103 protein-coding genes and 2 tRNA genes (1 of these 105 running past the window's edge) are annotated in these 115,343 nt (G+C 32.8%); 61 read left to right on the top strand and 44 right to left on the bottom strand.

The genetic code is table 11. The features are described 5' to 3' along the window. Positions 1–250 carry the 5' end (the start) of a KpsF/GutQ family sugar-phosphate isomerase gene (locus tag ACSVH2_RS09585; protein ID WP_438092948.1) on the bottom strand. The gene continues 716 nt to the left of window position 1, outside the view, so 250 of the gene's 966 nt are visible here — the first part of the coding sequence; its start codon is at positions 248–250; its stop codon lies beyond the left edge, outside the window. A gap of 85 nt (positions 251–335) precedes the next feature. Here ACSVH2_RS09585 and recQ point away from each other — a divergent pair, with 85 nt between their 5' ends. Then, positions 336–2,531, top strand: a complete 2,196-nt coding sequence (gene recQ / locus ACSVH2_RS09580) for a DNA helicase RecQ (RefSeq protein WP_438092947.1) — start codon at positions 336–338, stop codon at positions 2,529–2,531. An 83-nt stretch (positions 2,532–2,614) separates the two neighbouring features. On the opposite strand, the gene ACSVH2_RS09575 is transcribed toward recQ, so the two are convergent. Together ACSVH2_RS09575 and ACSVH2_RS09570 are read right to left on the bottom strand one after the other, a co-directional pair. Continuing rightward, positions 2,615–7,039, bottom strand: coding sequence for a T9SS type A sorting domain-containing protein (locus ACSVH2_RS09575; protein WP_438092946.1), 4,425 nt, complete (start codon positions 7,037–7,039; stop codon positions 2,615–2,617). Positions 7,040–7,158: 119 nt separating this feature from the next. After that, a complete protein-coding gene (locus ACSVH2_RS09570) occupies positions 7,159–7,404 on the bottom strand; it encodes a hypothetical protein (RefSeq protein WP_438092945.1) in 246 nt (81 codons plus the stop codon). A gap of 109 nt (positions 7,405–7,513) precedes the next feature. On the opposite strand from ACSVH2_RS09570, the gene ACSVH2_RS09565 reads away from it, so the two are divergent. Next, positions 7,514–9,073 (top strand): NAD(P)/FAD-dependent oxidoreductase, encoded by a 1,560-nt coding sequence (locus ACSVH2_RS09565; protein WP_438092944.1) that lies wholly within the window; start codon positions 7,514–7,516, stop codon positions 9,071–9,073. A gap of 52 nt (positions 9,074–9,125) precedes the next feature. Then, positions 9,126–10,013 (top strand): EamA family transporter, encoded by an 888-nt coding sequence (locus ACSVH2_RS09560; protein WP_438092943.1) that lies wholly within the window; start codon positions 9,126–9,128, stop codon positions 10,011–10,013. Positions 10,014–10,018: 5 nt separating this feature from the next. Here the strand turns inward: ACSVH2_RS09560 and ACSVH2_RS09555 are convergent, their stop codons facing one another. Further along, positions 10,019–11,272, bottom strand: a complete 1,254-nt coding sequence (locus ACSVH2_RS09555; RefSeq protein WP_438092942.1) for a hypothetical protein — start codon at positions 11,270–11,272, stop codon at positions 10,019–10,021. Between the two features lie 79 nt (positions 11,273–11,351). Here ACSVH2_RS09555 and ACSVH2_RS09550 point away from each other — a divergent pair, with 79 nt between their 5' ends. The 5 genes from ACSVH2_RS09550 (at position 11,352) to ACSVH2_RS09530 (ending at position 16,350) form a co-directional block, all read left to right on the top strand. Further along, positions 11,352–11,897, top strand: coding sequence for a hypothetical protein (locus ACSVH2_RS09550; RefSeq protein ID WP_438092941.1), 546 nt, complete (start codon positions 11,352–11,354; stop codon positions 11,895–11,897). An 11-nt stretch (positions 11,898–11,908) separates the two neighbouring features. After that, complete coding sequence (locus tag ACSVH2_RS09545; protein WP_438092940.1) at positions 11,909–12,850, top strand: hypothetical protein; 942 nt, start codon at positions 11,909–11,911, stop codon at positions 12,848–12,850. Between the two features lie 92 nt (positions 12,851–12,942). Beyond that, positions 12,943–13,938, top strand: coding sequence for an FISUMP domain-containing protein (locus ACSVH2_RS09540; protein WP_438092939.1), 996 nt, complete (start codon positions 12,943–12,945; stop codon positions 13,936–13,938). A 31-nt stretch (positions 13,939–13,969) separates the two neighbouring features. Further along, positions 13,970–14,443 carry a hypothetical protein gene (locus ACSVH2_RS09535; protein ID WP_438092938.1) on the top strand — a complete coding sequence of 158 codons (474 nt, stop codon included), beginning with the start codon at positions 13,970–13,972 and terminating at the stop codon, positions 14,441–14,443. Between the two features lie 326 nt (positions 14,444–14,769). Further along, positions 14,770–16,350 (top strand): NADP-dependent glyceraldehyde-3-phosphate dehydrogenase, encoded by a 1,581-nt coding sequence (locus ACSVH2_RS09530; protein ID WP_438092937.1) that lies wholly within the window; start codon positions 14,770–14,772, stop codon positions 16,348–16,350. A gap of 85 nt (positions 16,351–16,435) precedes the next feature. On the opposite strand, the gene ACSVH2_RS09525 is transcribed toward ACSVH2_RS09530, so the two are convergent. Then, positions 16,436–17,497: a bifunctional methionine sulfoxide reductase B/A protein gene (locus ACSVH2_RS09525; protein ID WP_438093026.1), complete on the bottom strand. Its 1,062-nt coding sequence runs from the start codon at positions 17,495–17,497 to the stop codon at positions 16,436–16,438. Between the two features lie 202 nt (positions 17,498–17,699). On the opposite strand from ACSVH2_RS09525, the gene idi reads away from it, so the two are divergent. The 14 genes from idi to ACSVH2_RS09455 all read left to right on the top strand — a co-directional run bounded on the left by idi (position 17,700) and on the right by ACSVH2_RS09455 (position 28,081). After that, the gene (gene idi / locus ACSVH2_RS09520) at positions 17,700–18,224 is read left to right on the top strand and encodes an isopentenyl-diphosphate Delta-isomerase (protein ID WP_438092936.1); all 525 of its coding nucleotides are present in this window, start codon (positions 17,700–17,702) and stop codon (positions 18,222–18,224) included. A gap of 78 nt (positions 18,225–18,302) precedes the next feature. Further along, positions 18,303–18,710 carry a 6-pyruvoyl trahydropterin synthase family protein gene (locus ACSVH2_RS09515; RefSeq protein ID WP_438092935.1) on the top strand — a complete coding sequence of 136 codons (408 nt, stop codon included), beginning with the start codon at positions 18,303–18,305 and terminating at the stop codon, positions 18,708–18,710. Positions 18,711–18,712: 2 nt separating this feature from the next. Beyond that, positions 18,713–19,162 (top strand): peroxiredoxin, encoded by a 450-nt coding sequence (locus ACSVH2_RS09510; RefSeq protein WP_438092934.1) that lies wholly within the window; start codon positions 18,713–18,715, stop codon positions 19,160–19,162. A 19-nt stretch (positions 19,163–19,181) separates the two neighbouring features. Beyond that, positions 19,182–20,144, top strand: a complete 963-nt coding sequence (locus ACSVH2_RS09505; protein ID WP_438092933.1) for a type I phosphomannose isomerase catalytic subunit — start codon at positions 19,182–19,184, stop codon at positions 20,142–20,144. 55 nt (positions 20,145–20,199) lie between these two features. Continuing rightward, positions 20,200–20,466: a hypothetical protein gene (locus ACSVH2_RS09500; protein WP_438092932.1), complete on the top strand. Its 267-nt coding sequence runs from the start codon at positions 20,200–20,202 to the stop codon at positions 20,464–20,466. Between the two features lie 78 nt (positions 20,467–20,544). Next, positions 20,545–20,618: transfer RNA gene (locus ACSVH2_RS09495), tRNA-Thr, on the top strand. A gap of 109 nt (positions 20,619–20,727) precedes the next feature. Then, positions 20,728–21,645, top strand: coding sequence for an EamA family transporter (locus ACSVH2_RS09490; protein WP_438092931.1), 918 nt, complete (start codon positions 20,728–20,730; stop codon positions 21,643–21,645). A 110-nt stretch (positions 21,646–21,755) separates the two neighbouring features. Further along, positions 21,756–22,463 (top strand): aquaporin Z, encoded by a 708-nt coding sequence (aqpZ, locus tag ACSVH2_RS09485; protein ID WP_438092930.1) that lies wholly within the window; start codon positions 21,756–21,758, stop codon positions 22,461–22,463. A 67-nt stretch (positions 22,464–22,530) separates the two neighbouring features. Then, positions 22,531–23,133 carry an alpha-ketoglutarate-dependent dioxygenase AlkB family protein gene (locus ACSVH2_RS09480; RefSeq protein WP_438092929.1) on the top strand — a complete coding sequence of 201 codons (603 nt, stop codon included), beginning with the start codon at positions 22,531–22,533 and terminating at the stop codon, positions 23,131–23,133. Positions 23,134–23,167: 34 nt separating this feature from the next. Continuing rightward, complete coding sequence (locus ACSVH2_RS09475) at positions 23,168–23,992, top strand: sterol desaturase family protein (protein ID WP_438092928.1); 825 nt, start codon at positions 23,168–23,170, stop codon at positions 23,990–23,992. 104 nt (positions 23,993–24,096) lie between these two features. Beyond that, positions 24,097–24,372 (top strand): TIGR03643 family protein, encoded by a 276-nt coding sequence (locus ACSVH2_RS09470; RefSeq protein ID WP_438092927.1) that lies wholly within the window; start codon positions 24,097–24,099, stop codon positions 24,370–24,372. Positions 24,373–24,551: 179 nt separating this feature from the next. After that, the gene (locus tag ACSVH2_RS09465; RefSeq protein WP_438092926.1) at positions 24,552–26,411 is read left to right on the top strand and encodes a peptidase M61; all 1,860 of its coding nucleotides are present in this window, start codon (positions 24,552–24,554) and stop codon (positions 26,409–26,411) included. A gap of 118 nt (positions 26,412–26,529) precedes the next feature. Next, the gene (locus ACSVH2_RS09460) at positions 26,530–27,243 is read left to right on the top strand and encodes a DUF4369 domain-containing protein (protein ID WP_438092925.1); all 714 of its coding nucleotides are present in this window, start codon (positions 26,530–26,532) and stop codon (positions 27,241–27,243) included. Between the two features lie 463 nt (positions 27,244–27,706). Next, positions 27,707–28,081 (top strand): hypothetical protein, encoded by a 375-nt coding sequence (locus ACSVH2_RS09455; protein ID WP_438092924.1) that lies wholly within the window; start codon positions 27,707–27,709, stop codon positions 28,079–28,081. Between the two features lie 95 nt (positions 28,082–28,176). On the opposite strand, the gene ACSVH2_RS09450 is transcribed toward ACSVH2_RS09455, so the two are convergent. Continuing rightward, on the bottom strand, positions 28,177–28,515 hold the full coding sequence (locus ACSVH2_RS09450; protein WP_438092923.1) for a helix-turn-helix domain-containing protein: 339 nt from the start codon (positions 28,513–28,515) through the stop codon (positions 28,177–28,179). A 435-nt stretch (positions 28,516–28,950) separates the two neighbouring features. Here ACSVH2_RS09450 and ACSVH2_RS09445 point away from each other — a divergent pair, with 435 nt between their 5' ends. The 11 genes from ACSVH2_RS09445 (at position 28,951) to ACSVH2_RS09395 (ending at position 39,548) form a co-directional block, all read left to right on the top strand. After that, positions 28,951–29,538 (top strand): hypothetical protein, encoded by a 588-nt coding sequence (locus ACSVH2_RS09445; RefSeq protein ID WP_438092922.1) that lies wholly within the window; start codon positions 28,951–28,953, stop codon positions 29,536–29,538. A gap of 272 nt (positions 29,539–29,810) precedes the next feature. Further along, positions 29,811–30,209 (top strand): hypothetical protein, encoded by a 399-nt coding sequence (locus ACSVH2_RS09440; protein ID WP_438092921.1) that lies wholly within the window; start codon positions 29,811–29,813, stop codon positions 30,207–30,209. 78 nt (positions 30,210–30,287) lie between these two features. After that, complete coding sequence (locus tag ACSVH2_RS09435) at positions 30,288–32,489, top strand: B12-binding domain-containing radical SAM protein (RefSeq protein WP_438092920.1); 2,202 nt, start codon at positions 30,288–30,290, stop codon at positions 32,487–32,489. A 104-nt stretch (positions 32,490–32,593) separates the two neighbouring features. After that, positions 32,594–33,079, top strand: a complete 486-nt coding sequence (locus ACSVH2_RS09430; RefSeq protein WP_438092919.1) for a biotin/lipoyl-containing protein — start codon at positions 32,594–32,596, stop codon at positions 33,077–33,079. A gap of 80 nt (positions 33,080–33,159) precedes the next feature. Next, positions 33,160–34,602, top strand: a complete 1,443-nt coding sequence (locus ACSVH2_RS09425; protein WP_438093025.1) for an acetyl-CoA carboxylase biotin carboxylase subunit — start codon at positions 33,160–33,162, stop codon at positions 34,600–34,602. 6 nt (positions 34,603–34,608) lie between these two features. After that, positions 34,609–36,150 carry an acyl-CoA carboxylase subunit beta gene (locus tag ACSVH2_RS09420; RefSeq protein WP_438092918.1) on the top strand — a complete coding sequence of 514 codons (1,542 nt, stop codon included), beginning with the start codon at positions 34,609–34,611 and terminating at the stop codon, positions 36,148–36,150. A 356-nt stretch (positions 36,151–36,506) separates the two neighbouring features. Next, positions 36,507–36,905, top strand: coding sequence for an OB-fold protein (locus ACSVH2_RS09415; RefSeq protein ID WP_438092917.1), 399 nt, complete (start codon positions 36,507–36,509; stop codon positions 36,903–36,905). Between the two features lie 2 nt (positions 36,906–36,907). After that, positions 36,908–37,777 (top strand): DUF5777 family beta-barrel protein, encoded by an 870-nt coding sequence (locus ACSVH2_RS09410; RefSeq protein ID WP_438092916.1) that lies wholly within the window; start codon positions 36,908–36,910, stop codon positions 37,775–37,777. Positions 37,778–37,907: 130 nt separating this feature from the next. Further along, complete coding sequence (locus ACSVH2_RS09405; RefSeq protein WP_438092915.1) at positions 37,908–38,120, top strand: hypothetical protein; 213 nt, start codon at positions 37,908–37,910, stop codon at positions 38,118–38,120. Between the two features lie 10 nt (positions 38,121–38,130). Continuing rightward, positions 38,131–38,664 (top strand): YceI family protein, encoded by a 534-nt coding sequence (locus tag ACSVH2_RS09400; protein ID WP_438092914.1) that lies wholly within the window; start codon positions 38,131–38,133, stop codon positions 38,662–38,664. Positions 38,665–38,690: 26 nt separating this feature from the next. After that, positions 38,691–39,548, top strand: a complete 858-nt coding sequence (locus ACSVH2_RS09395; RefSeq protein ID WP_438092913.1) for a T9SS type A sorting domain-containing protein — start codon at positions 38,691–38,693, stop codon at positions 39,546–39,548. A gap of 46 nt (positions 39,549–39,594) precedes the next feature. On the opposite strand, the gene ACSVH2_RS09390 is transcribed toward ACSVH2_RS09395, so the two are convergent. Further along, positions 39,595–40,599: an FAD:protein FMN transferase gene (locus ACSVH2_RS09390; protein WP_438092912.1), complete on the bottom strand. Its 1,005-nt coding sequence runs from the start codon at positions 40,597–40,599 to the stop codon at positions 39,595–39,597. Between the two features lie 174 nt (positions 40,600–40,773). Between ACSVH2_RS09390 and ACSVH2_RS09385 the strand changes: the two genes are divergently transcribed. Both ACSVH2_RS09385 and ACSVH2_RS09380 read left to right on the top strand, forming a co-directional pair. Then, entirely contained in the window at positions 40,774–42,885 is a 2,112-nt protein-coding gene (locus ACSVH2_RS09385; RefSeq protein WP_438092911.1) for an ATP-binding protein, read from the top strand. Further along, entirely contained in the window at positions 42,872–43,741 is an 870-nt protein-coding gene (locus tag ACSVH2_RS09380) for a hypothetical protein (RefSeq protein ID WP_438092910.1), read from the top strand. The genes ACSVH2_RS09385 and ACSVH2_RS09380 overlap by 14 nt, the downstream gene beginning before the upstream one ends. Here the strand turns inward: ACSVH2_RS09380 and rimO are convergent. The 3 genes from rimO to ACSVH2_RS09365 form a co-directional block, all read right to left on the bottom strand. Next, positions 43,738–45,039: a 30S ribosomal protein S12 methylthiotransferase RimO gene (gene rimO, locus ACSVH2_RS09375; RefSeq protein WP_438092909.1), complete on the bottom strand. Its 1,302-nt coding sequence runs from the start codon at positions 45,037–45,039 to the stop codon at positions 43,738–43,740. The two genes, ACSVH2_RS09380 and rimO, sit on opposite strands and share 4 nt — an antisense overlap. A gap of 130 nt (positions 45,040–45,169) precedes the next feature. Beyond that, the gene (locus tag ACSVH2_RS09370; protein WP_438092908.1) at positions 45,170–46,714 is read right to left on the bottom strand and encodes an OmpP1/FadL family transporter; all 1,545 of its coding nucleotides are present in this window, start codon (positions 46,712–46,714) and stop codon (positions 45,170–45,172) included. A 68-nt stretch (positions 46,715–46,782) separates the two neighbouring features. After that, entirely contained in the window at positions 46,783–47,661 is an 879-nt protein-coding gene (locus ACSVH2_RS09365; protein ID WP_438092907.1) for a hypothetical protein, read from the bottom strand. 100 nt (positions 47,662–47,761) lie between these two features. Between ACSVH2_RS09365 and proS the strand changes: the two genes are divergently transcribed. The 3 genes from proS (at position 47,762) to rpsT (ending at position 49,666) form a co-directional block, all read left to right on the top strand. After that, positions 47,762–49,240: a proline--tRNA ligase gene (gene proS / locus ACSVH2_RS09360; protein WP_438092906.1), complete on the top strand. Its 1,479-nt coding sequence runs from the start codon at positions 47,762–47,764 to the stop codon at positions 49,238–49,240. A gap of 78 nt (positions 49,241–49,318) precedes the next feature. Continuing rightward, positions 49,319–49,390, top strand: a tRNA-Glu gene (locus ACSVH2_RS09355). Positions 49,391–49,414: 24 nt separating this feature from the next. Continuing rightward, positions 49,415–49,666 (top strand): 30S ribosomal protein S20, encoded by a 252-nt coding sequence (rpsT, locus tag ACSVH2_RS09350; RefSeq protein WP_396174309.1) that lies wholly within the window; start codon positions 49,415–49,417, stop codon positions 49,664–49,666. 70 nt (positions 49,667–49,736) lie between these two features. Here the strand turns inward: rpsT and ACSVH2_RS09345 are convergent, their stop codons facing one another. Beyond that, positions 49,737–50,150, bottom strand: coding sequence for a response regulator (locus tag ACSVH2_RS09345; RefSeq protein ID WP_438092905.1), 414 nt, complete (start codon positions 50,148–50,150; stop codon positions 49,737–49,739). Between the two features lie 12 nt (positions 50,151–50,162). Next, the gene (locus ACSVH2_RS09340) at positions 50,163–51,881 is read right to left on the bottom strand and encodes a PAS domain-containing sensor histidine kinase (protein WP_438092904.1); all 1,719 of its coding nucleotides are present in this window, start codon (positions 51,879–51,881) and stop codon (positions 50,163–50,165) included. A gap of 152 nt (positions 51,882–52,033) precedes the next feature. On the opposite strand from ACSVH2_RS09340, the gene typA reads away from it, so the two are divergent. Further along, complete coding sequence (typA, locus tag ACSVH2_RS09335) at positions 52,034–53,830, top strand: translational GTPase TypA (protein ID WP_438092903.1); 1,797 nt, start codon at positions 52,034–52,036, stop codon at positions 53,828–53,830. 48 nt (positions 53,831–53,878) lie between these two features. On the opposite strand, the gene ACSVH2_RS09330 is transcribed toward typA, so the two are convergent. The 8 genes from ACSVH2_RS09330 to ACSVH2_RS09295 all read right to left on the bottom strand — a co-directional run bounded on the left by ACSVH2_RS09330 (position 53,879) and on the right by ACSVH2_RS09295 (position 65,779). Beyond that, on the bottom strand, positions 53,879–54,796 hold the full coding sequence (locus tag ACSVH2_RS09330) for an alpha/beta hydrolase (RefSeq protein ID WP_438092902.1): 918 nt from the start codon (positions 54,794–54,796) through the stop codon (positions 53,879–53,881). A gap of 3 nt (positions 54,797–54,799) precedes the next feature. Continuing rightward, complete coding sequence (locus ACSVH2_RS09325) at positions 54,800–59,896, bottom strand: T9SS type B sorting domain-containing protein (protein WP_438092901.1); 5,097 nt, start codon at positions 59,894–59,896, stop codon at positions 54,800–54,802. Positions 59,897–59,978: 82 nt separating this feature from the next. Further along, positions 59,979–60,815: an ABC transporter permease gene (locus ACSVH2_RS09320; RefSeq protein ID WP_438092900.1), complete on the bottom strand. Its 837-nt coding sequence runs from the start codon at positions 60,813–60,815 to the stop codon at positions 59,979–59,981. An 11-nt stretch (positions 60,816–60,826) separates the two neighbouring features. Next, on the bottom strand, positions 60,827–61,723 hold the full coding sequence (locus ACSVH2_RS09315; RefSeq protein ID WP_438092899.1) for an ABC transporter ATP-binding protein: 897 nt from the start codon (positions 61,721–61,723) through the stop codon (positions 60,827–60,829). Between the two features lie 48 nt (positions 61,724–61,771). Then, positions 61,772–62,038 (bottom strand): hypothetical protein, encoded by a 267-nt coding sequence (locus ACSVH2_RS09310; protein WP_438092898.1) that lies wholly within the window; start codon positions 62,036–62,038, stop codon positions 61,772–61,774. Between the two features lie 135 nt (positions 62,039–62,173). After that, complete coding sequence (locus ACSVH2_RS09305) at positions 62,174–64,027, bottom strand: hypothetical protein (RefSeq protein ID WP_438092897.1); 1,854 nt, start codon at positions 64,025–64,027, stop codon at positions 62,174–62,176. A gap of 123 nt (positions 64,028–64,150) precedes the next feature. After that, positions 64,151–65,209: a nucleoid-associated protein gene (locus ACSVH2_RS09300; protein WP_438092896.1), complete on the bottom strand. Its 1,059-nt coding sequence runs from the start codon at positions 65,207–65,209 to the stop codon at positions 64,151–64,153. Positions 65,210–65,233: 24 nt separating this feature from the next. Further along, a complete protein-coding gene (locus ACSVH2_RS09295) occupies positions 65,234–65,779 on the bottom strand; it encodes an IS1096 element passenger TnpR family protein (RefSeq protein WP_438092895.1) in 546 nt (181 codons plus the stop codon). A 176-nt stretch (positions 65,780–65,955) separates the two neighbouring features. Here ACSVH2_RS09295 and ACSVH2_RS09290 point away from each other — a divergent pair, with 176 nt between their 5' ends. Beyond that, positions 65,956–68,097 carry a TonB-dependent receptor gene (locus ACSVH2_RS09290; protein ID WP_438092894.1) on the top strand — a complete coding sequence of 714 codons (2,142 nt, stop codon included), beginning with the start codon at positions 65,956–65,958 and terminating at the stop codon, positions 68,095–68,097. Between the two features lie 2 nt (positions 68,098–68,099). Here the strand turns inward: ACSVH2_RS09290 and ACSVH2_RS09285 are convergent, their stop codons facing one another. Both ACSVH2_RS09285 and ACSVH2_RS09280 read right to left on the bottom strand, forming a co-directional pair. Continuing rightward, positions 68,100–68,399, bottom strand: coding sequence for a type II toxin-antitoxin system RelE/ParE family toxin (locus tag ACSVH2_RS09285; protein ID WP_438092893.1), 300 nt, complete (start codon positions 68,397–68,399; stop codon positions 68,100–68,102). Continuing rightward, on the bottom strand, positions 68,392–68,634 hold the full coding sequence (locus ACSVH2_RS09280) for a hypothetical protein (protein ID WP_438092892.1): 243 nt from the start codon (positions 68,632–68,634) through the stop codon (positions 68,392–68,394). Before ACSVH2_RS09280 ends, ACSVH2_RS09285 begins: the two co-directional genes overlap by 8 nt. 180 nt (positions 68,635–68,814) lie before the next feature. On the opposite strand from ACSVH2_RS09280, the gene ACSVH2_RS09275 reads away from it, so the two are divergent. From ACSVH2_RS09275 to ACSVH2_RS09255, 5 genes are all read left to right on the top strand, one after another. Beyond that, positions 68,815–69,435: a hypothetical protein gene (locus tag ACSVH2_RS09275; protein ID WP_438092891.1), complete on the top strand. Its 621-nt coding sequence runs from the start codon at positions 68,815–68,817 to the stop codon at positions 69,433–69,435. An 80-nt stretch (positions 69,436–69,515) separates the two neighbouring features. Continuing rightward, positions 69,516–70,853: a 2TM domain-containing protein gene (locus ACSVH2_RS09270; protein WP_438092890.1), complete on the top strand. Its 1,338-nt coding sequence runs from the start codon at positions 69,516–69,518 to the stop codon at positions 70,851–70,853. Beyond that, positions 70,844–71,158, top strand: coding sequence for a 2TM domain-containing protein (locus tag ACSVH2_RS09265; protein ID WP_438092889.1), 315 nt, complete (start codon positions 70,844–70,846; stop codon positions 71,156–71,158). Before ACSVH2_RS09270 ends, ACSVH2_RS09265 begins: the two co-directional genes overlap by 10 nt. Before the next feature lie 2 nt (positions 71,159–71,160). Beyond that, positions 71,161–71,469: a 2TM domain-containing protein gene (locus ACSVH2_RS09260; RefSeq protein WP_438092888.1), complete on the top strand. Its 309-nt coding sequence runs from the start codon at positions 71,161–71,163 to the stop codon at positions 71,467–71,469. 63 nt (positions 71,470–71,532) lie between these two features. Further along, positions 71,533–72,288: a LytR/AlgR family response regulator transcription factor gene (locus ACSVH2_RS09255; protein WP_438092887.1), complete on the top strand. Its 756-nt coding sequence runs from the start codon at positions 71,533–71,535 to the stop codon at positions 72,286–72,288. Here ACSVH2_RS09255 and ACSVH2_RS09250 read toward each other — a convergent pair. The 5 genes from ACSVH2_RS09250 to ACSVH2_RS09230 form a co-directional block, all read right to left on the bottom strand. Then, positions 72,280–73,050: a CDP-alcohol phosphatidyltransferase family protein gene (locus tag ACSVH2_RS09250; protein WP_438092886.1), complete on the bottom strand. Its 771-nt coding sequence runs from the start codon at positions 73,048–73,050 to the stop codon at positions 72,280–72,282. The genes ACSVH2_RS09255 and ACSVH2_RS09250 overlap by 9 nt on opposite strands. A gap of 48 nt (positions 73,051–73,098) precedes the next feature. After that, positions 73,099–74,121 (bottom strand): COX15/CtaA family protein, encoded by a 1,023-nt coding sequence (locus ACSVH2_RS09245; protein ID WP_438093024.1) that lies wholly within the window; start codon positions 74,119–74,121, stop codon positions 73,099–73,101. A gap of 112 nt (positions 74,122–74,233) precedes the next feature. Beyond that, positions 74,234–75,652, bottom strand: a complete 1,419-nt coding sequence (locus ACSVH2_RS09240) for a CCA tRNA nucleotidyltransferase (protein ID WP_438092885.1) — start codon at positions 75,650–75,652, stop codon at positions 74,234–74,236. A 96-nt stretch (positions 75,653–75,748) separates the two neighbouring features. Further along, the gene (locus tag ACSVH2_RS09235; protein ID WP_438092884.1) at positions 75,749–76,318 is read right to left on the bottom strand and encodes an L-threonylcarbamoyladenylate synthase; all 570 of its coding nucleotides are present in this window, start codon (positions 76,316–76,318) and stop codon (positions 75,749–75,751) included. Continuing rightward, positions 76,319–77,233, bottom strand: coding sequence for a polysaccharide pyruvyl transferase family protein (locus tag ACSVH2_RS09230; protein WP_438092883.1), 915 nt, complete (start codon positions 77,231–77,233; stop codon positions 76,319–76,321). A 148-nt stretch (positions 77,234–77,381) separates the two neighbouring features. On the opposite strand from ACSVH2_RS09230, the gene ACSVH2_RS09225 reads away from it, so the two are divergent. The 3 genes from ACSVH2_RS09225 (at position 77,382) to ACSVH2_RS09215 (ending at position 80,288) form a co-directional block, all read left to right on the top strand. Next, positions 77,382–78,197, top strand: a complete 816-nt coding sequence (locus ACSVH2_RS09225; protein ID WP_438092882.1) for a glycosyltransferase family 2 protein — start codon at positions 77,382–77,384, stop codon at positions 78,195–78,197. 148 nt (positions 78,198–78,345) lie between these two features. Then, positions 78,346–79,161: a glycosyltransferase family 2 protein gene (locus ACSVH2_RS09220; protein ID WP_438092881.1), complete on the top strand. Its 816-nt coding sequence runs from the start codon at positions 78,346–78,348 to the stop codon at positions 79,159–79,161. A gap of 11 nt (positions 79,162–79,172) precedes the next feature. Further along, entirely contained in the window at positions 79,173–80,288 is a 1,116-nt protein-coding gene (locus ACSVH2_RS09215; RefSeq protein WP_438092880.1) for a glycosyltransferase, read from the top strand. Here ACSVH2_RS09215 and ACSVH2_RS09210 read toward each other — a convergent pair. Beyond that, entirely contained in the window at positions 80,285–81,343 is a 1,059-nt protein-coding gene (locus ACSVH2_RS09210) for a glycosyltransferase family 9 protein (protein WP_438092879.1), read from the bottom strand. The two genes, ACSVH2_RS09215 and ACSVH2_RS09210, sit on opposite strands and share 4 nt — an antisense overlap. A 67-nt stretch (positions 81,344–81,410) precedes the next feature. After that, on the bottom strand, positions 81,411–82,226 hold the full coding sequence (locus ACSVH2_RS09205; protein ID WP_438092878.1) for a 2,3,4,5-tetrahydropyridine-2,6-dicarboxylate N-succinyltransferase: 816 nt from the start codon (positions 82,224–82,226) through the stop codon (positions 81,411–81,413). An 88-nt stretch (positions 82,227–82,314) separates the two neighbouring features. On the opposite strand from ACSVH2_RS09205, the gene ruvX reads away from it, so the two are divergent. Continuing rightward, positions 82,315–82,731: a Holliday junction resolvase RuvX gene (ruvX, locus tag ACSVH2_RS09200; protein ID WP_438092877.1), complete on the top strand. Its 417-nt coding sequence runs from the start codon at positions 82,315–82,317 to the stop codon at positions 82,729–82,731. A gap of 4 nt (positions 82,732–82,735) precedes the next feature. On the opposite strand, the gene ACSVH2_RS09195 is transcribed toward ruvX, so the two are convergent. After that, a complete protein-coding gene (locus ACSVH2_RS09195; RefSeq protein WP_438092876.1) occupies positions 82,736–83,140 on the bottom strand; it encodes a hypothetical protein in 405 nt (134 codons plus the stop codon). Between the two features lie 203 nt (positions 83,141–83,343). Between ACSVH2_RS09195 and def the strand changes: the two genes are divergently transcribed. From def to ACSVH2_RS09175, 4 genes are all read left to right on the top strand, one after another. Beyond that, complete coding sequence (gene def / locus ACSVH2_RS09190) at positions 83,344–83,931, top strand: peptide deformylase (RefSeq protein WP_438092875.1); 588 nt, start codon at positions 83,344–83,346, stop codon at positions 83,929–83,931. 56 nt (positions 83,932–83,987) lie between these two features. After that, entirely contained in the window at positions 83,988–84,458 is a 471-nt protein-coding gene (locus ACSVH2_RS09185) for a DUF5606 family protein (protein WP_438092874.1), read from the top strand. 147 nt (positions 84,459–84,605) lie between these two features. Next, positions 84,606–85,403, top strand: coding sequence for a nucleoside triphosphate pyrophosphohydrolase (gene mazG, locus ACSVH2_RS09180; RefSeq protein WP_438092873.1), 798 nt, complete (start codon positions 84,606–84,608; stop codon positions 85,401–85,403). Between the two features lie 92 nt (positions 85,404–85,495). Next, a complete protein-coding gene (locus tag ACSVH2_RS09175; protein WP_438092872.1) occupies positions 85,496–86,941 on the top strand; it encodes an APC family permease in 1,446 nt (481 codons plus the stop codon). Positions 86,942–87,195: 254 nt separating this feature from the next. On the opposite strand, the gene ACSVH2_RS09170 is transcribed toward ACSVH2_RS09175, so the two are convergent. The 6 genes from ACSVH2_RS09170 to rluF are packed head-to-tail and all read right to left on the bottom strand — an operon-like array spanning position 87,196 to position 92,434. Then, on the bottom strand, positions 87,196–88,461 hold the full coding sequence (locus tag ACSVH2_RS09170) for a peptidylprolyl isomerase (protein WP_438092871.1): 1,266 nt from the start codon (positions 88,459–88,461) through the stop codon (positions 87,196–87,198). 21 nt (positions 88,462–88,482) lie between these two features. Continuing rightward, a complete protein-coding gene (locus ACSVH2_RS09165) occupies positions 88,483–89,592 on the bottom strand; it encodes a peptidylprolyl isomerase (RefSeq protein ID WP_438092870.1) in 1,110 nt (369 codons plus the stop codon). An 11-nt stretch (positions 89,593–89,603) separates the two neighbouring features. Then, entirely contained in the window at positions 89,604–90,170 is a 567-nt protein-coding gene (gene gldI / locus ACSVH2_RS09160; RefSeq protein ID WP_438092869.1) for a gliding motility-associated peptidyl-prolyl isomerase GldI, read from the bottom strand. 2 nt (positions 90,171–90,172) lie between these two features. Then, on the bottom strand, positions 90,173–91,177 hold the full coding sequence (locus ACSVH2_RS09155; RefSeq protein ID WP_438092868.1) for a DHH family phosphoesterase: 1,005 nt from the start codon (positions 91,175–91,177) through the stop codon (positions 90,173–90,175). Positions 91,178–91,213: 36 nt separating this feature from the next. After that, a complete protein-coding gene (gene crcB / locus ACSVH2_RS09150; protein ID WP_438092867.1) occupies positions 91,214–91,585 on the bottom strand; it encodes a fluoride efflux transporter CrcB in 372 nt (123 codons plus the stop codon). Between the two features lie 21 nt (positions 91,586–91,606). Then, positions 91,607–92,434, bottom strand: coding sequence for a 23S rRNA pseudouridine(2604) synthase RluF (gene rluF / locus ACSVH2_RS09145; protein WP_438092866.1), 828 nt, complete (start codon positions 92,432–92,434; stop codon positions 91,607–91,609). Positions 92,435–92,548: 114 nt separating this feature from the next. Between rluF and ACSVH2_RS09140 the strand changes: the two genes are divergently transcribed. The 8 genes from ACSVH2_RS09140 to ACSVH2_RS09105 all read left to right on the top strand — a co-directional run bounded on the left by ACSVH2_RS09140 (position 92,549) and on the right by ACSVH2_RS09105 (position 102,443). Further along, positions 92,549–93,421 (top strand): cyanophycinase, encoded by an 873-nt coding sequence (locus tag ACSVH2_RS09140; RefSeq protein WP_438092865.1) that lies wholly within the window; start codon positions 92,549–92,551, stop codon positions 93,419–93,421. Positions 93,422–93,522: 101 nt separating this feature from the next. Then, on the top strand, positions 93,523–94,368 hold the full coding sequence (locus ACSVH2_RS09135; RefSeq protein ID WP_438092864.1) for an isoaspartyl peptidase/L-asparaginase: 846 nt from the start codon (positions 93,523–93,525) through the stop codon (positions 94,366–94,368). A 163-nt stretch (positions 94,369–94,531) separates the two neighbouring features. After that, positions 94,532–95,302 (top strand): DUF2490 domain-containing protein, encoded by a 771-nt coding sequence (locus ACSVH2_RS09130; protein ID WP_438092863.1) that lies wholly within the window; start codon positions 94,532–94,534, stop codon positions 95,300–95,302. Positions 95,303–95,435: 133 nt separating this feature from the next. Beyond that, positions 95,436–97,052, top strand: a complete 1,617-nt coding sequence (locus ACSVH2_RS09125; protein WP_438092862.1) for an NAD-dependent malic enzyme — start codon at positions 95,436–95,438, stop codon at positions 97,050–97,052. Between the two features lie 218 nt (positions 97,053–97,270). Then, positions 97,271–98,698 carry an aspartate ammonia-lyase gene (locus ACSVH2_RS09120; RefSeq protein WP_438093023.1) on the top strand — a complete coding sequence of 476 codons (1,428 nt, stop codon included), beginning with the start codon at positions 97,271–97,273 and terminating at the stop codon, positions 98,696–98,698. 25 nt (positions 98,699–98,723) lie between these two features. Further along, on the top strand, positions 98,724–99,797 hold the full coding sequence (locus ACSVH2_RS09115) for a type II asparaginase (protein ID WP_438092861.1): 1,074 nt from the start codon (positions 98,724–98,726) through the stop codon (positions 99,795–99,797). 82 nt (positions 99,798–99,879) lie between these two features. Beyond that, the gene (locus tag ACSVH2_RS09110; protein WP_438092860.1) at positions 99,880–101,220 is read left to right on the top strand and encodes an anaerobic C4-dicarboxylate transporter family protein; all 1,341 of its coding nucleotides are present in this window, start codon (positions 99,880–99,882) and stop codon (positions 101,218–101,220) included. 17 nt (positions 101,221–101,237) lie between these two features. Beyond that, on the top strand, positions 101,238–102,443 hold the full coding sequence (locus ACSVH2_RS09105; RefSeq protein WP_438092859.1) for a porin: 1,206 nt from the start codon (positions 101,238–101,240) through the stop codon (positions 102,441–102,443). A gap of 68 nt (positions 102,444–102,511) precedes the next feature. Here ACSVH2_RS09105 and ACSVH2_RS09100 read toward each other — a convergent pair whose 3' ends face one another. The 8 genes from ACSVH2_RS09100 to thrS all read right to left on the bottom strand — a co-directional run bounded on the left by ACSVH2_RS09100 (position 102,512) and on the right by thrS (position 115,212). Continuing rightward, complete coding sequence (locus ACSVH2_RS09100) at positions 102,512–105,118, bottom strand: zinc-dependent metalloprotease (RefSeq protein WP_438092858.1); 2,607 nt, start codon at positions 105,116–105,118, stop codon at positions 102,512–102,514. 162 nt (positions 105,119–105,280) lie between these two features. Beyond that, entirely contained in the window at positions 105,281–108,196 is a 2,916-nt protein-coding gene (locus ACSVH2_RS09095; protein ID WP_438092857.1) for an insulinase family protein, read from the bottom strand. 185 nt (positions 108,197–108,381) lie between these two features. Beyond that, positions 108,382–110,100 (bottom strand): arylsulfatase, encoded by a 1,719-nt coding sequence (locus ACSVH2_RS09090; RefSeq protein ID WP_438092856.1) that lies wholly within the window; start codon positions 110,098–110,100, stop codon positions 108,382–108,384. A gap of 173 nt (positions 110,101–110,273) precedes the next feature. Beyond that, positions 110,274–111,704 (bottom strand): T9SS type A sorting domain-containing protein, encoded by a 1,431-nt coding sequence (locus ACSVH2_RS09085; protein ID WP_438092855.1) that lies wholly within the window; start codon positions 111,702–111,704, stop codon positions 110,274–110,276. Between the two features lie 245 nt (positions 111,705–111,949). After that, positions 111,950–112,294, bottom strand: coding sequence for a 50S ribosomal protein L20 (gene rplT / locus ACSVH2_RS09080; RefSeq protein WP_438092854.1), 345 nt, complete (start codon positions 112,292–112,294; stop codon positions 111,950–111,952). 171 nt (positions 112,295–112,465) lie between these two features. Next, on the bottom strand, positions 112,466–112,663 hold the full coding sequence (gene rpmI, locus ACSVH2_RS09075; protein ID WP_136151968.1) for a 50S ribosomal protein L35: 198 nt from the start codon (positions 112,661–112,663) through the stop codon (positions 112,466–112,468). A 25-nt stretch (positions 112,664–112,688) separates the two neighbouring features. Beyond that, a complete protein-coding gene (gene infC / locus ACSVH2_RS09070) occupies positions 112,689–113,189 on the bottom strand; it encodes a translation initiation factor IF-3 (RefSeq protein ID WP_438093022.1) in 501 nt (166 codons plus the stop codon). Between the two features lie 76 nt (positions 113,190–113,265). After that, positions 113,266–115,212, bottom strand: coding sequence for a threonine--tRNA ligase (thrS, locus tag ACSVH2_RS09065; RefSeq protein WP_438093021.1), 1,947 nt, complete (start codon positions 115,210–115,212; stop codon positions 113,266–113,268). Positions 115,213–115,343: the final 131 nt, after the last annotated feature.

Here is a 115,343-nt window from a genome sequence, read left to right as displayed (position 1 = left end):
CATGAATGGCTTCTGACGCGTGTAAAAATAGGGAAGGTGTTCCGGTAGAATTTAAAGTAGCTACAATTTTTTGGGCAATAATGGCACTTTTTCCAATTCCAGTTATCACTAATCTTCCTTTGGAGTTGTAGATGATTTCTACCGTTTTTACAAAATTATCATCCAAAAAATCCACCAATTTGGCAATCGCCTTACTTTCGGATAAAATGGTGTTTTTTGCCGCTTCTAGAATTTTTTCTCTACTTATCAAAATTGAAATAATATAAATTTGTGTGTGTAAAAGAAAGTCGTATCTTTATGTTTGCAAATTTATGTAAAAATACCATTAACACAGAATGAATTTAAACGAAATTGACATCCACAAGGAATTAAAAAAGTATTTTGGTTTTAGCCAATTTAAAGGATTGCAGGAACAAGTCATTAAAAGTATTATTAATCAAAATAATACTTTCGTTATTATGCCAACAGGTGGTGGAAAGTCTTTGTGCTATCAATTACCTGCTTTAATACAAGATGGAACTGCCATTGTCGTATCTCCATTGATTGCTTTGATGAAAAACCAAGTTGATGCTATCAGAAGTTTGTCTTCTGAAAATGGCATTGCCCATGTATTAAATTCGTCGCTTACCAAAACTGAAATTAATCAGGTTAAAAAAGATATCACTTCTGGAATTACAAAATTATTATATGTTGCCCCTGAGTCATTAACTAAAGAAGAGTATGTTGAATTTCTTCAAAGTGTGCCCATTTCATTTGTGGCTATTGACGAAGCACATTGTATCTCGGAATGGGGACATGATTTTAGACCTGAATATAGAAACCTTAGAAGCATTATAAAGCAACTTGGTGATGTGCCTGTCATAGGATTAACAGCAACCGCTACGCCAAAAGTGCAAGAAGATATCTTAAAGAATTTGGATATGGTCGATGCCACCACTTTTAAAGCATCGTTTAATCGACCAAATTTGTTTTATGAAGTACGCACCAAGACTAAAAACATAGAGTCTGATATTATTCGTTTTATCAAACAACATAAAGGAAAATCGGGAATTATCTATTGTTTGAGTCGTAAAAAAGTAGAAGAAATTGCCGAAGTATTGCAAGTCAATGGCATAAGTGCTGTTCCTTATCACGCTGGTTTGGATGCGAAAACACGAGCTAAACATCAAGATATGTTTTTGATGGAAGATGTTGATGTAGTAGTAGCTACAATTGCTTTTGGAATGGGAATTGATAAACCCGATGTTCGGTTTGTGATACATCATGATATTCCAAAATCATTGGAAAGTTATTATCAAGAAACAGGACGTGCAGGAAGAGATGGAGGCGAAGGACATTGCATGGCTTATTACTCGTATAAAGATGTTGAAAAATTAGAAAAATTTATGTCGGGGAAACCCGTTGCAGAACAAGAAATTGGTTTCGCTTTATTGCAAGAAGTAGTCGCTTATGCCGAAACTTCAATGTCTCGTCGTAAATTTTTATTACACTATTTTGGTGAAGAGTTTGATGGTGAAAACGGCGAAGGTGCTGATATGGATGACAATGTTCGCAATCCAAAAGTTAAAGTTGAAGCCAAAGACAATGTTAAAAAATTATTAGAAGTTGTTCGTGATACCAAGTATTTATATAAATCTAAGGAAATTGTATTCACTTTAATTGGAAGAGTAAACGCCACCATTAAAGCACATAAAACAGATACTCAAAAATTCTTTGGAACAGGTAGTGACCAAGAAGAACGCTATTGGATGGCACTTATTCGTCAGGTTTTAGTTGATGGAATGCTTACTAAAGATATAGAAACCTACGGTATTTTGAAAGTTTCTGATAAAGGACATGCGTTTATCAAAAATCCTACTTCGTTCATGATGTCAGAAGACCATGAATATAATGAAGCTGAAGACGATGCTATTGTGACTGCGGCCAAATCTAGTGGTACTGCCGATGAAGTTTTGATGGGCATGTTGCGTGATTTGCGTAAAAAAGAAGCCAAAAAAATAGGTGTCCCGCCTTTTGTAGTTTTTCAAGATCCTTCTTTAGAAGATATGGCTTTGAAATATCCTATCAGCATTGATGAACTGAGTAATGTTCATGGAGTAGGAGAAGGAAAGGCAAAAAAATATGGTGCGCCATTTGTTGCTTTGATTGAACGCTATGTTGAAGAAAATGACATCATTCGTCCTGATGACTTGGTGGTGAAATCAACAGGAGCTAATTCAGCCAATAAATTGTATATCATTCAAAATATAGATAGAAAATTATCATTAGAAGATATAGCAAAAGCCAAAGGAATGAATATGGATACTTTGCTAAAGGAAATGGAGCAAATTGTCTATTCGGGTACTAAATTAAATATCAAGTACTGGATTAATGAAATTCTAGATGAAGAGCAACAAGAAGAAATTCACGATTATTTCATGGACTCCGAAACAGATAATATAGAAAATGCTCTTAAGGAATTTGATGGTGATTATGATATAGAAGAACTACGATTGATGCGTATCAAATTTATTAGCGAAGTAGCTAATTAACTTGAATTTTTAGAAATTATTTATAAAACAAAATCGGCTACTCATAAAAGTAGCCGATTTTGTTTTGAGTAACTATTTAGTTTTTATCTCTTAATAACATGCAGTGTTTTGGATTGTCCTTCTTGTTTTACTAAAACATTGTAAACTCCCGTTGGATACCCATTTCCAATTTCTACAGTAGATAATTGATTAAATTCAACGTTTCTATTTTCAATAAGTCTACCTATCATATCATACACTTTGATCTCAACATTAGCAGCGTTATCGGTTTGGATATCTAATTTAAAAGTATCGTTATATGGATTTGGATAAGCTACTACTCTTGATAAAGAATCAGAAATAGAAGGATTTCCTAATCCACATTCTGCTTCTGTTTGAACAGTGGCTACTACAGGAACTCTTGCAGAGGAACAAACTTCGGTTATATCCCAACCGAAGAAGTAATAGTAACTAAAATTATCAACAAACCCAAAATCAATTCCGCCAATTATTGATACGGCACCATTTGTTACTGGAAATGGTGATGGGAATGGACTTACATATGCTAAAGCATTGTCAAACGAAATACCGTCTGTAATTTCAAGCGAATAATTATTTCCAGCGGCCAATTGATAATTTAGGGTAACCGTTTGAGGTGTATTGGTTGGAGAATAGCCCGAAGCCGTGTTTGGGGTGAAAATTACCGCAGTAGTGCCTGGAACTTGAACCCCATTTTGAAACACTTTAATTGTCATTGGTGCTGCTCCACTTCCGTCTGGACTTTGTTGTGGATACACTTTAACAGTATTTAAAATTATTGAATTAGATAAATTAAATGCCAATCCTCTATTACTGCCACCAGAACCATACCCATCTTGAGTATATGTTAGACCAGCTGTTCCACTTGTAGTTGTTTCTGTACCTGCATAAAAAGTGGTTGTGCTAGTAATTACTGGAGTAGTGAATGAATTTCCTGTACCTAAAACACTGCCACCTGTTTGTGCTTCATACCATTTAACATCACCAGATGACGAAGTAGCTGATAAAGTAGCCACATTTGTTGGTTGACAAATAGTTGCTGGTGTAGTGGATGTAATCGTATTGTTTAAAGTAATTTGTATTGGTGTTGAAGCCACTGTTGTTGCGCTAAAAGTACAAGTTATATTACAACGATAATAAGTGTTTTCTATTGGAGAAACTAGAGTAGTTGTTGCGTTTGCTCCTACAATGTCTGTAAAAGTTGTACCATTACTAGAACTTTGCCATTGGTAAATTATACCTTCCCCAATAACAATGTTTTGCAAACTCAAGGTAACCGATTTACCTCCACAAATGTTAGTTTCAGAAGCTATTGTATTTCCGGGTGCTACGGCTATACATTGCGATTGTCTTGCTGTTGAAAAATACCCTTTAAAATTTGAAAAAGGCAAAGGATTGCTAGTAGACGTTAATGTATTTGGTGTTCCTGTTTCAAATATTGAAGTAATACCAAAATCACTATCATAAACACCTGCTGCTGATGGTGCTTGTACAATTATACTAGTCGCACCTGCTTCTGGGTCTGCTACTTTAATGTTAAAATCACTAAATGTTCCCGCAGTTTTTGATACTTCCCATCTGTTTTGGCTTAAAAATGCAATATTGGAAGAGTTAGTTCCGGTATTTGTTTCAAATGCTTCTACTTTTAAATTCGTTCCTGGATTGTTAGTGAAAGGTCCTCCAGGAGGCGTTGTAACTGCAACCCAAATAGGTTTATAGGAAGTTTTTCCAACAGGGAAAAAGAATCTATTCACCACAAAACTAAATTCACTAGTAAGATTGGTAGCAATTTCTCCACTACCAATATCCTTAGAAAATGGACCATCTATGTAACATGTCTCACCAAAATTACCATTAACACTAGCAGTAAATCTCATATCGGGTGTTCCCACTTTTAAAACACTCGATGCCGAGGTGTGGATTATTCCCGCAGTCATAGTTAAGCTTGACGTAATAGAAAAAGGAACTAAAAAAGTTACACCTTGAGGGCTTGTATTATTTACTCTCAATTGCGTCACTGACCCAGTATTAGATGGATTGTTAAGAATAACATCTGTTTGCGCATTAAAAGAACCTGTTCCAGAAATAGTTTGTGCTTTTGATGTTGCTACACTATCTCCATCAATAAAATTACTAAAATGGGTGGTGTTGTTTAGGTTTAACTCTCCATTATTTACAATGTTTCCACCAAAGTAGGTATCTACTCCAGCTCCTTTTACTTTTCCTTGAAGAATCGTAAAATCATTTTGCACATTCATTATCACATTATTGAAATTAATGTTGTTGCTGTCAAGATTAATAAATCTATTTGTTGCGTCGGGAGCGTTTATAATCAAGTTATTTAAAGATAAAGTACCATTGGCTGCTCTGAAATTACAGTTGAACCCATTGGTAGTCACAGTACTTTTTTGAGTGGATATTCCATCTCCAATTTGTAACGTATGGTTTTCTCCAGCAGCATAATTATTGCTAGATTCATATACAAATGCCGATGTAGCATTGGTTACATTATAGAATGTCAAATTTAAAGGCAAAGTTAATCCTGTTGTAGGCAAACTTGGACTGGTATTAATGGAACCATCTAAATTTACATTTGCTACTGTTGTCCCAGCAGGAACTCCAGTACCTATTACTACCTGACCCACTGAAACTCCATCCGCTGAGTCTAAAATAATGTTCGTTGGGTAAAAACAGAAAAAGCCAGTACATGGAACAATGGAGGTAACGGTATGCGTTGTCGCCAAGCTAGTGTTTGAAACTGGTGGATCAATTAGGGTAATTTTTCCAGCGGTTAGGTTTAATGATGTATTTCCAATTTTGAATAGTGTTTGATCACTACTCGTTGCTAGAGTTCCATTATTATTTCCATCCACGATGATATCACCCGCAGTTTGATTGAATGTACTACCATTAGTATGAACAACATTACCGTTAACAGTCAGTAAACCGCCATTCATGCTATAAGTACCACTATTAAAAAATGTTGCGTTATTATTAGTACAACCTATGGTTAAACTTGATGATTCACTTACTAAAGTAGCTCCTGCAGAAATATTTACACCAGCAGCTGAACTAACCGAATTAACAGTTACCGTATGTCCAGGTTGGATTGTCATTGTGTCTGCACAGGTTGGGATGCTATTATTGCTCCATGTTGAGGCCGTGTTCCAATTTCCTGATTGCACTGAAGTTATAGGAGTATCCAATGCTGCATTATATCCTACTTGGAAAACATTATTTAAGTTAGCATCATTAAGCCCTATTCTTGTCGCAAAAGGTGTAATAGTTCCTGTTTGGTGATTTCCTATTGTTGTTCCATCTGCCTTAATAATTCTCGAATTACCATTTTTAATTAAATAGGCATCTTGAAGATTAAAAGCGATGGAATGATTTCCATCAGGAAAAGAATAAGTAGCATCTTTAGCAATAATCCAAGCGGCATCAAAAACGTCAGTTACTGTATAAGAACCATCAGCTATAGAAAACCCTGAGGATACTGTCGTCTCATCAAAATAAGAAACTGAAAGCTCACCTGATACTGCACTGTTTGTAGTATCGTTAGGTCTCGAAATAAACGCAGATCTACTTTTGCCAGCGGCAGTGATAAATGGAAATAGGTTATTGGTATTGTAATAATCAGCGCCAGGTGTTATGGAAGAAAAATTATCAAAGGCACTATACCATCTACCGATAATTCCACTTACAAATCCACTGCCAGTTGAACAAATTGTTGTAGCAGATCCATAATTTCCAATAGTCATTTTATTGGTGCCCAAATTAATTCTAGCACTAGTAAGTGTTATAGCACTTCTAATTTTGATATTATTAAATCCCCAAACGATGTTCGGAGTTGTTGTGCTAGTATTATTGACAATCAACTGATTGATTACTGCGCCAGTGTTTGAGTTGTCTGTTAAAAATAAAGTACCACCAAAGGTTCCTAATCCACTCACTGTTTGTACTGTTGTACCGTTTAAGGTTAAGGCACCTTCTGGTGCAAAACTTGAACCTTCTGATAAATCTATACGACCATTGTTAGTTATATTTCCTGCAACAGAAAGTTGAATGGCTGTGTTATAGCCAAAACTGCCAAAATCTAAATAGTAAACACCGTTTAAAAAACCACCTGTATTAACCGTTAAATTTCCAGTAATACTAAAATTTCCGGTAGAAGAATTACTTTCAATAATACCACTTAAAGTGACATTGTTTACGGTTATCAACTCATTAAGTAGTACTGTAGTTCCAGAGGCAATAATAACGTTGTCTGTAGTAGTTGGAGTTGTTACTGTTCCCCAAGTGGCTGGATCAGTATAATTTCCTGATTGTACCGAAGTAAAAGTTGTTTGCGCCTCTAAAATGTTAGTTACAAACACTAACATAATAAATAATGAAATTCTTTTTAGATTAAATAGTTTGTCATTTTTTGCAATGGCAGCACTAAAATCTGAGAATAACGCGTGATTTTTGAGAGTGTAATTTTTTGACATAATTTAGTAATTTTCAATTAAAAATTAAAGATACTGAATTATTGTTTTTTTAATTACAAATTCGCTTCCGAAATTATGGAATTTTGAAAGCTATTTTAGGCAACTCGATACTTTACATTTCAATTTGCTTGTTCGTATATTTCTCCACGATGCGGTTTTAAAGAATCTCTGACCGCAACCATATTTTCATCTGTTACAACCATATAAGCAATGGCGTGCAATTCGCTTTTGATTTCAAACCCCGTTATGTTTATGGGTAATTTTTCAATTGCTATATATTCTTTCAAATGTATCTCATGATGTTCCGCTATCTTGGCAGAAGCTTCTCCTCGAAAATCCCAAATTAGTTTTATTTGTCTTGACATTTTTTCTTTTGAATTTGTAAAGATGCAAAATTACAATAACAAATTTCAAATTGCTATTTTTGTCACCCGAGACCTTTAGGTCGAACAGTACAAAGTAAAAAATCAACTCATGCCACAAGAACTAAAACTTCAAGTTTCACCCGAAATAGCAGCCAATGAAAATTTGCTCAATGAATATGTGGCAAAAACAGTTCGAGTTTCAACTAAATTAGTTCAAAAAGTAGTCGTACAAAAACGCTCTATCGATGCCCGTCAAAAGGCAATTAAGATCAACCTTAAAGTTTTAGTTTATTTAATTGATGAAGAATTTGTAGCACAAAAAATCGAACTTCCCGATTATCAAAATGTTTCTAATGCACAAGAAGTAATTATTATTGGTGCTGGACCAGCTGGACTTTTTGCTGCATTGCAATTAATAGAATTAGGATTAAAACCTATTGTTATCGAGCGTGGCAAAGACGTTCGTGGTCGTCGTCGGGATTTAAAAGCCATCAATGTCGACCATATTGTGAATGAAGATTCCAATTATTGTTTTGGTGAAGGTGGCGCTGGAACCTATTCTGATGGAAAATTATACACGCGTTCTAAAAAACGTGGCGATGTGGATAGAATTCTAAAGTTATTAGTTGGTTTTGGTGCCACACCCGATATTTTAGTGGAAGCTCATCCGCATATCGGAACTAATAAATTACCCCAAATTATTCAAGATATTCGGGAGAAGATTATAGAATGTGGTGGACAAGTGTTGTTTGAAATGCGTGTTACTGATTTTATAATCAAGAACAATGAAATCCAAGGAATCGTAACTCAAAATGGAGATACCATTTCAGCTAACAAAGTTATTTTGGCCACAGGACATTCGGCTCGCGATATTTTTGAATTACTCGACAGAAAAAAGATTTTCATTGAAGCCAAACCTTTTGCGCTTGGCGTTCGTGCAGAGCATCCACAGGAGTTGATAGATAAAATTCAATACAGTTGCGATTATCGTGGCGAACATTTGCCTCCAGCGCCATATTCTATAGTGAAGCAAGTAAATGGTCGCGGTATGTACTCTTTTTGCATGTGTCCTGGTGGTGTAATTGCACCATGCGCTACAAGTCCGGGTGAAGTTGTGACTAATGGTTGGTCGCCATCAAAACGTGATCAAGCTACTGCCAATTCAGGAATTGTGGTAGAATTAAAATTAGAAGATTTCAAACCTTTTGCCAAGTTTGGTGCTTTGGCTGGTATGGAATTTCAGAAAAGTATCGAACAAAAAGCTTGGCATTTAGCAGGGCAAACTCAAAAAGTACCTGCACAACGCATGATAGATTTCACGCAAAATAAAGTATCCTCTTCTATACCCAAAACTTCTTATGTTCCTGGAACTACTTCGGTGGAAATGGGACAAGTTTTTCCTGGCTTTTTAACGCAAATTATGCGCGAAGGTTTTATTGAATTTGGCAAAGCCATGCGTGGTTATATGACCAATGACGCTATTCTTCATGCACCCGAAAGTAGGACTTCCTCACCCGTGAGAATTCCTCGTGATACCGAAACACTCGAACACGTTCAAATAAAAGGATTGTATCCTTGTGGCGAAGGTGCTGGTTTTGCTGGCGGTATTATCTCCGCAGCGATTGATGGTGAGAAATGTGCGTTGAAGATTGCGGAAAGTTTGAAGTGAGTAATGGTAATTTAAAATTCAATATTAAAAAACAGTTATTACTCCTAAAAAAATGTTAGACTTCAAACTTTCCTTATTTATCAAAATAATTTCTTCTCTCTTTTTTCTTCTTTCAGGAATTGTATGGAAAAAGGTTTTGGTTAATCAGAGTATAAATTATCATTATATTTTCTACAGGGTTATTGCTACTTTATTTTTTTTATTACTCATTAAATTTTATTTTCAATATAATGCGATAGAAGATTTTAATAAAATCATTTCATCTCCTTCTCTTTACGATTGGATTATTTGTATTACAATATGTCTTTTCAGTTTTTGGGGACTTTATTTTTATACAAAAGCTTTGCAAAATGGACGATTAAGTTTTATTGCTCCTTTGAATGGAATTGCTCCTGTTTTTTCATTTATAACTTCTGTAATTATATACAATGAAGCTTTAAATGGCGCAAAATATGTGTCACTTCTATTGTTTAGTATAGGTTTATTTCTCCATCAAAAAGAGAAACTGGTAGATTTTAAAATTACTAAAGAAGTACTTTTCACCTTGTTGTTTAGCGTTATTTGGGGAATATCTTTTGTGTTTTTTTTAATTCCTATCAAAAAATTTGGCGTTCTAAATTTTAGTATAATACTTGAAATCTGTGTATTTTTTTCCTGCGTTGGATTGCTTATTTTTAAAGAAAAAAGAATAATACCACCCAGACTCAAAAATAAAGATCTATTGCTTTGTTTACTTATGGGTTTTCTTGTGGCCGGAGGAAGTTTGTTGGGTAATTTTACATTAACACAATTACCGGTAAGTGTAAATATACTAATTGGATTGTTATTTGAACTTACCGTTATAGCGGTTGGACTTTACCTTTTTAGAGAAAAACTAAATAATAAAGATTGGGTGTTAATAGTATTTGCATCGATTGGTAGTTTTTTATTATTGTATTAGAATAATTAATAATACAATAAATTAATTATCCATTTCATTTTATTATCAGTACAAAATTGTATTAAATTTTCTTCAATATGGTTTTTGTTTCTCCCTTTTGAATAAAGACTAGCAGTGGCTGATTCAATGGCAATTCTTTCGATTGAATTTCCTTGTAAATAATCAATTGATAAATGAAATGGTTGGTATGCTATCGTATCTTCTTTATTGCTGTACAACCAAAACAATTGAATAATATATAAAGCAGCCGATTTTTTGTTTTGGCTTTTTTTCATCATGGTAGTATTCACAATTTCATTGAATAGGACATGATTTAAAAGTGCTGTTTTAAATCCAAAATGTAATAACACTCTAATGTTGCGAGCCAATAACCATTCATTTTTATCAGTCAAAATTGCATAATTTGAAATACTGTCCAAGTAATAAGTTACCTTACTTTGCAATGTATTTTCTATGCCATCAATTAGAATATTGCATTCAAAAAAGCGTGAAAGCAAATGATAATGGAGTTTTTTAATATCAATTGTATTTACTAATTTTTGATATTTTTTTATATTAGATTTTTCAATAGTGCCTGAATATCCCTTTTGTGCCAACAAATAGCTGTACACAAAAAAAACGTCTTGTTTAGCTGTTACTTTAGGCAAATAATAATTGAACAATGCATTTGTAAAAGAAACATTCTCTTCATCTACAAAACATTCATAAAACAAACTTCTGCCTGCTTTTGAATTCGCTAAAACTAGGAGCAATGCTTCATCATAATTATTTTTCTTAACATATTTACCGATTAAATTGGCTGTGGAAAAATGAACAGGATTGTTTTCAAAATAGGTGTATTTTTCTAGTAACATTTGAACCGTATCATAACGTCTTAAATGCAAAGCTATTTCTAGAACGCTTTGAGAGAAACCTTTAGCTTCTTCTGTTAAAAAGTGATTAGAGCTAAAGTGATGTTTAGATTGATCTTCTACATAATTTTCCCAATTGTCATATTCTAAGAATTTGGCAAGATTATCTAGAGTAGAAAGATAGGGTTTTGATGAAGATACTGTTAGCCCATAAAGCCTTGCAAAGGTTGAAGCAGAAACTAGTAATTTCTTTTCTTTAAAAATATCCGACAACCATATTGCATCTGGAAAACCCTTAATAGTTCTATTAACAGCGGTTTCAATTTGCTTGCAAATTTTTTGAATAAATTTATCTGTTCCTTTCATCGGAAGTAAAAATACTAAATAACTATCGACATTTAAAAGCATCTGCTACTTGGAGTAACTTGAAGTAATTGTGAATAGTTGTAAAGTATAAATTTGGTGAAATCTAAAAGCACACAAATTTATGACAGAACCACACTCAAAGGTTAAATCTCATAACCAAGAAATCAAAAGAAATTTAGCTATAGCTATTGCTGATAGATTTAGAAACGACTGCCTTGTTCATGAACTTTTCAAAAATGCTGATATAAAAATGGCTCCTTGGATAAGTGAGCGATCGAATAACTACAAGTTGGTAAAATATAAAGGACAACCCTATTGGACAAAAGCCGCAATAGAGCATTATAGAAGTAATGGCATTAAAGGATTGAGACATGAACATGCAGTACCAAGAAAACTAATTGTAAAACTATTAGAAGAAAGTGATAAAAGTCAAGAAGTAATTTTTTCTATCCTTGATAATTTAGTTCATGCCGTGATTGTTACAAAAGAAGAAGCGTCCTTATTAGATAAATATTGGAAATCTCAAATGCCAATTGATATTAAAATTACAAATGATGTGAATGTAATTTTTGCCAGATATAAAAAAGTAAATATTGGTGTTTACTTTTTACAAAACGGAAATCCAAAAGATATAAAAGAACTAAAATCATTAAAACCAATAATTTAAATTATCAAGAGATGAAAAAAAATGTATCAACAATTTTGCTTTTAATTGTATTTGTGAGTAATAACTATTCTCAAACGACAAAATTATTTAATGGAAAATTAGATTTGGGAATTACAGGAATCTGGCAAGATGCAGATGTAAGTTATAATTATTATGAAGACTCGTCATACAACTATGTTAAACATGGGCTTTTTAAATTAAGTTTTATAGGTAGTGGAAATTACAAAGGAATTAATGAAAATATTCAAGGTAATTTTAAAAATGGATTAAAAAATGGAACTTGGACTTATGACTATAATAACAATGACATATATCAAAATGACTATTATGTTACTTCGAATATTAAATTAACAGCAAATTATGTAGATGGTTTGCCAGATGGAACTTGGACTTGTATTGTTCAAGGCAAAAATAGAAATAAAAAATATAACCGTAACACAAAAAAAATGGAGTTTGGACCATGGATGAATTCTTTGTATAAAAGCACCAGCGCTAAATTTAAAAAAGGGATATTGATTGGAAATCTTACTATAATAGAAAAAAATAATGAAAAAATTATTGAGACTAATAACATTAATTTTAATGATAAAGGATTTTACAATGGGAAATATTATACTAAAGACACTGAAAATGAAGTAGTAAATGAATATGAAAATGGGTTTTTAATCAAAAGCATAGTCAGAGACCTTAAAACAGGTCAAGCGAGTGTAACCGATAACAGTAATAAGTTAATAACATTTAGGGATTTGTATAATAATGAAAATAATAAAGATTTTATAAACAATTCAGAATACCGACTACACTCATATGATAATAATTATTTTAGAAATTTAATACTAAATACTTTTTTTGGAGAACAATTTAATTACAAGTCTATTGGAGGAGACTTAAATTATAAAGAACCAAATTATAATTTTGAAGGTATAAGCTATCGTGAACTAAAAGAAAAGTAAAAAGGCGAATGAGAAAGGCACGTATTTATAAAATCAATAATAATTTGATGTTTACTAAAAAAATAACTTTTCAATGAATAAATCTATATATCATGAAAAAATTTAAATGTTTAATTCTGTTTTGTATCAGTATTAATAGTTATTGCCAAACAGCAGGAAATGGAGTAACTGATATTGATGGAAATTTCTATAACAGTGTAATAATTGGAACTCAAGAATGGACAAAAGAAAACTTAAATGTTTCTAAGTACTCTGATGGCACTGTAATACCACAAGTAACGGATTTTTCAACATGGTCAAATCTTACAACAGGAGCTTGGTGTTATTATGAAAATAACACTTCATACGGAACAGTTTATGGTAAATTATATAACTGGTATGCTGTCGCAGGAATTTATAATACTGCATCTGCAAATGATCCTAATTTAAGAAAGAAATTAGCCCCACAAGGATGGCACATTCCAACCAAAATAGAATGGTCAACTTTAATTAATTTTTTAGACCCTAATTCAAATGGGGGTTACTTAAATAATGTGGCTGGAAGCAAGCTGAAAGAAGTAGGGACAGCCCATTGGATTGCACCAAACACTGGCGCAACAAATATTAGCGGATTTACAGGATTGCCTGGAGGCTATATAAATTCCAATATTTGTACTAACATGCGCTATAATGGGTGGTGGTGGACTTCAAATCAAACAGGTAGCTCACCAACTCTTTATGCTGCAGCTCGCCTAATGAGTTATAACGGAACAAGCATCACACCAGATGATAATCAACTTAAGATGACTGGTTACTCAGTACGATGTATTAATAATATTTCATTAAGAAATCATGCTTTTAATGATTCTTTATTTAATATTTATCCTAATCCATCATACGACAAATTCACCATAGACTTTGGAAATGAAATAATCTCAAACTATACTATTAAAATAAATAATATGTTAGGTCAAGAAGTTTATAGCAATGTTATAGACAAACCACAATTTGAGGTTAGTAAAACATGGCAAGGCGAAGGTCTTTACTTCGTAAAAATCTATGATGACAATAATAACTTACTATCGACTAAAAAAATAATATTACAATAAAACCAATTAATAACCCTTAAATTTCAGTAGTATGAGTAGTCAAAATCAAATCAGTATTGAGATACCACAAGAGGTAATCGATAAAGTAATGCAGTATTTACAAGATTGTAAAACAGAACTAGCGCCTTATGTACAAGGGCTTACAGTTGAAGAGCGTCAAACTCTTTTCAAACTGGGAAACAAAACGGTTGCCACTGTTCAAAAAACCAAATCCTATGTGGATACTAATCCTGAATTTATCCCCTCTTATATGGATAAGATAGAGTTTTTGAAAGATGAAAAAGTAGTAACCCAGTTGAGCCCAGTTGTAAACCTAGCCAATCAAATAGCTTCTGATGCTGATGATACCTTGATGTTAGCTGGTAGCGAAGCACTCGAGTCGGCATTGTTGTATTATGGTCAGGTGAGAGAAGCTAATAGCAAAGGTGTTCCTACTGCAAAACCTATTTATGAAGATTTGAGCGAACGTTTTAAAAGAGGAACGTATACCAAAAAACCTGCTTAACCCAAATTTCAGGTTCAAAACCTGAAATTTCACCCTAAAAGGCTGAAAATTGAGTGTAATAACTTGAATTTTCAGCCTTTTTACTTGAAAATTGAGCCTCAGAACCTCAAATTTCACTCTAAAAGCCTCAAATTTCACCTTCGGAACCTCAAATTTGAGGCTTTGAACCTGAAAATTCACCCTTTTAGGCTGAAATTTCAAATAATGGGATATTCCAATCATTATTTAAATCGTAAATTTTAATTATAACGTTTTAGTTAATTTCTTTTTAATAAAGTCTGTCGGTGGTTTTTATAGAAATAGTATTTTTATAAAAAATCATTTTTATGAATACGATACCCGCTGAATTTCAAATTACCAACTTATTACATCAAGATACTTATTTAGTCGATGGTGAATTAAAAAAATGGACTGGCGAAACGTCTGAAGTGTATTCCACTATTTCTTCTACCGAAAAGTATGCACCAACTTTGCTAGGAACTATTCCTACTATGGGCGAAACAGCTGCTGATGAGGTGGTAAAATCTGCTGTGGCTGCTTATGATAAAGGACAAGGCATTTGGCCTACGATGAAAGTCATTGACCGTATCAAATGCATGGAGGATTTTGTTTCCCAAATGAAAGCCACTCGTAGCGAAGTGGTGAAATATTTGATGTGGGAAATTGGCAAATCATTACCCGATTCGGAGAAGGAATTTGACCGAACCGTGGAATATATTTATGACACTATTGAAGATTATAAACAGTTAGACAGAAACAATGCCCGTTTTACCAAAAGTCAAGGGGTAAATGCTATGGTGCGTCGTGGTCCGCTTGGCGTGGTCTTGTGTCTTGGACCTTATAATTATCCGTTGAATGAAACTTTTTCGTTGCTTATTCCTGCGATTATCATGGGAAATACAGTGATTTTTAAACCAGCAAAACATGGTGTGTTGTTGATTTCTCCCTTGCTCGAAGCGTTTAGAAGTAGTTTCCCAAAAGGTGTTATTAATATCGTGTATGGTAGAGGTAGAGATGTAGCTTCGCCAATTATGAAATCAGGAAAAATTGATATCTTGGCGTTGATTGGTAATAGTAAGTCGGCTATTGCTTTGCAAGACCAACATCCTAATAAAAACCGTTTGCGTTTGATTTTAGGGTTGGAAGCCAAAAATCCAGCGATTATCCTTCCTGATGCCGATTTGGATTTGGCCATTCAAGAATGTATCACAGGAACGTTGTCTTTTAATGGACAGCGATGTACCGCATTGAAAATACTCTACGTTCACGAGTCTATTGCTTCTGAATTCAACAAACGATTTGCTGAAAAAGTTGATGCCTTACCTTTTGGCAATCCATGGGAAAAAGGCGTTTCGTTAACGCCATTACCCGAAGTAGAAAAACCCAATTACATTCAGGAATTGATTGACGATGCTTTGGATAATGGAGCAAAAGTCATTAACCAAAAAGGCGGTGAGAGAACTGAAAATTATATTTTTCCAGCGGTTTTATTTCCTGTAAGCAAACAAATGCGTGTGTATCACGAAGAACAATTCGGGCCTGTAATTCCTATTTTGACTTTTAAAGATATTCAAGAACCGTTGAACGATATGGCGGAGTCTAATTATGGACAGCAAGTGAGTTTGTTTGGTAGAGATATTAAAACCATTGCGCCACTTATTGATACTTTGGTTAATCTAGTTTGCAGAGTGAATTTAAATAGTTCTTGTCAACGTGGACCAGATGTATATCCGTTTACCGGAAGAAAAGACTCGGCTGTAGGAACGTTGAGTATTCATGATGCGTTGCGTTCGTTTTCTATCCGGACATTTGTAGCTTCCAAGGACAATGCTTATAACAATGAAATTCTGCAAGCCTTGTTGAATAGTAAGGAATCGAATTTTATCAATACCGATTATATTTTATAAAAAAGTTAAACACAGATTTCACAAATTAGCACAGATAAATTTGTGATAATTTGTGAAATCTGTGTTTAATATAATTTTATAATTACTATTTCTTTTTCAGTCTGTCTTTAAAAACCTTTTCAAATTTTTCAATTTTGGGTTGAATTACCATTTGGCAATAGGGTTGATTTTTATTGTTCTGATAATACCCTTGGTGATACGATTCCGCTTTGTAAAATTTTTGTAAAGGTTCTAATGTAGTCACGATTTCACCAGAAAACACTTTTTCATTTAACTCTTTGATTAAACTTTCGGCAGCTTTTTTTTCATTTTCATTTTTATAAAAAATGGCAGAACGGTATTGTGTTCCCACATCGGCACCTTGACGGTTTAGTGTTGTTGGGTCGTGAACCGTGAAGAAAACTTGGAATATTTCATCTAAATTGGTTTTGGTTTTGTCATACGTAATTTCAATTACTTCAGCAGCACCAGTTCTACCTGTACAAACTTCCTCATAACTAGGGTTTTCAACTGTTCCGCCTGCATAACCTGAATAGACACTTTTTACGCCCTCTAGATTTTCGTAAACGGCTTCTACACACCAAAAACATCCGCCACCAAGAACAATGGTATCTAAATTTCCAGAATTGGAGGTTACACCATCTGGCACAAAATCAAGAGAAATAGCATTCATACAATACCTTTTACCTGTAGGTTCTGGACCATCATCAAAAAGATGCCCTAAATGACTGTTGCATCTACCACAAAGCGCCTCGGTACGACGCATTCCATAGGAGTTATCTTCTTTGAAAACCACACTGTTTTTGTTTTCTTGTTCAAAAAAACTTGGCCACCCGCAACTGCTTACAAATTTTTGCTCCGATTTGAAAAGTTTCAATCCACACGCCGCACAATAATAGGTGCCTTTGGTTTCTGATTTCCACATGGTTCCTGTGAATGCTCTTTCGGTATCGGCTTCTCTGGCAACCGCATACAAATCGGGCGATAATACTTTTTTCCAATCCGCATCAGAAACCTCTAATTTTTTGGTATCGGTATTGGAGTAATAGGGATTTTCGGGTTTTGAAATTACATTTTCCATAGCATTGGTTTTTGTTGTTGAATTTTGATTTTTATTGTTTTGCCCACAAGCGGTAAACATGAACATGGGGAACAAAAGGAGTACGTTAATCATCGACTTTTTCATATCACTTATTTTAAAGTAGGATACAAATTTACATTTCATTTTTGTCAATTGGTGTCTGATAGATTGCAAATTGAGTTGATTTAAGTAAAGTTTAACGCTTGTTTCAGTAGCTTAGTTAGTAAGCCTTACTTTTTTTTGTATTTTTGAAGACTTAAAGGAAAGTATGGAAGAAAAAGTAATATTGGTTAATGAACGCGATGAGCCAATTGGCTTGATGAACAAGATGGAAGCTCATGAAAAGGCAGTCCTTCACAGGGCTTTTTCGGTTTTTGTATTGAACAACAAAAACGAAATCATGTTGCAACAACGTGCGCATCAAAAGTACCATTCACCATTACTTTGGACCAATACCTGTTGCAGCCATCAACGCGATGGAGAAACTAATATTGAAGCTGGAACTCGCCGATTATATGAAGAAATGGGTTTCAAAACCGAGTTGAAAGAACTATTTCATTTTATCTACAAAGCGCCATTTGATAATGGGTTAACGGAGCATGAATTAGACCATGTCATGATTGGATATTTTAATGAAGAACCCAATATTAATCCCGAAGAAGTAGAAAGCTGGAAGTGGATGTGTATTGAAGAAGTTAGAAACGATATGATTGCTCATCCCGAACTTTATACTATTTGGTTCAAAATTATTTTTGCTGAATTTTACCATTACCTAGAAGAGCATAAAATCTAGTATTTGGGAATTAGGAATTAGGATTTACTGCCTTATTCTTAAAATCCTAAATCATAAAATCCTTAATCCTAAATCACTATGAAAGTAACCGTATCTAGAAAAGCCCATTTTAATTCAGCACACCGTTTGTATCGTAAAGATTGGACGATGGAAAAGAACGATGCTGTTTTTGGCAAGTGTAACAATCCCAATTATCACGGTCACAATTACGAATTAATTGTTTCAGTTACTGGAGAAATTGATTCTGAAACTGGTTTTGTGATGGATGTAAAAATTTTAGCCGATTTAATCAAAGAACACGTGGAAAATGCCTTTGACCATAAGAATTTGAATTTGGATGTTCCAGATTTCAAAGATTTGAACCCAACGGCCGAAAATATAGTGGTTGTTATTTGGCAAAAATTACGCAAGCATATTGATGTTAATAAAGATTTAGAAGTTGTTTTATATGAAACACCTCGAAATTTTGTAACTTTTAAAGGATAACCATGGCACTCAAAGTAGGCGACAAAATGCCATTATTTTCAGCTATTGATAGTAACGGTAAAGCATTTGAAGTGAATAATTACGCGGGTAAACCACTAGTGATTTATTTTTATCCCAAAGATGATACGCCAGGATGCACTATTCAAGCGTGTACTTTTCGGGACCAATATGAAGATTTTAAAGGATTAGGAGCTGAAGTAATAGGCGTGAGTAGTGATTCTGAAACGTCACACCAAAAGTTTGCTTCGCGCTATAAATTGCCTTTTATTTTGCTTTCAGATGGTAATAAAAAACTCCGAAGACTTTTTGGTGTTCCTAATGATTTGTTAGGATTATTGCCGGGAAGAGTTACCTACGTGATTGACAAAGAAGGCATAATTCGATTGGTTTTTAATAGTATGTCAAGTAAAATTCATATCGCCAAAGCACTTCAGATATTGAAAACATTGTAAGTTTGCTAAAATGGAGCACATGAAACTATATCCCTTACAGTTTGAACCCATTTTAAAAGACAGAATTTGGGGCGGAACCAAATTGAAAACCTATCTTTCTAAACCTATTACTTCCGAAACAACAGGAGAAAGTTGGGAAATTTCCACTGTAGAAAATGATGTGAGCATTGTTAAAAATGGTTCATTTAAAGGGAAATCATTAAACGACTTAATTAATGACTTTCCAAATGAACTATTAGGAACAGCTGTTTTTAAAAATTTTGGCAAGCAATTTCCATTACTCTTCAAATATCTTGATGCCCGAGAAGATTTGTCCATACAACTACATCCTAATGATGCATTAGCCAAAAAGAGACACAATTCTTTTGGTAAAACCGAAATGTGGTATGTCATGCAAGCCGATGAAGATGCCCGATTGATTGTTGGTTTCAAAGATAAATCGTCTCCCGAAGAATATTTACACCATCTTACAAACAAGACATTACTCTCCATTTTAGATACTAAAAAAGTGCAACAAGGTGATGTTTTCTTTCTTGAAACGGGAACTATTCATGCTATTGGTGCTGGAATTGTTATAGCTGAAATTCAGCAGACTTCTGATATTACCTACCGTGTTTATGATTTTGACAGAGTAGATGCAAACGGAAAAACTCGCGAATTGCATAATGACTTAGCTTTGGAAGCTATTAATTATGAAACTGTTGGAGCACAAAAAAAATATTCAAAAGTTGAAAACATTTCCAATGAAATGGTTCATTGCGAGTATTTCACCACTAATTTTATACCATTGAATGGCGTAATTTCAGTAACTAAAAATCAAAAATCATTTACAGTATATATGTGTGTTGATGGTGATTTTGAACTTTCATATAATAATGAAGCTTTCAACTATTCAAAAGGAGATACGATATTAATTCCGGCTTTTTTAGCTGATTTTCAACTGTCTGGTAAGGCATCTATATTAGAAATTTATATTTCATAGTTTGTATTCTAAAGAAATACTGTAGTTTTGCACCAAATTTTAAAAATAAAAGAAAATGCCAAGTGTTAAGAATTTAAAAAAAGACATCAATTTTGTGTTAGGTGATATTATTGAAGCGGTTTACATTTATGAAATGACAACTTCAGGAAAACCTTCTGATAAAACAAACGCAATTATAGACGAAGCAATTGCTTCTTTTGATGGTTTGATTACAAAAGTGAATGCTAAGAAAGTGGAAAACAAAAAAGCTCACTTCAAACAAATCAACGTAGAATTAGAACAAACTGCAAATCAATTGGTTGAAAAAATCAATTCATTATAATTAGAAAAAACAACAAAAAAGTGTAAAAATATTTTGGTGAATTAAATTTGACTTTTATATTTGCACACACATTGAGACGCCAGCGTAGCTCAGTTGGCTAGAGCAGCTGATTTGTAATCAGCAGGTCGTGGGTTCGAGTCCCTCCGCCGGCTCAATACGAAAACCATTCCAATATCGGGATGGTTTTTTGTTTTTAGTAAATTCCTATTTTAATACTGTAGTAATACTATATCTTTGTCCGCTTTTTAAAAATTGAAATATATGTTTGGAAATAAAGTGTTGAAAGGTGTTTTTTTGGTAGGATTGGGTGCAACAAGTTATGGCATGTTAGCCACTTTTGTAAAATTGGCTTATTCTGACATAAGCTCTCAAGGTTTACATTACACTCCTGCAGAAGTCATCACAGCTCAATTTTTAATTGGAATTCTTTTTGTTTTAGCCATAAATGGGTTTCAAAAATACAGAAAAGGTGCGGTTGTGTTGAAAGCAACTTCAACTGATATAAAAAAATTAATGCTTGTAGGTACTTCAACCGGATTGACCAGTATCTTTTATTATTTAGCCGTGAAATATATTCCCGTTTCTATCGGTATTGTTTTGTTGATGCAAACGGTTTGGATGGGAGTTTTTTTGGAAATGCTTTTAGAGAAAAAACTTCCTTCAAGAATTAAAATAATAGCTGTATTCATTGTGTTAATTGGAACGGCATTGGCCACTAATCTTTTTTATACTAAAATAGCATTAGATTGGAAAGGAATTGTTCTTGGACTACTGGCTGCTGCGTCTTTTACCACAACTATGTTTGCAGCCAATAAAATTGCTACTTCTATTTCCTCAGCACAGCGAAGTTTGTATATGCTTTTGGGTGGAGCAGTAATAGTATTCTTTTTTGCTTTGATAACGCAACATACTCCGTTCAATTATGATATTTTCTATAAATGGGGAGTTTTGATTGCTCTTTTTGGTACCGTAATTCCTCCTATCCTTTTAAACGCAGGATTCCCTTTAACAGGAATAGGGTTAGGAAGTATTGTTGCTGCCCTTGAATTACCCGTTTCAGTTTTAATGGCATTCTTTTTTCTCCAAGAGGTTGTAGTTTTTTCACAATGGATAGGAATATTGTTGATAATTTTAGCCGTAGTCATAATGAATATCAGGGTTAAAAATAATTTCTTGTAGTTATTTGACTGTTAATAAGTTTATTGCACAGTAAATTTCTTCTCTACCTTTTTTCTTAATTTTAATTATCTAACCTTATCACACTACCTTGTGATTTAAAATTAAAACTTATGAGAAAATTATTCGCAGAATTTTTTGGTACCTACTGGCTAGTATTTGGCGGTTGTGGTAGTGCCTTATTTGCAGCAGGAATTCCAAATCTTGGAATTGGATTTGCTGGAGTTTCCTTAGCATTTGGATTAACAGTATTGACTATGGCATATGCTGTAGGTCATATTTCGGGTGGTCATTTTAATCCAGCAGTTTCTTTCGGATTATGGGCAAGTGGACGTTTTTCCGCAAAAGAATTAGTGCCTTATATTGTTGCTCAATGTGTAGGTGCTACTGCAGCAGCAGCAACATTATATTCTATCTGTTCTGGCAAGGCAGGTTTTGCTATTGATAATACTAAAGCTGGTGCCTTTGCCTCTAACGGATTTGGTGCATTTTCTCCAGATGGATACTCGATGCAATCTGCATTTATGGCTGAATTTGTTTTAACATTTTTCTTTTTAATCGTAATTCTTGGAGCAACGGATAAATTTGCTAATGGAAAATTTGCTGGAGTTGCTATTGGTTTAGCGCTAACATTAATACATTTAGTAAGTATTCCAATAACGAATACTTCTGTAAATCCAGCTCGTTCACTATCACAAGCTTTATTTGTTCAAGGTGAAGCTTTGTCACAAGTATGGTTGTTTTGGGCAGCACCAATTTTAGGCGCTGTTGTTGCTGGATTAGTTTATAAAAACCTATTACAAGACCATTCGGAGGCCTAATTTCTATTCTTAAAATAAGTAAAGAGAAAACGTTATTAATTTAATGTTTTCTCTTTATTTTTGTGTCATGAATTCACTTTTCCCCAAAGAAAAATTACAGTTTGATTTTCCGAATGCTTCTATTGTTTATTATTCAAATTTCTTTGATGCTAGCCGAGCTAATGAATTATTTGAAAAATTAAAACAAGAAATTCCTTGGCAACAAGATGCTATTACTGTTTTTGGTAAAACCTATCCTCAACCCAGATTGACAGCACTTTTTGGCAACGAAGGGAAACCTTATAGCTATTCTAATATTGTAATGCAACCCAATCCTTGGAATCCGTTATTGCAATTTATCAAAAGTGAAGTTGAAGAAATTATTGAGGAAAATTTCACTACGGTTTTGCTCAATTATTATCGGGATGGAAAAGATAGCAATGGTTGGCATGCGGATAATGAAAAAGAATTGGGTAGAAATCCTATCATTGCATCAGTGAGTTTTGGTGCGGAACGTAATTTTCATTTACAACATAATACTATCAAAGACCAGAAACTCAAAATCAATCTCGAACACGGAAGTTTGTTAGTCATGAAAGGAGAAACCCAACATTTTTGGAAACATCAAATACCAAAGACGGCCAAACCAATTGGTCCAAGAATAAATCTCACTTTCCGAATTATCAAATAAATAGAAATTTCTATATTTGAATAAAATCTATGATATGAATGAGATAATTAATTATTTTTCAACTATTCCATCTTCACACCGAGCTATAATTTTGGCTGGTGGAATTGCTTTTTTTTGGTTAATTGAAAGCGCAGTTCCTTTTGTCAAATTTAAGTACAACAAATGGCAACACGCCGGAATTAATATCTTTTTTACGATTACAACTATAATTATTAATTTTTGTTTGGCGTTAATTTTACTGGCCACCGCTAATTGGACAAACGAAAATAATTTTGGAATTCTAAATTCGTTGCCACCAATGAATCCATGGCTTTTTGCCATTGTTGGGTTGTTACTTTTGGATTTAATCGGGGCTTATTTAGCTCATTTTGTAGAACATAAAGTAACCTTTCTATGGCGATTTCATCTCATTCATCACACCGATACATATATTGATACTACGTCTGGAAATAGACATCATCCGGGAGAAAGTGTCATCCGTTTTATATTTACCACATTCGGAGTTCTATTAATTGGAAGTCCCATGTGGATGGTTTTTTTATACCAAACTTTATCAGTTGTTTCCACTCAATTTACTCATGCCAATATAGCTTTGCCCAAAAAATTTGATAATTTCTTGAGTTATTTTATCGTTTCACCCGACATGCACAAAGTGCACCATCACTATGTTTTGCCCTATACGGATAGTAATTATGGTAATATTTTTTCGATTTGGGACAGACTTTTTGGAACCTTCAAAACTTTAGATAGAGACAAGCTCGTTTATGGAGTTGATACTCATATGAAACCTGAAGAAAATAACAAATTGTCCAATCTATTATCCATTCCATTTCAAAAATATCGTTCACCCAAAACTTAATTTTTGAAAAAAAACAGGATGTTTTGAAAACTAATTATTTTTTTTATTAATATTGAGAATAATTTTATTTGTTAACTATTGATTTTTAAAATGCTTTTACAGAAATGAAAAAAAGTAAGCTTGCAGATTTTGACAGCGAAAAAATAGAAAGAGTTGTCAGCATGGCTCAAGAGGAACGTAAACCTTTTGAAGTAATTAAAGAAGAATTTGGACTTTCAGAAAATGAGGTGACAGAATTAATGCGGAAGCGATTATCCAAAGATAAATTTGAACTTTGGAAAAAGAAAGCTGTTGGAAGCAAACCAAAACCAAAACCCATTATCGATGATTTTGATGACGATTTAGATAGCAAATACTATATCAAAAATAAACTAGATTAGATTTCAACTCTTGCCCTGCAAGAGTTTTTTTATGCCTATAATTAAAATCATCAATAACCTTAAACAAATAATCTGAAAGTTACTGGCACAATTTTAGTTAATCATTTCAAAATAAAATCAACTATTTGTAACTAATAGCTACTTTTGATGACTTACTTAAAAATTTTAAACCTTTAGAAATGAAAAGACTTATTCTGAGTGCCATTCTTACCCTATCTTTTTTTAGTTATACTGCTGTTGCACAAAAAAAAGCAACAAACGAGGAAGTAAAAGTGACCATTGACTTAAATCAAGTTAAAAATGATAAAGTGATGGTGACCGTTACACCACCAAAATTCACTTCAAACGAAGTTGTTTTTCATATTCCAAAAACAGTTCCTGGAACCTATTCAACTGATAATTATGGAAAACTTGTTGATGATTTCAAAGCATTTGACGGCAATGGAAAAGAAATTAAAACCACCAAGACAGATGACAATTCTTGGAAAATTACCAACTCAAAATCATTGTCTAAAATCACCTATTGGGTAAATGATACTTACGATTCTGAAAAAGGAAGAGGATTTGGCAAAGAAGATATTTTTTCTCCTGCGGGAAGTAATATTCTTGAAGGTGAAAATTTCATGCTGAATACCCATTGTTTTGTGGGTTATTTTGATGCTAAAACCGAAATCAACTATAACTTAACGGTGCTTCATCCAGCTACTTTATATGGAGCAACTTCACTTGTTGATACCAACAAAAGTGATACTGTAGATAATTTTGTTGCTACTCGTTATTTTGAAATTACAGACAATCCAATTATGTATTCCAAACCAGATTATGAAACTTTTATGGTAGATGGAATGGAGATTTTGTTAAGTGTTTATTCGCCTAGCGGCATGCATTCTGCCAAATCAATTATGCCCGATTTGGAGAAAACAATGCGCGCACAGAAAGCATTTTTAGGTCCTATAAATAACAATAAACGTTATACCGTTTTATTGTATCTCTCAGATATGCAAAAGTCAGATGCCAAAGGATTTGGCGCATTGGAACATCACACTTCCACAACAGTTGTTTTTCCAGAAATGATGCCTGCAGCAGCTTTGGCAGAACAAATGAAAGATGTAGTATCACACGAATTTTTTCATATCGTAACACCATTAAGTATTCACTCTAAAGAAATTCAGTTTTTTGATTACAACAATCCAAAAATGTCAAAACACTTGTGGATGTATGAAGGTGTAACCGAATATTTTGCCAATTTATTTCAAGTAAATCAAGGATTAATTGATGCTGAAGAATTTTATCAAAGAATGACCGGCAAAATTGAAAATGCAGCTACTCTAAACGACACTATGCCATTTACCGAAATGAGTGCCAATGTTTTAGTTGAACCTTATAAAGACCAGTACTTGAATGTGTATGAAAAAGGAGCATTAATAGGAATGTGTATTGATATTATTATTCGTGAAAAAAGTAATGGCGAAAGAGGCATTTTAGACTTAATGAAAAAATTATCTAAAGAATATGGTACTGAAAGACCATTTGATGACGAAGAACTTTTCGCCAAAATAACATCGCTTACCTATCCAGAAGTAGGGGAGTTTTTAAATACTTATGTTGCTGGAAAAACACCTATTAATTACGATGTGTTTTTTGCCAAAATGGGAGTAAACAAGTCAAAAGTTCAAACACCTATAAATCCATTTTTGAAAGATCAATCAACGCCTTACATTACCGTTAATCCAACTACTAAAGAGATTTTGGTAATTCCAAGTACCGATTTAAATGATTTCATGACAAATCTAGGGTTGAAAGGTGGCGATGTAATTCTATCTATTAATGATAAAAAGTATAATCTAGATAATATTTATGATATGATTATGGAGAGTCAAAATTGGAAAGTAGACGATGCCATTACGGTAACAATTTCTAGAGACGGAAAAGAACAAGTTATTAAAGGTAAAGTTAAATTATCGATGGAAGATTCCGAAGGATATAATTTTACAGATACATCAAAAGAGCGTTTAAACACGGCTTGGTTGAAAGGATAATAAAAAACAAAAATTTACTTTAAATCCTCAATTTGGTTCGCCAATTGAGGATTTTTTTTAGTATCATTGCCACTCGAAATCAATAGGTCAAATTGAACGAAGTTAAAAAAGTTATATCATGTACAAATCATTACTGGCGCTTTTCTCACTACTAATTTTAGTGTCTTGCTCCGAAAAAAAATCAACTAAAAATTTTGTTTTAAACGGAAATATCAAAGGATTAAAAAATGGTACGCTTTATATTCAAAGAATAAAAGACACACTATTTGTTCCCATCGATACCATCGTGATTAGTGGAGACTCACACTTTACTAGCGAATTTGATATAGATTCACCCGAAATGCTCTATTTGTTTTTGGATCGTGGCGTGACTAATTCGTTAGACAATAACGTTCCCTTTTTTGCTGAAAAAGGCACTATGAATTTAGAAACTTCCTTAGATTTTTTTACTGCCGATGTCAAGATTACGGGTTCCAAAAATCAAGCACTATATGATGAATACCGAAAAGTAATGTCTAGATTTATTGATCAAGACTTAGCCCTTATCGAAAAGAAGTTCAAAGCATACAAAGCTAAAAACATGAATGAGGTTACTAGAATAGAGGAAGAGCAAAAAAATATTTTGAAAAGAAAATATTTATACACTACCAATTTTGCAGTAAATAATGGCAATCATGAAGTTTCTCCCTATGTTACTTTGGCCGAGATTTACGACATCAACCTAAAATATTTAGACACCATTCAAAAATCAATGACACCCAAGATTGCTCAATCTAAATATGGTAAAAAATTGAATGAATATATAGCCGAAAGAAGAAAGGAAGGGAAATAAAACTTCAATATTTTATTCTAAATACCTAGTCTTCATATATAAATACTCCATCTTTATATATAAAAAGTACAATTTTATATAAATATACCCCGTCATCATGCATGATTAGACTAAAGTTATATATGAATACTATATATTCATGTATGAAAAGTACAAGTTCATATATAAATACGTCATCGATATATGATAATATTACAAAATGATGTATGAATATTACAAGTTTATGTTTAAATATTACATATTTATATATGAATGTTACATTTTTAACTATAAATTGTAAATATGATTTGTTTATTATTGATAAATTAATATTATTATTTTAATATTTATATTTATAACTCTATAAATTAACAATAAAATACAACTATTCGTTAACATATAGTTAAATTTTTAAAATAAATTAATTGATATTCTTACTTTAGTCTTACATAAAATTAGTTATTAACCTCTAAAAATGTAAATTATGGCAGGAAGAACCTCGGGACGTGTCATTATCCCAAAAAATCCAGGCGAGTTATTAAAATTAGCAAACAAAATTTATGACAAACACGTAGCTGACGGTGCTGCATCACCACTGAATGCTATGCAAGATTTCAATTGGGCAGTTGATGGACCCAAAGTAGCACCTTGTATACAGAATAACGATGGAGCAGAAGCAGCTGCAAAACTAGCGGAACAACTATATCGTCAGCGCGATATTGATTTGCCAGCTATCAAAGCTATTGTGCAAAACAGTGCCTCTGTACTGAAAGGAATTTATGCCAAAAACCCAAAAGTCTTAGGCGATTATGGTTTTGTAGTTGATGATACTAAGAAAGTACCCAAACAAAAACCATGATTTTTGATTACTTAAAAAAAATCCCGTATCATATTGTTTATATGTTGCGGGATTTTTTTATATTTTAAATGTGTCTATATAATAGATTAATGCTTTTACTTCTGATTTTGTTCAAATTTTGAAATTAATAAATCTATTTTTTTATTCAGATTTTCAAACAAATGATTGGGTGCTTTAATGGATATTTCAAAATTAGGTATTATAGAAGTTGTTTCAGCACTTGTTTGAGAGCTAACGTTGGGTTGTGTTATTAGCAAATAATCTATAGGAGTGTCTAATTTCTCAGCCAATTTTGAGATATACTCATGCTTTATACTTTTACCACCTTCCCAGTTGCCAATGGTAGTTTGAGTTACTCCTATAGCATGAGCTAATTCTTCTTGAGATAATCTCTTTTTTTCTCTGAGCATCTTTATTTTAGTTCCTGTGGTCATGCATTTTTTAGTATTAAGATTAGTAGTATTACAATGTTAAACAGCATATTGTGTTTTTTCAATATTTATTGTTTAATTCAATGGCAATGAAACTAAATTCTAAGCTGTTTTTTATAACTGGATAAATTTATGCAGTTCGTTTTTATAAATTTTACGCTTTTATCGTATATTTTGTTAAAATTTAAAAAAAAATTAATTCGTTTTTTTTTGTTTTAACAAATGTAAAAAGGTTTTTTGGTATGCTTGGTAAGCAAAAAGTGTACATTTTCATTTTTTTTAAGCAAGAAACTTTTGAAAATTAAAAGAAAGTTACTTAAAATTACCAACATTCTTTTAGGAAAACTATCTTACACTTAGCAACTTTACCAAATCAAAATATCTCGAGAAAAAATTTTGAAAAACAAAAAAAATGTATAATTTTAAAAACAATTAAAAATGAAAAAATTAATTTTTGGCTTGATAGCCACGGTGGTATTTGGTAATTTGTCTTTTGGGCAAGATAAAAATTTTGTTAATGATAAAGATTTTATTGAGTATGTTAATAAAGAATTTAAATTTTATGGTAATGTAAAGGATAAAGAGTTATTGAAAAAGCTTTCAGAATCTAATATCAAAGACTGGAATGAAGAAAGCACAACTCTTTTAGCAAAAGCTTTTGGCTTAAGTGATGATGAACTGCAAAAACATATATTAAGTCAAAATAAAATGCTCCAAACACTCAACAGCAGGTATTATATAGATCGTTTAACAAGTGAGGAAATATCCGATATACTAGTTGCTAATCCTACTAATTTTGATTTACCTCAAAATCAGACTCAAAGTTGGGGATGTTCAGCAATGTATTGGGGATGTTCAGCTGGTGCTTTCTCTTTAGCTGTAATAGCAGAAATAGGATGCGCAGCATTAGATGTTGAAACGCTTGGAGCTACTAGAGTCGCAGGGTGTTATGCTGCAGTTGCCGTTGCATTTGGATCCGCAATAATGGCCTGTCAAGGTGCCAGAGACGAATGTGAAAAAAATTAATAAAAATAATTATGAATTATAAATTTCATTTTTTAGTTGTTTTGCCAATATTTGCATCAACATTTTTTATAACAAATTTAGTTGTGGCTACAATAATTAGGACTGTTGTTACAATATATAGTATTTTTTTTATAGTAAAAATTATCAAAAATAAAGATTACAACAGAAGTAAATTAAATATTATATATCTAAATTTGTTTATATTACTATTGATATTTTTGATATTGAATTTTTTCTCATAACTAATTGATGAATTTGCTTAAAATAATAAAATGTTTAAAAAAAATTTAGCAATAGCAATTCTATTGCCAATGGTATCTTTTGCCCAATCCGATCTTCAAAATGTTTTAAAAGGTGGCGAACTGTTACTAAGTGGATTAACTATTTTTAAAGTAGCAAAATCAACACCCAAAGAAGATAGCAAAGTAATAGAAAGTGTGTGCGTCAAAAATAAACTAGTTGACAAAATCACTTTCAGGATAACGGGCAAAAATGAGGAAGGAGACGATATCAAAAAGGAACTCGTCATCCAAAAAGACGGAAAAGAATGCCTCTATGTGTTACCCAAAGGCATTTACACTTACGAAGTTGTATTACCCAACAAAGACATTTACAAAAAAGGGGAATACAAATTTGATGAAGAAGTAATCATCACCATAAAAGATGATTAAACCATAATCCCAAGTTAATAGCTTGGGATTTTTTTATTATAAGCTAATCCGTTACTTTTGTTTGTTACCAATACCCAAATGAAAGACATCCTTCTCATCACGCCACCGTTCACACAACTCAATACGCCTTATCCCGCATCGGCCTATTTGAAAGGATTTTTGAATACCAAAAGCATTTCTTGCTTCCAAATGGATTTGGGAATAGAAGTGATTTTGGAATTGTTTTCAAAGAAAGGACTTACCACAATTTTTTGTCACATCGAGCGCAGTCGAGATGCAATTTCTACCAACTCACAACGAATTATTTCGTTACAACACGATTACATCAATACGATTGATGCCGTTATACAATTCCTTCAAGGGAAAAACCAAACCCTAGCCCGACAAATTTGTTCTGGAAATTTCCTTCCCGAAGCTTCTCGTTTTGACCAATTAGATGATATGGAATGGGCATTTGGTTCCATGGGAATGCAAGACAAAGCAAAACATTTAGCCACATTATATCTTGAAGATCTTTCTGATTTTATAGTAGAATGCGTCGATGAAAATTTTGGATTTAGTCGCTATGCTGAACGCTTAGGTAGAAGTGCCAATTCTTTTGACGAAATGTATGCCCATTTGCAAAATGAGTTGACATATATAGATAAAATTACACTCAAAATCCTAAAGGAAAGACTTTACCAAATACAACCCAAATTGGTCTGTATTTCTGTGCCATTTCCAGGTAACTTATATAGTGCATTTCGTTGTGCGCAATACATAAAAAATCATTTCCCAACTATAAAAATTGCCATGGGTGGCGGTTTTCCCAATACGGAACTTCGTGACCTCAAGGACAAAAGAGTTTTCGAATTCTTTGATTTCATCACCCTTGATGATGGTGAACTGCCTATTGAATTACTAATTTCCCACGTTCTAAATTCCCCTCCTTTGGAGGGGTTAGGGGAGGCTAAAAGAACTTTCCTCATAGAAAACAACCAAGTAGTTTATAAAAACAACACTACTCGTTCTGATTACAAACAATCTCAAGTTGGCACACCCGATTATTCCGATTTGCTTTTAGATAAATACATTTCGGTGATAGAAATTGCCAACCCAATGCACAGTCTTTGGAGCGATGGTCGCTGGAATAAGTTGACTATGGCACACGGATGCTATTGGGGAAAATGTACCTTCTGCGATATTTCTTTGGATTATATCAAATTATATGAGCCTATTGCTGCCAAAATCTTGGTTGATAGGATGGAGGAAATGATAGCACAAACGGGCGAAAATGGGTTTCATTTTGTAGATGAAGCAGCACCACCAGCTTTGATGCGAGAATTGGCTTTGGAAATTCTCCGTAGAAAATTAACCGTTACTTGGTGGACTAATATTCGTTTTGAAAAAAGTTTCACGCGCGATTTGTGTTTACTATTAAAAGCATCTGGCTGCATTGCGGTTTCTGGTGGATTGGAAGTAGCTTCCGATAGATTATTGGAACTCATAAAAAAAGGAGTAACTGTTGAACAAGTGGCACAAGTCACTCAAAATTTTACAGAAAGTGGTATTATGGTTCATGCCTATTTGATGTATGGCTATCCAACACAAACCGTTCAAGAAACTATCGATAGTTTGGAAATGGTACGACAACTATTTGAATTGGGCGTTATTCAATCGGGATTTTGGCATCAGTTTGCCATGACAGCTCATTCTCCTGTGGGAATGTTTCCCGAGGAATTTGGTGTAATTCCTGAGCAAAATGTCATCACTTTTGCTAATAATGACATCCAATTCAAAGACAAAACCGCTATTGATCACGATAAATTTAGTTTTGGATTGAAGAAATCCTTGTTTAATTTCATGCACGGTATTTGTTTTGACTATGACCTCCAAGAATGGTTTGATTTTAAAATTCCTAAGACAACCATAAATCCAGATTACATTAGAGATTGTTTGTTAGCAAACCATGACCAATTCAATACGAAACCATCAGCAAAAATTATTTGGATAGGAGGAATGCCTGAAACAGAAGTTTTTACCAAATCTAAAAAAGGAAACGCTTGGGAAATGATGAAACTTACTTTTCACGACAAAAGGGAAACTTTTGAAATTTCATTAGAAAAAGACAAAGCAGAATGGTTTATTACAACATTAGAACTCCTCCAAGTTTCTAATGATAAAACGCAAACTTTTGCACAAGTCAAAACTGATTTTGAAATGTATTTTGACGATTTTGAATTGTTTTGGTATTCTAAACCCATAAATTCTCTTAGAGATTTCGGTTTGTTGACTTTGTAAAATGTATTTTCTCATATCTATATAAAATTTACAATTTCATGAGATTTATCAGTTTCGCAAACGATTTCTTTTTGTAAGTTTACACTAATTAAAAATGATTTTATATGGATTCAACCTATAACCTTTCTGTAAATAATTTGAACAGTTTCGAGTTAACAGAAAGTGACCTCAAAAACCTTGATGCCGTTGCGGTAGAAAACTCAAAATTCCACATTTTAAAAGAGAGCAAACCCTATAAAGCCGAAATTATTGCTGCTGACTTTATTGCAAAAAAATACACAATACAAGTAAACAATAATAGGTATGAAGTAGCTATTTCAGATGCCTTGGATCAACTTATCAAAAACATGGGAATTGAACGTGGCAGAACGAAAGTAATTAATGCCATCAAAGCACCTATGCCTGGATTGATTCTCGAAATCAGTGTAGAAGTGGGACAAGCCGTCAAAGAAAATGATCCTTTGTTAATTCTTGAAGCCATGAAAATGGAAAACAGTTTCCTTTCACCTCGCGATGGTGTAATTAAATCTATTACGGTACAAAAAGGAAATGCTGTAGATAAAGGACAGTTATTAATTGAATTTGAATAGAGTATTAAGATAAAAGTATTAAGTATTAAGACTTTGTAAGAAGTTGAGATACTGAAATAAATTCAGTATAAATGAAAGAAATCAAAAAAATATTAGTGGCCAATCGCGGTGAAATTGCCATTAGAGTAATGAAAACCGCCAAAAAAATGGGTATTAAAACAGTAGCCGTTTTTTCTACTGCCGATAGAAATGCGCTTCACGTAAAATATGCCGATGAAGCAGTTTGCATAGGTGAAGCTGCTTCAAGCCAATCGTATTTGCGTGGTGATAAAATCATTGAAGTTTGTGTTGCACTTGGCGTTGATGCCGTTCATCCAGGTTATGGTTTTCTTAGTGAAAATTCCGCTTTTGCTGAAGCATGTGAAAAAAATAATATCATTTTCATTGGGCCAAAATCTAAAGCTATTGAAATGATGGGAAGTAAATTGGCAGCCAAAGAAGCCGTCATGAAATACAATATCCCTATGGTTCCTGGAGTTGATCACGCCATTACGGATTTGGACGAAGCCAAAAAAACAGCCAAAGAAGTTGGTTTCCCTATTCTAATAAAAGCTTCCGCTGGTGGTGGTGGAAAGGGAATGCGTATTGTTGAAAAAGAAGAAGATTTCGAATCGCAAATGAATCGTGCTATCAGTGAAGCCACTTCGGCATTTGGTGATGGTTCGGTTTTTATTGAAAAATATGTAACGCAACCACGTCATATTGAAATCCAAATCATGGCAGACAGTCACGGGAATATTTTATATGTGCATGAAAGAGAATGTAGTATTCAACGTCGTCATCAAAAAGTAGTAGAAGAAGCGCCATCATCAATTCTAACACCCGAAAAACGTAAAGAAATGGGTGAAGCTGCTGTGAAAGTGGCTAAAGCTTGTGATTATCTTGGTGCAGGAACAGTCGAGTTTTTGATGGATGATAAGCACAATTTTTATTTCCTCGAAATGAATACCCGTTTACAAGTAGAACATCCAGTTACAGAGATGATTTCGGGATTGGATTTGGTAGAATTGCAAATTCGAGTGGCTCGTGGCGAAGCATTACCCATGAAACAAGAAGATTTAGTCATTCATGGTCATGCTATGGAACTTCGTGTTTATGCTGAAGATTCAATGAATGATTTTTTACCGAATGTTGGATTTTTAAGTACTTATAAACTTCCTGTAGGCGAAGGAATTCGTGTAGATAATGGGATTGAAGAAGGAATGGATGTGCCCATTTATTATGATCCAATGTTATCCAAATTAGTCACTTATGGAAAAACCCGAGAAGAGTCCATTGAGTTGATGATTAAAGCCATCGATAATTATCATATTGAAGGTGTTGCCACTACATTGCCTTTCGGAAAATTTGTAATGGAACATGACGCTTTTCGTTCGGGAAATTTTGATACGGGTTTTGTAAAAGCGTATTACAGTCCTGAAAAGCTGAAAGCTAATTTAGATGTTGAAGCCGAAATAGCTGCTATGATTGCATTGCAACAATATGTTGAAGATAAAAAAATCTTGAGATTACCAATAGAGTAAAATATTATGGAAAATAAAATAGATATACTTAACGATAAAATTGCTTTAGCCAAATTAGGTGGAGGCGAAAAAAGAATTGCCAAACAGCACGAAAAGAAAAAATTAACAGCACGTGAACGAGTAGAATATTTACTAGATGAAGGTTCTTTTGAAGAAATCGGTATGCTGGTTACTCACAGAACTACTGATTTTGGAATGGAAAAAGAAATCTATTATGGCGATGGAGTCATAACAGGTTATGGAACAATCAATGGACGTATAGTTTATATTTTTGCACAAGATTTTACAGTTTTTGGTGGTGCATTATCCGAAACACATGCCGAAAAAATTTGTAAAGTAATGGACATGGCAGTTCGCAATGGCGCACCAATGATTGGTTTAAATGACTCTGGTGGTGCCCGAATTCAAGAAGGTGTTCGTTCTCTGGGTGGTTATGCTGATATTTTTTATAGAAATGTTCAAGCCAGTGGCGTAATTCCACAAATTTCTGCCATAATGGGACCATGTGCTGGTGGTGCTGTTTATTCGCCTGCCATGACTGATTTTACGATGATGGTGGAAAACAACAGTTATATGTTTGTTACTGGTCCAAATGTCGTAAAAACGGTAACCAATGAAGAAGTTACTTCAGAGGAATTGGGTGGAGCGATAACTCATTCTACTAAATCCGGTGTGGCACATACAACGTCACCTAATGGTATTGAATGTTTGGAAGATATCAAAAGATTGTTGACTTATATTCCTCAAAATAATAAAGAAGTAACACCTAAATTGAATTACGTTTTAGGTGATGAATACCGAGAACAATTGGATACTATAGTTCCCGAAAACGCCAACAAACCTTATGATATGCATGATGTTATCAAAGGAATTATTGATGAAGATTCTTTCTTTGAAATTCATGCCGCTTATGCAGAAAACATAGTAGTTGGTTTCGCTAGAATAGGAGGAAGAAGCATCGGTGTTGTAGCTAATAATCCAAAATATTTAGCAGGATGTTTGGATGTTAAAAGCTCTATCAAAGCGGCAAGATTTACTCGTTTTTGTGACTGTTTTAATATTCCATTGCTTGTATTGGTTGATGTTCCTGGGTTTTTGCCAGGAACAGATCAAGAATGGAATGGTATTATTGTTCACGGTGCCAAATTATTATATGCTTTGAGTGAAGCGACTGTTCCAAAAGTTACCGTAATTACCCGAAAAGCTTATGGTGGTGCTTATGATGTGATGAATTCCAAACATATAGGTGCTGATATGAATTTTGCTTGGCCAACTGCCGAAATTGCAGTAATGGGAGCAAAAGGAGCATCTGAAATTATCTTCAAAAAAGAAATTAGTGAAGCAGCTGATCCAGCGGCAAAATTATTAGAAAAAGAAGCGGAATATGCCGAATTGTTTGCTAATCCCTATACTGCTGCTCAAAGAGGATTTATTGATGAGGTTATCCTACCAAAAGAGACTCGAAGAAAATTAATTAAAGCTTTTAGTATGCTTGAAAATAAAGAAGTAGTACTACCCAAACGAAAACATGGAAATATCCCTTTATAGTTTTTTAAACCATCTGAAAAGATGGTTTTTTTATTTTATAGAATCCTAGTTTCCAGAATTTAATTGAGTTAAGTTTTTTCATAAGTGAAATTATTTTATTATAAATTTATTTGATAAGCAATAAATATTTTGAAAGAATACAGCTCTTATTTTGCCTAAAATTGTCTTTTTATCTGCATTTTTTTAACTTTTATAGATTTTTTTTAAATTTTAAGTAGGGGTATTTGATACTTGCTTGTTTCACTATTAAATGGAATATAAAACAAGAGATTATTATTCTAATATAAACTCCAAAAAATTTCATTTTTGAATTCACTAATGATTTACAGAATCAATTATAACTAATAAAAGTATCGATGAACAAAATAATTAAAATAGTATTCATAATCATAATTGTCATTTCAGCACTATTTTTTTCGGTACGTTATTATATCAATAATGGAGGGAAAAGAGACATTCAATCTGAGGAGACAGCTTACACCGTTTCATCTTTACAAATTGTAGATGAATTCACTTCGAATATTACTGAATCAAATAAAAAATATTTAGAAAAGCCTGTTGTTATTTCAGGTACTGTAACTTCTATAATTGGTAATGAAGTCATTATTGACAACGTTGTGAATTGTGAATTTGCAAAAGTAGCAACGACTTTAAAACAAGGGAAAAAGGTGGTAGTTAAAGGCAGGGTTATTGGCTTTGATGACCTTTTAGGAGAATTAAAACTTGATCAATGTAACCTTCAAAACAACCAATAGAAATGAGATTAATTAAAATGATTTGTACATCGGCTCTATTTTTTTCTTTCACTCTTGCAAATGCTCAAGATGATTTGATGAAAGAACTCGACTCTGTGCCAAAAGAAAAGCAAGTTGCATCATCTGCCTTCAAAGCATTGCAGGTATGTAATATGCAGTCAACGAAAATGACTTCCAAAAATGAATGGTATTTTCTAGTTTCTCACCGTTTTGGTGATTTAAAAGAAGGTATAAATAATTTCTTTGGATTGGATAATGCTCTAACAAAATTAGGAGGCATTTATGGAGTAACCGAATGGTTGTCTCTAGGATTATCAAGACATACCTATAATAAAACGTATGAAGCCACCATTAAGTATCGATTTGCTAATCAAATGGAAGAAGGATTTCCTTTTACAATCGTTGGTTATAATACAATGGATATTAATTCCTCCGATTTTGACAAAGCTATCTATCCTAATTTTAAAGATTCAAATAGATTAGCCTATAGTAGTCAGTTGATTATTTCAAGAAAATTTTCAGATGCTATTTCAATTGAAGTAAATCCTGTTTACATACATAAAAATTTATATGATTTACAACCAGGAACTGAGAAAATAGACCAGTATATTTTGGGTTTTGGTGGAAGATGTAAAGTATCTAAACGTATCAGTTTTAATTTGGAATATGCTGCAAGGTTAAATCCAGTTGAAAATGATGTTTATCATAATCCGCTTACTGCTGGATTTGATATTGAAACCGGAGGACACGTATTTCAGTTAGTCTTCTCTAGTTCACAACCGATGAACGATGTCGCTTATTTTACCAATACTACAGGAAAGTGGAATGGTGGAAGTATTTATTTTGGATTTAACATGTATAGAGCTTTTTAATATGAAAACAGTAAAATATATTCTTTTAGTAACAATTAGTTCATTTGTAGTATCATGTGAATCTAGTTCATATTCAGAAATTTTTGGTTATGTAGAAAACCCTACCTATGAGGCTAATATCAAACCTCTGATGGAAGCACAATGTACATCTTGTCATAGTGCGAATGGTACTGAGTCAGGTTCTCCACTCGAAACCTACCAACAAGTTGTGGATTATTCAGAGTCAATATCCTGCAGATTAGATGGTGTTTCCTGTGGAATTATGCCTCAAAGTGGTAAATTACCTCAAGTACAAATAGATATGTTTAATGCTTGGGTGGCTCAAGGATTTGTTCAACAATAAATTAATAAATATGAAAAAGACGGTAATTTTGGCAATAACTTTACTTATAAGTGGGGTTATTTTTTCTCAAAAAATGATGACAAGAACAGGGGAAATTAAATTTGATGCCACTGTTCCAGGTGCACTTGACCCTGTTATTGCGAACAATAGTTCAGTTTCTAGTCTTTTTGATAAGACAACAGGCGACCTTGTAGTTCAGGCAATGGTTAAATCTTTCAAATTCAAATCTCCTTTGATGGAAGAGCATTTTAATGAAAACTACATGGAAAGTGATAAACTACCAAAAGCTAGTTTTAAAGGGAAAATTATGAATTATAACTCCAAAGAAGGCAGTTATGAAGTTGAAGGCGATTTGACAATACATGGAGTGACTAATAAAGTTAAAACAAAAATGGCAGTTTCTAATGAAGGAGATAAAATAGCCATAGCCGGAAGTTTTAATGTTAAACTAATTGATTATAAGCTTGAGGTGCCAGCATTAGCTAATAAAACATTAGCAGAAAACGCTAAGATTTCTATTAAGCTTCTAATGGAAAATAAATAATATAAATCAATATAAACTAAATAGATATGAAGACAACTTTAAAATATTTGAATGCTTTTTTATTGTTTTTTATAGTAACAACTAATGTTTTTGCTCAAACAGCAGGAACATTGACATTTACCTATAATCAACCACAACCTACTAGTCCTTCTGTTACAGGAGGAGGAAATGTTTATGCTGTTTGGATTGAAAACGCCACCGGAACATTTATTAAAACAAAGGCAAGATATACATCTACTTCTACAGATGATCACTTGCCTACATGGGCGAGTAAATGTGGATGTACTACCACTACAATCGCTACTGGAGCGGCTTGTAATATTACAGATGCGCTTTCTGGTGCAACAAGGAAATCTACCACCACGCCTACAGCTTATGGCGCAAAATCAATAGTTTGGGATGGAAAAAATGTTGTGGGAACTACCAATGGAACAACCGTTGCCGACGGAACTTATAAAATTTGGGTAGAAAGTTCATGGAATGACGGTCCAAATAATATTCATAATGAGTTGATTGGTTTTACGTTTACCAAAGGACCAACAGAAGTTACTCTAACGCCAGCTGGAGATAATTATATAAATACAGTGAATTTACATTGGGTGCCTGATGCTATGTCTGTAAATCAAAATTTGGCTAATAATCCAGTGGTTATCATATATCCTGTGCCATCGTCAGGAGTGTTTAATTTAGATTTTAAAAATGAAGTAAAAAATATTACAGTTTATGACTTAACTGGTAGAACAGTTTATTTTGAACAATTAAACGAAAATCAAATTAATACTACTAAACAAATTGATATTTCAAATTTATCTAATGGAAATTATATAATTAGTCTCAAAAATGATATGGGAGTTTCTAATTACGAAGTGATATTGAGTAAATAATTTTACTAAAGAATTTATTAAAGCATCTAAATTTTAGGTGCTTTTTTTATTCCTCTTTTACCTCGGATATTATTGATTTAATTTCGGGTGTTTCATAAATTTGGTAATTTCCATTATTGTCTGAATAAATTAAATAGGCTTGTAATTCAGTGTGCTGTTTTAAAAAAGTTATTGCTTTTTCAAGTCCCATGACTAAAATGCCTGTAGCATTTGAATCTGATGTAATACACTCCTTTGAAAAAATAGAAGCACTCAATAAGTTGTTTTTGGTTGGATAACCTGTTTTCGGGTCAATATGATGGGCATATTTAACACCGTTTTCAATACTAAATCGTCTATAATTTCCTGAAGTAGCAATGGCTAAATTTTCCAATTTTGCTATCGCTTTAAATGGATTTTCGGTCTCTTTATTATCTATAGGTTTTTCTATACCTACAATCCAATTTTCCCCATTTGGTTTTTTACCCTTTGCATAAACTTCACCACCTATTTCAACTATATATGAATTTATTTTTTTTAAGTTCAAAAAATCAGCAACTACATCAACAGAATATCCTTGAGCAAAGGCATTAAAATCTAACGAAACACGCTTGTCTTTTTTTATCACTTTCTTTCCTTTCAATTCAATTAGGTTAAATCCAACAAATTTTAGAACGCTATCAATTTTTGACTTTTCAATTTTTTCTTTCTTTCCTGGGCCAAATCCCCACATATTAACCAATGGAAAAACTGTTGGATCAAAAGCTCCATTTGTATCTTTCCATACTTCTTTTGCTTTTTTAAAGCAAGTGACAAAATATTTGTCAACTTTTACATTTTTTTCATTGGAATTTATTTTTGAAATAATTGAATTTGGATTATAGGTAGAAACGGAATTGTCAAAATCCAGTAATAATTTTTCTATTTCAGGTTTAAGATTTCTATTTTTTTTATCATAATAGGTTATGTGATAGGTTGTTCCTTGTGCTTCGCCTTCAATTTTAATAGCTGCTTGTTGAGCATGACTACTAAATGCGGAAAATATAAAGGTGATAAAAAGTATCTTTTTCATAATAATTTTAGTTTACAGAAATTAATCAAATGTAGTTTTTTTATTCAAAATAGCAGTTTTATAATTAAGGATTAAAACTTAATAACTTGTTAATTACTTTTGAGAATTGTACTAAAATCAAAATATAATTAGTTTATTTTTAGGAGATAAATTCATGGATAAGATTTAATTTAAATGACAGTTAAAAAAACATTTCCCAAGATACTTTGGTTAATATTTTCCTCTAGTATTTTTTTTATAATTCTTTATTTTGCCCTTTTTTATTATACTAAAAAAGCAGAAAAGCAAGTCTATAAAGTTTCTGTAGAGCAATTTGACAACGAAATTCATAAACTTCTTGACTTAGAATCCAAACCCATTTTGGTAGCAATAAATAATGATACTAATTGGGATGAATTCGTGAGTTTTATTTCCACAAAAGACTCAACATGGTTTAACGAAACCATTGGGAATGAGCTCGAAATTTATGACGCTGATTATTTGGGTGCTTATGATGCTCAAAAGAATTTTTTAATTAGAACTCCAACACCAAGTATAAAAACTATCGATTTTATTCCGAAACATGCTATGGATTTGTTGAATGTGGAAGGAATAAAAAAATTCTATTTAAAAATTCCTGATGGAATAGTAGAAGTTACTGGTGCAGCTATTCATCCTTCAGATGATCCTTTGAAGAATAAAACAAAAACTTCGGGATATTTTTTTGTAGTAAGATTGATCGATTCCGACTTCTTAAAAAACATTCAAAAAACTACTAGTTCTAGTGTTCAATTTATAGATGTTAAAGAAAAATTGCCGCCAGAAAAGCACACCATTTCTTCAATATATCAACTAAAAGATGCAGAAAATAAGGTAGTAGGTACACTATTATTTAAAAGGAATTTTGAGGTTTATTTTGAAAATACGACTAATTTGCTATACGCTATTATTATTACATTTTTTATAAATCTTTTAATCAATTTAGCCTATACTAGGAAGTTAGTGTATTATCCTTTAGATTTAATTCGAAGAGTTCTTGAAACAGGGAATAAAAAAGCTATTCAGGAATTAAAGAAAACTACAGGTGAATTCAGTTATATTGGAAATTTATTTGAAGAAAATAATAAGCAAAAAATAGAGTTGATTAATGCAAAGATAAAAGCAGAAGAAGGCGACCGATTGAAGTCTTCTTTTTTGGCCAATTTATCTCATGAAATTAGAACTCCAATGAATGCCATAAATGGATTTACGGATTTAATTATAAACACGAATATCAATGAAACTGAAAAATTAGAATATTTAAATATTATCGAAAAAAGTGGCAAAAATTTGGTTTCAATAATTGACGATTTAATCGAGATGTCAAAAATAGATTCCAACCAACTAAAACCTAATTTTGCTGTAGTTAATCTTGAATCTTGTGTTAATGAATTGTATGAGACCATAAAAGTCACTATTGTAAATAAGGCCATTGAATTTTTATTGATAAAAAGTTCAAAGCCTGCTGAGTTTAATATTGTTACTGATGATATAAAATTGAAACAAGTAATTATAAATTTATTGACTAATGCGATAAAATTTACAGACGAAGGTTTTGTGACCTTTGGATATGAAATTGACGAAAAAAATGAGCTTATTCATTTTACAATTAGAGATACAGGTCTTGGGATAGATGAAGAGGAACATAAAAATATCTTTGACCGATTTAAACGTGTTGATAGTGATGTGTCTATTAAAGTAGGCGGTTTAGGACTTGGATTGGCAATTTCAAAAGCATATGTAGAGTTGCTTGGAGGAACAATTAGTTTAGAGTCAAAAATTGGTGAAGGTTCTACTTTTTATTTTTCTATTCCTTTAAAATATTCTAAATCTGATCATATTACTGTTCGTTCCATAAACAATGAAGAAGTTGTAAAATCAGAAAAAGAAGTAATTCTTATTGCCGAAGATGATAATATTAATTTCTTATTGTTTCAAAAAATGATGCAGAATAAATGTTATGAAATTATAAGAGCCATTAATGGTAAAGAAGCAGTTGATATTTGCTTAAATAATCCAAATATCGATTTGGTTTTGATGGATATTAAAATGCCAATAATGGATGGTTTTGAAGCCTTGGAACAAATACAACCAATACGACCAAATTTACCGATAATTGCCCAAACTGCTTATTCATCATCTGAAGACAAGGAGAGAATTGAAGCAGCAGGTTTTTCAGATTATATCACAAAACCATTGAGTAGAGAACGTTTGTTTGAATTGATAACAAAATATTTGGATAAAAGCACTAATAATGAATTACACTAGCGTAAAGATTATTCTTTTTATCTTGTTGATGTCCACGAATTGTTTTTCTCAAGAAAGTCAAGTTGAAAATGATTCTTTAAGAGAAGAAAAAGCGATTGAATTGAACTTGGATATTTTTAGTCGTTATCTTTGGCGTGGTCAATGTTGGGGAGGAAATTATGTTGTTGTCCAACCTGCTATTAATTACTCAATTACACCAAAAATCAACTTGGGTTTTTGGGCGACAACCAATTTTCAAAATGACTATTATTATTCTGATGGTACAGTAGGAAAAGGATATCAGGAAATAGATTTCAGTATTGCTTATCAAGTTAATGATTTTTTACAATTTCAACTGTGGGATTATTATTGGCCTTCTGTAGAAAAAGTTGATGGGGTTGATAATAACTATTTTAACTATGGAACAAATAGCGTAAAAACGGTTGATGCTATTTTATATTTTGATTTTTCAGAAGGTTATAAATACCCATTTAATGCAACAATAAGTACGTTGGTAGCAGGAAATGATTATAGATATGATAGTAATGGAGAGAACCCAAAACAAAATTACACCACCTATCTTGAACTGGGTTATACGTTTACATTTTTTGAAAAATCTAGTATAAAAGCATTACAAGATATTGAAATATCACCAGTTATTGGTGCTGTTTTAAATAATAAAGCTGCCTATTATACATATGCCGATTATGATAAAGTTTCCTTTGTGAATATGGGAATAAAAGTGACTAAAGAAATAGCATTAGCTTGGGGAATTACGATGCCACTTACTTTGAATTATACCCACAATGGTGCTAAGCAAAACACAGAATTTTTTGGAAAAGATTTTTTGGTGGCAGGAGTAAGTTTTAATTATTAAACTGGCTCGCCATATAAGTCAAACTCAGTAGCATCAATAATCTTTACATTTATAAAATCTCCCGTTTTTACATAGAATTTTGAGGCGTCAATAAGTACTTCATTATCTACATCGGGACTGTCAAATTCTGTTCTACCAATGAAATGTTGTCCTTCTTTTCTGTCGATTACACATTTGAAAGTTTGTCCAATTTTTTCTTGGTTTAAATCCCAGGATATTTGAGATTGTATTTCCATGATTTCAGCAGCACGAGCTTGTTTCACTTCTTCTGGAACATCATCTTCTAGCGAATAGGCATGAGTGTTTTCTTCGTGTGAATAAGTGAAACAACCTAATCTTTCAAACTTCATTTCTTGCACCCAATCTCTCATGATTTCAAAATCTTCTTGTGTTTCACCAGGATAACCAACTATTAAAGTAGTTCTGATGGTCATTCCAGGAACGGCTTCACGAAAATCTTTTAAGAGTTTTGTGGTTTTCTCTTTTGTTGTTCCGCGACGCATTGATTTTAGAATGTTATCTGAAATATGCTGCAATGGAATGTCAAGATAATTACAAATTTTTGGTTCGCGTTTCATCAAGTCTAATACATCCATAGGAAATCCTGTTGGGAAGGCATAATGTAATCGAATCCATTCAATTCCTTCCACTTTGACTAAGTTTTCTAACAACTCAGCAAGATTTCTTTTTTTGTATAAATCCAATCCATAATAAGTCAAATCTTGGGCAATGAGGATTAGTTCTTTTACCCCATTTTTTGCTAAACCTTCTGCCTCTCTAACTAATTTTTCTATCGATTGTGAAACGTGTTTGCCACGCATAATTGGAATAGCACAAAAGCTACAAGGTCTATCGCAACCTTCGGCAATTTTTAGATAGGCATAGTTTTTTGGTGTAGTGGTAATTCTTTCGCCAAGTAATTCATGCTTATAATCAGCACCTAATGCTTTTAGTAAAAGAGGTAATTCAGTAGTGCCAAAATATTGATCTACGTTTGGAATTTCCTTTTCTAAATCAGGTCTGTATCTTTCAGAAAGACAACCGGTAACAAAAACTTTATCAACAATGCCGCGTTCTTTTTTATCAGCATATTCAAGAATGGTATTTACCGACTCGGCTTTGGCATTATCAATAAAACCACAAGTGTTAATGACTACAATATTTCCTTCTTGTTCGTGTACAACATCTTTACCACTGGCTTTTAGTTGACCCATTAAAACTTCACTATCGTAAGTGTTTTTGGAACATCCAAGAGTAATGACATTGATTTTATTTTTCTTTAAAGACTTAGTTCTCATATGTTTAATCCTGACTATTTGAAAGGAGTGCAAAATTACTCTTTTTATTTCAATTTTATTTATAAGTCAATCTTTTTAAAAATAAAAAACCACCTCAATAGAAGTGGTTTATTATTTAATTCAAATTAATTTATAATTCAAATAGGAATGTTAAACTAAAATTATTTGTGATAGCTTCAATGTTAGCACTATCTGTAAATCCTTGTGAAAAGAATTGTTGTTGGTAATTTCTTTTGGAATGTGAATAGGAAAAATCAACTTTGGTAGTGCCGAAATTATATCCTAATCCTCCTGAGTAGCCATTCAAATCTCCCATGATTTTAGTGTCTTTATAGGGACTTTCTTCAAATCTATAACCTGCTCTGAGACTCAATTGTTTTATTTTTTTCTCGGCACCAACTCTGAACTCAGTTGTATTGGTCAAGGTATTTGAAATAGATGTGTTTAAATTTCTAAAATCATTAGATGGTGTTAGCGTAGTTTCACCATAATTTTTGAAAGCCACGTCAAAACTTATTAATCCTTGATTTCCAAAAACATATGCCATACTTCCTGTTAACTTATCCGGAGTTTGAATTTCATATCTATCGTATATCATAACAACTTGTGGACTAACAACATCTGGAGCTAATTCTACTAAATTATTACTGCTAACACCAACTACGCTTTGACTTAATTCGTCGTTTAGATTATACCAAGTAGGAGAGTCATACGATAAACCTAGTCTAAATTCTTTGGTAACTTTTGCAATAGCTCCAAGTTGAAATGAAAAACCATTTCCATAAGTAGATATTCTGTTTTCAAATTGCAATCTGTTTATTCTGATTTCGTCTGACTCTTGATTATTTCGTTCATAGAAATTGGTGTATTGAGAATAGCTAGTAAAATGAGAATTCAAATTAATTCCTAAATAAAGGAAGTCTTTATATTGTGTAGCAAAATTAAAGTTTAATTTACCATTGTATCCGTCTGTTGTATAGTAATTTTCTTGGTAATAGTTTCCGCCTCCAGGAACTAATGAGACATAGCTTCTATTGCTAATTTCATCATAATTTGCCGCTGGGTCAATAATGTAAGCTTGATACCCTAAAAAAGCTTGTTGGGCTCCAAAACCATAAACAGATCCAAGATAGGAATATAAAGAAGTTATAGTTTCTCCGTCCTGTAATTGTAAATTAGTCACTGATACACCTCCATTTTGATTGGCATAGTGTAAAAAATAACCATCAACCGAATTTGTTGGATTTGTTCCAGCGCTAAAAGTAGAATTGTCAAAATTATTAGCATTTTCATAATTGAGAGCGATGCTAAATTTTCTCCAATCATTCTTTGTATTATTGTTGTTAAAAACAAAAACCATTCCGGCTTGATTTAAGTCAAATGAATTATCACATTCAGAGGTATTTGTACCAAAATAACTTGAGTTATTCTTTGTGCTAAAATTACTGATTGTGGTGCCAAATTGATTGTTGCTAAACACTGCGGAACCTGCAGGATTAACATTTATTGATGATAAATCTCCACCAAGAGCTCCAAAAGCACCACTTAATGCTCTAAATCTCGCCGTTCCGTTTAAATTGTCTTGTGAATATCGTAAAGCATCTGACACTTCTTGAGCATAAGAGCCATAAGAAATAGCCAACATTATGATGTTAATTATTATAAACTTTTTCATTATTTTTATTTTAGATAGACAAAATTTGAATAGAAAATGATTTGGTTTTAAATATAATATTAAAAATATTATCTTCTTCCACCACCAGATGATCTACCGCCACCACCACCACCATAACTTCCTCCGCCATAACTTCCACCACCAGATGATCGACCACCACCATAATTACTTGAACTTGGGGAATAACTGCGAACAGGAGATGAAGATTGATTTCTGACGTTATTTGGTGTCGAGTTAGTTCTAGTAGGGTTATTATAATTTCTAGTAGAATTATTAAATGATCTTACATTATTGTAACTATTATTTCTTGTAGGCACAGCGTTATTAGTTCGCGTACCATTATTATAAGTTGAATTTCTTGAACTAGCTACTCTTCCATTAACAGTGTTTCCGTAGTAAGCTGATCCTCTTCTTCCACCTGCATAAGAATAGTAATAATTGTTATAATAACCGCCACACCAATTATTGTAGCCATAATAGCCACCATATCCATACCAACCCCAATAAGGTGCATACCAACTATTCCAACCCCAACCCCAAGCTGGGCCATACCAACTGTTCCAGCCCCAATAACCACCATACCAATAATTATTCCAATAACTCCAACCCCAATCGTTGTCATAAACATTAACAGTTACACTTTGAGGATTGCTTCCCCAAGCTGCATTGTTGGATATTGTATCTTTATTAGTAGTATTATAAGTTTCAACATTAGTAAAACTTTGTGCGTCTTTATTCAGGTCACTAAAATATTCTTGGTATTTATTGCTCTGAGTGTTTTGGTTCGAATTAACCGTTTTGTTTGCATTTTGTGCACCACCATAAATGCCATCATTATCATAGTATGAACTGTTTTGATAAGAGCTACACGAGGAAATAACAATGGAAAATAATCCAAGTAGGGTATAAATGGATAATTTTTGCTGGAAAAAATAATTAGTTTTCATATCTATAGCATTTTTATTGTTGGACTATACAAAAATAGTTAGTTTTGCGGAACTATTTAGTTAAAATAAGTTAAACAATTTTTGTGCCAAACTATTCAATATGAGCAAGAACCTTACAACAAGAAATGAAGATTATTCAAAATGGTATAATGAGTTGGTTGTCAAAGCAGATTTGGCCGAAAACTCAGGTGTAAGAGGTTGTATGGTAATCAAACCATATGGTTATGCTATTTGGGAAAAAATGCAAGCGGAGTTGGATAGAATGTTTAAAGAAACAGGGCATAGCAATGCCTATTTTCCTCTTTTTGTTCCAAAAAGCATGTTTGAAGCCGAAGAGAAAAATGCGGAAGGTTTTGCCAAAGAATGCGCTATTGTTACACATTACAGACTGAAAAATGATCCAGATAAACCTGGGAAGTTGATGGTTGACCCCAATGCTAAACTAGAAGAAGAATTAATAGTTCGACCTACAAGTGAAGCCATAATATGGTCTACTTATAAAAACTGGATACAATCTTATAGAGATTTGCCTTTGTTGATTAATCAATGGGCAAACGTTGTTCGTTGGGAAATGAGAACGCGATTGTTTTTGAGAACGGCTGAATTTTTATGGCAAGAAGGACATACTGCACATGCCACAAAGGCAGAAGCTATAGAAGAGTCTGAAAAAATGATGCATGTGTATGCCGATTTTGCTGAAAATTTTATGGCAATTCCAGTAATCAAAGGTTTGAAAACAGAAACAGAACGTTTTGCTGGTGCAGAAGAAACCTATTGTATAGAAGCGTTAATGCAGGACGGAAAGGCATTACAAGCTGGAACTTCTCATTTTCTTGGTCAAAACTTTGCCAAAGCATTTGATGTAAAATTTGCTACTCAAGAAGGAAAACAAGAATACGTTTGGGGAACATCTTGGGGTGTTTCTACTAGACTTATGGGTGCTTTAGTTATGACACATTCCGACGATAATGGATTGGTTTTGCCTCCTAATTTAGCACCAATACAAGTTGTAATAGTTCCTATTTTCAAAACGGAAGAAGAGTTTGATAAAATTTCACAAGTTGCAAATGATTTAGTAGCTCAATTTAAAAAATCAGGAGTTTCCGTTAAGTTTGATAATAGAACGACACAAAAGCCTGGTTTTAAATTTGCAGAATGGGAATTGAAAGGCGTTCCAGTGAGAATTGCTATTGGTCCAAAAGATTTAGAAAACGGTACATTTGAAATTGCTAGACGTGACACTTTGACTAAAGAAATTGTTTCAAATGAAGGTGCAGTGGATTATATTGCGAATTTATTAGAACAAATACAGCGAGATTTGTTTAATAAAGCGGAGGAATATAGAAACAACCATGTTACTGAAGTCAACACCTTTGAGGAATTTAAAGAAGTGTTGGAGAATAAAACAGGATTTATTTCGGCTCATTGGGATGGAACAGCAGAAACAGAAGAAAAAATAAAAGAATTAACCAAGGCCACAATCCGTTGTATTCCTCTTAACAGAATTGAAGAAGAAGGGAAATGTGTTTTTTCTGGAGCTAAATCTACTGGTAGAGTGTTGTTTGCAAAAGCATATTAAAAAAAAATAAAAAAAAATTATCTACTCACTTGCGAAAATAAAAAATAGTTGTATTTTTGCATCCGCATTGAGAAAGTTGGCCCGTTCGTCTATCGGTTAGGACGCATGGTTTTCATCCATGTAAGAGGGGTTCGATTCCCCTACGGGCTACAATTTAAATAAAAAAAAGAAAAAATGGCAAATCACAAGTCAGCTTTAAAAAGAATTAGAAGTAACGAAAAAAGAAGAGTATTAAACAGATACCAACACAAAACTACTCGTAATGCTATCAAAGCATTAAGATTAGCAACTGATAAATCTGATGCTTCTGCTAAGTTGTCTGCTGTTATTTCAATGATTGATAAATTAGCTAAGAAAAATATCATTCATGACAACAAAGCTTCTAATTTAAAATCTAAATTAACAAAACACGTTTCTAAGTTATAATTTAACTTTTTATACAATATCAAAAAAGCACTCATATTTTGAGTGCTTTTTTGTTTTATAATCCAAGATATTATAAAAATCTATCTTTTAAATTTCCCAACATTTCTTTGGTTATGGGTTTTGATAAAAAATCAACAACTACTGTATAAATTTTAGTTTTATTTACATCTTGAGGATCAATGGTAGAAGACAGTACGATGAATTTTGCATCAATGAAAAGATTAGGATATCCTTTTTGTGTGTATATTTCCAAAAACTCCCACCCATTCATTATTGGCATGTTTAGGTCTAAAAAGGTTAATTTTGGATACGATATATCTTTACCATCTTTACTTTTCTTTGCTAATTCGTCAAAGTATTGAATTGCTTCTTCACCATCTTTTGCAGTATGTATTTCTTTAGCAAAAGAAGCCCTTTCAATTACTTTTTTGCAAAGCATTAAGGTAATTGGGTCATCGTCTACACAAAAAATAGTATCTAACATTCTTTGTAAAAATTAATTGTTTTTAAAAGTTATGGTAAAAGTGGTTCCTTTTCCAACTGTACTTACAACTGTAATTGTTCCTCCCATGGCTTCCACTTGTGATTTTACTAAATATAATCCTAAACCTTTGCTATCAGGATGGTTGTGGAAACGTTGGTACAGTCCGAAAATTTTATCTTTATTTCTTTCCATGTCAATTCCAATTCCGTTGTCTTTGAACGTGAGTATCAAATTATCATTTACAACTTTGGATGAAATAGTCACTTTTAATTGTCTTTTTGGTTCTTTGTACTTTATAGCATTGGTTAGTAAATTTAAAAAAATACTTTCTAAGTAGGACTTATTTATATTTAAAATAGTCACTTCTTCTAAATCAATTTTTAAAATTGGCTTGTGTAAACTAATTAAGAATCCTAATTGACTAAAAACATTTTCAAAAATTTCTTTAATTAGAACTTTCTCTTTTTGGATGGATGTATTGTCTTTTATGATAACCACTTTAACCAAATCATTTATTGTCTCGTTCAGAAGATGAGTTGATTTTGAAAAGCCATTGATAATTTCTTTTAATTCTGGATCTTCAATAGTCATGTCTTCAACCAAATTTAATAATCCAGTTAAATTTGATAATGGTGCTCTTAAATTATGGGATGTAATATAGGAGAATTGCTTTAAATCTTTGTTGTTTTGGGTTAATTCTCTAATGAGATGCTCTCTTTCTCTTTGTTTCTCTTTTTCCTCCGTGATATCTCTTTGTATAGAAATCCAGTGTGAGTGTTCTCCATCTTTGTTGGTTACGGGTATCATGGATAAATTTACCCAAAACTCATCACCATTCTTTTTATAACTCAGCGTTTCTATTAAGCATTCTTTATAGTCTTGAATTGCGGTTTTTAGTTTATCAAGTTCTAAGACATCTGATTTTTTTCCAAAAAGCAATACTGGAGATTTCCCAATAATATCTTCTGATTGATAACCAGTCATATCTGTAAATGCTGAGTTGACATATATGATGTTAGGTATATCATTTTCAGAAGTGTCAATATTGGTAATCATAACGGCTTCTTTTGTTTGCGTAATAACCGTTTCAAGCAGCCTAAGTCTTTGTTCCTCTGCTTTTTGTTTAGTGATGTCTTGAATAGCTCCAATCATTCTAATGGGTTTTCCATCATTGTCTTTCATTAAAAAGCCTCTATCCAAAACATATTTGTAACTTCCATCAGCACATTGAAATTGATATTCGTCTTGCCATTTTTCTGTTTTTTGTTCTAGAAATGAATATAGTTTCACTGACATTTTCAAACTATCTTCAGGATGAATTCTATCAAACCACCATTTGGAAGTTTTACCAACATCTTCTTTTTTGTATCCAAAAACGCCCTGAATTCCTTTATTCCACTCGAAACTATCATCTTCAATTTTCCAATCCCAAATAGTATCACTTGTGGCTTTGGCAACTATGTCATAGCGTTCGTTCGATTCTGATATCTCATTATTAGTGACTTTTAATTTTTCAAAAACCGCAATATTTCTATTGTCTTTTTGACGAAGTAGAATGATAAATATAATGATTGCTATTGCTATGAAAATAAAATCTTTCAAATAAAAATATATAGCAGTATTTTCAGGTAACGCTTGGGTTAAACTAAAGAAGATGGTTTGACCCACTAAAGCCAAAAGAAGCAATATAAAGAAGTAAACTAAGGTTATTTTTTTTGAATAATTTTTCATTACTCCAAATATATATAAATTCAAATAAGTTTTAAAATTTGTAAAAAAACTTATTAAGTATTTTATAAACTTTAACGGTACTCTTAATAAAATGTAAACTAATTTTTTATCCAAAAATAAAGTGTACCTTTGCACCTTGAAAAAAAACACAGATGGAATCTATTAGAAACATTGCTATTATTGCTCACGTTGACCACGGTAAGACTACTTTGGTTGATAAAATTATGTATCATTGTCAGTTATTTCGTGAAAACGAGAATACTGGTGATTTAATTCTTGATAACAACGACTTAGAGCGTGAAAGAGGAATTACCATTACTTCAAAAAATGTATCTGTTGTATATAAAGGAACAAAAATCAATATTATTGATACTCCTGGTCACGCCGACTTTGGTGGTGAAGTAGAGAGAGTTTTGAACATGGCCGATGGAGTTTGTTTATTGGTTGATGCTTTTGAAGGTCCAATGCCACAGACACGTTTCGTATTGCAAAAAGCTATTGATTTAGGTTTGAAGCCATGTGTAGTTATCAATAAAGTGGATAAAGAAAACTGTACACCTGAGGAAGTTCATGAAAAAGTTTTCGACTTAATGTTTGAATTGGGTGCTGAAGAATGGCAATTAGATTTCCCAACCGTTTATGGTTCGGCAAAAAACAATTGGATGTCTGATCACTGGGAAAACTTAACAGACAATATTGAGCCACTTTTAGATATGGTTGTTGAACATGTTCCAGCACCAAAAGTTTCTGAAGGAACGCCACAAATGTTAATTACTTCATTAGATTTCTCCTCTTTTACTGGTCGTATCGCTATTGGTAGATTAGAAAGAGGTGTATTAAAAGAAGGAATGCCAATTTCTTTAGTAAAAAGAGATGGAGCTATAATGAAATCAAGAATTAAAGAATTACACACTTTTGAAGGGCTTGGTCGTAAAAAAGTGCAAGAAGTAATTGCAGGAGATATTTGTGCGATTGTTGGAGTAGAAGGTTTTGAAATTGGTGATACTATTGCCGATTTTGAAAATCCTGAAGCACTACAAACTATTGCTATAGATGAGCCAACAATGAGTATGTTGTTTACCATTAACGACTCACCATTCTTTGGTAAGGAAGGAAAGTTTGTAACTTCTCGTCACATTAGAGATAGATTAACTAAAGAATTAGAGAAAAACTTAGCTATGAAGCTTGGTGAAACTGACTCGGCTGATAAATTTATGGTTTTTGGTCGTGGTGTACTTCACTTGTCGGTTCTTATTGAAACCATGAGAAGAGAAGGTTACGAATTACAAATTGGCCAACCACAAGTTATTATCAAAGAAATTGATGGTGTAAAATGTGAGCCAATAGAAGAATTAACCATTGACTTACCTGAAAGTTTATCGGGTAGAGCTGTAGAGTTTGTTTCTATCCGTAAAGGAGAAATGCTTTCTATGGAAGCAAAGGGCGAACGTATGATAGTGAAATTCAATATTCCATCTCGTGGAATTATTGGATTGCGTAATCAGTTATTAACAGCTACTGCTGGAGAAGCAATCATGGCTCACCGTTATATTGGATATGAACCTTTCAAAGGCGATATTCCTGGACGTAATAATGGTTCTTTGATTTCTATGGAAAATGGTAAAGCTATTCCTTATTCTATTGATAAATTACAAGATAGAGGTAAATTCTTTGTTAATCCAAATGATGAAATATACGAAGGACAAGTTATTGGTGAGAATTCTCGTGGCGATGATATGTGTATTAACGTAACGAAAGCCAAAAAACAGTCTAATGTACGTTCTTCTGGAAACGACGAAAAGGCAAGAATCATTCCGCCAATTATTTTCTCATTGGAAGAAGCGTTGGAATACATTCAAAAAGATGAATATGTAGAGGTTACACCTAAATCAATTCGTTTACGTAAAATTTATTTGAACGAAACGGATAGAAAAAGATATAAAATCTAATTTTATATAAGACACTAAAAAGCCATCTATTAGATGGCTTTTTTTATTTTAAATTTTTAGCAAAAATTCCAATGGAATTTGAAATCTATCATGCCATGCTTTTTCCGAATGATCTTCTCCGGGAAAATATTTAGTAACCCAATTTTCCTCTGTAAATCCTTTTTCTTTCATAATTACATCAACTCTTTTTTGAAGTGTAGGATATAAGGAATCAAGTGTTTTGTCTCCATAATCAAAGTAGATTTTATGATTTTTTGGCTTTGGCAAGTGTTTTTTTAAGTAAGTAAAAAAAGTTTCTGGAATTGGATTGTTGTCAAGTTGGTAAATACCTGTCCAATGAGTTGATAAACAAGCTGCACCACCAAACACCTTTGGATATTCACAAATAGCATACATCGAAATCAAACCTCCCATACTTGAACCCGCAATAAAAGTATTGGCTCTATCGGTTTTGGTCGAAAAAGTTTTGTCAATAAAGGGTTTTAATTCGGTTACAATAAATTTCAAATAATTATCAGAAATTGGATTAAAGTTTTCCGCTATTTTTTTCTTTTTTAATAAATTATTGGAAATAAATTTTTTTTCTTCTTCTGTTAATTTTTTATAAGCGTTCTGAGGATAATATTCAGGATGGCGTTTCAATCCATTATTCCAAATGGCAACGATGATGAATTTTTGGGTTTTATTTTCAGTTATTAGCTTTCCTGCGATTTCGTCTACCTTCCATGATTGTTTGTTCCACGTCAAGTTTGGGTCGAAAAGCATTTGTCCATCGTGCATGTAGATTACAGCATATTTTTCTTTTTTGGAATATCCATCGGGTAACCAAACATCAATGTTTCTAGAGTCTACAAACTGAGATTTAAAATTTTCAAAGTGTTCTAATTTACCCGTAGTAACTTTTGCAACTTGTGCATGTGTAATCATGCTTATAAGTATAATAAATGGTAATACTATTTTTTTCATATACTATCTTTTCAACGCAAAATGTCCTTTGTCGCTTCGACCGTCTTCAAATTGAATGGAATACCAGTAATCATCTGCGGGCATTTGGTGACCATTGTATGTTCCATCCCAACCTGGACTTGTTGCTGATATTTGTTTCAGTAATTTGCCAAATCGGTCAAAAATATAAATTATAGATTTAGAATTTGAAAGATAACTAGCGCCTTTAACATTCCAAAAATCGTGAAATCCATCTCCATTTGGAGTGAAATATTTTGGAATTCCTAGAACAGAAACGGCAATTGGACCAAGTGTACCACAACCATTTTTATCGCGAACATACAATTCGTGAAGTCCAATGGGAACATTGTTAAATAAATTACTGTCTTGGTATGGTCCATTTACATCATCTAATGCAAACTCGTATAGTCCAGAACCAATATAGTTTACCAGTATAGAGTTGACTTCGGCTAAATCAACAACATCAATACTAGTGATTGTAGCAACTTCGGAACCAGTAACGGTTATATTTCTTGTATTAAAACAAGTATAGGCATTGGTTACTAAAACACTATACAATCCAGGTGAACTAACTGTCAAAGTTGGATTGGTTTGTCCAAGTAACATAGCATTGTTTAAATACCATTGATAGGTATAATTTGAGGTTAGTGTTCCATCTAGAATTCCTGCATCAATAGACGCTTGTGTATCAGGAAGACAAATTATTATGCTTTCTTCTTGGTCTATTTTTGGTGTCGGATTTACAATAAAAGGGATGATAAGTTCGGCGGTACAACTTGTATTTATTGGGTTTTCGACCACAACTTTTACATTTTGTGTGCTTGTTCGAAAAGGATTTGGGAGTTGATTTGGTAACGTACTAGGAATAAGAACATTATTTTGGTCATAATAGTAAACGTTCATTCCGGTTTGCGAACCTAAAATCGTATTTAAAAATGACGAAGTATCAAAATCAATAAAACCATCTTGATTAATCGGATTTGGTTCATCATCACATCTCGAAGTTAAGTTCGGATTTATAGCAAATGCTTGAGGTAAATCGTCAACAATAAATTGAAGCTGGACTTCATCATAACAAGGTTGTCCGATAGTTTGAGTTGTATTGTTACTCACTCTAATAGTGATGGTTTCCGTTCCTGTTACAAAATAAGGGTTTGAAAATGGAATGATTTGTGTTCCGTTGGCTCTGAAATATTTCACATTCACACCCGTTTGTCCGTTCAAAACAGCAGCTTGAATTCCTGAAGTATCAAAGCCATAAATTCCATCTTGATTGTCATCGCAATGACGGATTAAATTGTTAGCATTTACAGGATTGGCAGTTGGTAAAGCCTCAACCACGACATTAAATGTTTTAAATCCAAAACAGGAATTGTCGAGTGTGCTTTCTACTCGAACCCAAATGGTTTGCGAATTTGGAAAACCTATATTTCTATAATTTGCAATATCTGTAATGGCAAGTGAGTTTCCAACAGCATCTGTTTCGGCAAGGAAATCGGCTTCTGTTTTATAAAATTTTATGGAAACATTATTGGGTAAAATAGCAATTAGACTGTTTTGAATGGCCGTAAAATTGAACGGTCCGGAAATTCCATCTCTATCATTATTCACCGCATCGAGATAGTCATCGCATAAGTACTGATTTGGAATGACAAAACTAGCTGGAATTTGAGTTACCGAAACAATCAAATCTATTCTGGCAACACGAAAACAACCATTACTATTTTCTACTCGAGCATAAACACTTGTATTTCCTGATGTATGAGCTAAAGGATTGGCTATCAAAAATGTATTGTTTTGAGTATTTGCTGCTGTTAAAGAGGTATAATAAGTAAAAGTTTCATTTAAATAGTTAGCCGAAATCACATCGTTTTTCTGTGTTAAATTGAATGTAGAAATGGCATCAGTATCATTATCACATTGTTTTAATGTAATAGGCGTTGTAACCACAGGCAATGGATAGGTTGTTAAAACAGCGGAAGTTGAAAACAAACCACAAGAATTTCCGTTTTTGTTTAGAAATACTCGATACAAGTTTCCACTCATTGTTGGGGCAACACTAGTTATGTTTAAACTTGCTGTTGTTGCTCCAGAATATGTAGCATTATTAACTATATTGTTCCAAGTTGTACCATTATCCGTTGAAAGTTGCCATTGATATGAATTTACCGCATTTGAAATTACAGTAAAAGTGGTTGATTGTAATTCACAACTGGTAAAGTTTTGTGGTTGTGTAGAAATGATAATTGGAGCAGCAGTGATATAATTTATATTCGGATTTCCATATCCAACACCACTGGTTACAATTCCATTAGTATTAATTGTTGGAGGTGTTGTTCCTCCTAATAATCCATCACTATTACTGTCCAAATAACCCGCTTCTACAACATCATTACACAAATCATTATCACTGTCTAATTCAACATAATTAAAAATACCATCGGAATCAGTATCAGCCAATGTAAAGTTTAAGATTCCATTGTCTGGAGATGTTTCTAGACTATTAGCCAAGCCATTAGAACCAAAATTAGCACCATCAATAATTCCGTTACTATTGGCATCAGTAGCGTTGCTTCCGGATTCGTCTAAATCATGAATTCCATCGTTGTCGGAATCTAAATCTAAATAATTAGGAACTAAATCAATGTCGTTGTCTGCTGGATTTAAACCATTGCCAAAGGCATCATCAATACCATCACTATTAGCATCTACATTGGAAAGTGCAATCACATTTGCACCTTGAGATTCTACAAAATCGAGTATCGAATCATTGTCACTATCATAATCATCTTGGTCAGCAATTCCATCATTGTCGGAATCTTTTGGAACGCAAGTAGCTAATAAACGCAATGCCACTCTGCTTGTACTTGTATCAACAAGATTGATATTAGTTATCGTTAAAGAATTTATCAAATTACCTTTGATAGAAAAAGTTCCTGTTCCTGCAACCAAAGGCACATTGCTATTTAATCGAAAGCGAATCTCAAAAGAAGAAAATTGGGTAACTCCATTTTCGAAAATCCCATCATAGTTGGTGTCAATTAAAATTTGATTCCCTGGATTTAAAATAGTTAGTGTTTTACTTACGGGACAAGTAATTCTTATTTCTGTAGAGGAAGTAAATAAATCATTTCCCAATGCAGTTGACGCATATTCAACGGATAAACTAATAGGACTTGTGAAATTAGAAACCGTATAACTTACAGCATTATTTTTTCCTTGTGCTGCTTCGGTTGTAAAATTGCCTAAAGCATCACCAATTATAGGTGTTGCTGAAGGAATTCCAGTTCCAGAAAATGCTATGGCACCTGTATAAGAATTAGTATAATTTCCAACAGCAATTGTTCCTGTCGCAGTGTTGGTTAAATTAAAATTTTGATTTCCATAGGACTCATTACAATTAGTTATCCCATCGTTGTCATTATCCAAATCGGAGTTATTATTCACACCATCATTATCAGTGTCAATGGGACATGTGCTTACCGGTATTTTATCAGAGTCTATTGGAGCACCACAACCCGATATTGTAGCCGAAACATAATAATATCCTGGATTTAGAGGAGTAAAAGCACTATTTGTAGCACCAGGAATTAGGACATTATTAAAATACCATTGAAATGTATCAAAAGGACTCAATGTGTTTACAGATAAAACAGTATTAGGAATACAACTTGCTTGGGTTAAATCAATTTGACTAAATGACACTTCGGGTTTGAAAGTAAAACCAGAATAAAATCCGCCAAAAGTTGCTGCACCACTTGAACCATAAGCCGCTAAATACAATTCTCCGGTTGAATAAACAGATACGTTTCCAGTAACACCAGTTAGAACATAAGTTTGGTAATTTGTATTTCCAGTTACATTTGTTGGTCCATCAACCGTAATACCAAAAGGTAAAGTAGCTAGTGTATAGTTTATACCATCAATTAGAAAAGTTAGAGTAGCGGCTGTTTTAGTAACTAATGTAACTCTTCCTGTAAATTGTCTTGAACCTACAAAATCAATGAAAGGTATGTTATCTATAACTCTTGGTGTTTGGCAACTTAATGGTGGAACAAAGAACATTTCTTGATTTCTTTGGTCGGATGCACCATTATCGCCTATACTTTGATAAGCAAAAACTTTTTTTGAAGTTTGTACAAATAAATTACCATCAGCATTAAAAGTGTTACCAAGTAACTCATAATATTGTCCTGCACTTAGCGAAGTAACAGCTGTTGTTGCACCGTTGATAAAAATTTCAGTATTGTCTTCATCGGCTACAATTAATACTTTTTCTACAGCATCAATTCCAGTACTTTTTATAAAAATATATTGCATTCCGGTTCTTTCCGCAGACACTATTTGGTCAAAACCCAGATCAAGATTTCCAACGGCATTGCTGCCACCAAATGAACCACAATTAACCGCAATAGGTTTATCGGCTGTTACTAAAGACCCAATTAATCCATCTCTATTAGCATTATTTGGTCCTTGAACAGCCAAGACATAACTTTCTCCACTGTTTAAGGTTACACTAAATGGAGCATTTCCAGTTGTACTATTTATTGGTGTGACTCCTGCTTTTAAATTACTAAAATTTACTACGGTATTATTTTCAGTAGCAAGAACGGATACAAAAGTAGTATGAATATCAACATAATTCCCCACCAAAGTATTGGTAAAAGCACCAATTCTAAAACGTTTTCCTAAAGAAGCCAAACCTTTAGAAACTAATTCGCCAGCTTGATTTCCACTTCCAGCAGTAACGCGAGCAGAAACATAAACTAGATCATCTGCTTCAACAATGTAACCTTTATTGTCGTATACAGCATTAGTACCAGAAGCATCAACATGAAGTTGTGTATCATTACCAAAGCCAACATAATAAACATACGGAACATTTCTAGAAACTGTTCCAGTTATTGTGTTACCACCCAATTCAATAATTCGAAAATTTATGGGATTATTACTAGGTGTAGAAATATATAAATATTGATCTTCTGATGTAACGCTAGTAGCACCAGATAATGGTGGAATGTAGTGTGTTTTGCTAAATTGTGAGAAACAATTTATAGAAAATAGAACAGTAAATAATAAAAATAGTAACTTCTTTTTCATTTGATAAAAATAACAAATAAAAGAGAAATCGTAAAACGAATTGGCTCCTTTTATGGTTTCTTTAAGAAAAGATAAAGATTGATTATAAATCGCGCTTTTTGATTATGGCATATGATAGATAAATGAAAATTGCGGTCCAAACTAAGACAATCAGAAGAGACGAGAAGTGAACATCATAATCCTTAACCCCTTTTTCTCCTACAGCACTTTGAATATTTTTTATAATGGATAATCTTGAAAAAGGCTCAATAATAAGATTACTCATTGACTCTAGTGGCATGAAAGTATAAACTTGATCTACTCGTGGATCACGATTGAATATATCAAACTTTAAAGTTAAATATGATATTTTTTCGGCTAAAAACCAAACAAACAAAAATCCAATTGCAAATGCTGAGCGTTTTATTAAAATTCCGAGAAATAAACAGAAGGAGAAAAATCCAAGAAGTTTAACAAAGTATGCTAACAAATAAATCAAATCAGAAAACACAATCTCCAATTCGGTGTAAGAAGAAAAGCTATAGCCCAAAAGTAGAGACATTACAAACACAAATACCGTAGAAGAGAAAGCAAAAAGTACCACAGTTAAGAATTTAGAGAGCACAAATTCTTTTTTACTCATTCCATCGATGAGGTTTTGTTTCAAAGTGCCATAGCTGTATTCGTTGGCCATCATCGATACAATAACAATGGCGAGAAAGAATTTCAGAATTGAGGCAATATAGGTGTTGAAATGCCATATAAAAGGAAAATTGAAAATTCCCATTTCGGCAAAATGCAATTTAAAATTTCCAATATCAAATTTAATCGACGCTATTAAAGCAATAAAAGAGAGAATCACAAAATAACTAATGGTGAGTATTCTGCTGGCTCGATTTTTCCAGATTTTTTGTAATTCTATGGCGAGTAATCTTTTCATGATAATGGCAATTAGGAATTGGTCAATGCTAAAAATTGTTCTTCTAAACTTAGTTTTTTGTTCACAAGATGGTTTAGATAAATATCATTATCAGATAAATATTTATTCAATTGTGCGGCATCAACTTTATCTTTGAAATGAACAATAATTTTTCCATCAATTTCAGTAATTTTATCTATTTCTGGATGATTTTTTAATGTTGCTATCAGTAAAGAACTGTTATCGGATTGAAGTTCAAAAAAACCAAGCTGATTACTCATGCCATCCACCGTTCCTGAATAGAGAATTTCTCCAAAACGCAAAACCAAAACATGACTGCATACTTTTTCTACTTCGTCCAATAAATGAGAAGCCAAAAGAATTGTTGTTCCTTGTGAAGCAATTAGTCTGATAATATCTCGAATTTGATGAATTCCTTGTGGGTCAAGACCATTTGTAGGTTCATCTAAAATTAAAATTTCCGGATCATTTAATAGGGCAGAAGCAATGGCTAATCTTTGTTTCATTCCCAAAGAAAAAGTTTTGAATTTACTGTCTTTTCTATCGATTAGCCCAACAATTTCTAGTTTTTCAGTCACTTTTGAATAATCAATCCCTTTTATTTTACAAACCAGTTCTAAGTTTTCTTTGGCTGACATATAGGGATAGAAGTTGGGTCTTTCGATAATAGCGCCCACTTTTTTCAAAGCTTCATGTGTTTTCATGGTTCCGTTGAACCAACTGTATTCTCCCGAAGTTTTGTTCACAACATTCAATACAATTCCTAATGTGGTGGATTTTCCACTTCCGTTTGGACCTAGAATTCCATAAACATTACCTTTATGTATTTCGAGAGAAACGTCTTTTAAAGCATGAATTTTGCCGTAACGTTTATTTAGTTTTTTTATAGAAAGAATAGTAGTGTCCAAAGGGAACATTTTAGGGTTTAAATGTATGACGATTAAACCTCTCTTTTGTTACTGTTCTTTTTTTTGGAAATAAAATTTCGCGAGAAATTGTCTTTTTAAGTTTAAATAGAAAAGTGTTTCATTGATTTCTTTAAGTTCTGAAGTTAATGTTATTTTTTGACCTACGCTGTCATTAGTAGCTTGCGTTTTACAATTTTTACATTCAAATTCTCTAAAATGTGTATTCACCTTTTTGGTCTCAATATAGCGATGCCCAAACAAAGAACAGATATAATTTTTTTTCACCATTCCTTGAGTTAAGTAGTTTGTTTTCATAGGATAAGGTTTTAATTTTTCTATAGTAAACGTATTGATTATCTGTTTAAATGCAAAATAAAATCGATGAAATACATTTTCGAAGCAAAATTTAATAAAAATACTTACAATATATTAACTATAAATGAGTTAGGATTATTTATACGGAACAATAATAGGCTGACCAATTTCGAAATCGGGTAGCGCTATATCATCGTTTTTAAGGGAGTTTGTTTTAAAAATATTTGTGCCTTCAAAAGGTATAGAAGGATAGTAAGAAATGGATATTTGAAAATTATCGAAAACCAAATAATCGTTATTGATTAAAACCCCCAAACTAAATTTTGAATACAATCTTTCATTTATGAATTCATTAGTTTCATCGCCAAGCAATCCAAAAGTCATATTGTAAAATGGACTAAAGTGAAATCCATGCCAATTTCCAGGAACATAGGTTTGGGTTTGAAAAGAAGCTGTAATTTTTTTAATTCCATTTACTAAAGGATTTTCAAACCCTGAAAGCCCATTAGAATCAGTTAAAAGAAGACGGTCTTTTATAATAGGTGCTCTATGATTTCCTAGCACTAAAGTTGGTTTTATGAATTGTCTTATTTTCCATTTTCCAAACTTTAATAAATTGGAAAAATAGTTCATTTCAAAACGAAAAGTAGTTTCTTCGGTGCAACCATTACTGTAAAAACTTCCCCATTCGGAATTCAAACTAAGATAGCCAAAAGAAAAATAGTCACCATAGGCAAATCGACCACCAAAGTAAGCTCTTTTTTCATAATTTTTATCCTGAAAACCAGCCGTTATCGAGTAAACTTGCCCATAGGGAACATCCTCAACAATACCAAAATTGAATAAATATTTATCCTGAGCATATTTTCTAGTATTGATACCAATACTTGTCAGGTATAATTTTTCGGATGAAAAAAAATGAGAAGGATCATATTCTTCGGTTGGTGTTTCAAGATACTTCACATTTTTATAACCAATTGTAGTTACCAGATTTGTGGCTCTAAAATCGATATCTTTTCCTTTAAAAACTTTAAATGAATGTCCAAGCCAATATTCCTGGGTTTCTAATTTGAAATGTTGGTCTTCAAAAATTTCATCTGTGTTTGGTAGCGAGTCAACATAAAATCGGTTTTCAAAAAAAACACCACCAGCCAATCGTGTTAAAGGAGAGAAAAAAGTTCGCTCCACTCGAGCACTTTTTCTAGTATTATTTTTTAATGAATTTTCATAAAGAAACGTTGCATTGATGTAGGTGTTTTTAATATTGGAAATAGAATATTTACCCAAATAAGCATTATCGCCATTGTCAAATCGGTTGACAAAGTCATTTTTAAATTCGTGACCTAATCCCATAAAATTCTTTTCGGTAATACCATAACTAGTTTGCGAACTTGAAATAGTAAAATCGGGAACTAAGCTCCATGAGTCTAATACACGAACTGAAATATCAATTGAATCTTTGGAATTTGGAATTTCAACAGGATTAATAATAACACTTCTTACATAGCGTTGTTTTCTTATCAAACGCTCCGATTCTTTGGCTATGAGAGAATCTAAGGCTTCATTTTTTTTAAAAAGCAAAAGATTTCGAATGGTCCATTTTCTAGTTTTGAAATGAATACTATTTCCGAATTTTTCAACTCCTTTCTCGGGTTTGTCAGAATAATTATCAACGGCATAACCAAATGGATCTAGCGTTTCAATATTGATGTTTCTGATGATCTTACCTTCGCCTCTGTCAAATGATTTTTTTATAAAATACTTTTTCCTCTTATCTGTAGCGGTTGGTTTTGATTTTCTTTTCGACTTAAATAATAGCTTATATACAGACTCGTTGAATTTGTTTTTTTTTGAATACTTTTTTATATCCTTGTAAACTTTGGTCGAGTCATTGCCACTGTTTTTCACCTGCGCACTTGTATTTAGACAAGTTAATGAAAACATCAACAATCCAAAAAGCAACTTTTTATTTATAGTAATTTCAACCATTTTAACAAATATAAAAAAATTAAAGCCCTATTTTACAGCATTTAACATTACCAATAAAAAAATCCTCAACTGTTTTACCAATTGAGGATGAGATTCTTCACTTCGTTTAGAATGATAAAAAGGTTAACTTTTCTGTTCTTTATTGAAATAAACTAAGTAATAATACATTTGTTTTTCTTCGTCCCAACCTTTTTCAACATACTTTTCGGCACTTTCAGGGTTGATGAAATCCAGTTTGATTTGAATATTAGTATCTAAGTTAATGACATTTTTAATCGACTTTCGAGCATCAGAAACGGCTGCATTTGCAATTGGGAAATTGGTAATGTCTTCAATGCTATACTTTTCGCCTTTATCTACTTTATAATTTTTGAATTCTGGAATCAAATCAGGATTGTCTAACACTTCGTTTAGGAAATTGCTTTCTTCAAACTCGTCGTTTTTAGCAAAATAGTTTACGGAACGGTTCATAAACATCACTTCTTCCTTTTTATCTTCGGCAGGAAAAACAACATCTTTGGCAAAACCTTGACAGAATTTCAAATATTTTTTGGTATAAAAATTTTCATCTTGAAACGCATCCACCGAAAGGAAATGTTCTAACCAATAACGTGCATCATATCGATTGCTATCTACTGTTAAAATTTTATATCCTTCTTCTTTTTTATGATTAAAAATCAAACACCCTTTATCGAGTTTGTTTAGGTTAATTCCTTGTTGCAAAATCATTTCGAGTGTAGTTCCTTTTTCTTCAAACTGCATAAAATCAGTTTGTATTTCGCTTTTAAAAACGCCAATGGCATCCACCACATTATTGTCAATATTGATATTGGTAATATAAGCAACATATACTTCACCATTCTTGATGTGAGGATGATTGGACTGTTCAAACAGGTGTTTGGTAATTTTTTTTGATACTTCGTGCGTAGTACTTGGATTGGTAAAAATTTCCGTTACCAAATTAAACATGTCGTTGTATTCCAAATCTACCTCGTGTGCAAATTGAAAATAGTTTTCTTCTTTTTCACGAAAAGGTTTGAAAAAATATTCCTTTAATAGCGGAACAATTTCATCATTCAAACTGTAAGGTTGTTCCGAAAGGAATATCGCTTCGTTACGACTTTTGTTTCCCACACGGTGTATTGATAAGCTCTCAATATGAGCGTTAAATAGGTTTATCATTTTTTAAGTTTCTCAGTGACTTCGTTAATTCCAATTCTCCTCAAATCCATAATCCTCAAAGCTATCATCGCCTCCAAACATGTCTAAATCGTCTTCGTCTAAATCATCTTCAAATTCGTTGTAACTTTCTTCTTCTTCAAAATCGGCTTGAAAATGTTTTTCCATGGCTTCTGCTGGCATTTCTCCATGAGAAAATAATAGATTTGGATAAATCATACCCGTTTCTATAGTTGTTTCAATAGCGGCAAGTTCGACTAAAAATGTCCACATATTGATGAAATCATATACATAAATAATTTTAGTATTTTCAGCATCAAGAATGTCAGCCAATTGATAATCACTCATGATTTTATTTTCACCAGGAACATCGCCAGAGTCAAACATCGGAATTTCGTCTTCTTGATTCCAACTGTCATCACACGTATAAAAAGAAGCTACTTCTAGTCCGTCAAACCCATATGCATTGACAATAGCGTTATGCAAATCCTCTAAAGTATCATTTTGTAGAATAGCAATATCTCTAATTACATCTTCTTCGGCATCGAGAATTACTCTAAATTTATATACCATAATCTTTATTTTTATAAAGTGTCAAAGGTAAAATATAAATTAGGATTTTGAATTAGGATTTACATTTTGTTGAAAAGATTTACTTCACATTTCATCCCTAAAAAATAACACTTCAGTCAGCTTAAATTTTATTGTCTTATAGTTTGTCGGAAGTTTGCTTCATCAAAATCTAAGACATGAAACCATTTTACCTTTTTTTACTTTTCTTTTTAACAATGACAAGCAATGCGCAACAAACCATTTCGGGAACTGTATTGGATGAAAAAAATAATCCGATACTTGGTGCCAATGTTTTTATTGAAGGAACTTATGATGGCGCTTCAACGGATGCAAAAGGAGCATTTAGTTTTACGACTACTGCAAATGGCAACCAGGTTTTAGTGATTAGTTTTTTGTCCTATCAAACCTTGAAACTACCTATTGAGATAAGTCAATATAAAAGTGGAACTATCCAACTCAAAGAAAGCATTAATACACTTGATGCAGTTGTGATTACTGCTGGAACATTTAGCGCAGGCGAAAAAAGCAGGGTTTCGGTTTTGAAACCTTTGGATATTGTCACTACGGCTGGTTCGGCAGGAAATATAATTGCGGCTTTGCAAACGCTTCCTGGTACACAAAATGTGGGCGAAGACGGAAGATTATATGTTCGTGGTGGTGAAGCCGATGAAACCCAAACTTTTGTAGATGGTATCAGAGTGGCGCAACCTTATGGTGCGACTACTAATAATTTACCTACTCGTGGACGATTTTCTCCTTTTTTGTTCAGTGGCATTTCGTTTTCAACAGGTGGTTATTCGGCAGAATATGGCGAAGCGCTTTCGAGTGTTTTGCTACTTAACACGATTGATGAAGCGGATCAAAACAAAACCGATATTTCGTTTATGACTGTTGGATTAGGCTTGAGCAATACTCAAAAATGGGAAAAAAGTTCACTCAGTATCAACACATCCTATATTGATTTGGCGCCTTATCAAGTGGCTATTCCACAAAATATTGATTGGAACAGACCTTTTCAATCCTTATCGGGTGAAGCAGTATATCGCTATAATTTTCAAAACGGTTTATTGAAAGTGTATGCTGCTTTTGATGCTTCCCGATATGATTTGAACCAAGAGAATATCAATTTACCTGAACCTGTAAGAGTAAATTTGAACAATAACAATTTTTATTTCAATACTTCTTATAAAGGAAATTTTGGAAGTAACTGGCAACTATTTACGGGTTTAAGTTATAGTTTTAGTAAAAATGATATTGGGTTTGATGCTAATGAAGTTGCCAATGTAGAACATGCTTCGCATTTGAAATTAAAACTACGTAAAAGTCTTTCTGATAAAGTTAAACTGTCTTTTGGCTCTGATTATTTTATCACAAAATTTGATGAATCATATAACACTACTTTCAAAAGTGGGTATGATGCTAATATTGCAGCCGTTTATACAGAAGCGGATATTTTCTTCTCAAAAAATTTTGCTGCCAAAGTAGGTTTGCGAGCTTCGACTAATGATTATATTGATGAAAATACTTTTTCGCCAAGAGCATCATTGGCTTATAAAGTTTCCAAAAACAGTCAGTTTGCTTTTGCCTACGGCGATTTTGAACAAGCACCACGACAAGAGTATTTGAAATATTCAAATAAATTTGAAACGGAAAAAGCGTCCCATTACATTTTGAATTATCAATATACAAAAGCCAATCAAACCTTTCGTGTCGAATTGTATCTTAAAAAGTATGATGATTTAGTTAAATATGATACAAATGGCGCTCAATTCAATTCCCAATTTTCTAATGATGGAAATGGATATGCACAAGGATTAGATGTTTTTTGGCGAGATGGAAAAACAATTAAAAACTTGGAATATTGGGTTTCCTATTCGTATATCGATACTCAGAGAGATTATCAAAATTACACCGCTACCGTAACGCCGAGTTTTGTGGCTAATCATAGTTTTTCATTGGTTACAAAATATTGGATTTCCGATTGGAAGTCGCAAGTGGGTTTTACTTATCAGTTCAGCACTGGAAGACCATATGACAATCCTAATGAAACTGCTTTTATGAATGGTAAAACAAAATCATATAATAATTTAAGTTTCAATTGGGCGTATTTATTGACGCAACAAAAGATTTTGTATTTCTCGGTTTCCAATGTTTTGGGAACACAAAATGTTTTTGGGTATGATTATGCCAATACTCCAAATTCTAGTGGCATTTATGAAAGAAATGCTATTATCCCAACTGCTGATCGATTTTTCTTTGTAGGATTCTTTTGGACCATTAGCGATAATAAAAAGGACAATCAGTTAAGGAATTTGTAGAGCTAATATAATTTTAAAGTATTGGGATTCTGACGAGTATCATATAATCTTAAAATTTCTATTCTATCCTCTTTTTCCCTATAAAACAATGTATTATGTTTTGTTATAACACATCTTCTAATATTGAGTTCTCTATTTAAATATGGAAAAAGTTTTGGATTTTTTTGGATTAGAAGAAGGTTTGCATCTACTATTTCAATGAAGTTATTGCAAACTTTTTTGTTCCATTTTGTATTGAGATATTCAAGCAAGTGAGCAAAATCATTATCTGCAAATGAAGACCACCGAATTGGTTTAAGCATATTTTTGCTTGTATTTTTCAATAATTAATTTATGCTCAATTCCATTTGTTGTATCCAATTCATTTCCTGCATCAATTAATCCTTGTTGCTGCGCTATTGAAAGTTTATTCCATTCTGTTTCAACTAAGTCTTGATTAAAAAAATTCATTAAAATTCCATAAGCTTCTTCGAGTTTAGTCTCATCAAGTGAATCCAATTTTCTAAATAGGTTCAATTTTATTTGTGCTGAATTCATAATATAAATTTTATCAAATTTAAATAAAAAATATAAAATAATGCATTTCATCCATCAAAAATAACAGTTGAGTAACTATAAATTTCACAACCATTAGTACTACAATATTTTTACATCAGAAATAAAATCAATAGCAATATCAAAAATCAAGTTTAATAACAATTTTAAAAATTAGAAATCATGACAAAAATTATCACAGCATTTACATTATTGGTTTGTAGCTTACTAACAGCACAAACTCAGTACGAACAAGGAATGGGCAAAGCTCTAGGACTTTGGGGAGAAGGAAAAGCACAAGAATCATCTGATTTGATGGAACGCATTGCAGGAGCTGAAAAAAATAACTGGTTACCAAATTATTATGTAGCATTAATTAACACCACCGAAGCTTTCAATCCAGCAAATAAAGAGAAAGTTCCAGCAATGCTTAACAAAGCGCAAAATGCCATTGATGCAGCCACCTTGATTAGCCCTAACAATCCAGAAATAATGGTAGTTCAAGCCATGCTTTACACGGTAAACATTGTGCAAGATCCAATGACCAACGGGCAAAAATATTCAGGATTGGTTATGGAACAATATGGAAAAGCATTAGCAATTGACCCAAATAATCCTAGAGCGGTTTTCTCCAAAGCCGAATTTGAAATAGGTAGTGCTAAATTTTGGGGAACAGATACTAAACCAATGTGTGCTCAAATTGAAAAATCAATACAACTTTTTGCTAACTTTAAACCTGAAACAGTTTTTTCTCCAAAATGGGGTTTAGATAGAGCACAAGAAGCAATGAAAAATTGTAAATAAGGGATTAAATTATTTATGCATAAAGCAATAATCAAAGAACTATCGTTTATATAAACCTTATAACTTAAAATAAATTAGTAATGAAAAAGATTATAAATGAATTACCAAGAGCATTTTTTATTGGGTTTTCTATTTTTTGTGTCATCATCATCATACAGTTATTAAATGGTGGAAGTGTTGGCTTTAACAATAAATTGATGATGACTTTTATATACACCATGCTATATACTTTTTCATTGCACCTTGCCAATACTACCTTGTTCATTTATTTAGACAAAGTTTTTATAAACGATAGATTTTCAAAAAAGAGAATAGCGATAGGATTTGCGGCCTCATTTTTTCTTTCGATTTTTGTGATTTTTTTGTTGCGTGTTTTTGTCAATACGATGCTAGAAAATGTTTCTCTAGATACCTTTTTAGAAAATGAAACACCTTCAGATTATATAGTTGCCGTTGTTTTTACTTTTATTGTTTTGTTGATTATTCATATAATTTATTTATATAAATGGTATCAAGAACATAAACTTAAAGAACAAAAAGTAATTGCAGGAACGGCTTCGGCTAAGTTTGAAAGTTTAAAAAACCAAATCGATCCTCATTTTCTGTTCAATAGCTTGAATGTCTTGAGTTCGTTGATTGAAGAAAATCCAGAAAATGCACAAAAATTTACGACTTCATTGTCTAAAATCTACCGTTATGTTTTGGAACAAAAAGACAAAGAACTGGTACCTGTAGAAGAAGAATTGGCTTTCGCCAAAACCTATATGAACTTACTAAAAATGCGTTTTGAAAACAGTATTACGTTTGAAATGCCTACCGATTATAATAATCTTGAGGCCAAAGTAGTGCCGCTATCGTTGCAACTTTTATTAGAAAATACTATAAAGCATAATGTAGTCAGCGAGCAAAAACCATTACACATCAAAATTTATATCGAAGATAATTATCTCATAGTTGAAAATAATCTTCAAAAAAAAGAAGTATTACAAGAAAGAAAAGGAGTTGGACTTCAAAACATTGTTAATCGTTATGCGTTGATTTCAGAGCGAAAAGTTTTAGTAGAGGAGACACAAACTGAATTTAAAGTAAAAATTCCAATTTTAACAAAACAAATAGTCATCATGGAAACAAAAAATATTTACAACGAAAATATGGCTTTTATCAGAGCCAAAGAACGAGTTGAAAAACTTAAAGGATTTTATGGAAATTTAATTTCTTACTGCTGTGTGATACCACTTTTGGTATTTATAAATTTAAAAACTGGAGGATTTCAATGGTTTTGGTTTCCCATGTTGGGTTGGGGAATGGGATTGACATTTCATGCCCTAGAAACTTTTGGATATGGCAAATCATGGGAAGAGAAAAAAATTCAAGAGATTTTAAACAAAGAAAATAACGCATCAAACAAATGGAAATAATCATGGAAAATGCTACTAACGATTACGAGAAATACCAACGTGCTAAAAAGCAAGTGGAACAAATAAAAGGATTTTACAGTCATTTAGCTTCTTTTATTTTAGTCATGGCAGTTTTGATTTTTATCAATCTAAAATATACACCTCAATATCTTTGGTTTTTTTGGACACTTTTTGGTTGGGGAATTGGGTTGCTTTTTCATGCCATTAGAACCTTTAATTTTTTCCCTTTTTTGAATAGTGATTGGGAAGAACGTAAGATTAAGCAATATATGGAAGAAGAAAACAGAAAAAATAAATTTGAATAATTATGGAAAATCTAGACGAAATAAAATACCAAGAAGCGTTAAAAAGAGTGAAGAAAATAAAAGGTTTCTACACCCATTTAGCAGTTTATGTTGTCATCAATATTGCAATAGTCATTGCCAATTTTCAAAGTCTTGATGAAGGCGAAAGTTATTTCCAATTTAGAATTTTTTCAACAGCATTCTTTTGGGGAATTGGATTAGCCGCACACGGACTGTCTGTTTTTGTACCAACCATGTTAATGGGTAAAAATTGGGAAGAAAGAAAGATAAAAGAATTGATGGATAAAGAAAAAAATAATAAATGGGAGTAAATTCAGTGTTCAGATATAAGCAACCTTAAACTTGAAACTCCAAAACCAGAAAATCAAAACAAAATGAACATCATCATCATAGAAGACGAAAAGCCAGCAGCACGATTATTACAACGAAAAGTAGAGAAACTAGGCTTGAACGTCAATACGCTTTTACATTCTGTAGAAGAGTCAATTGATTGGTTTCAAAAAAACACGCATCCCGATTTAATCTTTCTCGACATTCAACTTTCAGATGGATTGTCTTTTGAAATTTTTGAACAAATTGATATCAAAAGTGCTGTGATTTTCACCACGGCTTATGATGAATATGCGTTGCGTGCTTTTAAATTAAACAGTATCGATTATCTTCTAAAACCCATAGATGAAGACGATTTAGAAACAGCGATTTCAAAATTTAAAAATCAATTTCAGAAAAGTGTGGTTACCAATTTGGATTTTGAAGCCATAAAACGAATGTTAGTCAACCCAATAGATAGAACCTATAAAAAAAGATTTACCATCAAAATGGGACAACAACTCAAAATGGTAAATATTGAAGAGGTAGAATGTTTTTATAGCGAAAATAAAGGAACTTATTTGCACACTTTTGATAATAGAAATTACCTTTTAGACACCACTTTAGAAGTTCTTGAAACGGAACTCGACCCTAAGGATTTCTATCGCGTTTCCCGTAAATTTATTATTCCTATGAAAGGAATAAAAGAAATTCAACTGCATAGTAATTCACGTTTAAAAGTAATTCTTCCTACTTACAAAGACGATGAGGTCATTGTAGCTCGAGAACGTGTTACTGATTTTAAAGAGTGGTTAGGTTAGTGTTTTTTTTCGGATTGCAATAAAAATAAAAATAAACAAACTGAAAACAATAAAAAATGGTACGATGTATTCAATCCAACCTAAAGGTAACATTACTGCAATAAGTAGTAACTGAAATCCCAATCCATAAATAGAAAGTAACGTCATAAACCAGTTGGGAAACGTTTTTACTTTATAGGCCTCTTTGTCTAAAGCATGAATAATTTTATCAAAAGTTCCGTACACTACAGTATAAATTCCAAATAAAATATTTACGGATTGTTGGCTTTCACCCGGCAAAGCATTAGGTGTTTTATATTCAAATATTTTACTTGTAGTATCTCCACCAACTGATTTTGTTCTCAAGATTACATAGTAATAATTATACAAAGTGCCCTGCAACTGAATGCAAATAAAAGCCAATAAAGTCAACCAAATTGTTGTTTTAGAAACATAACAAATGGTCATTAAAAACATAAAGTTTAGAATAATATCAAACACGCTATCTAAATATCTTCCCGAATATGAAGGTGTTTTTTTCAATCGTGCCAATTCGCCATCGGCAGCATCAATACCTGATTTTAAAAGGATAAAACATCCGGCAAGAAAATAATGGTCATTCAGTATGCAATAAATAGCAATCAAACCCGAAAGCCCAAAAAGTAGCGTAACATGAATAGGAGTGAAGCAGGTATTTTTTAATTGAGTAGCAAAAAATCTCCCGAAGGATCTTCCATAATCTGATAAATCTAAAAATTTATCTTGAGCGGCAAGTTTAGACATTTAAGTTAGTAAACAAGAAAATGCGACAATATAGTCTGGGTAAGCGTATTATTTTGATAATCGATGTAATGTATAAGTCATTGCTGTCAAAAGGAAGAACGCCATCACTTGATGCATTAATCCTAACCAAAGTGGAACACTATATAAAAGCGTAAAAACTCCCAAAGCAAACTGAATAAAAACAATAAACACCAAGGCATTCAAACCATTTTGTTGTTGTTGCGTAAGCGTATATTTTCTACTTTTGAAATATAAAAATAATATCAATCCAACAACAACATAAGCCATAGTTCTGTGAACAAATTGCACACCACTTTTACCTTCAGTCAAACGCAATAACCAACTTTCTTTTTCCAAAGCGATACTATCGTGGAAGAATTGCCCATCACTCATTAATGGCCAATGATTGTGTACTAATCCAGCATTCAATCCAGCAACAAAACCACCATAAATTATTTGAATTACAAGAAATACTAATGCAATTCGGGCTAATTTTTTCAACGAAATTATGATTTCCTTTTTTTCTGGATAAATCAAATCCAATGCCACCCAAAGTGTGTAGGCAAAAGTGATAAATGCAAAAGTTAAGTGCAAAGCCAAACGAAAATGACTCACATCAGGATTGTCAACTAAACCGCTTTTTACCATAAACCAACCGAAAAAACCTTGCAATGCACCCATTCCAAGAAGAATGAAACATTTGTTAATTGTTGGTCCATCAAGTTTTTTCTTTGCCATAAAATAAACAAACGGAGCCAAAAAAACTAAACCAATTATCCTTCCAATAAAACGGTGAAACCATTCCCAGAAATAAATAAATTTATAATCTGAGATTGTAAAGTCGTTGTGAATATTAATTTTTTGATACTCTGGAAACTTCTTGTATTCTTCAAAAGCGGCATTCCATTTGGCTTCAGACAAAGGCGGAAAAGTATCAGTAACCAAATGCCAATCGGTCATCGACAAACCAGAATTGGTCAAACGAGTAATGCCTCCAACGACTACCATAATAAATACTAAAACACATCCTGAAAGTAGCCAATAAATGACTGATTTGTCTTTTTTCATAATTTTTAGTTTCTGAGTGCCAGAGCTTCTGAGTAACTGAGGTGCAAATTTAAATTGCTTTTTTTCTTTTTTAGCTTAAACAAATTATAATTATCTATTAATAATTTTTAGCAATTTATTTTACTTTTTTCAATCCCAATTTAACGGCTCGTTTCAATACAAAATCATAAGCTGCTTGGTATTCATTTGGGATTTCACCTTCCAAAATGGCTTCTTTCACAGCTTCTTTTAAAATTCCAATTTCGCGTGACGGTTTTAAATCGAATATTTCCATAATTTCTTCTCCCGAAATAGGCGGTTGAAAATTACGAACATGATCGCGTTCTTCTACTTCAATAATTTTACGACGAACGATGTCAAAATTATTATGGTATTTTTTGAATTTTGTTGGATTTTTGGTAGTAATATCTGCTTCGCAAAGTGTCATCAAATTGTCCACATCTTCGCCTGCATCAAATACCAACCGACGAACTGCAGAGTCGGTCACGATATCTTCCGATAACACAATTGGTCTTGAACTCAGCATCACCATTTTTTGAACAAATTTCATTTTTTGGTTCAATGGCATGTGCAATCGTTCAAAGATTTTCTTCACCATTTTTCCGCCTAAAAATTCGTGTCCGTGAAATGTCCAACCTTGTTTTTTATTGAACTTTTTTGTGGGTGCTTTGCCAATGTCGTGCAACAAAGCCGACCATCGTAACCAAACATCATCTGTATTGGGACAAATATTATCAACCACTTCAAGCGTGTGGTAAAAGTTATTTTTATGGGTTTGACCTTCAATTTCTTCTACATTATTCAAGGCTGTTAATTCAGGAAGAATGATGTCTAACAATCCAGTTTTATAAAGATGTAAAAATCCAATGGATGGTTTTGCAGTTTCTAGAATTTTATTCAATTCATCTACAATTCGTTCACCCGAAATAATTTTGATACGTTCTTTGTTTCTCTCAATTGCGGTTAATGATTCTGCTTCAATAGTAAAATTCAATTGCGTTGCAAATCTTATGGCACGCATCATTCGTAATGGATCATCACTATAAGTAATATCAGGATTTAAAGGTGTTCTTAGGATTTTGTTTTCTAAATCTTGTAATCCGTTAAAAGGATCAACTAATTCCCCATAATTACTTTTATTCAACGAAAAAGCCAAGGCATTGATGGTAAAATCACGACGATTTTGGTCGTCTTCCAATGTTCCGTTTTCTACGATTGGATTTCGACTGTGTTCGGCATAACTTTCTTTTCGGGCACCAACAAATTCGATATCGATTTCTTTATAACGAAGCATCGCTGTTCCATAGTTTTTGAAAACCTGAACTTTGGGTTTGTTGGGTAATAATTCAGAAACTTTCTGCGCTAAATCTATTCCAGAGCCAATCGCCACAATATCGATGTCTTTCTTGAAATCGCGTTGTAACAAATAATCACGCACAAAACCTCCAATAACGTAACTCTCGAGGTTAAGTTCTTGACTTGCTTTTGAAATTATTTCAAAGATGGTATTCTTTAAGGCAGTTTTATAGTTCATTTTATTTTTTTCAAACTTGTCATTTCGACGAATGATAAATCCCATAATCCTGATAAAGTAATGAGATTCATAGTGTCTCGGAATGACAAATAAACTCTATTTACGAATAATTTTCACCTGATTATCATTCGTTAATTTGATAATCGTTGATGGTTTGTCGCAAATTTTTTCGCGATGCAAATTTACTACATAGTCCACACCATTTATAATTTCGGGTGTAATTTCTTTAAATGATTTTGGAGAAAACATTCCTGAAACATTAGCTGAAGTAGAGACTAACGGTTTTTTCAAACGTTCTAATAACTTGAAACAAAACGGTTCTTTCACAATTCTAACACCAAGTGATTTATCAGCGCCAATGAGGTTTGCAGCCACATTTCTTGGATTGTCTAATAGTAAAGTTGTTGGCTTCTCAGACAAATCAAGAATTTGCCAAGCCACTTCTGGAATTTCTTTGAAAACGTTGTACATCATTTTTTCGCCATTCATCAAAACAATCATGCTTTTAGTTTCTTCACGTTGTTTTAAGGCGTAAATTTTCTTCACCGCTTCTTCATTGGTAGCATCGCAACCAATTCCCCAAACGGTATCTGTTGGATAGAGGATGATTCCGCCATTTTGTATAACCTCAAAGGCTTTATGGATTTCTTGATTAATATTTTCCATTTAAATATTTAAATAGTCAAAAGCTTTGTTAGCAAATTTCAAATTGGTTTCACGACAATCTTCCAAAACGCCACTATAGGATTGTACTTTTTTTAAATCGGCTTCAAAATTTGAGAAAGTTGAAATCACAGGTTGGTATTTGAAATTGTAAAATTTGGAAGAATTTGGAAAAACCATCACTTTTTTACCAAGCATCAAAGACCAATACATGGCATGATAACTATCGGTTAAAATAGTATCGGTTTCACCAATGAACTTTACTACATTTTCAAAAACAGCATTATTCGCTGTAGATGGAAATTGTTCAAATTTTTTTAGAATGCTTGCATCGCTTAACGTATTTTTGTGGAAAATCATCCCGATTTCATTTTTAACTTCATGTTTTTCGTCAAAAATGGGATGCAAACAACTCACACACGGAACCCATTCTTCTTTCATACCATAGTCGCGAACGCCAACTAAACCAAATTTAGAAGTATCCACATTGTATTTAGAAATCTTTCCATAAGTGCTTTTTTCTTTAGCATTATGACCTAAACCCCAAAGCACGGTTTTCTTTCCTTTTTCGCCTAATTTTTCGAAAAGTTCCATCTGCAAATCAAAACCTTCTCGGTTCAATAATCCGCCACCACCAATAATTAGTGAATTTTTTGTGATTTTTTCAAACCAATTATCTCTTATTGCTTCGTCTCTTTTGTAGTCAAAAATATCAAGATATTTCCCTTTTAATTCTTCAAAATAATGGTGAACGCCACAATAATAATCTCCAATATTGGTTGGATCATAGCGATGTAAATTCACCACGTCAAGATTTTCTTGGGTTGGATTTTTCAAAATCCTATTGATTACTTCTTTTTTACGAGCAGTTCGATTGAAATGGGATAATTTGTTTAAAAGAAAATCAGATAACGACATTTTGTTCAATTAATTTTGGTAAAAATAATCATTTTGTTTGAGGTCTAAAAGGCAATTGGTTACTTTTACGAACAATATTACTTTATAAAAAACACAATAAACCGACGGATGTTGCTCAAAATTGTGTAATTTCCATTTTTATATTTACATGAAATTATCCATTATTATTACAACTTACAATTCAGAAGAATGGTTGCGCAAAGTGCTTCTTGGCTATACTGTTCAAACGGAGGAAGACTTTGAAATTGTAATTGCTGATGATGGTTCTACTTCCAAAACGGTTGAGGTTATTACTAGTTTTGCTGAAAAATTTAAACATCCCATTATTCATGTATGGCATGAAGACAAAGGATTCAGAAAATGCCGAATTCTAAATTCAGCCATTCTAAAATCGAATTCCGATTATTTATTATTTACCGATGGTGATTGCATTCCGAGAAAAGATTTTGTTGCTAACCATCTTAAGCAAAAAGAAAAGGGCTATTTTCTTTCTGGCGGTTATTTCAAACTTCCAATGCCCATATCAGTAGCCATTTCTGATGATGCTATTTTGAGTCAAAAGTGTTTTGGGATTTCGTGGTTATTTCAGCAAGGATTGAAAGCTAATTTTAAAGTTTTGAAACTTATGCACAATTCCTATTTTGCTGCTTTTATGAATTGGCTTACGCCAACAAAACGTTCGTGGAATGGTCACAATTCTTCGGGTTTTAAAGCAGACATTTTGGCAATAAATGGTTTTAACGAATTGTTGGATTATGGTGGTGAAGACCGTGAAATGGGCGAGCGATTATTCAATTTAGGATTATTTTCAAAACAAATTCGCTATAGCGCTATTTGTCTTCATTTAGATCATTCTAGAAGTTATGTCTATCCCGATAAGGTTGCCTATAATCTGGAAGTTAGGAAATTCAATAAAAAGAATAGAATTACCCGAATAGAAATGGGAATAGATAAACACTATTAAAAATATAAATGAAAGTTTGAGGTTGTTGATACAATTTAAAGCACTTCGAAAAGCTCATTGTTTCAAATTATTGTAAATTAGAAATATAAAATAATTATACTCAAAGCTTCAAAATAATATATAATTTTACAACGATTAATAAATTTTTATGACAGCATCTGTTATTTTTAGCACCTATAATTCAGAAGATTGGCTCGAAAAAACTATCATAGGTTTTAGTGTACAGACCTTCAAGGATTTTGAAATTATCGTTGCTGACGACGGTTCTCGTGAGGCAACAAAAGTATTAATCGACAGATTACGTAGTGAAATTTCAATTCCAATAATCCATGTTTGGCAGGAAGATAATGGTTTTCAAAAATCGCAGATTCTCAACAAAGCAATTATTGCTTCAACTTCTGATTATTTAATTTTTACAGATGGTGATTGCATACCGAGAGAAGATTTTGTCGAAGTTCATTTAAAAAACAGAGAACAAGGTTATTTTTTATCGGGTGGATATTTCAAATTGCCAATGGATATTTCCATACTAATTTCAAAAGACGATATCATCAATCAGCGATGTTTTGATTTACAATGGTTAAAAGCTAATGGATTGCCTTCAAGTTTTAAGAATATTAAATTTTTAGCTACTGGTTTAGGTTCTAAAATTTTAAATTTTGTTACACCAACCAATGCTTCGTGGAACGGTCATAATTCTTCTGGTTGGAAAACGGATTTGGTTGCTGTCAATGGGTTCAATCAGGAAATGCAATATGGAGGGCAAGATAGGGAATTGGGAGAGCGATTATTTAATAAAGGATTAAAATCCAAACAAATACGATATTCAGCAATCTGCGTTCATTTAGATCATAAACGGAGTTATGTGAACAAGGAAACCTGGAAGAAAAACTACGATATAAGAGCCAATACCCGCGCTAATAAAGTAGTTAAAACGCCAATTGGAATAGACTCAAATCTTTAACAAAACTTACTATGCGAATTTGTATAACACGTTCTAGTCGAAACGCTTACTCCGAAACTTTTATTCGGGATCAAATAGCAGTTTTTTCAAATTGGGCAGAAGTTTACACTATTCACAGTGGGCGACTTCCTGAAAAAAAAGAAGATGGAACATTACTTAATTCGAAATTGTTTTGGGGTTTGCATAAAGCGTTAAAATTAGTTTTAGGGCGAAACAATTGTTTTGGAAATTACGGTGTGAAAAAGTACCTTAAAGACAATAAAATAGAAGTTGTTTTGGCAAATTACGGAATGCCTGGCGCACACATGACACCTGTTTGCAAAGCATTGAATATTCCGTTGTTAGTCATTTTTCATGGTCACGATGCTACTGATAAAAAGCTCTTGTATGAATACCGAAATAAGTATAAGGAAATGTTTGCTTATGCCACTTATACCATTGCAGTTTCTGAAGAAATGAAAAAAAGACTGATAGCTGCAGGAGCCATTCCGGAGAAAATAAAACTTATTCCATATGGTGTTGATGTTGACAAATTCAAGCCTAACGTAAATAACGTGAACAAAAATACCTTTCTTGCTGTTGGTCGATTTACAGAAAAAAAAGGACCTTTATATACAATAAGAGCATTTTATAAAGCGTTACAGAAGTTTCCAAATGCCAAATTAGTTATGGTTGGCGGAAAAAACGGGATGTATGATGAATGCGAAAAATTAGTACAGGAGTTAAATATTGTAAATGCTGTTGATTTTACTGGAATAAAAAATTCAGATGAAATTGCAAATCTTATGGCGAATTCACTAGCATTTGTGCAACATTCTATTACTGCTTCAAACGGTGATATGGAGGGAACTCCGCTTGGTATTTTGGAAGCAAGCGCTTCGGGACTTCCAGTTGTAAGTACCTTGCATGGCGGTATAAAAGAAGCAGTAATTCACGGAAAAACAGGATTTTTGGTAGAAGAAAGAGATGAAAATACAATGGCAGATTTTATGATTCAACTTTTAGAAAATCCAACGATGGCAAAAAAAATGGGAATTAACGGTAGAAACCACATTGTTGAAAATCATTATCAGGAAAAGCAAATCAAAAAAATCTATGAGCTTGCTGAAAAAGCTATTTGTAATTAGTTTATAATTTTAATATTATTAATAAATTTTACTAATTTGTCTTTGTATAAATCCACAACTAACAAATCATACAATTGGGCAGTTTTCTTCTTCAACTTTTTAGGATGTTCATCGTTGTAAATTTCTGGATAGTAATCCAGTAAGTGTACATAGCAATAGGTGTCATCATCTTCCCTAGAGTCCCAAGATTTTCTTCTAATCCACGGACTAAAAATTGTAAATGTAGGTTTAGAAAGTGCTTTAGATATATTGGTAGCTCCGCCTTCGTTACCAATTAAGCAATCACATTGTGATAAAAGTGCTATAAAATCTCTTAAACTTTTGGCATAAAAAGAAAGATTTATTTTAGACTGTGTTCCTGGTAAACATAAATCATATATGGCTTTTACATCATCATACTGATTGGGTGTGTAATTGAATATTAATTGGACTTCGCGAGTATTTGCAATTACATCCAATGTTGCTGCCATATTTTTTGGAGGTAAACTTTTATTTTTTCCACTACCTAAAATACTAATCATGAAAATAGGTTTGGTTGTGTCGCAGTTTTCTTTGATGTCAATTTTGGCTTTGTCAATTTCTTCTTTTCTCAAGTGGATTTTAGGAAATATCATTTCCACATCTTTTCCTAAAGCCGTTTTGGAAAGTAATAGGCGATAGGCATTGGCCGCATCATGGGTTTCAGAGTCGGAATGAACATTGTGGGTATAAAAAAATCGAGTGTACGATTTATAATGACCCACTCTAATTTTTGCTCCCGAAAAATAAGCTGGTAAAATACTGTCCCATTTACAATACGCATCAATGACAATATCGTAATGGTTGTTTTTTAATGCTATTCCAAATTTGTATAAATTGAGAAATCCCTTGTGGTCATTAGGTTCAAAAAAAATGACTTTATCTATAAATGGATTGTTGTCAACTACCGCATAAGTGTTTTGTTGAATGAGATAGTGAACCTCTGCAGTTGGATAATTTCTTTTAATTGTTTCACAAATGACAGTACTGGCAAGGACATCGCCAATCATTTTGATTTGAATTACCAGTACTTTCATAAATGATATTAGATTTTAGATATTAAATATTAGATTTAAAATTTGAAATTTAATATCTGATATTAAATTAAACCGCTACGTCATATTCTCTCAACGCATCATTCAATGACGTTTTTAAATCAGTTGATGGTTTACGTTTTCCAATAATCAAAGCACAAGGCACTTGATAATCACCTGCAGCAAATGATTTAGTATAACTTCCGGGAATTACTACGGAACGAGCAGGAACAATTCCTTTATATTCTATCGGTTCGCTTCCAGTAACGTCGATAATTTTGGTGGATGCAGTCAAACATACATTGGCACCTAGCACTGCTTCTTTTTCAACGCGAACACCTTCAACTACAATGCATCTTGAACCGATAAAAGCGCCATCTTCAATAATTACTGGAGCAGCTTGCAAGGGTTCCAAAACTCCACCAATTCCAACGCCACCAGAAAGGTGAACATTTTTACCAATTTGAGCACAACTTCCAACGGTTGCCCATGTGTCTACCATCGTTCCTTCATCAACATAAGCGCCAATATTTACATAACTTGGCATCAAAATAACACCTTTGGAAATAAAAGCGCCATATCTTGCAGTTGCTGGTGGCACCACACGTATTCCTTTTTCGGCATAACCTGTTTTTAGTAACATTTTGTCGTGGTATTCAAAAATTCCAGCTTCCCAAGTTTCCATTTTTTGGATAGGGAAATACATCACTACTGCTTTTTTCACCCATTCGTTTACTTGCCAACCTTTGTCTGTTGGTTCCGCAACACGAAGTGTTCCAGCGTCCAATAAAGCGATAACTTCTCTAATCGCATTTGTTGTAGTTTCTTCTTGTAACAAAGCTCGGTTTTCCCAAGCTTTTTCTATAATTGATTGTAGAGTATTCATTTTGTTTTAGTTTGAGGCAAATATAAATCCAATTTTTAAATTAATCATTTTTGCGTGGATTGATTTTAGTAAATTTGTCAAAAAACAAATGCCAAGAATTCTAGCGATTGATTATGGGTTTAAACGCACTGGAATTGCAGTTACAGATGAATTGCAAATCATTGCTTCTGGATTAACAACTATTCCTTCTGAAACTGCTATTTCTTTTTTAACCGACTATTTTGCCAAAGAAAATGTGAGTAAAGTTTTGATTGGTGAACCCAAGCAAATGAATGGACAACCTTCGGAAAGCGCTCCAATTATTGAAAAATTTGTAACCGATTTTACAAACGCTTTTCCAACTATGAAAGTGGAAAGAGTAGATGAACGGTTTTCTTCTAAAATGGCTTTTCAAACCATGATTGATAGTGGATTGAAAAAAAAACAACGCCAAAATAAGGCGTTGTTAGATGAAATTGCAGCCACAATAATGTTACAAGATTATTTGACCAGAAAAATGATATAACCTACTAGTTTTGAATTCTGTAGTTGATACTGTTTTGATATTTATTGTAAATTATTTTATGTTGCTTGTATTGATCTGGCGTTAATATTTTTTTAATTTCCTGATTTTGATCCTTGATTATTTTGTTTACATTAGTTGTAGCTTGCGTCTGTGTCAAATCTTTATTTCTGTTAACGTCTCTTAATTTATCGGTGTATTTTTTGATAATAGCAGTATATTTTGCCTTTACCTCAGGCGACATTCCAATAGCATCAACTTCTTTGGTGTAATTTTTTTTAATTTCTTCTTTCTCTTTTGCAGTATATAATTTTTTTGTAACGACCTTATCTCCAGTTGCAGGTTTTGGGGCAGTTTGTCCAATGGCATTCAAACTAAAAATAATGGCTAGGGCTAAAACTAACTTTTTCATTGTTGTAAAATTTAAGTATTAAGATTAGTCAAATATATAAAAATCACATTAAATACTACTTCATAAATACTTAAAACTAAAAGCTATTTTTTACTTTACATAAATTCAAGTTTATCAGACTTTTTTTTTGATTACTTTTGCAAAAAAAACAATAAATGTATTTGACTACTTGTATTTGAATACACATTAAATAGATTTCAAAAATGATATTACCTATTTACGGTTATGGAGAAGCTGTACTAAGACAAGTTGCTACAGATATTTCAGCTGATTATCCCAATCTTTCAGAAATAATTTCCAACATGTATGAAACCATGTATAATGCTTATGGCGTTGGATTGGCTGCGCCACAAGTTGGATTGTCAATACGATTATTTGTGATAGATACAGAACCTTTTAGCGATAGTGACGACTTATCAAAAGAAGAGCAAGAACAATTAAAAGGTTTCAAAAGAACTTTTATTAATGCAAAAATGTTGAAAGAAGATGGTGAAGAATGGGGATTTAATGAAGGATGTTTGAGTATTCCAGAAGTTCGCGAAGATGTGTACCGTAACGAGAGAATAACCCTTGAATATTGTGATGAAAATTTTAATAAAAAGACAGAAGTTTTTGAAGGATTGATTGCTCGTGTTATTCAACATGAATATGATCATATTGAAGGTGTTTTGTTTACTGATCATCTTACGATATTGAAAAAAACATTGATTAAAAAGAAACTTCAAAATATCATGGAAGGTAAAGCTCGACCAGATTATAGAATGAAGTTTGCCAATAAAAAAGGTAAATAATTAACATTTGCTAACTAAACATTTAAATATATTTGTGCCCTAATTAAAATACTAAAATGAACGTAGAAAAAATATTAGCCATAGCCGGAAAGCCAGGATTGTTTGAATTGAAATTGCAAACCCGTTCTGGATTTTTAGCTGAATCATTATTAGATGGAAAAAAAATTACCGTTGGACTGAGAAGTAACGTTAGCTTGTTGTCTGAAATATCAGTGTATACGTATAGTGAAGAAAAACCGTTGGTTGAAATCTTGAGAGCTATTGCCATAAAAGAAAATGAAGGACCAACTATTTCTAACAAAGAAGATAACGCCAAGTTAGTGGCCTACTTCAAAGAAGTCCTTCCAGATTATGATGAAGATAGAGTGTATGTTTCTGATATCAAAAAAGTATTGAACTGGTATACTATTCTACAAGCTAAAGGTTTGGTTTCAAAAGAAGAACCTATAGTTGAGAATGCAGAAGCGGTTAAAGAGCAGGTTGTTGAGGAAATTAAAGCTCCAAAAACTTCCAAAACAAAAAAATAGTTAATTACTTCTTTATAAATTTTAATCCTATTGTTACATACAGCGATAGGATTTTTTATTTTTACAAGTAATATTAAATATCAGATATTAAATTTTAAATATCACTTTTTCATATTTTATATCAGAAATTTTAAATCTAATATTAAAATGAACTCACGTCAACAACAACTCGAAGCTTTTGGAAGATTATTAGACATCATGGATGATTTGCGTGCCAAATGTCCTTGGGATAAAAAGCAAACGCTCGAAAGTTTGCGTCATCTCACCATTGAGGAAACCTACGAGTTGGGCGATGCCATTTTGAATAATGATTTACAAGAAATCAAAAAAGAGTTGGGCGATTTGCTATTGCACATTGTTTTTTATGCCAAAATAGGAAGCGAAACAAAAGAAAGTTCTTCATCGCTCACTACGGGTTTTGACATAGCCGATGTGTGTAATGAAATTTGTGATAAATTAATCCATCGTCACCCACATATTTATGGTGATGTTGTGGTTGCCGATGAAGAAGAAGTAAAACAAAACTGGGAAAAACTAAAACTCAAAGAAGGTAAAAAGTCTGTGCTGGAAGGCGTTCCAAAAGGATTACCTGCTTTGGTCAAAGCCAGTCGGATTCAAGATAAAGTAAAAGGCGTAGGATTTGATTGGGAAGAACCGCACCAAGTTTGGGACAAAGTGCAAGAGGAATTACAAGAATTGCAAGTTGAGGTTCAGTCAGGCAATCAAGATAAAATTGAGGCCGAGTTTGGCGATGTGTTATTTTCGATGATAAATTACGCCCGATTTCTAAACGTAAATCCAGAAGACGCCTTGGAACGCACCAATAAAAAATTCATCAAACGTTTTCAATATTTAGAGAGTAAAGCTGGCGAGCTTGGCAAACCATTAATGGATATGACCTTGGCTGAAATGGATATTTTTTGGGAAGAAGCAAAGAAAATTTAGTGTTTAGTCATTTTTTTCCTCTAACTTCCTACTTCCTACTTCCAAACATATTTTACTATATTTGAAAACTAACAAACCAATAAACCAACTTTATGTCTGAAAAACACCATTTACAACGCTCATTAGGATTAATTGATGCCACCAGTATTGTTGCAGGTTCCATGATAGGTTCAGGAATTTTTGTGGTAACTACATTCATGGCGCGCGATTTAGGTTCAGCAGCATGGATTTTAGTCACTTGGTTAATCACTGGTTTATTGACCATGTCTGCTGCGTTGAGTTATGGCGAATTAGCAGGAATGATGCCCAAAGCTGGCGGACAATATGTGTATATTCAGCGTGCTTATGGGAAATTAGTTTCGTTCTTGTATGGATGGACTGTTTTTACCGTAATTCAAACGGGTGTGATTGCCGCTGTAGCCGTAACGTTTGCTAATTATACCGCTGTTTTTTTTCCTTTTTTGGAAAATAAAATTTTTACTGTTGGCGATGGTTTTGCTTTTAGAAACAGTCAAGTATTGGCTATGTTTAGTATTGTTTTACTCACTTATATCAATACCAAAGGAGTAAAAAACGGAAAAGTAATTCAGTTGGTTTTTACCTCTGCCAAGTTAATTGCGCTGTTTGCTTTGATAATTTTTGGATTGTATATTGGTTTTCATACGGATACTTTTTCCAATAATTTCAATAACATGTGGGATGCACACAAAACGGTTTTAGATGAAGCTACGCAAACCGTTACGGTAACCAAACTAACAGGAATAGCGATTGTTGGAGCAGTTGGCGCCACTATTATTAACTCCTTGTTTTCGAGTGATGCTTGGAATAATGTAACGTTTATTGCGGGTGAAATTAAAGACCCAAAGAAAAATATTCCGCGTAGTTTATTCCTAGGAACTTTGATAGTAACTATCATTTATATTTTGGCCAACATTGCTTACTTAGCATTATTACCCTTAAACGGAATTCCAAACGGAACAATTGTTGAAAACGGAATCATGTTTGCCAGTCAGAATAGAGTAGGTGCAGCAGCAGCGAATATCATCATGGGTAATATTGGTGTTTTTGTAATGGCAGGTTTGATTATGGTTTCCACTTTTGGGTGTAATAGTGGTTTGATTTTATCTGGTGGAAGATTGTTTTATGCCATGGCAAAAGATAGTTTATTCTTTAAAAAAGCCGGCGAATTAAACAATCACGATGTTCCCGAAAAAGCACTTTGGTTTCAATGTATTTGGGCTTGTTTGCTTTGTATTTCTGGTAAATATGGTGATTTGTTGACCTATGCTACTTTTGCTTCTTTGTTGTTTTATATTCTCACTATTTATGGAATATTTATTCTCAGAAAAAAAGAACCCGATGCCGAAAGACCTTATAAAGCGTTTGGATATCCCATCATTCCAGCGTTATATATTGTAGTTACTGCCGCCATTTGTGTTACGCTTTTAATTTATGATACTACTAATACAGGTTTAGGATTGGTGATTGTAGCTTTGGGAGTTCCTGTTTACTATTTGTTTATGCACAAGAAAGAGTAGCAAAAAAAATCCCTCGATTTGTAGTTTCAAATCGAGGGAATTTTTAAATAAAATTTAATTTTATGTTTCTATTACGAATCGAGTGGTTTGATAGCTGCAAAATTATATTTCACATTATAAAACCATTAAGTAAATTTAGTTTCATTAAGTCTTAATTTGCTTAAATTGCTTAATGGTTTAAAATTTTGTGCTCAATGTTTCTAAAAAAATTCTATTTGGTTTTACCCACATAATTCGTGGTAAAACCAATTTTATTATTGTTTTGGTGCTGGAGCCACTTCTAACAATTCAATTTCAAAAATGATATTAGCGTTTGGTGGAATGACATTTCCTGCACCTCTTTCTCCATAACCCAACTTTGAAGGAATATAGATAAGCGCTTTGTCACCAAAACTCATCATGCTTAATCCTTCAATAAAACCAGGAATTAAACCATCTTTTTTTCCATATTCAAAAGGAAATGGTTGGTAACCATTTTGTTTCGCTCTGTTTTCGTCGAATTTACCACACTCTTTATTAACTGATTCATAGCTACTATCAAAAAGACTTCCATCTTCAAGATAACCTGCGTAATGAATATAAACCGTTGTACCATCGGCAGGTTTTTTCCCAGTTCCTTTTTGAGTAATTATGTATCGTAAACCTGATGCAGTTTCTGTTGCTTTCGCTTTTGTATCTGTTAGGTATTTTGCTTTAGCGGCAATAACCGGACCATATTTTGCTGTGTATTCTGCTTTTTTGGCAGCTTCGGCTTCGGCTTGTTTTTTTCTATTTTCTTCTGCTAAAGCAGCTTCTTTAGCATCATCTCCTGCTTTGTTTGCCATATAATCGGCAAATGTTTTAGTTGCATCAAATTTCTTTGCCTCAGTACCTTTTCTAACGATAGTTACTTTTTTGATTACATCATCTTGTTTGATGGCATTAACAACATCTTGTCCAGTAACTACGCTACCAAAAACAGTGTGTTTTCCGTCTAACCAAGGCGTTTCTTTATGAGTGATAAAGAATTGTGAACCATTTGTTTTCGGACCAGAATTGGCCATTGATAAAATTCCTGGACGATTGTGTTTTAAATCGGCAACAAATTCATCCTTGAAAGCATATCCTGGTCCACCAGAACCGTTTCCTTGTGGATCACCACCTTGTATCATAAAATCAGCAATCACTCTGTGGAATTTTAATCCATCATAAAATGGTTTTCCTTTTAGTTTTTCATCAGTAACAGCCGTGTTTGTTCCTTCAACTAAAGAGATGAAGTTGGCTACTGTAATTGGTGTTTTTTGGTATTCTAATTTTAAAACAATTTTTCCTTTGTCGGTGTCAATTTCTGCAAAAATACCTTGATCAGCAGTTGTCGCTGTTTTTTTTTGTGTAGTTGTAGTGGGTTTAGCAGCTGGTTTTTTGGTAGTTTGTGCGGTAGCTCCAAACATTCCCAAGCAAATAAAAAGAATAATGTTTAACTTTATTTTACTCATGGTTTTAAATTTATTTTTATTGTATTCGTTAATCTTCGATTTCATAATATATTAATTTTAGATTTATTATTTATTTTTCAATTCTACTTCAAATATCAAATCGGCATTTGGAGGTATCACATTTCCTGCGCCTTGTTCTCCAAAACCTATTTGATAAGGGATGAAAAAAACTGCTTTTTCTCCCATTTTCATTTTTCCTAAACCTTCAACAAAACCGGGAATCATTTTATTTGAACCCATTTCATAAGGCAAAGGAATATAGCCATTTTGACTTGCTCTTTGTGCATCAAATTTACCGAACTGTTTTGCAATTTCCGACTCGCTAGTATCAAAAAGTGTTCCATCTTCAAGATATCCAGCATAGTTTATAAATACCATCGAACCTTGTTTGGGTTTCTCACCGTTTGATTTTTGAATGATATTAAATTGTAAACCACTGGTTGTTTTCGTAGCCGATTTTTTTAATTGATTAAAATAGGCGACTTTTTTTTCTATTATAGCTTTAAATTTTTGATCATAGATTTTTTTGTTTTCGGCATCAATAAATTTTTGCTTTTTTTCGTTTTCGATTTCGGCTTTGAAATAATCACTAAAAACTTTTACGGCATCAAACTTTTTGACATCTTCTCCTTTTCTAATGATAGTAACCGTTTTCATTAAATCGCCTTGTGTAATGGTATTAACCACATCCATGCCTTCAACAACATGACCAAAAACCGTATGTTTTCCGTCAAGCCAAGGTGTTTCTACATGAGTGATAAAAAATTGACTACTATTGGTTTTTGGACCAGAGTTTGCCATGGATAAAATCCCAGGTTTGTTGTGTTTTAAATCGGTGATTTCATCGATGAATTTATAGCCAGCATCACCAGAACCATTACCTAATGGATCGCCAGTTTGTATCATAAAATCTGCAATTACTCTGTGATATTGTAGTCCGTTAAAGAATGGTTTTCCTCTAAAATCTTCGGTTACAAATGGATTTTTGCCTTCGGCTAAAGTGATGAAATTGGCAACAGTAACAGGTGCTTTCTTATATTCAAGTGCTACAATAATAGTTCCTTTTGATGTTTCAATTTCGGCATACAAACCATCTTTTAAGTTTTTATGTTCGTCTTTGCAAGAACTAAAAATTAGTGCTACAAAAGCTAATAAAAGACAAATTGTTTTCTTCATTATAATAAAAATTAATTTTCGGTTTTTACTTTATTTTCGGGTTTAAAATCGTTCAGCGTCACGGTACAAATTAGCGGTTGATTAGAACCTATTCTTTTATTATCTCCGTGATAACCATACGCCATATGCGATGGAAACAAGAAGGTAACTTTTTCATTTTTACGCATTAGTTTTATACCATCTCGCAAACCCATCATGATATTTTGTTTGTCAACTTTATAGGTTTGTGGACGCAATTCTACTTCTGAATACACCACATTTCCTTTGAAATCTTTTATTTCATATTCAAACTCGGCAATGTCTCCTTTTCTTGGTCTTAAAGTATCGCTTTCATTCTTTGTTTCATAATGATACCAATATCCTTTTTTGGAAGCAATATATTCTATTTGAGGATTGCTTTTTATAATGGAATCTATTTTGCTTTCTTCACCAGCATTTAATTTTTTGTTACGTTCGATAGATTCTTTCATGAAAGTACCCGAAGAACGTGAAATTGGCATTCTAGCTTGTTGTTGTTTGCAACTTAAGATGGCTACAAAAATCAATAATAGTAAAGCAATTTTTGAACTATTTTTCATTTTTAGATTGTTGTTTTTGAAATTAAATTTTCAAATTTATTGATTGTTTCCTTCATGCTTAAATAGGATTTTCCTCCAGCAGCATTAATATGTCCACCACCATTAAAATGGTCTCGGGCAAATTGATTTACATCAAAACTACCTTGAGAACGGAATGATATTTTGATGATATTTTCATCTCTATGCTCAATAAAAATAGCAGCAAAGTGTATACCTTTTATCGTTAATCCATAATTTACTATTCCTTCTGTATCACCTTTTTCATAATGAAATTCATCCAATTCTTTTTGCGAAAGCGTAATATAGGAAGTCTTATAATCTGGTAAAACTTTCATGTTTTGTAATGCTCTACCCAAAAGTTGCAAACGGTTATACGAATTATTATCAAAAAGTTGGTTGTGAATTTCACTATTCTCAATTCCAATGTCAATCAAATCGGCAACAATTCTGTGTGTTGTGCTGGTTGTGGAAGGAAATCGAAACGAACCCGAATCAGTAGTAATTCCAGTATAAATGCAAGTCGCGATCGTTTTATCAATCAATTCTTTTTTGTCAAGATAAGAAATGAAATTAAAAATCATTTCACACGTAGAACCAAAAATTGTATTTGAATAGGTGAAAGTAGCAAAAGTATCTGGCTTTTGATGATGATCAATCATAATCATAGGAACAGTCAGTTTGTTCAATACTTGTTCCATTTCGCCAGTTCGGTGTAAGGCATTAAAATCTAAGGTGAAAACTATGTCAGATTCTTGCAAAACTTTGGTACAATTTTCTTTGTCATTTTCGTAAATCAAAACCGTTTCCGAACTGGGTAACCAAGCAAGAAAATTTGGAAAATCATTTGGCGAAATAACGGTGGGATAATGATTTAATTTTAAAAGAAAATGATACAATGCTAAAGTTGAACCCATCGCGTCTCCATCGGGACTTCGATGTGGAATTATGGCAATTTTTTTTGGCGTAGCTAATAAATTTTGAATAGCAAAAATATCTTCTTTTTTCATAGTTGGCGAAGTTACATTTTTTTCAGGAATTGAAAATTATTTAGCAACAAAAAGACCAAACCACACTGCAAAAAGACCTAGAATAATACTCAAAGCTATGTAGCCAAAAGCTAGTATTGTATTATTACTTTGAAAGAGATTTATATTTTCTATTCCAAAAGCGGAGAAAGTGGTAAAGCCTCCACAAAATCCAGTTACTAAAAACCATTTTAGATTGCTATCGTTTAATTGATTTTTGGCTAAAATTCCAATGAATAAACCTATTAGAAAACAACCCAAAATATTAGCGATAAATGTGGCTAAAGGAAAATGATTGGACCAAAATTTTGATACTAAAATCGTAGTCAAAAAACGTAATACACTTCCAATAGCACCACCAATTGCAATATAAATAATCGTTTTGATCATTTTTGATTTAGGATTTAGGAATTAGGAATTAGGATTTCGTTTATTTCTATCAGCTGAACTTTGGAATTTGGAATTTTCTTTTTTGGAATTTCCAAAATCTGCTTTAGCCGACTTTGGCAAACTTGCTTCTTCAGTTTTACTAGAAGGTTCGATGAGTTTGTTCAACTGTTTGATTTCATCATCGGTTAAATCTCGATACCGACCAACATGAACATCTAGTGAAATATTGATTATTCGCGTTCTTTTCAAAGCGGTGACTTCATAATCAAGATACTCACACATTCTTCTGATTTGTCGATTCAATCCCTGTGTCAAGATAATTCGGAACACATATTTACTGATTTGTTCGACTTTACATTTTCGTGTTACCGTATCCAAAATCGGAATTCCGTTGCTCATTTTTTCGATAAATCTATCAGTAATTGGTCGATTAACCGTTACAACATATTCTTTTTCGTGATTGTTTCGAGCACGTAAAATTTTGTTGACAATATCTCCATCGTTGGTCATAAAGATAAGACCTTCACTGGCTTTGTCTAATCGTCCAATGGGGAAAATTCGCTTGGGATAATTGATGTAATCCACGATGTTATCTCGCACATTTTGATTAGTAGTACATTCAATCCCAACAGGTTTGTTAAAAGCCAAATAAACTGGTTTTTCTGTTTTTTCTCGTACTAATTTCCCATCCACACGCACTTCATCAGTTGGAGAAACTTTGGTTCCCATTTCAGGAACAACGCCATTGATGGTTATTCGTCCTTCTTCTAATAATTTGTCCGCTTCACGACGAGAACAAAATCCACATTCGGAAAGGAATTTATTGATACGTGTTTGGTTAGTTTCCATAGGGCAAATATACTATAATTTGAGAATACTAATTCTTGATAACTCGTTGATAAATTAGTTTCAAAAAAGCGAAAAAATGGTTGTAGGTTTTCAGATTTTGCTATTTTTACCAACATGAATATACAAGGAAAACTAATTATAATAGGTGGTGCTGTTGATAAAGGCAGTTTCACCGAAACACATTTGGACAAAAGTGCTTCGAAAAATTTAAATTTCTTTGAAGAAGGAATTTTAAAACGTATCATAAAGGAGTCTAAAAACAAAGAATTATCAAGGATTGAAGTAATAACTACTGCTTCAAAAATCCCACGAGAAATAGGGCCAGAATATGTTAAAGCGTTCAATTATTTGGGTGCCAATAACGTTGATGTTATTCACATTGAAAGAAGAGAACAAGCTTCAGAAGAGGAGATTTTGAATAGATTGAAAGCTGCCGATGTGGTTATGTTTACTGGTGGTGATCAACTAAGATTGACTTCTATTCTTGGTGGAACGCCATTTGATGATGTTTTAATCAAAAAATACCGCACAGAAGATTTTGTGTATGCAGGAACTTCTGCTGGCGCAGCTGCAGCTTCTAATAATATGATTTATCAAGGAAGTAGTCATGAAGCCTTGTTAAAAGGAGAAGTAAAAATAACCTCTGGACTTGGTCTTATTGACGATGTAATTATTGACACTCATTTTGTTCAAAGAGGCAGAATTGGGAGATTGTTTCAAGCCGTTGTTGGCAATCCAAAAGTACTCGGTATTGGACTTGGAGAAGATACAGGTTTGTTGATTACCAATGGCAGACAAATGGAAGCTTTGGGTTCAGGACTAGTTATTTTGGTTGATGGAAGAGAGATAAAAGATACTAATTTGACGCAAGTAGAATTAGGACAACCCATTTCAATCAATCATTTGGTTACGCATGTTATGAGTAAAAACGATACTTTCGATTTGGATACTTTTAAAATGACGATTAAAAGTTCTCAATACGTTTAATGATAAGTTAAACTCAAAAAAATAATTTTGGAACACAGATTATAGAAATTATATCAAATGTAAAAATTTCTAAAAATCTGTGTTCTTTTTAATTTTAAGTTATGTCAAAAATAATAATACACGGCGGATTTTTCTCTGAATCATCAACCAATCAGGAAACTAAAATAGCCAAACAGCAAGCGTTACTTCGTATTGTAAAAGATTCTTATAATTATCTAGAAACACATTCGGCGCTCGAAACAGTAGTTTATGCTGTGTCACTTTTGGAAGATGATGCATTATTCAATGCTGGTATTGGATCTCAAATTCAAAGTGATGGAAAAATTAGAATGAGTGCCGCTTTGATGGATGGTTCAACCATGAAAATGAGCGGTGTGATTAATATTGAAGAAGTCAAAAATCCAGTTCAAGTGGCGCAAGTTTTATTGAATTATGATGATAAAGTGTTGGGAGGAAGTGGAGCAACCAATTTTGCTAGACAACATGGTTTTGAAAAATTCTCCACCGAAATTCCGCAAAGAAAAGCGGAATATGAAGCCAAATTAAAAGCAACAGGAATAGGAACTGTAGGTTGTGTCGCTTTAGATAGCAACGGAAAAATTGCAGTGGCCACTTCCACTGGTGGAAAAGGATTTGAAATACCCGGAAGAATATCGGACTCTGCAACCGTAGCAGGAAATTATTGCAATGAATTTTGTGGTGTAAGTTTAACAGGAGTAGGCGAAGACATTGTGAGTGGAGCAGTAGCTGCCAAAATTGTAACTCGAGTTACCGATGGTTTTCCACTTGAAAAAGCGTTTGAAAAAACTTTTAATGAGTTAAAACCTTTTGATGGTTTTGCGGGTGCGATTGCTATTGAAAAAAATGGGAATATCTATCACCAAGACTCACATCCAAGTATGGTTTTTGCCAGTTTTGACGGAATTAATTCAGCAGTTTTTAATTAGTAAATAAAAAAATTAAAACTTACTAAATCCCAATTTTACAGATTGGGATTTTTTTGTTTTATAAATAAGAAAATTAAAGCGGTATGATAAATATCAGATTATTTAAAAACTATAGTCTTAAATTTGTTACTTATTATTCCTTCAACTAAAAATATTTTTTCTGATGAAAAGAGATTTATATTCACTCCTATTTTTAGTACTATCCTACACAGTTCTTGCACAATCACCATTGGAGAAAGAAGTAAATCAAAAAATGCAAACTTGGATATCTTTGAATACTGTTACAAAATTCAGCGAGCATTGGGGTTTTATTGCCGATGCACACGTTAGATGGGATGGTTTTGTAGAAGACAATAATTTTTATTTTTTGCGAAGCGGATTTTCATATCTCCCAAATAAAACTATTTCACTAACTGCAGGATATGCTCACATGTGGTTAGCGCCATCCAATCCTGATTGGAGCACATATTCAGATGAAAATAGAATATACGAACAAGTGAATTTGAATACTGTTGTTGGGAAAGTTAGTATTTTACAGAGAATACGAAACGAACAACGTTGGCAAGAAAAAATTGTAAATGATCAAGAAACAAATGAAGTTCGGTTTACTAATAGGGTACGTTATCTTGTTTCGCTTAACATTCCTGTTTTTAAGAAAAAGTCTTTGCCTATGTTAGTAGTTTCGGATGAGATTATGGTACACTTTGGCAAAGAAGTTGTTTTTAATACTTTCGATCAGAATCGTTTCTTTATTGGAATTAAACAAGTAATTGATCCGAAGTTGAGTTTTGATTTTGGTTATATGAATGTGTATCAACAAAAATATTCTGGCTATCAATACGATATGAATCATACGCTCCGATTGTTCTTTTATCTCAATAATAGCATCAATGTAAATAGGCATTCAGTTTCACATCATAGTGGAGATGAATAACGATTTAGAATTTTATAATTTAAGTTTATTGTATTTAATATAAAAAACAACCGCTCAAAATGTTAAATATGTAAACATATTTTCTTAACTTTATATAAGAATTACTTTTAAATATTATATAAAAACACCTGATATGGAAGAGTTTACTGGTTATTCGCTCTTGCGTAATCCTCGTTTCAACAAAGGAACTGCTTTTACAAAAGAAGAAAGAGAAAAATATGGTTTGATAGGAATTATCCCTGATAAAATTGAAACCATAGAAACTCAGATTTTACGAGTTGATGAGCAACTTGAAAGTTATGATAAGCCCATCAACAAGTACACGTACTTGATGCAATTATTGGAAACCAATGAAACCTTATTTTTCAAGACGATTACTAGTGAACCCGCTAAATTTTTACCGTTAATTTACACTCCAACTGTTGGTGAAGCATGTCAGAAGTTAGGGCATATTTCGAGAAGACCAAGAGGTTTATTTATCTCTATTGACCAAAAAAACAATATCAAAAATATTTTAAAAAATTGGCCAGTTAATGATATACGTTTTTCTGTAGTTACTGATGGAGGACGAATATTAGGTTTAGGAGATTTAGGTATCAACGGTATTGGAATTCCAATTGGAAAACTTCTTTTGTATACAAGTTGCGGAGGCGTTCCTCCAGAACATACTTTACCAATCGTTTTAGATGTAGGCACAAATAATGAAGAGTTTTTAAATGATCCACTTTATCCAGGATTAAAATGCAAAAGAATTAGAGGAAAAGAATTTGATGATTTTGTAGCCGCTTTTGTGGAAGCCATGTATGAAGTTTTTCCAAAAGTATGTATTCAATGGGAAGATTTTCCCGGAGTAGATGCTATCAGAATTCTAGAAACGTATCGAGACAAAGTATGTACTTTTAATGATGATATTCAAGGTACAGCAGCTATTGCTACTGCAGGATTTATTTCCATCAGTAGGTTGATGAAAAAGAAATTTATTGATCAACGATTTTTATTTATGGGTGCTGGAGCTGCTGCTTTTGGTATAGCCGATATGTTGGTTAAAAAATTCCAAAGAGATGGTTTATCTGCTGAGGAAGCTTATAGTCATATTTGGATGTTTGATGTAAACGGTTTATTAGTTAGCATCAGAACAGACTTAGCCGAACATCAAATCCCATTTGCACATGATGGCGAACCTTGTACTAATTTTGCCGAGGCAGTCTTAAAAATTAAACCTACGGCTATTGTTGGTGTGAGCACTGTTGGTGGAGCATTTAATCAACAAGTCATAGAAAACATGAGCGCCGTAAATGAACGTCCCATAATTTTCCCTTATTCTAATCCAACTTCACATTCAGAATGTACAGCAGAACAAGCCTATACTTGGAGTAAAGGAAAAGCAATTTTTGCCAGTGGAAGTCCATTTGCTCCAGTAGAATTTGAAGGCAAAACATTCACGCCAGGTCAAGGAAATAATGTCTTTATTTTCCCTGCTTTGGGAATGGCCATTTTTGCTACTGAAGCCAAAAGAGTTACTGATGATATGTTATTAACTGCTTCAGAAGCTGTTGCCGAACAAGTTACTCAAGCCGATTTCGAAAAAGGATTGATTTACCCGAATGTTAATGATATTTTGAATGTTTCTATGAAAGTAGCTGAAAAAGTTGCCGAACATATTTTTGAAAGTGGATTGGCTAGTGTTGAAAGACCAGGTAATATGGTAGATTTTATTAAAAGCAAAATGTATATTCCTAGTTATGAGTAATATTTTTTTGAGATATGAGTTCATAATGCTTTGATACAGTTTGTTTTTATTTGACAAGAAATAATTAGATTTTTTGTTGAGTACCAAATGTAAATTGATATAAAATAGAGATTTGTAACTATATCATTATAAAACTATTAAAGGTAAATTTGTATTAACTAATAAATAAGAATATGAATACTAAGAATTTTTTACTAATTATAGTTCTTGTAATTGGGATGGTCATTAATGCCCAAAATACAAGAACTGAGACTGATTTGATTGGAGAAATTAAAGTTCCTGCTGATGCCTATTATGGTGCTCAAGCAGCGAGAGGAATGGAAAATTTCCAAATATCGGGACAATACAATAATGATTATCCTGATTATATGAAAGCTTGGGGAATGATAAAACTTGCATGTGCACGAGCGAATACTGAAGTTGGCGAAATGCAAGCAAGCAAACTTAAAATGATTGAACCGGCATGTATGGAATTGATAGAAGGAAAATATCTTGATCAATTCAGGATTGATTTATATCAAGGTGGTGCTGGAACTTCTACCAATATGAATGCCAATGAAGTAATTGCTAATGTTGCTCTTGTAAAAGCGGGTTTCAAAAAAGGGCAATACGATAAAATTTCGCCAAATGATGACCTTAACATGTCACAATCAACGAATGATACGTATCCTACTTCTCTTAAATTAACCATGATTATGCACAATGAGAAGCTAAAACAAGAACTTGTTTTGCTAGCTAAATCATTCAGGACATTAGGAAATAAATACATAGATGTGGTTAAAATGGGACGCACCGAGTTTCAAGATGCAGTTCCTATGACAGTAGGTCAGGAATTTCATTCCTATGCAACTATGTTGGAGTGGAATATTGAAAGTTTAGATTTTGCTAATAAATCTTTATTTACTCTTAATATGGGTGGAACAGCAATTGGGACAGGATTAAACGCTCCGAAAGGATACGATGTTGCAGTAATTAAACATTTAAATAAAATCTCAGGTTATCAGTTTGTTAATTGTGATGATATGATTGCGGCTACTTCTAGTTTACACGAATTTGTACTGTATTCTTCAGCTCTTAAAACATTAGCTACAACACTTTCCAAAATTTCTAATGACCTTATTATTCTATCTTCTGGACCACGAAATGGTTTATACGAAATAAATTTACCTCCAAGACAACCTGGTTCTTCAATTATGCCAGGAAAAGTAAATCCTGTTATTCCTGAATTAATGGCATTAATTAGTTATCGTGTGATGGGTAATGATGTAACCGTAAATTTCGCTGCCTCTGATGGTGATTTGCAATTGAATGCTTATGAACCTGTTGCTGGTTTAGCTGTTTTTGAATCTCAAAAATTATTGACTAATGGAATGAAAGCATTCCGTGTGCAATGTGTTGACGGAATCACAATCAACGAAAAAGTAGATGCTCGTAATTTAGAAATTACCATTGGAATTGTTACTGCTTTAAATCCTAAACTCGGTCACCACGTAGGCGATGAATTAGCAAAAGAAGCAATGGCAACAGGTAAAGGTATTATAGAGTTGGTTCGTGAAAAAAAATTACTTACCGAAGCTGAAATTAAAGACATACTTTCTCCAGAAAAGATGACAGGACTTGATAAATCAAAATACAAAAACAAATAAATAGTAAACCTAAAAACCAAGAATCATGAAAAAAATATCTTTTTTCGCCAGAAATTTTCTGGTAGTACTATTGCTAATTGCAAGTGTTGTTGCTAATGGGCAAGCAAAAAAACTCCCAAATATTGTTATTTTGGCTACTGGCGGAACCATTGCAGGAGCAGGAGCAAGTTCAACAGGTTCAGCATATACATCTGGACAGGTTAAAATTGAAGCTATGATTGATGCTGTACCAAATATTCGTACTCTAGCCAATTTAAAAGGAGAGCAAGTGGCAAATGTTGGTTCGCAAGATATGAGTGTAAAAGTATGGCTTGATGTTGCCAATCGTGTTAACACACTTCTTAAAAGTAATGATGTTGACGGAGTTGTAATTACTCACGGAACTGATACACAAGAAGAAACAGCTTATTTTCTTAATTTAGTTGTAAAAAGTGATAAGCCAGTAGTTTTAACTGGTTCTATGCGTCCTTCAACTGCTTTGAGTGCTGATGGACCATTGAATATGTATAACGCTGTAGCGCTTGCTGCAAATCCAGATGCCAAAGGATATGGAGTAATGGTTGTGATGAATGATGAAATTCATGCGGCTCGTGATGTTAAAAAAATGTATTCTACTCCAGTTCAAACATTCCAATCTCCTCAAGAAGGAATGATAGGAACCGTAATATTTGGAGATATTTTATTTTTCCACAAACCATCTGGTCGCCATACAACAAACAGCGAGTTTTCAGTAGATGGTGTAAAATCTTTACCTCGTGTAGATATTGTTTATGGTTGTGCTGATATGTCAACAGATTTAATTGATATCATGGTAAAAGCTGGAGCAAAAGGCATTGTGATTGCTGGTCTTGGTGATGGAAACATGAATGCAGGAACTTTAGAAGCAGTAAAAAGAGCTACAAAAGCTGGGATTCCAGTGGTTAGAGCTACACGTGTTCCAATTGGTGCTGTTTTAATTAAAGGTGAAGTTGTTGATGCTGACTATGGCAGCGTTTCTTCTGATGAGTTAAATCCTCAAAAAGCTAGAATACTTTTAATGTTAGCGCTTCAGAAAAACAGAAGCAGAGAAGAATTACAAAAATTATTTATAGAATATTAATCTTTAAAAAAAGGAATCTGTGTTAAATAACAGGTTCCTTTTTTGTTTAATCTGACTAATACTAACCTATAATTATCTTTTTATGTTTTGGATTGAATTTGCTGTTCTTTTAGGAATGATTCTCATTGGATCACAAATGAAAGGTATCGGTTTGGGTGTAATGGGTTTAGTCGGTTTGTTCCTTTTTATATTTATTTTTAAAATGAAACCAACTGATCCACCAATAGATGTTATGTTGATTATCATGTCTATTGTAACCACTGCAGCAACACTGCAAGCTTCTGGAGGATTAGATTATTTAGTTAGTCTAGCCGAAAAAATTATTCGAAGTAATCCATCCAATATTACCTTTATTGCTCCTTTTACTGTATATTTTTTATGCCTATTTGCAGGAACAGCTCATATTGTTTATTCTTTATTACCAATCATTTCTGAAGTTTCTGCTAAGAAAAGAATTCGACCTGAACGACCTTTGAGTATTTCGGTTATAGCTTCACATCTTGCTTTAACTGGTAGTCCAATGAGTGCAGCGACTGCTGCTTTAGTAGTAGTTTTGGCTTATCAAGGTGCATTAGTAGATATCATGATGATATGTATTCCTGCATCTATAATTGGATTGCTTGTTGGTTGTTTTTCTGTTTTCAAAAAAGGAGTGGAGTTAGATAAAGACCCAATTTTTATTGAAAAAATGAAAGATCCAGTATTTGCAAAAAGCATGGAAGCTGATACTGAAAATACTCAAGTTCAGTTGAAACCTGGCGCAAAAACTTCAGTTGTAATTTTTTCAATTGCAATTGTTTTAATTGTGATAGCAGGTGCTTTTCCTAGTTTAGTTCCAAGTTTTGAACCTGGAGTAAAAACACTAGCTATTGCCGCTGATGGTTCATTAACCATGGTAACCATAATAAGCGTTGTAACACTTACTGCTTCTGCTGCTATGATGTTGATTACAAAAACTAGCACAGCAGATGTAACTAAAGCAAGTTTATTTAATTCTATGGCTTCGGCAGTTGTTTCTGTATTTGGTGTGGTATGGATGAGTTCCACTTTTATGAATTCTAATAGTGATATTATTCAAACTGCTTTAGGAGGAATTGTATCTGAATATCCATGGACATTTGCAATAGCAGTATTTATAATGGGAGTTTTAATGTTTAGTCAGGCAGCAACTACTAAGACTATGATGCCATTAGGAATTGCATTAGGACTTCCGCCTTCTTCTTTGATAGCTATTTTTCCTGCTGTAAATAGTGATTTTGTTTTACCGGGTTATCCAACACTTCTGGCAGCGATTAACTTTGATAGAACGGGAAGTACTAAAATAGGAAAATATGTTATCAATCATAGCTTCAATGTTCCTGGAGTAGTGGCTATAGGAGTCGCTATTATGGTTGGCTTTTTATTAGGAACTTTTTTAATGTAAAATTTAAATCATTTATTATGAAAAAAATCATTATTTATTTATCAATCATGCTACTTCCAATTATTGCAATTGGTCAAGTAGATCAAATGGATAAGCAAACTATGGAAGGGATTCGTGCTTCTATAGATTCTGCAAAATCTATAATACCTACAAATAAACAATCATTATTGCGAGATGTTGATGTTATCTTTAATACTCGTATGGGTTTAGATAGTTATTTTACAGATGGTAACCATGATATTACTAAATATACTGTGAATCAATTTCGATTTGAAATCAAAGGAAAAATTCACGAAAAAGTATCATTCAGATTTCGTAACCGATATACAAGAGAGCCAATTCCTGGAAATTTAGATAATATGAGTAGAGCAGTTGATTTGGCTTTTGTAAAAGTTAATTTATCGGAAAGAACTCAATTCTCTATTGGAAAGTTATGTGCCGATTGGGGTGGTTATGAATTTGATTTTAACCCAATTGACATCATGGCTTATAATGACATTATTGAATATGCCGATAACTTTTTAGTTGGTGCTGGAATATCTCACACTTTAGAAAATAAAAAACAATCATTTTCATTTCAAATATTAAATTCAAGAACCAAAACTTATGAAGAGCAGTACGGTGATACTGCACCACCAGATATTGAACCTTCAAAAATGCCTTTAGCGTTTGTGTCTAATTGGAGAGGTAGTTTTTTTGATGGCAAATTTGAAACAACCTATAGTTATAGTTTCTTTAATGAAGCAAAAGGCGCACATATGAATTATTTTGCATTGGGTAATAAATTTAAACCAAGTGATAAATTCGTTTTATACTATGATTTCCATTATAGTGCTGAAGAATTGGATCGTAAAGGAATTGTATCTTCTATAATTAGTTCACAATATCAATATGCTGCTCAAGATGCGCTGTATGTTGAAAATTGGTTAAGAGCAGAATATGCTGCTACTCCAAAAGTAACGCTGTTATTGAGTGTGTTTACTAGTTGTCATTCATGGAAAGATAATCCAGACTCAAATGCTGATACTAAATTGTCAACAAGTTATGGTCTAATTCCAACTATTGAATACTTGCCGTTTAAAGATATTAATATGAGATTTTTTGTGGGTTATGTAGCTAGAAAATACGATTATACATCTTATGCTGAAAACGCATTTGGTGTTAAAGATTATACAACTGGTCAGTTAAGTTTTGGAATTGTTGCTCCATTATTGGTGTTATAAAATTTTCAAAAGTTATTGAATCAAAAATCCCAATCGAAAGATTGGGATTTGTTATTTTATAAAACTTTTTATTTTATTGCTAGTGCATTATCAATTAAAAAAGTAATATAATTTCTATGCGCTTTGGTACTTTCGTCAAGTGAAGTTGCTGTTGTTAAAATTGTTTTAATTTTTTTCAAGGTTTGGCGAGCCGCAGCTTTTGAAATATCATCATACTTATTTTTTGTGTCATTAACTTCTGCTATTTCTATAACACCTTTCACAAAAGTAGTTTGTAGATACTGTCGTTGCAAGTTCACTTTACTTGATAAATCAGCTTTAAAAATGCCATTAACTAAATCTCCCATCATTTCTGTAACAGAATAGGAATTTCCATAAAGACTGGTATTTGATAAACGTTGAAGCGTTCTTGGATGTATTAAGTGAGAAAGTGCTGCCATTTGCATAGATAAATAAATATCATTTAATTTAGGATCTTCTGTTCCACCACCAAAATTAAATCCTCGTCTTTGTAATTGTAAATAGGCATACAATGTAATATCTGCATCAAAAGCGTTTGGAGCGAAAGCATATTTATTTAAAACTTCAATGGCTCTCTTTTGTTGTTCTTTTGATATAGGTGTAAATGGTTTTTCGGTTGTATTTTGTCCTATATAACTTCTGTCTACCTGAATTCCACCAACATATCTACTTACTACAGCATACATATTTCTTCTTTGTCCGTTTAGCATACCAAATCTAGCTCTTAACTCAGCATAATTTTCTCCATCTTTACTGTATTTAGCTTTAAGTTTAGGCATTACATTATTAACTATTTTAAATCGCTCCTCTGCATTTCCAATAGCATCGCTACTCAAATCATTGATCATAACACGAGGATCAATTCCAGATCCAGGTGATCTCATATCATCTGCATCATTACCGAATGCTAAACTTGGTTCTGAACTTCGACTTAAAATTTTGTTTAATTCAGCTTCTTCATTTTGCTCATCAAATTCTTTATATCCATACTCAATTGCCCATAAATCATACGGTCCAGGTTTTGTGGTGTAATAATTTCCTTGTTTTGATCTGTCTAAAGAAAGGTTGATGGCTGGATAATCCATTACTGAGCCAATTAAACCTATTTTTTCTGTAATTTCAGTATTGTGTAGTTCTGATGGTTTTAGCATTTGACTGGATTTCATATTATGGTTTAAACCTAAAGTATGTCCCATTTCATGTAGCATTAAATAGTATAAAAATTCCTTATGTATTTTGAGAATAGTTTTTGGGTCTTCATTATCTATTTCTGCTAAAGTTGTTCCTGCCAAAAATTGATTTTTCAATTCGTTAGCCATAGAACAAGTACTACCGTCTTTATGAAAATGAGCATCTATATTTGCTTGATTTTGATTGCCTTTTGCTGAAAATAATTCATCATAAATTGGTGAGAAACTTCCTGAATCCCATTCAACAGTAATATCGGCACCAAGTATTTGACCCGTTCTTGGATTAGCAAAACTTGGACCTATAGCTCCATAACCGGCTGATGAAGAAGAAACCCAACGAATAACATTATAACGAACATCTGCTGCATCCCAATCAACAGTATCGGGTTGAATTTTCATAACGATTGCATTATTAAATCCAGCTTTTTCAAAAGCTTGATTCCAGCGATTTCCTGCCTCAACAATAGTCTGACGGTATTCAAGTGGTGTGGTGTTTTCTACCCACCAAACGATTGGTTCAACTGGTTCGCTAAAGGCAGCCGACGGGTCTTTTTTGGTTAAATACCATCTGTGAATGATATCTTTATAAGGTGCGGCTTTTAAACTTGTTTTATCATCGATTGACTGACCAAAATAGCCAATTCTTGGATCATCTCTTCTAGGTCTGAATTTATTTTCGGGCATTGCTAAAAATGTGTGTTGCATACGAACACGAATATATCTTGCATCGGTTATTGAAGCATCTCCACCATTCAATGGCGCTGGGTTATCATAGGCAAGATCGACTGTTACATCTGTATTGTTTGGAAATGAACGCACACTGTGGTATTTTGATTTTGCCGCATTGAAATTGCCTAGGTTGAAAACTGCTCCTGGTGGCATTCCTGGTGGGAAAGTAGGCTTTACTGGGTCCAATTTTTCACTCAAGAAAAGACCGTCAGCAGCAATTAAATATCCAATACTATCTTGAGCAACAACTTTTTCAGCAAGAAAAATAGCTTCTGAAATATCCACATTAGCAGTTTTACTTACTGGATTATTTTTGTCATAATAAAAATTAGTGTTAACCAACCCAAATTCAATTTTATCATTGGCTTTTTTAATTGTAATGACATTTGTATTTCGGTGCATACTTTGATTTAAAAACAATTCTGTAGGTCCATTAATTGAAAAACTTTGGTAAATAAATTCTTTATCCAGTTGGTTTTTCTTTATGAAAAGTTGCATACTACCGGTAACTGTATCTTGATAAACAGTTAATAATCCTTCAATTTTTTTGCTTCCTTTTATTTTATCATTAATGGAAACTTTGGCAGTTTTTTTCTTGTTTATAGAGTCTGTTTTTGCAGCTTCTATTTCTTTTTTACTTTTCTTTTTCTTCTCTGATTTGTCTTGTGCAAAGGTTGAGTCTATCGATAGCAGGAGTAATAACGATAGAACACAGGTGAGTCTTAGTTTGTTCATAATTGATTATAGTTTAGTTGATTATTTGAAAAAGTGAACTAAAGTACTTATAATTTATATTCTTTTGTAAATGTTGTGATTTTTTTAACGAGTTCAAAAGAAACCAAAAAGCCCCAACTTTTAGATTGAGACTTTTAGTCATTCTTGTTTATTTTAAAAACATTAGTAATTGAATATTTCTTCCAAAGAAACTTCCTCAATGTCACCTAATTTTTTAAGTGCCTCAAAGTCAAGACTTTCTTTTTTTCCAATAATGGCAGTATTGTATTTTTTTGTTTTCACTTCTTTATTGAAGAAATCGTTTGTTGCTTCTAACGTAAGATTTTGAATGCTATTATAAGTGTCTTTACGAACATCATAATCAAAACCTAGTTTTTTCAAGTTCATATGATTGAAGAAAATATTTGTTTTTATAATTCTACTAGATGCAATTTGTTTTAAGCTAGACTCCTTTGCATTGTTGAATTGTTTTTCAATTCTAGGCATATCTGATAATAATACAGAAATAGCATCAACCGCTTGAGGTAGTTTATTGGCTTGAGTACCAATTGAAACTTGCATATAATCATTCAAATTTTTGTTGTTTGCCATTCCATAAGTTGCTCTAGCCGAATAAGCCAATGATTTAGATTCTCTAATTTCTTGGAATACAATTGACGATAATCCAGAGCCAAAATAGGAGTTAAAAACATTTACAGTTCCACTCAAATTCATGTTGAATTTTTCTCCCTTTGCCACTCTATTCATTTCGGTTTGCACCATATCATAATTAGCAAAATAAACTTTATTACTTGTTTCCTGTTCCAAATATACTTTTGGTGAAGGGATTGCTTTGTTGGCATTAAGATTATGATGTTTCTCTAATGCTTTCACTATTGGATTTAAATCATTTCCATAAAAAAAGATTTGATGCTCATAATTACTGATGCCTTTTATGATATCTGTCATTTCTGATGCCTTCATTTCTTTTAATTCTTTTTCAGAAATGATATCTCTAAAACGAGAGTTTTTTCCATATTTTGCATAATTTGTTAGTGCAGTAAGAATGTTTTCTTTTCGTTTTTTAGCATTTTCTCTGTTGTTTAGTATTGAGGTAACTTGAGTATTGTATACCTCTTGGTCTGGTTTTACATTCTTCATGAAGCTTTCTAATAACTCAATTCCTTTAGGTAAGTTGTTTTCTAGACCAGTTAGGGTTATGTAACTCAAATCATTTGTAGCAGTAACAGAATAGGAAACGCCCAACTTGTAAAATTCTTTTTTGACGGCTTCCGAACTTAGTTTGTCAGTTCCAAAATAGTCAAGCATACCCATTGCCATTGACAATTTCTTGTTGTGGTCTGTACCCATATTAAAAATATAGTACAGATTTGAAATTGTATTAGTGTTATTTTTAATAAAACTTACATTGGTATTTTTAATTTTTTTTGTCTGAATTTCTTTTTTGAAATCAACAAAAACTGGAGTTAAATCTGTTGAAGTTATTTTAGAAAAGTTTTTATAAAAATCAGATTGTGCGTCTCTGTTTAACTGAATAGGAGTGATTTTTGGGTTCGAAACACGAACTAATTTATCATTTACTCCTTTTCTTTTGTAGATTATAACATAATTGTCTTTGAAAAAATCATTGGCAAATTTTACAATATCGGCTTTTGTAATTTTGGAATAGTCATTGATTTCTGCCAATACTTGTTCCCAACTTCTACCTTGAATAAAGGAACCATACATCGTAGTTGCTAATCCATCACCAGATTCAAAAGTTTTCATTTGATCCAGTTTCATGTTATTAATGGTAGCTTGAATCATCCATTCATCAAATTCACCTTTTTTAATTTTATCAATTTGCGATAACAATATTTCTTTCCCTTCCTCTAGGGTTTGGCCTTCTTTAGTTGATAAATTCAGCGATAAATAACCGTAATCATTCATGGTTGATGCGCTTGCTCCAGCTCTTAATGCTAATTGTTTTTCATTGATATTGATATCAATTAATCCGACATCTCCAGCATTGGATAAAATTTCGGAAGTCATATTGGCCAACAGCATTTCTTTTGTTCCTACACCAGCTGTTCTCCATGCCATGGTTAATCGTTCTGCGGTTGGACTTTTAATTTCTCTAGAAACAATCGCCGTCATTGGTTTTTCTTGAGGCATATTTTGTTTTGGTAACTCTTTGTATTGGAAAGAACCAAAATATTGGTCGACCATTTTAATGGTTTTGTCAAAATCTAAATCGCCAACTAAAACTACTGCCATATTATTTGGCACATAATAAGTGTCAAAATAATTGTGAATAGCTACCATTGATGGATTTTTTAAATGTTCTGATTTTCCGATGGTTGTTTGTTGTCCGTATGGCGAAGTTGGGAATAACGCATTCATCAATTCATAGTTCACTAAACGACCATCGTTATCCTGAGCACGATTGAATTCTTCGTAAACAGCTTCTAGTTCTGTGTGAAAAAGACGTAATACTAGTTCAGAGAAACGCTCTTTTTCAATAATCATCCATTTTTCCAATTCATTGGAAGGAATATTATTTTTATATACCGTTTCGCTTAACCAAGTGTGTGCATTAGTGCCTTTTGCACCAAGGGACGAAATAAGTTTGTCATATTCATTGGCAACAGAGTATTTTGATGCTTCTTGAGAAACTTCATCTATTTGCTTGTAGATTGCTTTTTTCTTTTCAGGATCAGTTTCGGCTTTATGCTTTTCGTACAAATCAGAAATTTGAGTAATAAGTTTTTTTTCAACTTCCCAATTTTGAGTTCCAATTTTGCTAGTTCCTTTGAAAACCATGTGTTCAAGGTAGTGCGCTAAGCCCGTATTATCTGCTGGGTCATTATTAGAACCTGTTCTAACTGGAATATAGGTTTGTATTCTTGGCTCATCGGTATTTTGAGCCAAATATACTTTTAAGCCATTTTTTAAAGTGTAAATTCTTGTTCCTGTTTTGTCATTTTTTACAGTTTCGTAGCTATAACCTTGACTGTCTTGTTTTTTTTCTGTTGAGAATGTTTGTGCCTCAATAGTTACTGCAAGTAATAAGCAAATGCTTAAAATTATTCTTTTCATAAATGTTTAGTTTTGAACAAAAATAATAAAACAATAAGGATAGAGTTATAAACATTTGTTAAAGTAAGTTTTAAACTGAAATAGTGGCAAATGGTAATTTTTTCAACAAGAAATTTCAAACTTGAAAGTTTTTTATAAAACTTTCAAGTTTGAAATGAATATTCAATACCAAACAATTTGAATTTTTAATGGATATCTTTACTAGTACCAGGACCTAAATTTGCTCTAAAAAAGTTATCATAGAAACCTTTATGGTCATGAATATTATTGGCTTTGGCGTATTCATTCCATTTATTAATTAAATCTTTCTTAATATCAGGATATTTATTTGAAAGATCTATGGCTTCACTAGGATCTTTTGAAAGATCATATAATTGCCATTCACCAGTTCCAAATGGAATAGGGAGTCTTAAAATTTTATAATTCCCTTTAATATATGCTTTCATTTCAAAAAGTTCCCATCCCATTCCTTCAGGGTGAATGCTTGTTGATTTATTGTTTATAACAGGTACAATAGATTTTCCAATAACTTTGTTGATTACTTTTTTTCCTTTATACTCTTCAGGATATTTTGAGCCAGTTAGTTCCAATATCGTTGGCATTATGTCAGTAACATGCAAAAAAGTTCCATTCCATTTTTGATTTTTTTGATTGTTTTGTTTGTTTTTTGGCATTTTAATAATTAATGGAGCTTTAATTCCTCCTTGTGAAGTAAAACCTTTAAAAAAGCGAAACGGTGAGGAAGAAGCTTGAGCCCAACCTGGACCCATTTCTACGTAAGATCCTTTTAGACCACGATTTTCCATAGAATTATCAAATGTAGCGAGATATTTTCCATCTTGATTACCTGGATATGATGTTGCCATTGCACCATTTGCGCCATTATCAGACATAAAAATAATCATTGTATTATCATACATTCCTTCTTTTTTAAGGTGATTAATGATACGTCCAATACTCATATCCATATAGTCTAGCATTGCTGCATATACTTCCATATCTCTTGCAAATTCTTCCTTTTTTTCTTTAGGAAGTTTATCCCAGTTTGGAATCGAGGCATTTTTTGAAAATTGTTCAACATCTTTATTAACTATGCCTAAATCTTTAAGATTTTTCAATCTCATTTCCCAAAGAGAATTCCATCCATTATTAAATTTACCCTTATATTTTTCGATGTATTCTTTTGGAGCTTGTAACGGGTCGTGAACCGCTGTATATGATTGAAAAGCAAAGAATGGTTTTTTATCATTTTTGTTTTTATCAATAAATTTTATTATTGAGTCTGTGTAATTTTTAGTTGAATAAAAATCATTTGGAAGTTTAACTTCCTTACCATTTCTTGTGTATATCATGTGTTGTGGTGGAGCTAAAGATCTTTGATCATTTGAATGGCTTCCGCCACCAGTTCCTAAAATAAATGTTTCTTGAAAACCTCTTTCAAATGGATTTTCACCTGCGTCTTCACCCAAATGCCATTTTCCAACCATATAAGTGTTGTAGCCATTCAATTTGAGTATTTCTGGTATAGTAATCACATTTTTATTGAGATTACCTGAATAGCCAGGAAGGTTTAATTTGTGTAATTCTGGATAATCCATTTCCTTCATTATTCCTAAACCAGCAACGTGGTTATCACAACCTGTTAACAACGAAGATCTTGTTGGTGAACATGTAGGCTGAACATGAAAGTTTGAAAAGTTTATTCCTTCATTAGAAATTGTATTAATTACAGGAGTATTGATGTTACCACCATAACACCCAATGTCACTAAATCCCATGTCATCTGCAACTATCAAAAGTATGTTTGGTCTATCATCTTTTCCTTGCTCAATATTTTTTTCATCCTTTTTACATGAGGATAGAGCTAGTGTCAGTATCATAAATGATAGCATGATTTTTTTCATAATTAATATAGTTTTGGTTAGTAATTATTTTATTAAAATTTTAATTTAAAACAAATATATAATTATTTATAAAAAAAGTTTTTAAGGACATTAATTTTGGCTCTAGAAATTATTTTAAATGAAAAATCCCAATCGTTAGACTAGGATTTGATACTCTTAACTATTTTGAAATTTTATTCTTTTATAATTTTTGAAATAAAACTTCCTTTTTCATTTTGAATTGTTAGGAAATAGATTCCACTTGACTGATTACTTAAATTAATGGTGTCAACTTGTATTCCATTTAATTTTTCCATTTTGATTTCTTGAATTACTTGACCTTGTATATTGGTTACTCTTAAAGTAACTAGTGCCCCATTTTCTATAGAATATTTTATATTTACTACATCTTTCGTTGGGTTTGGATAAATACGAATAGTGGAATTATTTAATGAAATTGACTCATTGGATAAAGTCGAAGTAGGACAAGCTACTGATTGTAGTGTGTTATATGAAAAATTAAAGTTTCCAATTCCTACTGCACCTTCTAAGTTTCTCCCAGTTGCCCATAATGCTGTTGCGGTATCCATTGCTAACGAATGTGCATCACCTGCGGATATTAAAAACCAAGTATTACTGGTTCCCACTTGATTTAGAGTATTAACTGCGGTATTATTTCCTAATCCTAATTGGCCAGTTGAATTGAATCCTCCAGACCACAAAGTGTTGTCGTTTTTAATGGCAAGAGAAAATGTATTTCCAGCAGATATTGCAATGTATTGAGTGACAATGCCAGGATTACTAAAACTTATCGGAATGAAAGAATTAGAAGTTGTATTGGTTCCATCACACAGTTGACCATTAGCATTGCTTCCAGCTGTGAATAAAATTCCACCGGAGTCTAAAGCCATACTGTGATTAAAACCAGCGGATACTTCTGACCAATTGTTAGCTGATGAAACTACTATTGGGATTAGACTTGAAGTAAAAGTTGCATTTCCAAATTGTCCGAAAGTATTATCTCCCCAAGCATGCATAAATCCAGTATTGTCTATGGCTAATGAATGTTGATTTCCAGCATCAATTTTTAACCAGTTGTTTGATGTTCCAACTTGAACAGGTACATTTTGATCTACTAAATTGTTTATTCCAAGTTGCCCTAAATTATTCAAACCCCAAGCCCAAAGTGTTCCAGTTGTTTTAATTGCCAAGCTAAATCGATTTCCTGCAGATACAGTTAACCAATCATTTGCTGTTCCAACTTGAGTTACTGTCCACGAAGCCGAATTAAATATACCATTACCTAATTGACCGAACTGACCATTTCCCCAAGACCATAATGTTCCGTTTGTTTTTACAGCCAAAGAATGAACCGTTCCAGCTGAAACTGTAGCCCAATCATTAGCGGTTCCAATTTGTATGGGTAAATTTTGATTAGGAGTAACTCCATTAAGTCCTAAAAGGTTTCCGTTTGCTCCCCAACCCCACATAGTTCCATCCATTTTGATGGCTAAAGAAAAATTGGTTCCTGCAGAAACAACACGCCAACAACCCGTACCAGATTGTGAAAAGGCATTTGTACAAATAAGTAATAAAATAATCAGTAATTGTAATTTTGTTTTCATGATTAATTAATTTTTAGATTAATAAAAACTGTGGGTGAGCGAAATTTCTATTTGTTATTATGAAAAACAAATATTTTATAAACAATGAAATAACAAATTGATTACCAATTTAATAAATTATTTAACACAAAGTTTTTTTATTAAAGATTAATTTCAAAATTAATATAAAGTAGAAAAAAAAAGTCCAACCGAAAAGTTGGACTTTAAATTATAAGTAAGTTAAATCGAGGTTGTACAAACGTTTTTTATTTCACTTTTTTCACAACAGCCTTGAAAGCTTCTGGGTGATTCATCGCTAAATCAGCTAATACTTTACGGTTCAATTCGATACCGTTTTTCTTAACTAATCCCATAAATTGTGAATAACTCATTCCTTCTAGTCTAGCTCCAGCGTTAATACGTTGAATCCATAAAGAACGGAAATTTCTTTTATTCACTTTTCTGTCGCGGTAAGCGTAGCACATTGCTTTCTCTACTGCGTTTTTAGCAACTGTCCAAACGTTTTTACGTCTACCAAAGAAACCTTTGGCTTGCTTCATTATCTTTTTTCTTCTTGCTCTTTTAGCAACTGAATTTACTGATCTTGGCATAATTTTTCTGTTTTTTTGTAGTAGGCGTCCCGAATTTAATCAAGGGAACTTTATAGCCATACTCCAAGGTTATTAAAATTGTTTTAACCTAAAGATTATCTAGGCAATAGTAATTAGGCAATAGTCAAAAGTTTTGAAACTAGTGGCTAGTGGCTTTTCACTAATGGCTTATTAGATGATTCTTAATTGTTGTTTAATGCTTTTTTCATCTGTTGGGTGAACCAAAGCAGAATGTGTTAAAGCTAATTTACGCTTTTTAGATTTTTTAGTCAAGATATGACTTTTAAAAGCGTGTTTTCTCTTGATTTTTCCAGAGCCAGTTACTTTGAATCGCTTCTTAGCACTGGATTTTGTTTTCATTTTAGGCATTTTTTCCTAGTTTATTTAATTTAACTTACTTACTTTTTTTCTTTGGAGCAATGAACATTATCATTCTCTTTCCTTCTAATACTGGCATCGCTTCAACTTTACCATATTCTTCTAAATCTTGTGCTAATCGTAGCAATAAAATTTGTCCTTGTTCTTTGTATATGATTGAACGTCCTTTGAAGAAAACAAATGCTTTCAATTTTGAACCTTCTTTCAAGAATTTTTCTGCATTTTTTCTTTTAAATTCGTAATCATGCTCATCTGTTTGAGGTCCGAAACGAATTTCTTTTATAGTGATTTGAGTTGATTTTGCTTTTAACTCTTTGTCACGCTTTTTTTGTTGGTAAATAAATTTACCGTAATCCATCAATTTACAAACCGGAGGAACTGCATTAGGAGAAATCTCAACTAAATCTACCTCAAATTGTTCGGCTAATCGAAGCGCTTCACTAAACTTGAAGACACCTGGTTCAATATTTTCGCCTACTAAACGAACTTCATCTACGCCTCGAATTAAATTATTGATTCGGTGGGCTGCTGTTTTCTCTACTCGAGGTTGATAACCTCTGTTACTTCTTATTGCTATGACTTTATTATTTTAGTTAAACTTCAAATGTTTTTAATGTTTTGGCAATCTCTTCATTTACAATTTTGGCAAATTCCTCAATTGTAACGGTTATATTACCTTTTCCTTCTTGACCACGACTACGAACAGAAATAGTTCCGTTTTTCTCTTCTTCCTCACCAACTATAAGCATGTATGGCATTTTTTGTATTTCTGCCTCTCTAATTTTTTTGCCAATTGTTTCGTTGCGATTGTCAATTAGGGCGCGAATTTCGTGATTTTCTAGCAATTCTAAAACTTTTTTCGCATAATTTTCATATTTCTCACTCAAAGACAATATAATAGCCTGTTCAGGCATTAGCCAAAGAGGGAAATTTCCTGCTGTATGTTCAAGTAAAATTGCAATAAATCGTTCCATTGAACCAAAAGGCGCACGATGAATCATAACAGGTCTATATAATTTATCATCCGCTCCTTTGTAAGTTAATTCAAAACGCTCTGGTAAATTATAATCTACTTGTATAGTTCCAAGTTGCCAACTTCTTCCCAAAGCATCTTTCACCATAAAATCTAATTTCGGACCATAAAAAGCTGCTTCTCCATATTCAACTACAGTATTTAATCCTTTATCGGCAGCTGCATTGATAATTGCATTTTCGGCTTTTTCCCAATTTTCGTCGCTTCCTATATATTTATCTCTATTTTCTTGATCACGTAATGATATTTGAGCCGTAAAGTTTTCAAAGCCTAACGAACCAAATACATATAATACAAGGTCAATTACTTTTTTAAATTCACTATCCAATTGATCTGGCGTACAGAAAATATGTGCATCATCTTGAGTAAATCCTCTAACACGAGTTAATCCATGTAATTCACCACTTTGTTCATATCTATATACGGTACCAAATTCTGCATAACGTTTTGGTAAATCTTTGTAAGACCAAGGTTTGGTATTGTAAATTTCACAGTGATGCGGACAGTTCATTGGTTTCAACAAAAACTCTTCACCTTCAGCTGGAGTAGTTATTGGTTGAAAACTGTCTGCGCCATATTTTGCATAATGTCCAGAAGTTACATAAAGTTCTTTTTGTCCAATGTGTGGCGTAACAACTTGTTCATAACCAGCTTTCTTCTGTGCTTTTTTTAAAAATTGCTCTAATCTATCTCTCAAAGCAGCTCCTTTTGGTAACCACAAAGGCAAACCTTGACCCACTTTTTGTGAAAAAGCAAATAAGTCTAGTTCTTTTCCTAGTTTTCTATGATCTCGACGTTTTGCTTCTTCTAATAGTTCTAAATAATCGGTTAAATCTTTTTGTTTAGGAAAAGAAATTCCGTAAACTCGAGTTAACTGTTTGTTTTTTTCATCACCACGCCAATAAGCACCTGCAACGCTCATAATTTTCATAGCTTTAATAATTCCTGTATTCGGAATATGTCCGCCACGACATAAATCAAAGAAGTTAGAATGATCACAGAAAGTAATTGTTCCATCTTCAAGATTTGAAATCAATTCAGTTTTGTATTCGTTTCCTTTATATACTTTTAATGCTTCAGCTTTTGAAACAGCTCGCATTTTGAACTCATGCTTTTCTCTTGAAATTTCTAAAACTCTATCTTCAATAGCTTTAAAATCTGCGTCAGTTATTTTGTTATCACCAAAATCAACGTCATAATAAAACCCATTATCAATTGCAGGCCCAAGAGTTAATTTAATACCATTATACTTTTCCTCCAAAACCTGAGCCATAACATGCGAAGTCGAATGCCAGAAAGCTTTTTTACCTTCTTTGTCATTCCATGTATATAATATGAGTGAACCATCAGTCGTTAACTCCGTTGAAGTTTCTATTATGTTACCATTGAAAGAGGCTGAAATTACATTTCTTGCTAATCCTTCACTTATGCATTTTGCAATATCCATCGGAGTTGACCCGTTTGCGAACTCCTTAACCGAACCGTCAGGTAAAGTAATCTTTATCATTCCTAAAATTTTATGGACTGCAAATATAGTAGAATAACAAAACACATACAATATATATGTATTGTTTCTTGGTTTTCTTTCGCTCGTAATGCTTTTTGTGCTTTTTAGAAAGAAAACAAGCGAAGAGGTGC

The organism is Flavobacterium sp. RSB2_4_14 (genome assembly GCF_051547085.1).
GTDB lineage: Bacteria > Bacteroidota > Bacteroidia > Flavobacteriales > Flavobacteriaceae > Flavobacterium.
The sequence above is the reverse complement of the archived record's forward strand: the minus strand, read 5'-3'. Positions and strand labels throughout refer to the sequence as shown.

Coding starts and splice junctions, on each gene's coding strand:
- recQ (WP_438092947.1), top strand. CDS start 336: ATGAATTTAAACGAAATTGACATCCACAAGGAATTAAAAAAGTATTTT.
- ACSVH2_RS09575 (WP_438092946.1), bottom strand. CDS start 7,039: ATGTCAAAAAATTACACTCTCAAAAATCACGCGTTATTCTCAGATTTT.
- ACSVH2_RS09570 (WP_438092945.1), bottom strand. CDS start 7,404: ATGTCAAGACAAATAAAACTAATTTGGGATTTTCGAGGAGAAGCTTCT.
- ACSVH2_RS09565 (WP_438092944.1), top strand. CDS start 7,514: ATGCCACAAGAACTAAAACTTCAAGTTTCACCCGAAATAGCAGCCAAT.
- ACSVH2_RS09560 (WP_438092943.1), top strand. CDS start 9,126: ATGTTAGACTTCAAACTTTCCTTATTTATCAAAATAATTTCTTCTCTC.
- ACSVH2_RS09555 (WP_438092942.1), bottom strand. CDS start 11,272: ATGCTTTTAAATGTCGATAGTTATTTAGTATTTTTACTTCCGATGAAA.
- ACSVH2_RS09550 (WP_438092941.1), top strand. CDS start 11,352: ATGACAGAACCACACTCAAAGGTTAAATCTCATAACCAAGAAATCAAA.
- ACSVH2_RS09545 (WP_438092940.1), top strand. CDS start 11,909: ATGAAAAAAAATGTATCAACAATTTTGCTTTTAATTGTATTTGTGAGT.
- ACSVH2_RS09540 (WP_438092939.1), top strand. CDS start 12,943: ATGAAAAAATTTAAATGTTTAATTCTGTTTTGTATCAGTATTAATAGT.
- ACSVH2_RS09535 (WP_438092938.1), top strand. CDS start 13,970: ATGAGTAGTCAAAATCAAATCAGTATTGAGATACCACAAGAGGTAATC.
- ACSVH2_RS09530 (WP_438092937.1), top strand. CDS start 14,770: ATGAATACGATACCCGCTGAATTTCAAATTACCAACTTATTACATCAA.
- ACSVH2_RS09525 (WP_438093026.1), bottom strand. CDS start 17,497: ATGTTCATGTTTACCGCTTGTGGGCAAAACAATAAAAATCAAAATTCA.
- idi (WP_438092936.1), top strand. CDS start 17,700: ATGGAAGAAAAAGTAATATTGGTTAATGAACGCGATGAGCCAATTGGC.
- ACSVH2_RS09515 (WP_438092935.1), top strand. CDS start 18,303: ATGAAAGTAACCGTATCTAGAAAAGCCCATTTTAATTCAGCACACCGT.
- ACSVH2_RS09510 (WP_438092934.1), top strand. CDS start 18,713: ATGGCACTCAAAGTAGGCGACAAAATGCCATTATTTTCAGCTATTGAT.
- ACSVH2_RS09505 (WP_438092933.1), top strand. CDS start 19,182: ATGAAACTATATCCCTTACAGTTTGAACCCATTTTAAAAGACAGAATT.
- ACSVH2_RS09500 (WP_438092932.1), top strand. CDS start 20,200: ATGCCAAGTGTTAAGAATTTAAAAAAAGACATCAATTTTGTGTTAGGT.
- ACSVH2_RS09490 (WP_438092931.1), top strand. CDS start 20,728: ATGTTTGGAAATAAAGTGTTGAAAGGTGTTTTTTTGGTAGGATTGGGT.
- aqpZ (WP_438092930.1), top strand. CDS start 21,756: ATGAGAAAATTATTCGCAGAATTTTTTGGTACCTACTGGCTAGTATTT.
- ACSVH2_RS09480 (WP_438092929.1), top strand. CDS start 22,531: ATGAATTCACTTTTCCCCAAAGAAAAATTACAGTTTGATTTTCCGAAT.
- ACSVH2_RS09475 (WP_438092928.1), top strand. CDS start 23,168: ATGAATGAGATAATTAATTATTTTTCAACTATTCCATCTTCACACCGA.
- ACSVH2_RS09470 (WP_438092927.1), top strand. CDS start 24,097: ATGAAAAAAAGTAAGCTTGCAGATTTTGACAGCGAAAAAATAGAAAGA.
- ACSVH2_RS09465 (WP_438092926.1), top strand. CDS start 24,552: ATGAAAAGACTTATTCTGAGTGCCATTCTTACCCTATCTTTTTTTAGT.
- ACSVH2_RS09460 (WP_438092925.1), top strand. CDS start 26,530: ATGTACAAATCATTACTGGCGCTTTTCTCACTACTAATTTTAGTGTCT.
- ACSVH2_RS09455 (WP_438092924.1), top strand. CDS start 27,707: ATGGCAGGAAGAACCTCGGGACGTGTCATTATCCCAAAAAATCCAGGC.
- ACSVH2_RS09450 (WP_438092923.1), bottom strand. CDS start 28,515: ATGACCACAGGAACTAAAATAAAGATGCTCAGAGAAAAAAAGAGATTA.
- ACSVH2_RS09445 (WP_438092922.1), top strand. CDS start 28,951: ATGAAAAAATTAATTTTTGGCTTGATAGCCACGGTGGTATTTGGTAAT.
- ACSVH2_RS09440 (WP_438092921.1), top strand. CDS start 29,811: ATGTTTAAAAAAAATTTAGCAATAGCAATTCTATTGCCAATGGTATCT.
- ACSVH2_RS09435 (WP_438092920.1), top strand. CDS start 30,288: ATGAAAGACATCCTTCTCATCACGCCACCGTTCACACAACTCAATACG.
- ACSVH2_RS09430 (WP_438092919.1), top strand. CDS start 32,594: ATGGATTCAACCTATAACCTTTCTGTAAATAATTTGAACAGTTTCGAG.
- ACSVH2_RS09420 (WP_438092918.1), top strand. CDS start 34,609: ATGGAAAATAAAATAGATATACTTAACGATAAAATTGCTTTAGCCAAA.
- ACSVH2_RS09415 (WP_438092917.1), top strand. CDS start 36,507: ATGAACAAAATAATTAAAATAGTATTCATAATCATAATTGTCATTTCA.
- ACSVH2_RS09410 (WP_438092916.1), top strand. CDS start 36,908: ATGAGATTAATTAAAATGATTTGTACATCGGCTCTATTTTTTTCTTTC.
- ACSVH2_RS09405 (WP_438092915.1), top strand. CDS start 37,908: ATGGAAGCACAATGTACATCTTGTCATAGTGCGAATGGTACTGAGTCA.
- ACSVH2_RS09400 (WP_438092914.1), top strand. CDS start 38,131: ATGAAAAAGACGGTAATTTTGGCAATAACTTTACTTATAAGTGGGGTT.
- ACSVH2_RS09395 (WP_438092913.1), top strand. CDS start 38,691: ATGAAGACAACTTTAAAATATTTGAATGCTTTTTTATTGTTTTTTATA.
- ACSVH2_RS09390 (WP_438092912.1), bottom strand. CDS start 40,599: ATGAAAAAGATACTTTTTATCACCTTTATATTTTCCGCATTTAGTAGT.
- ACSVH2_RS09385 (WP_438092911.1), top strand. CDS start 40,774: ATGACAGTTAAAAAAACATTTCCCAAGATACTTTGGTTAATATTTTCC.
- ACSVH2_RS09380 (WP_438092910.1), top strand. CDS start 42,872: ATGAATTACACTAGCGTAAAGATTATTCTTTTTATCTTGTTGATGTCC.
- rimO (WP_438092909.1), bottom strand. CDS start 45,039: ATGAGAACTAAGTCTTTAAAGAAAAATAAAATCAATGTCATTACTCTT.
- ACSVH2_RS09370 (WP_438092908.1), bottom strand. CDS start 46,714: ATGAAAAAGTTTATAATAATTAACATCATAATGTTGGCTATTTCTTAT.
- ACSVH2_RS09365 (WP_438092907.1), bottom strand. CDS start 47,661: ATGAAAACTAATTATTTTTTCCAGCAAAAATTATCCATTTATACCCTA.
- proS (WP_438092906.1), top strand. CDS start 47,762: ATGAGCAAGAACCTTACAACAAGAAATGAAGATTATTCAAAATGGTAT.
- rpsT (WP_396174309.1), top strand. CDS start 49,415: ATGGCAAATCACAAGTCAGCTTTAAAAAGAATTAGAAGTAACGAAAAA.
- ACSVH2_RS09345 (WP_438092905.1), bottom strand. CDS start 50,150: ATGTTAGATACTATTTTTTGTGTAGACGATGACCCAATTACCTTAATG.
- ACSVH2_RS09340 (WP_438092904.1), bottom strand. CDS start 51,881: ATGAAAAATTATTCAAAAAAAATAACCTTAGTTTACTTCTTTATATTG.
- typA (WP_438092903.1), top strand. CDS start 52,034: ATGGAATCTATTAGAAACATTGCTATTATTGCTCACGTTGACCACGGT.
- ACSVH2_RS09330 (WP_438092902.1), bottom strand. CDS start 54,796: ATGAAAAAAATAGTATTACCATTTATTATACTTATAAGCATGATTACA.
- ACSVH2_RS09325 (WP_438092901.1), bottom strand. CDS start 59,896: ATGAAAAAGAAGTTACTATTTTTATTATTTACTGTTCTATTTTCTATA.
- ACSVH2_RS09320 (WP_438092900.1), bottom strand. CDS start 60,815: ATGAAAAGATTACTCGCCATAGAATTACAAAAAATCTGGAAAAATCGA.
- ACSVH2_RS09310 (WP_438092898.1), bottom strand. CDS start 62,038: ATGAAAACAAACTACTTAACTCAAGGAATGGTGAAAAAAAATTATATC.
- ACSVH2_RS09305 (WP_438092897.1), bottom strand. CDS start 64,027: ATGGTTGAAATTACTATAAATAAAAAGTTGCTTTTTGGATTGTTGATG.
- ACSVH2_RS09300 (WP_438092896.1), bottom strand. CDS start 65,209: ATGATAAACCTATTTAACGCTCATATTGAGAGCTTATCAATACACCGT.
- ACSVH2_RS09295 (WP_438092895.1), bottom strand. CDS start 65,779: ATGGTATATAAATTTAGAGTAATTCTCGATGCCGAAGAAGATGTAATT.
- ACSVH2_RS09290 (WP_438092894.1), top strand. CDS start 65,956: ATGAAACCATTTTACCTTTTTTTACTTTTCTTTTTAACAATGACAAGC.
- ACSVH2_RS09285 (WP_438092893.1), bottom strand. CDS start 68,399: ATGCTTAAACCAATTCGGTGGTCTTCATTTGCAGATAATGATTTTGCT.
- ACSVH2_RS09280 (WP_438092892.1), bottom strand. CDS start 68,634: ATGAATTCAGCACAAATAAAATTGAACCTATTTAGAAAATTGGATTCA.
- ACSVH2_RS09275 (WP_438092891.1), top strand. CDS start 68,815: ATGACAAAAATTATCACAGCATTTACATTATTGGTTTGTAGCTTACTA.
- ACSVH2_RS09270 (WP_438092890.1), top strand. CDS start 69,516: ATGAAAAAGATTATAAATGAATTACCAAGAGCATTTTTTATTGGGTTT.
- ACSVH2_RS09265 (WP_438092889.1), top strand. CDS start 70,844: ATGGAAATAATCATGGAAAATGCTACTAACGATTACGAGAAATACCAA.
- ACSVH2_RS09260 (WP_438092888.1), top strand. CDS start 71,161: ATGGAAAATCTAGACGAAATAAAATACCAAGAAGCGTTAAAAAGAGTG.
- ACSVH2_RS09255 (WP_438092887.1), top strand. CDS start 71,533: ATGAACATCATCATCATAGAAGACGAAAAGCCAGCAGCACGATTATTA.
- ACSVH2_RS09250 (WP_438092886.1), bottom strand. CDS start 73,050: ATGTCTAAACTTGCCGCTCAAGATAAATTTTTAGATTTATCAGATTAT.
- ACSVH2_RS09240 (WP_438092885.1), bottom strand. CDS start 75,652: ATGAACTATAAAACTGCCTTAAAGAATACCATCTTTGAAATAATTTCA.
- ACSVH2_RS09235 (WP_438092884.1), bottom strand. CDS start 76,318: ATGGAAAATATTAATCAAGAAATCCATAAAGCCTTTGAGGTTATACAA.
- ACSVH2_RS09230 (WP_438092883.1), bottom strand. CDS start 77,233: ATGTCGTTATCTGATTTTCTTTTAAACAAATTATCCCATTTCAATCGA.
- ACSVH2_RS09225 (WP_438092882.1), top strand. CDS start 77,382: ATGAAATTATCCATTATTATTACAACTTACAATTCAGAAGAATGGTTG.
- ACSVH2_RS09220 (WP_438092881.1), top strand. CDS start 78,346: ATGACAGCATCTGTTATTTTTAGCACCTATAATTCAGAAGATTGGCTC.
- ACSVH2_RS09215 (WP_438092880.1), top strand. CDS start 79,173: ATGCGAATTTGTATAACACGTTCTAGTCGAAACGCTTACTCCGAAACT.
- ACSVH2_RS09210 (WP_438092879.1), bottom strand. CDS start 81,343: ATGAAAGTACTGGTAATTCAAATCAAAATGATTGGCGATGTCCTTGCC.
- ACSVH2_RS09205 (WP_438092878.1), bottom strand. CDS start 82,226: ATGAATACTCTACAATCAATTATAGAAAAAGCTTGGGAAAACCGAGCT.
- ruvX (WP_438092877.1), top strand. CDS start 82,315: ATGCCAAGAATTCTAGCGATTGATTATGGGTTTAAACGCACTGGAATT.
- ACSVH2_RS09195 (WP_438092876.1), bottom strand. CDS start 83,140: ATGAAAAAGTTAGTTTTAGCCCTAGCCATTATTTTTAGTTTGAATGCC.
- def (WP_438092875.1), top strand. CDS start 83,344: ATGATATTACCTATTTACGGTTATGGAGAAGCTGTACTAAGACAAGTT.
- ACSVH2_RS09185 (WP_438092874.1), top strand. CDS start 83,988: ATGAACGTAGAAAAAATATTAGCCATAGCCGGAAAGCCAGGATTGTTT.
- mazG (WP_438092873.1), top strand. CDS start 84,606: ATGAACTCACGTCAACAACAACTCGAAGCTTTTGGAAGATTATTAGAC.
- ACSVH2_RS09175 (WP_438092872.1), top strand. CDS start 85,496: ATGTCTGAAAAACACCATTTACAACGCTCATTAGGATTAATTGATGCC.
- ACSVH2_RS09170 (WP_438092871.1), bottom strand. CDS start 88,461: ATGAAATCGAAGATTAACGAATACAATAAAAATAAATTTAAAACCATG.
- ACSVH2_RS09165 (WP_438092870.1), bottom strand. CDS start 89,592: ATGAAGAAAACAATTTGTCTTTTATTAGCTTTTGTAGCACTAATTTTT.
- gldI (WP_438092869.1), bottom strand. CDS start 90,170: ATGAAAAATAGTTCAAAAATTGCTTTACTATTATTGATTTTTGTAGCC.
- ACSVH2_RS09155 (WP_438092868.1), bottom strand. CDS start 91,177: ATGAAAAAAGAAGATATTTTTGCTATTCAAAATTTATTAGCTACGCCA.
- crcB (WP_438092867.1), bottom strand. CDS start 91,585: ATGATCAAAACGATTATTTATATTGCAATTGGTGGTGCTATTGGAAGT.
- rluF (WP_438092866.1), bottom strand. CDS start 92,434: ATGGAAACTAACCAAACACGTATCAATAAATTCCTTTCCGAATGTGGA.
- ACSVH2_RS09140 (WP_438092865.1), top strand. CDS start 92,549: ATGAATATACAAGGAAAACTAATTATAATAGGTGGTGCTGTTGATAAA.
- ACSVH2_RS09135 (WP_438092864.1), top strand. CDS start 93,523: ATGTCAAAAATAATAATACACGGCGGATTTTTCTCTGAATCATCAACC.
- ACSVH2_RS09130 (WP_438092863.1), top strand. CDS start 94,532: ATGAAAAGAGATTTATATTCACTCCTATTTTTAGTACTATCCTACACA.
- ACSVH2_RS09125 (WP_438092862.1), top strand. CDS start 95,436: ATGGAAGAGTTTACTGGTTATTCGCTCTTGCGTAATCCTCGTTTCAAC.
- ACSVH2_RS09120 (WP_438093023.1), top strand. CDS start 97,271: ATGGTCATTAATGCCCAAAATACAAGAACTGAGACTGATTTGATTGGA.
- ACSVH2_RS09115 (WP_438092861.1), top strand. CDS start 98,724: ATGAAAAAAATATCTTTTTTCGCCAGAAATTTTCTGGTAGTACTATTG.
- ACSVH2_RS09110 (WP_438092860.1), top strand. CDS start 99,880: ATGTTTTGGATTGAATTTGCTGTTCTTTTAGGAATGATTCTCATTGGA.
- ACSVH2_RS09105 (WP_438092859.1), top strand. CDS start 101,238: ATGAAAAAAATCATTATTTATTTATCAATCATGCTACTTCCAATTATT.
- ACSVH2_RS09100 (WP_438092858.1), bottom strand. CDS start 105,118: ATGAACAAACTAAGACTCACCTGTGTTCTATCGTTATTACTCCTGCTA.
- ACSVH2_RS09095 (WP_438092857.1), bottom strand. CDS start 108,196: ATGAAAAGAATAATTTTAAGCATTTGCTTATTACTTGCAGTAACTATT.
- ACSVH2_RS09090 (WP_438092856.1), bottom strand. CDS start 110,100: ATGAAAAAAATCATGCTATCATTTATGATACTGACACTAGCTCTATCC.
- ACSVH2_RS09085 (WP_438092855.1), bottom strand. CDS start 111,704: ATGAAAACAAAATTACAATTACTGATTATTTTATTACTTATTTGTACA.
- rplT (WP_438092854.1), bottom strand. CDS start 112,294: ATGCCAAGATCAGTAAATTCAGTTGCTAAAAGAGCAAGAAGAAAAAAG.
- rpmI (WP_136151968.1), bottom strand. CDS start 112,663: ATGCCTAAAATGAAAACAAAATCCAGTGCTAAGAAGCGATTCAAAGTA.
- thrS (WP_438093021.1), bottom strand. CDS start 115,212: ATGATAAAGATTACTTTACCTGACGGTTCGGTTAAGGAGTTCGCAAAC.